The 111,917-nt window shown below is 63.7% G+C and carries 118 protein-coding genes, 4 tRNA genes, 3 pseudogenes and 1 riboswitch (2 of these 126 running past the window's edge); of the genes and pseudogenes, 89 read left to right on the top strand and 36 right to left on the bottom strand.

The features are described 5' to 3' along the window. The 5 genes in view from galK to HMPREF0291_RS01625 are tightly spaced (at most 15 nt apart) and all read right to left on the bottom strand, a layout consistent with a single transcriptional unit that may run on beyond the window. Positions 1-492, bottom strand: the 5' portion of a protein-coding gene (gene galK / locus HMPREF0291_RS01645; RefSeq protein WP_005286942.1) for a galactokinase. It extends 711 nt beyond the left edge of the window; 492 of the gene's 1,203 nt are visible here — the first part of the coding sequence; it begins with the start codon at positions 490-492; its stop codon lies off the left edge, out of view. Beyond that, on the bottom strand, positions 492-1,562 hold the full coding sequence (gene galT, locus HMPREF0291_RS01640) for a galactose-1-phosphate uridylyltransferase (RefSeq protein WP_040423951.1): 1,071 nt from the start codon (positions 1,560-1,562) through the stop codon (positions 492-494). Before galT ends, galK begins: the two co-directional genes overlap by 1 nt. Positions 1,563-1,572: 10 nt before the next feature. Next, a complete protein-coding gene (locus HMPREF0291_RS01635) occupies positions 1,573-1,854 on the bottom strand; it encodes a hypothetical protein (RefSeq protein WP_005286935.1) in 282 nt (93 codons plus the stop codon). Between the two features lie 8 nt (positions 1,855-1,862). Next, positions 1,863-3,506: a sodium:solute symporter family protein gene (locus tag HMPREF0291_RS01630; RefSeq protein WP_005286929.1), complete on the bottom strand. Its 1,644-nt coding sequence runs from the start codon at positions 3,504-3,506 to the stop codon at positions 1,863-1,865. Between the two features lie 15 nt (positions 3,507-3,521). Beyond that, positions 3,522-4,445 (bottom strand): aldose 1-epimerase family protein, encoded by a 924-nt coding sequence (locus HMPREF0291_RS01625; protein ID WP_005286926.1) that lies wholly within the window; start codon positions 4,443-4,445, stop codon positions 3,522-3,524. A 206-nt stretch (positions 4,446-4,651) separates the two neighbouring features. On the opposite strand from HMPREF0291_RS01625, the gene HMPREF0291_RS11170 reads away from it, so the two are divergent. Genes HMPREF0291_RS11170 through HMPREF0291_RS01585 form a run of 8 tightly spaced genes read left to right on the top strand, consistent with a single transcriptional unit; the run spans position 4,652 to position 12,108 of the window. After that, complete coding sequence (locus HMPREF0291_RS11170; protein WP_005286923.1) at positions 4,652-5,716, top strand: HNH endonuclease signature motif containing protein; 1,065 nt, start codon at positions 4,652-4,654, stop codon at positions 5,714-5,716. A gap of 29 nt (positions 5,717-5,745) precedes the next feature. Further along, a complete protein-coding gene (gene hemL, locus HMPREF0291_RS01615; RefSeq protein WP_005286920.1) occupies positions 5,746-7,071 on the top strand; it encodes a glutamate-1-semialdehyde 2,1-aminomutase in 1,326 nt (441 codons plus the stop codon). A 19-nt stretch (positions 7,072-7,090) separates the two neighbouring features. Further along, positions 7,091-7,708, top strand: a complete 618-nt coding sequence (locus HMPREF0291_RS01610) for a histidine phosphatase family protein (RefSeq protein ID WP_005286918.1) — start codon at positions 7,091-7,093, stop codon at positions 7,706-7,708. Further along, positions 7,709-8,284, top strand: coding sequence for a TlpA family protein disulfide reductase (locus HMPREF0291_RS01605; RefSeq protein WP_005286914.1), 576 nt, complete (start codon positions 7,709-7,711; stop codon positions 8,282-8,284). Next, complete coding sequence (locus HMPREF0291_RS01600) at positions 8,285-9,067, top strand: cytochrome c biogenesis CcdA family protein (protein WP_005286912.1); 783 nt, start codon at positions 8,285-8,287, stop codon at positions 9,065-9,067. Continuing rightward, a complete protein-coding gene (locus tag HMPREF0291_RS01595; RefSeq protein WP_005286909.1) occupies positions 9,064-10,713 on the top strand; it encodes a cytochrome c biogenesis protein ResB in 1,650 nt (549 codons plus the stop codon). Before HMPREF0291_RS01600 ends, HMPREF0291_RS01595 begins: the two co-directional genes overlap by 4 nt. A 50-nt stretch (positions 10,714-10,763) precedes the next feature. After that, positions 10,764-11,795, top strand: coding sequence for a c-type cytochrome biogenesis protein CcsB (gene ccsB, locus HMPREF0291_RS01590; protein ID WP_005286905.1), 1,032 nt, complete (start codon positions 10,764-10,766; stop codon positions 11,793-11,795). Positions 11,796-11,853: 58 nt separating this feature from the next. Further along, positions 11,854-12,108: a helix-turn-helix domain-containing protein gene (locus HMPREF0291_RS01585; protein WP_005286901.1), complete on the top strand. Its 255-nt coding sequence runs from the start codon at positions 11,854-11,856 to the stop codon at positions 12,106-12,108. Here HMPREF0291_RS01585 and HMPREF0291_RS01580 read toward each other — a convergent pair. Beyond that, entirely contained in the window at positions 12,101-12,382 is a 282-nt protein-coding gene (locus HMPREF0291_RS01580; RefSeq protein WP_005286898.1) for a hypothetical protein, read from the bottom strand. The two genes, HMPREF0291_RS01585 and HMPREF0291_RS01580, sit on opposite strands and share 8 nt — an antisense overlap. Positions 12,383-12,401: 19 nt before the next feature. Between HMPREF0291_RS01580 and HMPREF0291_RS01575 the strand changes: the two genes are divergently transcribed. Further along, positions 12,402-12,707: a DUF4229 domain-containing protein gene (locus HMPREF0291_RS01575; RefSeq protein ID WP_005286895.1), complete on the top strand. Its 306-nt coding sequence runs from the start codon at positions 12,402-12,404 to the stop codon at positions 12,705-12,707. Here the strand turns inward: HMPREF0291_RS01575 and HMPREF0291_RS01570 are convergent. Together HMPREF0291_RS01570 and HMPREF0291_RS01565 are read right to left on the bottom strand one after the other, a co-directional pair. Continuing rightward, on the bottom strand, positions 12,704-13,645 hold the full coding sequence (locus HMPREF0291_RS01570) for an AEC family transporter (RefSeq protein ID WP_005286892.1): 942 nt from the start codon (positions 13,643-13,645) through the stop codon (positions 12,704-12,706). The two genes, HMPREF0291_RS01575 and HMPREF0291_RS01570, sit on opposite strands and share 4 nt — an antisense overlap. Before the next feature lie 2 nt (positions 13,646-13,647). Beyond that, entirely contained in the window at positions 13,648-14,592 is a 945-nt protein-coding gene (locus tag HMPREF0291_RS01565; RefSeq protein WP_408639913.1) for a 1,4-dihydroxy-2-naphthoate polyprenyltransferase, read from the bottom strand. Between the two features lie 47 nt (positions 14,593-14,639). On the opposite strand from HMPREF0291_RS01565, the gene HMPREF0291_RS01560 reads away from it, so the two are divergent. Further along, positions 14,640-15,506 (top strand): hypothetical protein, encoded by an 867-nt coding sequence (locus HMPREF0291_RS01560; RefSeq protein ID WP_005286885.1) that lies wholly within the window; start codon positions 14,640-14,642, stop codon positions 15,504-15,506. A gap of 14 nt (positions 15,507-15,520) precedes the next feature. On the opposite strand, the gene menE is transcribed toward HMPREF0291_RS01560, so the two are convergent. Further along, positions 15,521-16,597: an o-succinylbenzoate--CoA ligase gene (gene menE / locus HMPREF0291_RS01555; RefSeq protein ID WP_050748848.1), complete on the bottom strand. Its 1,077-nt coding sequence runs from the start codon at positions 16,595-16,597 to the stop codon at positions 15,521-15,523. A gap of 131 nt (positions 16,598-16,728) precedes the next feature. On the opposite strand from menE, the gene HMPREF0291_RS01550 reads away from it, so the two are divergent. Genes HMPREF0291_RS01550 through HMPREF0291_RS01535 form a run of 4 tightly spaced genes read left to right on the top strand, consistent with a single transcriptional unit; the run spans position 16,729 to position 20,669 of the window. Further along, on the top strand, positions 16,729-17,844 hold the full coding sequence (locus tag HMPREF0291_RS01550; protein WP_005286877.1) for a sensor histidine kinase: 1,116 nt from the start codon (positions 16,729-16,731) through the stop codon (positions 17,842-17,844). Between the two features lies 1 nt (position 17,845). Then, a complete protein-coding gene (locus HMPREF0291_RS01545) occupies positions 17,846-18,514 on the top strand; it encodes a response regulator transcription factor (RefSeq protein ID WP_005286874.1) in 669 nt (222 codons plus the stop codon). A gap of 41 nt (positions 18,515-18,555) precedes the next feature. After that, entirely contained in the window at positions 18,556-19,251 is a 696-nt protein-coding gene (locus tag HMPREF0291_RS01540; protein ID WP_005286871.1) for an ATP-binding cassette domain-containing protein, read from the top strand. Continuing rightward, positions 19,248-20,669, top strand: coding sequence for an ABC-2 family transporter permease (locus tag HMPREF0291_RS01535; protein ID WP_005286869.1), 1,422 nt, complete (start codon positions 19,248-19,250; stop codon positions 20,667-20,669). Before HMPREF0291_RS01540 ends, HMPREF0291_RS01535 begins: the two co-directional genes overlap by 4 nt. Here the strand turns inward: HMPREF0291_RS01535 and HMPREF0291_RS01530 are convergent. Continuing rightward, entirely contained in the window at positions 20,666-21,586 is a 921-nt protein-coding gene (locus tag HMPREF0291_RS01530) for a 1,4-dihydroxy-2-naphthoyl-CoA synthase (RefSeq protein ID WP_005286867.1), read from the bottom strand. The genes HMPREF0291_RS01535 and HMPREF0291_RS01530 overlap by 4 nt on opposite strands. 36 nt (positions 21,587-21,622) lie before the next feature. Between HMPREF0291_RS01530 and HMPREF0291_RS01525 the strand changes: the two are divergent. From HMPREF0291_RS01525 to HMPREF0291_RS01485, 9 genes and pseudogenes are all read left to right on the top strand, one after another. Beyond that, positions 21,623-22,819, top strand: a pseudogene (locus tag HMPREF0291_RS01525) (nucleoside recognition domain-containing protein); the annotation flags it as partial. A 12-nt stretch (positions 22,820-22,831) separates the two neighbouring features. Next, a complete protein-coding gene (locus HMPREF0291_RS01520) occupies positions 22,832-23,194 on the top strand; it encodes a hypothetical protein (RefSeq protein WP_050748766.1) in 363 nt (120 codons plus the stop codon). 131 nt (positions 23,195-23,325) lie between these two features. Continuing rightward, entirely contained in the window at positions 23,326-24,360 is a 1,035-nt protein-coding gene (locus HMPREF0291_RS01515) for an o-succinylbenzoate synthase (protein ID WP_005286857.1), read from the top strand. 3 nt (positions 24,361-24,363) lie between these two features. Beyond that, on the top strand, positions 24,364-25,947 hold the full coding sequence (locus HMPREF0291_RS01510) for an SLC13 family permease (protein ID WP_005286854.1): 1,584 nt from the start codon (positions 24,364-24,366) through the stop codon (positions 25,945-25,947). Positions 25,948-26,001: 54 nt separating this feature from the next. Further along, entirely contained in the window at positions 26,002-26,673 is a 672-nt protein-coding gene (locus HMPREF0291_RS01505) for a hypothetical protein (RefSeq protein WP_040423427.1), read from the top strand. Further along, a complete protein-coding gene (gene menD, locus HMPREF0291_RS01500; RefSeq protein WP_005286848.1) occupies positions 26,673-28,325 on the top strand; it encodes a 2-succinyl-5-enolpyruvyl-6-hydroxy-3-cyclohexene-1-carboxylic-acid synthase in 1,653 nt (550 codons plus the stop codon). The genes HMPREF0291_RS01505 and menD overlap by 1 nt, the downstream gene beginning before the upstream one ends. Beyond that, positions 28,322-28,765, top strand: coding sequence for a DUF3592 domain-containing protein (locus HMPREF0291_RS01495; RefSeq protein WP_005286845.1), 444 nt, complete (start codon positions 28,322-28,324; stop codon positions 28,763-28,765). The genes menD and HMPREF0291_RS01495 overlap by 4 nt, the downstream gene beginning before the upstream one ends. A 23-nt stretch (positions 28,766-28,788) precedes the next feature. Further along, positions 28,789-29,946 (top strand): glycosyltransferase family 4 protein, encoded by a 1,158-nt coding sequence (locus HMPREF0291_RS01490; protein WP_005286842.1) that lies wholly within the window; start codon positions 28,789-28,791, stop codon positions 29,944-29,946. A gap of 11 nt (positions 29,947-29,957) precedes the next feature. Then, complete coding sequence (locus HMPREF0291_RS01485) at positions 29,958-30,644, top strand: demethylmenaquinone methyltransferase (protein WP_005286839.1); 687 nt, start codon at positions 29,958-29,960, stop codon at positions 30,642-30,644. Positions 30,645-30,660: 16 nt separating this feature from the next. Here the strand turns inward: HMPREF0291_RS01485 and HMPREF0291_RS01480 are convergent, their stop codons facing one another. Continuing rightward, entirely contained in the window at positions 30,661-31,944 is a 1,284-nt protein-coding gene (locus tag HMPREF0291_RS01480) for a geranylgeranyl reductase family protein (RefSeq protein ID WP_005286836.1), read from the bottom strand. Positions 31,945-32,029: 85 nt separating this feature from the next. On the opposite strand from HMPREF0291_RS01480, the gene HMPREF0291_RS01475 reads away from it, so the two are divergent. From HMPREF0291_RS01475 to HMPREF0291_RS01395, 17 genes are all read left to right on the top strand, one after another. Then, positions 32,030-33,025, top strand: a complete 996-nt coding sequence (locus HMPREF0291_RS01475; protein ID WP_040423425.1) for a polyprenyl synthetase family protein — start codon at positions 32,030-32,032, stop codon at positions 33,023-33,025. A 66-nt stretch (positions 33,026-33,091) separates the two neighbouring features. Next, positions 33,092-33,176: transfer RNA gene (locus tag HMPREF0291_RS01470), tRNA-Tyr, on the top strand. A 153-nt stretch (positions 33,177-33,329) separates the two neighbouring features. After that, positions 33,330-34,907, top strand: a complete 1,578-nt coding sequence (locus tag HMPREF0291_RS01465; protein ID WP_005286830.1) for a lamin tail domain-containing protein — start codon at positions 33,330-33,332, stop codon at positions 34,905-34,907. Positions 34,908-35,016: 109 nt separating this feature from the next. Further along, positions 35,017-35,089: transfer RNA gene (locus tag HMPREF0291_RS01460), tRNA-Thr, on the top strand. A 53-nt stretch (positions 35,090-35,142) separates the two neighbouring features. Continuing rightward, positions 35,143-35,214, top strand: a tRNA-Met gene (locus tag HMPREF0291_RS01455). A gap of 66 nt (positions 35,215-35,280) precedes the next feature. Continuing rightward, positions 35,281-35,356: transfer RNA gene (locus tag HMPREF0291_RS01450), tRNA-Trp, on the top strand. Between the two features lie 27 nt (positions 35,357-35,383). Then, the gene (secE, locus tag HMPREF0291_RS01445; protein ID WP_005286828.1) at positions 35,384-35,707 is read left to right on the top strand and encodes a preprotein translocase subunit SecE; all 324 of its coding nucleotides are present in this window, start codon (positions 35,384-35,386) and stop codon (positions 35,705-35,707) included. Between the two features lie 287 nt (positions 35,708-35,994). Then, positions 35,995-36,852, top strand: coding sequence for a transcription termination/antitermination protein NusG (gene nusG / locus HMPREF0291_RS01440; RefSeq protein ID WP_083770340.1), 858 nt, complete (start codon positions 35,995-35,997; stop codon positions 36,850-36,852). Between the two features lie 238 nt (positions 36,853-37,090). Continuing rightward, positions 37,091-37,519, top strand: a complete 429-nt coding sequence (gene rplK, locus HMPREF0291_RS01435; RefSeq protein ID WP_005286826.1) for a 50S ribosomal protein L11 — start codon at positions 37,091-37,093, stop codon at positions 37,517-37,519. 101 nt (positions 37,520-37,620) lie between these two features. Then, entirely contained in the window at positions 37,621-38,331 is a 711-nt protein-coding gene (gene rplA, locus HMPREF0291_RS01430) for a 50S ribosomal protein L1 (RefSeq protein ID WP_005286821.1), read from the top strand. Positions 38,332-38,552: 221 nt separating this feature from the next. Beyond that, positions 38,553-39,557: a choice-of-anchor M domain-containing protein gene (locus HMPREF0291_RS11165; RefSeq protein ID WP_005286819.1), complete on the top strand. Its 1,005-nt coding sequence runs from the start codon at positions 38,553-38,555 to the stop codon at positions 39,555-39,557. Between the two features lie 71 nt (positions 39,558-39,628). Continuing rightward, entirely contained in the window at positions 39,629-40,600 is a 972-nt protein-coding gene (locus tag HMPREF0291_RS01420) for a serine hydrolase domain-containing protein (protein WP_005286815.1), read from the top strand. A gap of 320 nt (positions 40,601-40,920) precedes the next feature. Further along, positions 40,921-41,445, top strand: a complete 525-nt coding sequence (gene rplJ, locus HMPREF0291_RS01415; RefSeq protein ID WP_005286808.1) for a 50S ribosomal protein L10 — start codon at positions 40,921-40,923, stop codon at positions 41,443-41,445. Positions 41,446-41,515: 70 nt separating this feature from the next. Continuing rightward, positions 41,516-41,908, top strand: a complete 393-nt coding sequence (gene rplL, locus HMPREF0291_RS01410) for a 50S ribosomal protein L7/L12 (RefSeq protein ID WP_005286806.1) — start codon at positions 41,516-41,518, stop codon at positions 41,906-41,908. Between the two features lie 122 nt (positions 41,909-42,030). Next, a complete protein-coding gene (locus HMPREF0291_RS01405; RefSeq protein ID WP_005286803.1) occupies positions 42,031-43,002 on the top strand; it encodes a PorA family protein in 972 nt (323 codons plus the stop codon). A 313-nt stretch (positions 43,003-43,315) separates the two neighbouring features. Continuing rightward, positions 43,316-46,813, top strand: coding sequence for a DNA-directed RNA polymerase subunit beta (gene rpoB, locus HMPREF0291_RS01400; RefSeq protein ID WP_005286800.1), 3,498 nt, complete (start codon positions 43,316-43,318; stop codon positions 46,811-46,813). A gap of 98 nt (positions 46,814-46,911) precedes the next feature. Then, positions 46,912-50,922 carry a DNA-directed RNA polymerase subunit beta' gene (locus tag HMPREF0291_RS01395; RefSeq protein ID WP_005286797.1) on the top strand — a complete coding sequence of 1,337 codons (4,011 nt, stop codon included), beginning with the start codon at positions 46,912-46,914 and terminating at the stop codon, positions 50,920-50,922. Positions 50,923-51,125: 203 nt separating this feature from the next. Here HMPREF0291_RS01395 and HMPREF0291_RS01390 read toward each other — a convergent pair whose 3' ends face one another. Next, on the bottom strand, positions 51,126-51,782 hold the full coding sequence (locus tag HMPREF0291_RS01390; protein WP_005286794.1) for a DUF1707 SHOCT-like domain-containing protein: 657 nt from the start codon (positions 51,780-51,782) through the stop codon (positions 51,126-51,128). Between the two features lie 284 nt (positions 51,783-52,066). Between HMPREF0291_RS01390 and rpsL the strand changes: the two genes are divergently transcribed. The 5 genes from rpsL (at position 52,067) to HMPREF0291_RS01365 (ending at position 57,465) form a co-directional block, all read left to right on the top strand. After that, positions 52,067-52,438 carry a 30S ribosomal protein S12 gene (gene rpsL, locus HMPREF0291_RS01385; RefSeq protein WP_005286791.1) on the top strand — a complete coding sequence of 124 codons (372 nt, stop codon included), beginning with the start codon at positions 52,067-52,069 and terminating at the stop codon, positions 52,436-52,438. A gap of 3 nt (positions 52,439-52,441) precedes the next feature. Next, a complete protein-coding gene (gene rpsG, locus HMPREF0291_RS01380; RefSeq protein ID WP_005286788.1) occupies positions 52,442-52,909 on the top strand; it encodes a 30S ribosomal protein S7 in 468 nt (155 codons plus the stop codon). A 165-nt stretch (positions 52,910-53,074) separates the two neighbouring features. Further along, positions 53,075-55,198, top strand: coding sequence for an elongation factor G (gene fusA / locus HMPREF0291_RS01375; RefSeq protein ID WP_005286785.1), 2,124 nt, complete (start codon positions 53,075-53,077; stop codon positions 55,196-55,198). A gap of 264 nt (positions 55,199-55,462) precedes the next feature. Further along, entirely contained in the window at positions 55,463-56,653 is a 1,191-nt protein-coding gene (gene tuf, locus HMPREF0291_RS01370) for an elongation factor Tu (RefSeq protein WP_005286783.1), read from the top strand. A 107-nt stretch (positions 56,654-56,760) separates the two neighbouring features. Continuing rightward, positions 56,761-57,465: a hypothetical protein gene (locus HMPREF0291_RS01365; protein WP_232210312.1), complete on the top strand. Its 705-nt coding sequence runs from the start codon at positions 56,761-56,763 to the stop codon at positions 57,463-57,465. Here the strand turns inward: HMPREF0291_RS01365 and HMPREF0291_RS01360 are convergent. The 6 genes from HMPREF0291_RS01360 to HMPREF0291_RS01335 are packed head-to-tail and all read right to left on the bottom strand — an operon-like array spanning position 57,462 to position 60,749. Further along, positions 57,462-58,025: a hypothetical protein gene (locus tag HMPREF0291_RS01360; RefSeq protein WP_005286778.1), complete on the bottom strand. Its 564-nt coding sequence runs from the start codon at positions 58,023-58,025 to the stop codon at positions 57,462-57,464. The two genes, HMPREF0291_RS01365 and HMPREF0291_RS01360, sit on opposite strands and share 4 nt — an antisense overlap. Then, positions 58,022-58,654 (bottom strand): DUF6286 domain-containing protein, encoded by a 633-nt coding sequence (locus tag HMPREF0291_RS01355; RefSeq protein WP_005286775.1) that lies wholly within the window; start codon positions 58,652-58,654, stop codon positions 58,022-58,024. The genes HMPREF0291_RS01360 and HMPREF0291_RS01355 overlap by 4 nt, the downstream gene beginning before the upstream one ends. After that, a complete protein-coding gene (locus HMPREF0291_RS01350) occupies positions 58,647-59,666 on the bottom strand; it encodes an Asp23/Gls24 family envelope stress response protein (protein WP_005286772.1) in 1,020 nt (339 codons plus the stop codon). The genes HMPREF0291_RS01355 and HMPREF0291_RS01350 overlap by 8 nt, the downstream gene beginning before the upstream one ends. After that, positions 59,666-59,866 (bottom strand): hypothetical protein, encoded by a 201-nt coding sequence (locus HMPREF0291_RS01345; RefSeq protein WP_005286768.1) that lies wholly within the window; start codon positions 59,864-59,866, stop codon positions 59,666-59,668. Before HMPREF0291_RS01345 ends, HMPREF0291_RS01350 begins: the two co-directional genes overlap by 1 nt. A gap of 17 nt (positions 59,867-59,883) precedes the next feature. After that, a complete protein-coding gene (locus HMPREF0291_RS01340; RefSeq protein WP_005286765.1) occupies positions 59,884-60,219 on the bottom strand; it encodes a hypothetical protein in 336 nt (111 codons plus the stop codon). After that, positions 60,219-60,749 carry an Asp23/Gls24 family envelope stress response protein gene (locus HMPREF0291_RS01335; protein ID WP_005286763.1) on the bottom strand — a complete coding sequence of 177 codons (531 nt, stop codon included), beginning with the start codon at positions 60,747-60,749 and terminating at the stop codon, positions 60,219-60,221. Before HMPREF0291_RS01335 ends, HMPREF0291_RS01340 begins: the two co-directional genes overlap by 1 nt. 637 nt (positions 60,750-61,386) lie before the next feature. Between HMPREF0291_RS01335 and rpsJ the strand changes: the two genes are divergently transcribed. Genes rpsJ through rpsQ form a run of 11 tightly spaced genes read left to right on the top strand, consistent with a single transcriptional unit; the run spans position 61,387 to position 66,584 of the window. Next, the gene (gene rpsJ, locus HMPREF0291_RS01330) at positions 61,387-61,692 is read left to right on the top strand and encodes a 30S ribosomal protein S10 (RefSeq protein ID WP_005286760.1); all 306 of its coding nucleotides are present in this window, start codon (positions 61,387-61,389) and stop codon (positions 61,690-61,692) included. Between the two features lie 13 nt (positions 61,693-61,705). Beyond that, positions 61,706-62,359, top strand: a complete 654-nt coding sequence (gene rplC / locus HMPREF0291_RS01325; RefSeq protein ID WP_005286757.1) for a 50S ribosomal protein L3 — start codon at positions 61,706-61,708, stop codon at positions 62,357-62,359. Next, entirely contained in the window at positions 62,356-63,018 is a 663-nt protein-coding gene (gene rplD, locus HMPREF0291_RS01320) for a 50S ribosomal protein L4 (RefSeq protein ID WP_005286755.1), read from the top strand. The genes rplC and rplD overlap by 4 nt, the downstream gene beginning before the upstream one ends. Beyond that, positions 63,018-63,323, top strand: coding sequence for a 50S ribosomal protein L23 (gene rplW, locus HMPREF0291_RS01315; RefSeq protein WP_005286752.1), 306 nt, complete (start codon positions 63,018-63,020; stop codon positions 63,321-63,323). The genes rplD and rplW overlap by 1 nt, the downstream gene beginning before the upstream one ends. Positions 63,324-63,369: 46 nt before the next feature. Continuing rightward, positions 63,370-64,206, top strand: a complete 837-nt coding sequence (gene rplB / locus HMPREF0291_RS01310; RefSeq protein ID WP_005286747.1) for a 50S ribosomal protein L2 — start codon at positions 63,370-63,372, stop codon at positions 64,204-64,206. 16 nt (positions 64,207-64,222) lie between these two features. Continuing rightward, on the top strand, positions 64,223-64,498 hold the full coding sequence (gene rpsS / locus HMPREF0291_RS01305) for a 30S ribosomal protein S19 (RefSeq protein ID WP_005286746.1): 276 nt from the start codon (positions 64,223-64,225) through the stop codon (positions 64,496-64,498). Between the two features lie 3 nt (positions 64,499-64,501). After that, entirely contained in the window at positions 64,502-64,858 is a 357-nt protein-coding gene (rplV, locus tag HMPREF0291_RS01300) for a 50S ribosomal protein L22 (RefSeq protein WP_005286744.1), read from the top strand. 6 nt (positions 64,859-64,864) lie between these two features. Beyond that, positions 64,865-65,614, top strand: a complete 750-nt coding sequence (gene rpsC, locus HMPREF0291_RS01295) for a 30S ribosomal protein S3 (RefSeq protein WP_005286742.1) — start codon at positions 64,865-64,867, stop codon at positions 65,612-65,614. 4 nt (positions 65,615-65,618) lie between these two features. Next, on the top strand, positions 65,619-66,035 hold the full coding sequence (rplP, locus tag HMPREF0291_RS01290) for a 50S ribosomal protein L16 (RefSeq protein WP_005286739.1): 417 nt from the start codon (positions 65,619-65,621) through the stop codon (positions 66,033-66,035). Continuing rightward, positions 66,035-66,265, top strand: a complete 231-nt coding sequence (gene rpmC / locus HMPREF0291_RS01285; RefSeq protein WP_005286736.1) for a 50S ribosomal protein L29 — start codon at positions 66,035-66,037, stop codon at positions 66,263-66,265. Before rplP ends, rpmC begins: the two co-directional genes overlap by 1 nt. 4 nt (positions 66,266-66,269) lie before the next feature. Beyond that, the gene (rpsQ, locus tag HMPREF0291_RS01280) at positions 66,270-66,584 is read left to right on the top strand and encodes a 30S ribosomal protein S17 (protein ID WP_005286733.1); all 315 of its coding nucleotides are present in this window, start codon (positions 66,270-66,272) and stop codon (positions 66,582-66,584) included. A 71-nt stretch (positions 66,585-66,655) separates the two neighbouring features. Here rpsQ and HMPREF0291_RS12155 read toward each other — a convergent pair whose 3' ends face one another. The 7 genes from HMPREF0291_RS12155 to HMPREF0291_RS01255 form a co-directional block, all read right to left on the bottom strand. Then, a complete protein-coding gene (locus tag HMPREF0291_RS12155) occupies positions 66,656-67,006 on the bottom strand; it encodes a PfkB family carbohydrate kinase (RefSeq protein ID WP_332247651.1) in 351 nt (116 codons plus the stop codon). Further along, positions 66,966-67,412 (bottom strand): carbohydrate kinase family protein, encoded by a 447-nt coding sequence (locus HMPREF0291_RS12150; RefSeq protein WP_332247650.1) that lies wholly within the window; start codon positions 67,410-67,412, stop codon positions 66,966-66,968. Before HMPREF0291_RS12150 ends, HMPREF0291_RS12155 begins: the two co-directional genes overlap by 41 nt. After that, positions 67,375-67,530 carry a hypothetical protein gene (locus HMPREF0291_RS12145; protein WP_332247649.1) on the bottom strand — a complete coding sequence of 52 codons (156 nt, stop codon included), beginning with the start codon at positions 67,528-67,530 and terminating at the stop codon, positions 67,375-67,377. The genes HMPREF0291_RS12150 and HMPREF0291_RS12145 overlap by 38 nt, the downstream gene beginning before the upstream one ends. After that, positions 67,527-69,086 carry a bifunctional hydroxymethylpyrimidine kinase/phosphomethylpyrimidine kinase gene (locus HMPREF0291_RS01270; protein WP_005286727.1) on the bottom strand — a complete coding sequence of 520 codons (1,560 nt, stop codon included), beginning with the start codon at positions 69,084-69,086 and terminating at the stop codon, positions 67,527-67,529. Before HMPREF0291_RS01270 ends, HMPREF0291_RS12145 begins: the two co-directional genes overlap by 4 nt. Continuing rightward, a riboswitch (TPP riboswitch) is annotated at positions 69,076-69,180 on the bottom strand. Its footprint overlaps the gene before it by 11 nt. Before the next feature lie 359 nt (positions 69,181-69,539). After that, the gene (locus HMPREF0291_RS01265) at positions 69,540-71,138 is read right to left on the bottom strand and encodes a GTPase (protein WP_005286726.1); all 1,599 of its coding nucleotides are present in this window, start codon (positions 71,136-71,138) and stop codon (positions 69,540-69,542) included. Further along, on the bottom strand, positions 71,138-73,006 hold the full coding sequence (locus HMPREF0291_RS01260) for a GTPase family protein (RefSeq protein WP_005286723.1): 1,869 nt from the start codon (positions 73,004-73,006) through the stop codon (positions 71,138-71,140). The genes HMPREF0291_RS01265 and HMPREF0291_RS01260 overlap by 1 nt, the downstream gene beginning before the upstream one ends. A gap of 20 nt (positions 73,007-73,026) precedes the next feature. Continuing rightward, on the bottom strand, positions 73,027-73,821 hold the full coding sequence (locus HMPREF0291_RS01255) for a formate/nitrite transporter family protein (protein WP_005286720.1): 795 nt from the start codon (positions 73,819-73,821) through the stop codon (positions 73,027-73,029). Positions 73,822-74,148: 327 nt separating this feature from the next. Here HMPREF0291_RS01255 and rplN point away from each other — a divergent pair, with 327 nt between their 5' ends. From rplN to rplE (HMPREF0291_RS01240), 3 genes are read left to right on the top strand one after another with little or no spacing between them, the layout of a single operon-like run. Then, a complete protein-coding gene (gene rplN / locus HMPREF0291_RS01250; RefSeq protein WP_040423424.1) occupies positions 74,149-74,517 on the top strand; it encodes a 50S ribosomal protein L14 in 369 nt (122 codons plus the stop codon). After that, on the top strand, positions 74,518-74,832 hold the full coding sequence (gene rplX / locus HMPREF0291_RS01245; protein ID WP_005286714.1) for a 50S ribosomal protein L24: 315 nt from the start codon (positions 74,518-74,520) through the stop codon (positions 74,830-74,832). Then, on the top strand, positions 74,832-75,416 hold the full coding sequence (gene rplE, locus HMPREF0291_RS01240) for a 50S ribosomal protein L5 (protein WP_005286712.1): 585 nt from the start codon (positions 74,832-74,834) through the stop codon (positions 75,414-75,416). The genes rplX and rplE (HMPREF0291_RS01240) overlap by 1 nt, the downstream gene beginning before the upstream one ends. Before the next feature lie 88 nt (positions 75,417-75,504). Here the strand turns inward: rplE (HMPREF0291_RS01240) and HMPREF0291_RS01235 are convergent, their stop codons facing one another. After that, complete coding sequence (locus HMPREF0291_RS01235; RefSeq protein WP_005286711.1) at positions 75,505-76,299, bottom strand: siderophore-interacting protein; 795 nt, start codon at positions 76,297-76,299, stop codon at positions 75,505-75,507. A gap of 130 nt (positions 76,300-76,429) precedes the next feature. On the opposite strand from HMPREF0291_RS01235, the gene HMPREF0291_RS01230 reads away from it, so the two are divergent. From HMPREF0291_RS01230 to HMPREF0291_RS01215, 4 genes are read left to right on the top strand one after another with little or no spacing between them, the layout of a single operon-like run. Continuing rightward, positions 76,430-77,371 (top strand): ABC transporter substrate-binding protein, encoded by a 942-nt coding sequence (locus HMPREF0291_RS01230; protein WP_005286709.1) that lies wholly within the window; start codon positions 76,430-76,432, stop codon positions 77,369-77,371. Between the two features lie 7 nt (positions 77,372-77,378). After that, on the top strand, positions 77,379-78,398 hold the full coding sequence (locus HMPREF0291_RS01225) for a FecCD family ABC transporter permease (RefSeq protein ID WP_005286706.1): 1,020 nt from the start codon (positions 77,379-77,381) through the stop codon (positions 78,396-78,398). After that, positions 78,399-79,427, top strand: coding sequence for a FecCD family ABC transporter permease (locus tag HMPREF0291_RS01220; protein WP_005286703.1), 1,029 nt, complete (start codon positions 78,399-78,401; stop codon positions 79,425-79,427). It abuts the gene before it with no gap. A 35-nt stretch (positions 79,428-79,462) separates the two neighbouring features. Further along, a complete protein-coding gene (locus tag HMPREF0291_RS01215) occupies positions 79,463-80,269 on the top strand; it encodes an ABC transporter ATP-binding protein (protein ID WP_050748765.1) in 807 nt (268 codons plus the stop codon). 35 nt (positions 80,270-80,304) lie between these two features. Here the strand turns inward: HMPREF0291_RS01215 and HMPREF0291_RS11450 are convergent. After that, positions 80,305-80,490 (bottom strand): annotated as a pseudogene (locus HMPREF0291_RS11450) (HAD hydrolase-like protein); the annotation flags it as partial. Here HMPREF0291_RS11450 and rplE (HMPREF0291_RS01210) point away from each other — a divergent pair. The 4 genes from rplE (HMPREF0291_RS01210) to HMPREF0291_RS01195 all read left to right on the top strand — a co-directional run bounded on the left by rplE (HMPREF0291_RS01210) (position 80,487) and on the right by HMPREF0291_RS01195 (position 84,823). Then, complete coding sequence (gene rplE / locus HMPREF0291_RS01210; protein ID WP_050748764.1) at positions 80,487-81,017, top strand: 50S ribosomal protein L5; 531 nt, start codon at positions 80,487-80,489, stop codon at positions 81,015-81,017. The pseudogene HMPREF0291_RS11450 and the gene rplE (HMPREF0291_RS01210) sit on opposite strands and share 4 nt — an antisense overlap. Positions 81,018-81,189: 172 nt before the next feature. Beyond that, complete coding sequence (locus HMPREF0291_RS01205; RefSeq protein WP_005286693.1) at positions 81,190-82,452, top strand: esterase-like activity of phytase family protein; 1,263 nt, start codon at positions 81,190-81,192, stop codon at positions 82,450-82,452. Between the two features lie 240 nt (positions 82,453-82,692). Then, on the top strand, positions 82,693-83,415 hold the full coding sequence (locus HMPREF0291_RS01200) for an ABC transporter ATP-binding protein (protein ID WP_005286689.1): 723 nt from the start codon (positions 82,693-82,695) through the stop codon (positions 83,413-83,415). A gap of 4 nt (positions 83,416-83,419) precedes the next feature. After that, complete coding sequence (locus HMPREF0291_RS01195) at positions 83,420-84,823, top strand: FtsX-like permease family protein (RefSeq protein ID WP_005286686.1); 1,404 nt, start codon at positions 83,420-83,422, stop codon at positions 84,821-84,823. An 84-nt stretch (positions 84,824-84,907) separates the two neighbouring features. Here the strand turns inward: HMPREF0291_RS01195 and HMPREF0291_RS01190 are convergent, their stop codons facing one another. Genes HMPREF0291_RS01190 through HMPREF0291_RS01175 form a run of 4 tightly spaced genes read right to left on the bottom strand, consistent with a single transcriptional unit; the run spans position 84,908 to position 87,630 of the window. Beyond that, positions 84,908-85,600 (bottom strand): hypothetical protein, encoded by a 693-nt coding sequence (locus tag HMPREF0291_RS01190; RefSeq protein ID WP_005286683.1) that lies wholly within the window; start codon positions 85,598-85,600, stop codon positions 84,908-84,910. Between the two features lie 33 nt (positions 85,601-85,633). Further along, a complete protein-coding gene (locus HMPREF0291_RS01185) occupies positions 85,634-86,113 on the bottom strand; it encodes a hypothetical protein (protein ID WP_005286680.1) in 480 nt (159 codons plus the stop codon). Positions 86,114-86,126: 13 nt separating this feature from the next. Then, the gene (locus HMPREF0291_RS01180; protein WP_005286677.1) at positions 86,127-87,125 is read right to left on the bottom strand and encodes an L-lactate dehydrogenase; all 999 of its coding nucleotides are present in this window, start codon (positions 87,123-87,125) and stop codon (positions 86,127-86,129) included. A 19-nt stretch (positions 87,126-87,144) separates the two neighbouring features. Continuing rightward, positions 87,145-87,630 (bottom strand): carboxymuconolactone decarboxylase family protein, encoded by a 486-nt coding sequence (locus HMPREF0291_RS01175; RefSeq protein WP_005286674.1) that lies wholly within the window; start codon positions 87,628-87,630, stop codon positions 87,145-87,147. 501 nt (positions 87,631-88,131) lie between these two features. On the opposite strand from HMPREF0291_RS01175, the gene rpsH reads away from it, so the two are divergent. The 20 genes and pseudogenes from rpsH (at position 88,132) to eccB (ending at position 103,989) form a co-directional block, all read left to right on the top strand. After that, positions 88,132-88,530 carry a 30S ribosomal protein S8 gene (gene rpsH, locus HMPREF0291_RS01170; RefSeq protein ID WP_005286671.1) on the top strand — a complete coding sequence of 133 codons (399 nt, stop codon included), beginning with the start codon at positions 88,132-88,134 and terminating at the stop codon, positions 88,528-88,530. Positions 88,531-88,547: 17 nt separating this feature from the next. Next, positions 88,548-89,084 (top strand): 50S ribosomal protein L6, encoded by a 537-nt coding sequence (gene rplF / locus HMPREF0291_RS01165; RefSeq protein ID WP_005286668.1) that lies wholly within the window; start codon positions 88,548-88,550, stop codon positions 89,082-89,084. A gap of 3 nt (positions 89,085-89,087) precedes the next feature. Further along, the gene (rplR, locus tag HMPREF0291_RS01160; protein WP_005286666.1) at positions 89,088-89,492 is read left to right on the top strand and encodes a 50S ribosomal protein L18; all 405 of its coding nucleotides are present in this window, start codon (positions 89,088-89,090) and stop codon (positions 89,490-89,492) included. A 46-nt stretch (positions 89,493-89,538) separates the two neighbouring features. After that, positions 89,539-90,261 carry a 30S ribosomal protein S5 gene (rpsE, locus tag HMPREF0291_RS01155; protein ID WP_005286663.1) on the top strand — a complete coding sequence of 241 codons (723 nt, stop codon included), beginning with the start codon at positions 89,539-89,541 and terminating at the stop codon, positions 90,259-90,261. Between the two features lie 6 nt (positions 90,262-90,267). Continuing rightward, entirely contained in the window at positions 90,268-90,453 is a 186-nt protein-coding gene (gene rpmD, locus HMPREF0291_RS01150; RefSeq protein ID WP_005286661.1) for a 50S ribosomal protein L30, read from the top strand. 2 nt (positions 90,454-90,455) lie between these two features. Further along, positions 90,456-90,899: pseudogene (rplO, locus tag HMPREF0291_RS01145) on the top strand (50S ribosomal protein L15); the annotation flags it as partial. A 447-nt stretch (positions 90,900-91,346) separates the two neighbouring features. Further along, positions 91,347-92,675 (top strand): preprotein translocase subunit SecY, encoded by a 1,329-nt coding sequence (gene secY / locus HMPREF0291_RS01140; RefSeq protein WP_005286656.1) that lies wholly within the window; start codon positions 91,347-91,349, stop codon positions 92,673-92,675. After that, positions 92,675-93,220, top strand: a complete 546-nt coding sequence (locus tag HMPREF0291_RS01135) for an adenylate kinase (RefSeq protein WP_005286653.1) — start codon at positions 92,675-92,677, stop codon at positions 93,218-93,220. Before secY ends, HMPREF0291_RS01135 begins: the two co-directional genes overlap by 1 nt. Beyond that, positions 93,221-94,018: a type I methionyl aminopeptidase gene (gene map / locus HMPREF0291_RS01130; RefSeq protein WP_005286650.1), complete on the top strand. Its 798-nt coding sequence runs from the start codon at positions 93,221-93,223 to the stop codon at positions 94,016-94,018. It abuts the gene before it with no gap. A gap of 79 nt (positions 94,019-94,097) precedes the next feature. Next, entirely contained in the window at positions 94,098-94,508 is a 411-nt protein-coding gene (locus HMPREF0291_RS01125) for a hypothetical protein (protein WP_005286648.1), read from the top strand. Positions 94,509-94,602: 94 nt separating this feature from the next. Further along, the gene (locus HMPREF0291_RS01120) at positions 94,603-95,364 is read left to right on the top strand and encodes a L,D-transpeptidase (protein ID WP_005286645.1); all 762 of its coding nucleotides are present in this window, start codon (positions 94,603-94,605) and stop codon (positions 95,362-95,364) included. A 179-nt stretch (positions 95,365-95,543) separates the two neighbouring features. Further along, complete coding sequence (gene infA, locus HMPREF0291_RS01115) at positions 95,544-95,762, top strand: translation initiation factor IF-1 (RefSeq protein ID WP_040423423.1); 219 nt, start codon at positions 95,544-95,546, stop codon at positions 95,760-95,762. A 180-nt stretch (positions 95,763-95,942) separates the two neighbouring features. After that, positions 95,943-96,311 carry a 30S ribosomal protein S13 gene (rpsM, locus tag HMPREF0291_RS01110; RefSeq protein WP_005286639.1) on the top strand — a complete coding sequence of 123 codons (369 nt, stop codon included), beginning with the start codon at positions 95,943-95,945 and terminating at the stop codon, positions 96,309-96,311. Positions 96,312-96,314: 3 nt separating this feature from the next. Beyond that, positions 96,315-96,719, top strand: coding sequence for a 30S ribosomal protein S11 (gene rpsK, locus HMPREF0291_RS01105; RefSeq protein ID WP_040423422.1), 405 nt, complete (start codon positions 96,315-96,317; stop codon positions 96,717-96,719). A gap of 29 nt (positions 96,720-96,748) precedes the next feature. Beyond that, positions 96,749-97,354, top strand: a complete 606-nt coding sequence (rpsD, locus tag HMPREF0291_RS01100; RefSeq protein ID WP_005286633.1) for a 30S ribosomal protein S4 — start codon at positions 96,749-96,751, stop codon at positions 97,352-97,354. Positions 97,355-97,399: 45 nt separating this feature from the next. Next, positions 97,400-98,413 carry a DNA-directed RNA polymerase subunit alpha gene (locus tag HMPREF0291_RS01095; RefSeq protein ID WP_005286632.1) on the top strand — a complete coding sequence of 338 codons (1,014 nt, stop codon included), beginning with the start codon at positions 97,400-97,402 and terminating at the stop codon, positions 98,411-98,413. Positions 98,414-98,465: 52 nt separating this feature from the next. After that, positions 98,466-99,110, top strand: coding sequence for a 50S ribosomal protein L17 (gene rplQ / locus HMPREF0291_RS01090; protein ID WP_005286628.1), 645 nt, complete (start codon positions 98,466-98,468; stop codon positions 99,108-99,110). A gap of 344 nt (positions 99,111-99,454) precedes the next feature. Continuing rightward, the gene (gene truA / locus HMPREF0291_RS01085; protein ID WP_005286626.1) at positions 99,455-100,366 is read left to right on the top strand and encodes a tRNA pseudouridine(38-40) synthase TruA; all 912 of its coding nucleotides are present in this window, start codon (positions 99,455-99,457) and stop codon (positions 100,364-100,366) included. A 36-nt stretch (positions 100,367-100,402) separates the two neighbouring features. Then, entirely contained in the window at positions 100,403-102,640 is a 2,238-nt protein-coding gene (locus HMPREF0291_RS01080) for a DUF6541 family protein (protein ID WP_005286624.1), read from the top strand. A gap of 41 nt (positions 102,641-102,681) precedes the next feature. Next, a complete protein-coding gene (eccB, locus tag HMPREF0291_RS01075) occupies positions 102,682-103,989 on the top strand; it encodes a type VII secretion protein EccB (protein ID WP_005286621.1) in 1,308 nt (435 codons plus the stop codon). A 6-nt stretch (positions 103,990-103,995) separates the two neighbouring features. On the opposite strand, the gene HMPREF0291_RS01070 is transcribed toward eccB, so the two are convergent. Next, on the bottom strand, positions 103,996-104,982 hold the full coding sequence (locus tag HMPREF0291_RS01070) for a hypothetical protein (protein WP_005286618.1): 987 nt from the start codon (positions 104,980-104,982) through the stop codon (positions 103,996-103,998). A gap of 76 nt (positions 104,983-105,058) precedes the next feature. Here HMPREF0291_RS01070 and HMPREF0291_RS01065 point away from each other — a divergent pair, with 76 nt between their 5' ends. Continuing rightward, positions 105,059-105,658, top strand: coding sequence for a TetR/AcrR family transcriptional regulator (locus HMPREF0291_RS01065; protein ID WP_005286616.1), 600 nt, complete (start codon positions 105,059-105,061; stop codon positions 105,656-105,658). On the opposite strand, the gene HMPREF0291_RS01060 is transcribed toward HMPREF0291_RS01065, so the two are convergent. The 4 genes from HMPREF0291_RS01060 to eccD form a co-directional block, all read right to left on the bottom strand. Further along, positions 105,655-105,879: a hypothetical protein gene (locus HMPREF0291_RS01060; protein WP_005286613.1), complete on the bottom strand. Its 225-nt coding sequence runs from the start codon at positions 105,877-105,879 to the stop codon at positions 105,655-105,657. The genes HMPREF0291_RS01065 and HMPREF0291_RS01060 overlap by 4 nt on opposite strands. Before the next feature lie 71 nt (positions 105,880-105,950). Continuing rightward, positions 105,951-106,460 carry a hypothetical protein gene (locus HMPREF0291_RS11160; RefSeq protein ID WP_005286611.1) on the bottom strand — a complete coding sequence of 170 codons (510 nt, stop codon included), beginning with the start codon at positions 106,458-106,460 and terminating at the stop codon, positions 105,951-105,953. 59 nt (positions 106,461-106,519) lie between these two features. After that, positions 106,520-107,689 carry a S8 family serine peptidase gene (locus HMPREF0291_RS01050; RefSeq protein WP_040423916.1) on the bottom strand — a complete coding sequence of 390 codons (1,170 nt, stop codon included), beginning with the start codon at positions 107,687-107,689 and terminating at the stop codon, positions 106,520-106,522. A 47-nt stretch (positions 107,690-107,736) separates the two neighbouring features. Next, positions 107,737-109,059, bottom strand: a complete 1,323-nt coding sequence (eccD, locus tag HMPREF0291_RS01045; protein ID WP_040423421.1) for a type VII secretion integral membrane protein EccD — start codon at positions 109,057-109,059, stop codon at positions 107,737-107,739. Positions 109,060-109,220: 161 nt separating this feature from the next. Between eccD and HMPREF0291_RS01040 the strand changes: the two genes are divergently transcribed. Continuing rightward, positions 109,221-111,917, top strand: partial view of a type VII secretion protein EccC gene (locus HMPREF0291_RS01040; RefSeq protein WP_005286603.1) — the 5' portion only. It continues 936 nt past the right edge of the window; only the first 2,697 of its 3,633 coding nucleotides appear in the window; its start codon is at positions 109,221-109,223; its stop codon lies off the right edge, out of view.

Genomic DNA, 111,917 nt, shown 5'->3' with positions numbered 1-111,917 from the left:
GTCGAGTCCGTGCAGGTCGCGGGCCGCCACAGCCACAGCGCACTCCAGTGCAGCTGAACTGGACAGCCCGGAGCCTAAAGGCACGTCGGACACAACGACGAGGTCGAGCCCGCCGGTCTGCGGGGCTCCGTGCACGCGCAGCGCGTCGACCGTGCCGGCGATGTACCCGCGCCAGTCGGGCAAGCAGCCGGGCGCCGAGTTCGCGGCGTCAAGGGCGTTGAGGTCGACGGAGGCATCGAGAATCTCGCCGGTGGGGGATTGGGAGACCATGTGCACGGTCGCGTCCTCACGCCGGCAGGCGGCGACGGCAGTGGCCATCGTCGTCGCGAACGGCAGGCACACACCATAGGCGTAGTCGACGTGGTCGCCGATGAGGTTCACGCGGCCAGGGGCGAGCCACACGCCGTCCGCTTCGCCGCCGAGGTGCGCGGCGAAGAACGCACGGGCGTCCCGATCGAGTTCCTCGGGCGTGCGGGTCGTGGGGACAATCATCAGTAGACCTCCCGCAGTGTCGCGGCAATGGTTTCAGGGGTGGTGTCGTTGATCCACACGCCCATGCCGGATTCGCTGCCGGCCAGGAACTTCATCCGGCCGGGCGAGCGCATCAGGGAGAACAGCTGCAGGTGCAGCCGGCCGTCCTCCGGCGTATCGACGGGTGCCTGGTTCCACGCCGCAATGTACGGCGTGCGATCAACGCCCGCAAAGAACTTATCGACGGCAGCGAACAACCGGTGCAACACCTCGGCGAGGTCATCGCGCTCGTCGTCGGTGAGCTCGACGAAGGACGGCACGTCGCGCCGGGGCATCACCATGGCCTCCATCGGCCACTTCGCGGCCATCGGGGTGAACACGACGAAGTGCTCGGTTTCGGCGATGATGCGTTCGCCGGCGTCCAGCTCAGCGGCCAGCACCTCGTCGAACAGGTTCCCACCTGCCTCGCGACGCTCGCGGGCAGAGCGAGCAATCGCCGCCATGCGCGGCGGCACGAACGGGTAGGAGTAAATCTGCCCGTGCGGATGGTGCAACGTGACGCCGATTTCCTCGCCGCGGTTCTCAAAGGGGAACACGGCCTTCACGGGTTCAAAAGCGGAGAGTTCTTCGGTGCGGTGGGCCCAGACGTCGATAAGCGTGCGCTTGCGCTCGAGCCGCAGATCTTTGAAGGAACCGTCGGCGTCGGGCGTGAAGCACACTACCTCACACCGGCCGACCGCGGGGTGACCGTCGCGGCCTTCCATGCCCATGCTTAATGACGGAAACCTGTTCTCAAACACCACCACCTCATAATCCGACTCCGGAATTTCACTGGGTTTCTGGCCAGGGCGGGTCGGCGCGAGCGGGTCTTCGTTCGCGGGCGGGAGGAACGTGCGGTTCTGGCGGTGGGCGGCGTAGAGGGCCCACTCGCCGGTCAAGGGGTCTTTCCGCATCCACGAGTCGGTGTGCACCTCCGGCAGGCCGCGCTCGTCTACAGCTGTTCTCGGCGGAACCTCGGCGGTTCCGCTGCCGGGGGAGTCGTAGTAGATGAGCTCGCGGCCGTCGGAAAGCGTCGTGCGTGTGATGCGGATGTCGCTCAATTTAGTCAGCTGCCTCTAGCGTGTCGGGGTCGAATTCGATCGGGTTCAGGCGCGCCCAGATGAAGAAGGCCGCAGCGGCCACGGTCAAGGCGATGCCTACCCACAGGTTATCGCTTGATTCCTTGGGCAGGCCGGTGTCGACGTTCATGCCCGGGTCGAGCGCGAAGGAGCAGATCACCAGGACGATCCCGTAGAAGCCGAGCAGCGCTCCGATGACGTTGCGGATGTCGAAGGTCGTGGCAGACGTTTTCTTAGGTGCAGTTTGAGGTGCTGTGGTGGACATTTTCCCTCCTACAGGAACAACAGGTTGAGGCCGATGACAAGGACAAGCGCGATCACGCCCAGCGGAACGGTGTGCTGGTACCAGGGGAGGGCGGCTTCGGAGGCGTCGACAAGCTGCTCCTTCGGCGTGACGGAGCGGACGAAGCCGACAAGCTCGTGATCCGGTTTCGGCGCGGTGAACAGCGAGACGATCACGCTGACCACGATGTCGACAGTGAACGCGAGTGCCGCGGCAACGAACGCGGTGCCCTGGCCGGGCAGCGAGACAACCGGGTCGCTACCGAGCGACAGCGCCCAGAAGCCGATGGCTGCGGCGGTACCGGCGACCAGGCCGGACCAGCCGGCGTGCGGGGTCATGCGCTTCCAGAACATACCCAGGATGAACGTGGCAAACAGCGGCGCGTTGAAGAAGCCGAACAGCGTCTGCAGGTAGTCCATGATGTTGCCGAAGTTCGCGGCCAGCAGCGCGGTGAACACGGCGATCACGGTCGCCCCGATGGTGGCCAGGCGGCCGACACGCAGGTAGTAGTCATCCTCGCGGTCCTTGATCAGGTACGTCTGCCACAGGTCGTAGGAGAACACCGTGTTGAACGAGGAAATGTTCGCGGCCATACCCGCCATGAACGCGGCGAGCAGACCCGCAATGCCCACGCCGAGCAAACCGTTCGGCAGCAAGTCGCGCATGAGGTAGAGCACCGCGTCGTTCGGGTTCGCCGCGCCCTCCATGATCGGGGAAACCAAGACGCTGGCGATCATGCCGGGCACGATCACGATGAACGGTACGAACATCTTCGGGAACGCGCCAATGATCGGCGTTTTCCGCGCGGACGCGAGGGAGTCTGACGCCATCGCGCGCTGCACCTCGACGAAGTTCGTGGTCCAGTAACCGAACGACAGCACGAAGCCCAGGCCGAACACGATGCCGATGACAGACCAGACCGGGTTGTCAAAGCCCGACAGGTCCTGGCCGGGCCATGCGGAGAAGTGGCTCGGGTCGCCGATTGCCTCTTTCAGGCCGCTCCAGCCGCCGACGTGGCGCAGGCCGATGATCGTCAGCGGCAGCAGCGCGGCGATGATGACGAAGAACTGCAGCACCTCGTTGTAGATCGCCGCCGATAGGCCGCCGAGCGTGATGTACGCCAGCACAATGAGCGCAGCGACGACAAGCGTCGCCCACAGTGGCCAGCCCAGCAGCGCCTCCACCACGGTGGCCAGCAGGAACAGGTTCACACCGGCGATGAGCAGCTGCGCCACCGCGAACGAGATCGCGTTGACCAGGTGCGCCGCCGGGCCGAAGCGCTTGAGCATGAACTCCGGCACGGAGCGCACTTTCGAGCCGTAGTAGAACGGCATCATCACGATGCCGAGGAAGATCATGGCGGGCACGGCGCCGATCCAGAAGTAGTGCATCGTTTGCACGCCGTATTCCACACCGTTGGCGGACATGCCGATGATCTCCACCGCACCGAGGTTCGCGGAGATGAACGCCAGACCGGTGATCCACGCGGGCAGGCCGCGCCCGGAGAGGAAGAAGTCGATTGACGACGACACACCGCGCTTCGCGGCCCACCCAATGCCCAGCACGAAGGCGAAGAACACCGCCACGAGCATGAAGTCGACCCAGGTGGCGTCGAGTCTGAGAGCTGTATCCATGAAGACGCTTTCTGTTTAGACGGCCCGAACCTTCCAGCGCACGCTGGTGCGGTCGCCGGGTTCGAGCACGATGAGGTCCTCGCCGGTCGCGAGGGCGTTTGGAGGTGCGGTCATCGGTTCAACCGCGAGGAATCGTTGCGGCGAGGTGAAAAGCTGGCACCATCGCATGCTTATCGACGCATCCAGCCCCACCCCCTTGCCAGCCCGATCCATCAGAACTGCCGTGTGGGTCCGGTACTCCGGGTCGAATCTGGGGTCGTCCAGCCACGCGCCAGCCATGTCGATCGGGTTGTCTGGCCACGGTTCACGCGGGCCGGCCGGGATGTTGCGCTCGTCGAGGGGCTGGCGCTGCGTCAGGCCGTGGTGCAGCGTGCACTCGTCGAGCGGTGCGCCCTGGGGGTCGAGGTAGGTGTGCACGCCGAGCGCGCACGGTGCCGCTTCTGCGCCGATGTTCTCGGCGGTCATTGTCGCCTCGATCCCAGCGCCCGCGCCGGCCGCCGCGTCTTGGCTGCCGACGAGCCGGTAACGCACAGTCAGCGCGATCTCCCACGGCCAACCCGGTTCGGGGCCGAGCACAGTGCGCAGCGTCGCTTCAGTGCGGTCAGTGCGGTCAGTGCGGTCCGCCCCGTCGTTAGTGTCGGCGTCGATGTCGAAGATCCGCCCCCACGTGAACCCGTGCAGGGCGTGGCCCAACTCTGGTTCGGTGATGTCGAGGCGGTGATCTTCTCCGTCGAAACGGAACGTCGCGTTGTTCACGCGGTTCGGCCATGGGGCCAGGACGATGTTCGCAGCCCCAGGGGGACGCTTGGCGGGTTCGAAGGAGCGCAGGAGTGGGCGGCCGTCGACACGCAGATCGCGTACGGCGGCACCTGACGCAGTGATGACTGCCCGCACGTTGCCCTGCTCGAGGACTATTTCTGGGATCGCGTCAGCATCCATAGTCCAATTATCGTTCTCCTGCCCTCGTACCGAAAAATGCCACACCCAATCATGGGTGACCGCCCAATAGTTATGTGCTCTCAGGGCGAATCGTTTCCTGGGAATTGTGGATAAATCAGCGCGGTTGGTGACGTGTCAACGCGGTTATCCACAGGGTTTTCGCCTTGCCCTTTACCGCGCGTGCATGCGGCCATACGGTTCAAGCCATGAACGCATTCGGGGAAGCAGTCGGCGCGATGTCGCAGGGAATCGACTTTTTGGCGGGGTTCGACCGCAATGTCGCCCTCGACGCTGGCTTCCCGCCGCACCAGGTGCGAACGTGGGCCAAGGCCCGCGAGGTGTATTTCGGCAAGACACGCTGGTCGAGGAAGCAGGCGGTGGCCGTCGATAAGGCGCGCGGGGTGCCTCTTGCCCAGCTCGTGCTCATCGAGGAACGCATTCGGCATATCGGCGACGAAGGCGAGCGTTGGCGTTTGCGCCACGAACTGCTCACCCTGCGGGGCAACTACGACGCGGTCAAGCGCAAGGCCGCCGCGATCGTGCCGCCGAAGGAGAAGAAGCCGCCGAAACCGGGGATCCGCTTCAGCGCCTCGGTCGATGGCGTCCGCTCGGTGAGCATCACAGGGCCCGAGCGAGAGCTTGCTGACCTGGAGAAGGCCGTCTCGGCCGGGCTTGACCCGGAGCGGCCGGAGTCGCCGCAGAAGCTGGAGAAGTTCTTGGACCTTTTGCGTGACGACGGCCCCCGCGTCCCCCGTTCCGTACCCCGCCCCATCGTCATGGTGCCCGTGGACGAAGCCGTTAAGATTCTCGGCGGCGAAGGCGATGACACTGTCCTCGGCCTGACCGACGGCACCACCATGACCGCTTCCGAGTTGGTGGCTGAGCACTTCGGCGACCAGCTGGAAGTCGCCGTTTTCCACCCGCAGGAGGGCGCGGTGAACCTGCTGCGCGGCCAGCGGTTCGCCAACGCGAAGCAGCGCACGCTGGTCAGCATGGTTCAGCCGATCTGCGCGGTCCCCGGTTGCCGCCACGCCGCCGACATGTGCGAGATGCACCACATCACTCCGTGGAAGCACGGCGGCCAGACCAACCTGGCCAACCTCGCGCCCCTGTGCCGCTACCACAACCGCACGAACGACGATGATGACCAGGCCCGCCGCGGCCGGATCGAGAACATCCGGGGTGCGCCGACGTGGGTGTCGCCGCGCGGCTACCCGATGCCGAACAACCGGCACCCGTACGGGGCGTTGAGGTTGCTCTTCGGAACCTAGCCAATGCAGCAGTCCCTAGACTGGGGGACATGACTGCATCAACCGATCATTCCGAATCCCGTTCCGCCGCGCTTTTCCAACGCGCGAAAGCTGTCACACCCGGCGGGGTGAACTCGCCCGTGCGCGCATTCGGGTCCGTGGGGGGTCAGCCGCGCTTCATCGAGCGCGCGAGCGGCTCGCAGCTTATCGACGCCGACGGAAACCCCTACACCGACCTCATCTGCTCCTGGGGTCCCATGATCCATGGGCACTCCCACCCGCAGATCGTCGAAGCGGTGGAGAAAGCCTTGAAGGACGGGCTGTCCTTCGGTGCGCCCACCGAGGCTGAGGTGCGCCTAGCGGAGCTGATCGTGAAGCGCACGAGCGTGGAGAAGGTCCGCATGGTCAACTCCGGCACGGAGGCGACAATGAGTGCGGTGCGTCTCGCGCGCGGGTTCACCGGCCGGTCGAAGATCCTCAAGTTCGAGGGCTGCTACCACGGCCACGTCGATGCGCTCTTGGCTGCGGCCGGATCCGGCGTGGCTACCTACGGTCTGCCCGACACCCCCGGCGTGACGGGCGCACAGGCCGGAGACACCATCGTCGTCCCGTACAACGACATCGAGGCTGTCCGCGAGGCGTTCGCCGCGCATCCCGGTGAGATCGCCGCGATCATTACCGAGGCCGCCGCGGGCAACATGGGCACCGTCGCCCCTGCGACGTCCTCCACTGGAGTCGGGTTCAACCAAGCACTCAAAGACATCGCGCATGCCGACGGGTCGCTGCTCATCATCGACGAGGTGATGACGGGCTTCCGCACCTCCTACGGCGGCTGGTACGGCGTCGACGGTGTGGCCGGCGATCTGACCACGTTCGGCAAGGTCGTCTCCGGCGGGTTGCCGGCGGCGGCGTTCGGCGGCCGTGCCGACATCATGGACTACCTCGCGCCGGGCGGGCCGGTGTACCAAGCGGGTACGTTGTCGGGGAATCCGGTGGCGATGGCGGCGGGGGAGGCGTCGTTAAGCATCGCGGAAGAGGCGATCTACCCGCAGCTGAACGCCAACGCCGACCGCCTGGCCGCGCTGCTTAGCGACGCCCTGGCCAGCGCAGGTGTCGCGCACCACATCCAGCGTGCCGAGTCGATGCTCTCCATCCGCTTCGCCGAGGGTGCAGGCCACAACTTCGCCGACATGAAGGCCGCCGACACCTTCCGCTACGCCCCGTTCTTCCACGCGCTTCTGGCCGCCGGCGTCTACGCCCCGCCCAGCGCCTTCGAAACCTGGTTTGTGTCGACCGCCCTGACCGATGCAGACTTTGAGAAGATCGAGACTGCATTGCCTGCCGCTGCCCGCGCGGCAGCAAGCGCGACTGAGTAGGACACAGTAGGAGGCAGCCATGGCAGGGTCCAACGAAACCGTCGTGCATCTCGTGCGCCACGGTGAGGTACACAACCCGAAAAAGCTCCTCTACGGCCGCCTGCCTGGTTTCCACTTGAGCTCGCGCGGGCAGTCGATGGCTGCGCGCACCGCCGTCAGCTTCAAAGGCCACGACGTCACGTACCTCGCCGCCTCGCCGCTCGAGCGGGCGCAGGAGACCGCCGCGCCAATCGCTGATGTCCTCGGCATGGGGATCCACACCGACGACGACCTCATCGAATCCGACAACGTCTTCGAGGGCTTGCGCACCAAAGGGCTGCGCTCCCAGCTGGTGCACCCTGTCCGCTGGCGCCACATGACCAACCCGTTTGAGCCGAGCTGGGGTGAGCCGTACGACGAGATTCTGCAGCGGATGGAACGGGCCGTCGATAAGGCGCGCCGGCATGCGCAGGGCCATGAGGCGGTGCTCGTGTCGCACCAGCTGCCGATCGTTATGATGCAACGCTCCATCCAGGGCAAACGCCTGCCGCACAACCCCACGAAGCGCCAGTGCGAGCTGGCCAGCGTGACATCACTCATGTTCGACGGCGACCGGCTTGTCTCCTGGTCCTACGACGAACCCGCGAGGGGGATCTAGGTGCGCCGTTTCACCGCAGTCGTCATCGCTGCCGCCGTCGCGCTCACCGCATGCGCAGACACGGGTTCCGGCGATACGTTCGCGTTCCACTCGCCAGGCGGCCAGGTCGAAATACTTTACGACGAAGCCGACCGCGCCCCCTTGCCCACCTTCTCCGGCGAATCCCTTATGGAGCCGGGCGAGCAGATCTCTCTGGACGACTTCAAAGGGCAGATCGTCGTGCTGAACGCCTGGGGCCAATGGTGCGCGCCGTGCCGCGCGGAAGTCGACGACCTACAGGAAGTCCAAGACGCCCTGACCGAATCTGGCCAGGGCACCGTCCTGGGCATCAACGTGCGCGACCACCAGCCGGAGATCGCCCGCGACTTCGTCACAGATAACGGCGTGACGTACCCGTCCATTTATGACCCGCCGTTCCGCACCGCCGCGGCGCTCGGCGGCATCCCGACGTCAGTGATCCCCACCACCGTGATCCTGGACAAGCAGCACCGCCCTGCCGCCGTGTTCCTCCGGGAGGTCACAGCTGCCGACATTCTGGAGGTCACCGACCGGCTCGCCACGGAAGGGGCCAGCTAGATGGGGGAGACCTTCGCGGATCTCGCTGCGTCCGGCCCGCTGCTGCTGGGTATGCTCGCGGCGGCGGTGGCTGGTCTGGTGTCGTTCGCGTCGCCGTGCGTGATCCCGCTGGTGCCGGGCTACATGTCGTACCTGACGGGCATCGTCGGCGGGGAACTGGACTTCCGCGACGGCGAAGTGGCGGTGGGCAAGCGCCGCAAGTGGGCGGTGGTCGTTGCGGCGGGGTTGTTCATCCTCGGTTTCACGGTCGTGTTCTTGCTGGCCACAGTGACTGTGTTCGGGGCGATCAGTCTCATTGCGCTTAACGCGGACACTCTCATGCGTGTCGGCGGTGTGGTCACGATCGTGATGGGCCTGGTCTTCATGGGCGCCGTCCCCGCGCTCCAGCGCGACACCCGCATGCAGCCGAAGAAATGGGCGACGTGGCTGGGTGCGCCGCTGCTTGGCGGGGTGTTCGCGCTCGGCTGGACGCCGTGCTTGGGGCCGACCCTCGGCGCCGTGGTCTCGGTGTCTGTCGGCACGGAGGGGTTCACGGCGGTGCGGGGCATTCTCCTCGTCGTCGCGTACTGCCTTGGTTTGGGCGTCCCGTTCTTGCTCGTGGCGCTCGGTTCCGCGCAGGCGGTGGAGGCGGTCGGTTTCTTGCGGCGCCACTCGCGTACCATCCAGATCATTGGCGGGGCCGCGATGGTGCTGGTGGGCATCCTGCTGCTCACCGGCGCGTGGAACGTTTTCATCAGCTGGACCCGCCAGTTCGTCGACGGCTTCGGCACCACTTTGCTATGACTTTTCTGAAACGTATTTGGCACTGGCTCACGAGTATGCGCACCGCGCTCGTGCTGCTGTTCCTGCTTGCGCTCGTCGCGGTGCCGGGCGCGCTTCTGCCGCAGCGCGAAGTCAGCCAGTCGCAGGTCGACGAGTACATTGCGGCTAACCCGACGATGGGTCGCATCTACGACCGCCTTTCGCTTTTCGACGTTTTCTCCTCCCCAATCTTCGCCGCCCTGTTGACCCTGCTGATCATTTCGTTGATCGGGTGCATCATTCCGCGGTCGGTTGATCATTACCGGGCGTACAAGGCGAAGCCGACGCGTGCGCCGAAGTTTCTGCACCGGATGCCGTTGCACCGCGAAGCGGATGTGGACGCGCCGCCCGAGGAGGTGGAGGCCCGTGCGCGTGAAGCGCTCGGCCGGTGGCGCGTGGCGGTGTATACGCCGGAGGAGGACCGCGCGGGGGCGCAGTCGTTGTCGGCGGAGCGGGGTTATGCCCGTGAGCTGGCGAACTTGATTTTCCACGTCGCCATCGTCGCTGTGATCGCGGTGTTCGCGTTGGGGCGCATGGTGTTTTATGAGGGCCAGGTCATTGTGGTGACCAATTCGGAGTCCGAGTTCGCGGTGCCAGTCAAGCAGTCGCGCGAGTTCTGCAATACTTCGCCTGCGAACTTTGATACTTTCCGCGCCGGCCCGCTTTTCGACGGCACCGGCCTCACCCCCTTCTGCTTCATCTCCCACAATTTCACCGCTGACTACTTGCCCAACGGTCAGGCGGAGTCGTTCGCGTCGGACGTCTCCTACGTGGAAGGCGAGGGAATCACAGCCGGCGGCGACGGTGATTGGGAGGACTACACCCTGCGTGTGAACCACCCGTTGCGCATCGGCGGCGACCGCGTCTACCTGCAGGGCCACGGTTTTGCCCCGCAGATCACGGTGACGTGGCCGAACGGGGAAACCCGCACCCAGATGATTCAGTACCGCCCGTCGGACTTGACGTTCTTCCTGTCCAACGGTGTGATGCGGTTCGACCCGCCCGCCGGGATGTACCCGGACCTTTCCGACCGCCGCGACAACCAGCTCGCCATCGAGGGCGTCTTCGCCCCGACTGCCGAGTGGTCGGGCCCGAACGGCGACATGCTCCAGTCCGCCTTCCCGGCGATGAATGGCCCGGCGGTCTCCCTCGACGTCTATGTCGGCGATGCCGGCCTGGACACTGGCCGGCCGCAGAACCTGTTCTCGCTCGACCAGGACCTCATCGCTAACGGTCAGTTGCAGCGCGTCGAGCGCATCCAGCTCGCCGCCGGCGAGGAGCAGAAGATCACGGCGAACGGCCAAGAGCTCACAGTGCGTTTCGACGGCGCCGCCGAGTACGCCAACTACCAAATCTCCCGCGACCCGACGCAGGTGTGGGCGCTGATCACTACGTCGTTGCTGCTGGCCAGCCTGATCGGTTCGTTGACCATCAAGCGCCGCCGCATCTGGGTGCGTCTCACTCCGAACGTGGACGGCACCACCCACGTTGACATGGCCGGCCTGGCGCGCACCGACCGCGCCGGCTGGGGTAATGAGTTCTATGACGTGGTGGATGAGGTGACGGCGCAAAGGGGCGCGGATAAGCAAGCGGACGACGCGCTCGACGACGGTGAAGAGTGGCACTGACCACCCCCGATGACCTTTGAGGAAAACCCCGTGTGGAGTAGGGTTGATCTATGCTGCCCGTCAACACCACACTCGCCGGTATTTCGGACTTGACCCTGCGCACCGCCTTTGCGGTGTACATCGTTTCCCTGGTTCTCGCGTGCATCCACTACATGCGTGCGCAGACCGTGATTGACATGCGCCGCGACAAACTCGCGCAGGCAGAGGCAACCGCGAACGAATTGGTCGCGGTCGGCGACGGCGGTTCCACCACGGTCACGCCGCGCTCCCCCGAGCTTGACGACGCCCCATTTGACCAGTCCGCCTTCGACACCGCCCGCGACCGTGCGCGTTCGATGGCGGGCATGGCGCAGTACCTGACGTGCGTCGGCATCATTTTCCACCTTGTGGCTGTGGTGACGCGTGGGCTCTCGGTGAGCCGTTTCCCGCTGGGCAACATGTATGAATACGTGCTCACTTTCACCGCGGTGTCCATGGTGGTCGCTGCCGTGATCATCCAGCGCAAGGGTTGGCACACGATGTGGCCGTGGGTGCTCACCCCGATCATCATCTTGCTGTTCCTCGACGCCACGGTGCTCTACGCTGAGGCTGCGCCGCTCGTTCCAGCCCTGCGCAGTTTCTGGTACCCGTTCCACGTTTCCGTGGTGTCCATCGGCGCGTCCATTGGCCTGATCTCCGGCATCTTCTCGATGCTCTACCTGCTGCGCATCCGCCACCCGCGCGGGGAGGAGAGCGGCTTTTTCGGCGCGATCGCGAAGCCGCTGCCGAGCGCGAAGAAGCTGGACTCCTACGCCTACCGCACGGCGATCATCACGCTGCCGGTCTTCGGCATCGGCATCATGCTCGGCGCGATCTGGGGTGAGGTCGCATGGGGCCGCTTCTGGGGTTGGGACCCGAAGGAAACCGTCGCATTGATCACCTGGATTCTCTACGCCGCGTACCTCCACGCCCGCGCAACCGCCGGCTGGAAGAGCGTCAAGGCCGCCTGGATCAATGTGGCCGCGTTCGCGACAAGTGTGTTCAACCTGTTCTTCATCAACATGGTGGTTTCGGGGCTCCACTCCTACGCCGGGTTGAACTAGGGTAGATTGTGTTAACAATTTTGTTAGCACTCTACTGACCCCGCGAAGGAGCCCCCCGGTGCCCGCACCCCGCAACAAGCAAGGCAAGCCTGCCAGCGACATTCCGGTCCTGCTCGAGTTAGGTGCGGCGTTGGCGCAGCGCCGTCGTGATGCAGGGCGTCTGCAGCAGGAGGTCGCTACGGCGGCGGGGGTGTCGCGGTCGACGCTGCACACCATTGAGCACGGCGGTGCGGGTGTGCGTTGGGAGAAGGTTGTTGCGGTGGCGCAGGCGTTGGGTCTGTCGCTTGATTGGACGGAGCAGGCGGCTACGTAGGGTCGCTGGGGTCGTCGTCACGCGTTTGGCGTTTTTTGCGGCGTTCCTCTTCTTCGCGGGCTTTGCGCTCCGCCTCCTCGCGTGCGCGCCGCTCTTTGAAGCGGTTCTTCTCGATGTTCCACAGGAACTCCTCGTCATCATCCGGCCCCTTGATCGCGGGCGGCTGCTGTTTTTGGCGCAGCGGGCCGTAGCGGTCATTGCTGCCGGGGCCGAACGCGCGCCACAGCAGCCACAGGGCCAGGATGACCAACACGATTAACAGGAGGCGTCCCATACCTCTAACATAGCTGGTTGTGACACAGCAGCCAGCTCTCGACCCCAACGCACGCAAGCGCGCAAACCGCGCCGCCCTGATCTACGGCGGGTTGCGGCTTGCGCTTTTCGTGGTTCTCACGGTGGTCATCCAGGCGCTGGCGTTGCTTATCGACGCCCCCGTCCCCCTCGTCATGTCCGCCCTCCTGGCGCTTATCGTCGCGTTCCCGTTGTCGATGCTGGTTTTCCCGCGCCAACGCGTCGAGGCCACAGAGGCGATGGCGGCCTGGAACGAGCAGCGTCGGGCCCGCAAGCAGTGGGTGAATGAGGAGCTCGCCGACCGCTAGGAAACGGCGCCGAAGATCAGAGCGATCACGGCCATGGCGGGCAGCGACGCGAAGGTCGTGATGAGCACCGTGTCGCGTGCCACTGTCTCCCCGGCACGGTAGTTGGCGGTGTAGTTGTAGACGTTCTGGGCTGTGGGGAGGGAAGACAGGATGATGGCGGCGTAGAGGGCGTCGCTGTGAAGCCCCATGAGTGCGCCGACACCCCACGCGATGGCCGGCATGACCGCCAGTTTGAGCGCGGATGCCGTGATGGTGGCCGGCTTGTCCGGGCCGGGCTCGAGGACGGAGCTGCCCTTCAGCGAGGCACCGAAACTCATCAGGATCATTGGGATGGATGCCCCGCCGAGGATCTCCAGCGGCGCCATCACCGGGTCGGGAACCGTCCAGCCGCTGGCAGACACGATCAGGCCGAGCAGCGGCGCGACCACCACCGGGGCCGTGATGCCGGCTGTGACGGCGCTACCGACGGCTCGTGCGCGGGAGCCCCCGGCAGTCGGGTCGGCGGCGAGGCCGGCGATGACGATGGGGGAGATGATCACCATCTGCATGAGCAGCACCGGCGGGACGTAGGCGGGGTCGCCAATGACGTAGATGGCGATCGGCAGGCCAATGTTGACCGAGTTGAAGTAGCTCGCGCTCGCCGCGCCGGACATGCGCGTGGCCACGTCCGCCCGGAAGAATGCTCGGGAGATGACCCAGAAGATCGCCATGGTGACCACCGTGGCGATGAACACGACCACCACGACAGTGGAGAGGAAGGTGGATGTGTCGGAGGTGGCAACCGTGGTGAACAGCAGCGACGGCGACGCCACCCAGTAGGCGACCCGGTTGAACATGAGCCGCTGGTCGCCGTCGCCGATGACGCCGCGTTGGGCCAGCACGTAGCCCGCCCCGATGACGACGAAGATGATGGCGAAGCCGGTGAGAACGTCGAGCACAACTACATCCCTGGCGCGGGCAGGTGGCGGCTGTAGCCGAAGTCGCCGTAGGGAATGGTCTCGCCCAGGTGCCACATCGGGGAGGCGGCGATGAGCGCGCCGGCGGTGATGAGCGCCCAGATGAGCATTGCGCGGCCGTTCGCGCCGAGCACGGGGATGAGCTCGGGGCCCTGCGCGCCACGCTTGACGACGAGCACCGCCCCGATCGCCCACGGCAACGCCGCCAACGCCAGCAGCGTCGGCGGCCAGGCCGCGCCGAGCAGCAGGGTGATGGCGAAGGGGGTGAGGGTGAGGATGGTGAAGAGGGTGCGGGCGCTGGCGTCGCCAAGCTTGACGGCGAGGGTGATCTTGCCGGCCTCCGTGTCGGAGGGGATGTCGCGGATGTTGTTGGCTAGGTTGATCGCCGCGGAGATGGCGCCGACGGCGACTGCGCAGCCGAGGCCGACCCAGGAGATGGAACCGATCTGGGTGTACTGGGTGCCCAGGACGGCGACGAGGCCGAAGAAGACGAAGACGGCGACCTCGCCAAGCCCGCGGTAGCCGTAGGGGTTTTCACCGCCGGTGTAGAACCACGCCGCGAGGATGCACAGCGCACCGACGAGGATTAGCCACGGCGCCGTCCACGCCGCCAGAATCAGCCCGGCGACACCGGCAACGCCGAAGGCGATGAACGCGGCGAGCTTCACCTGCTCCGTCCGTGCGCGGCCCGAGGCGGTCAGGCGGGTGGGGCCGGTGCGGTCGTCGTCAGTGCCGCGGATGCCGTCGGAGTAGTCGTTGGCGTAGTTGACCCCGACGATCAGCCCCATCGACACGATCAGGGCGAGCAGGGCGGCCGGCAGTGACGGGATGAATTCGTACGCCGCGGCGCCCGTTCCGACGACGACCGGAGCGACCGCGTTGAACCAGGTGTGCGGGCGCGCCGCGTCCCACCAATCCTTGAAGCTCATGAGCTTCATCATAGGTCGGTGGCGAAGCTCGGCTAAAGTATCGCTTCATGTGGATCGACTACGCCGTCCGCCAGGTGCTGCACACCGCGGGGACACTCGCCCGCCAGCCCGGCCTGCGCTTGGCCACGCATGCGGCGCACTTGTCGTTCCCGCAGGACGGCGACACTGTCATCTCGTTGACCACGTACGGCCGACGCTTATCGACGGCGGTGTACTGCATCTCCTCCCTCCTCACCGGCACCCACCGCCTGCCCGTGTACCTCTGGCTCGACAAGGAGGACTACTACCGCCCCTGGCCGAAGGCGCTGGCCCGGCTGAAGGAGCGTGGCCTGCAGGTGCGGTGTTCTGACGGCCATTACGGCCCGCACACGAAGTACTACGGCGCGTTCCAGGAGTTCCAGGGTACGGGCACGCGGGTGATCACGGTGGATGATGACATGATGTATCCGCGGTGGTTCGTCGATAAGCTGTTGAACTCGGCGGGTGCGAGCCCGGGCTGCATTGTGGCGTACCGCGCGCACACGATCGAGTTGAACGCGGACGGCATGGCCCCGTACAAGGAGTGGAGCGCGACGTACACGACGGAACCGTCCGCGCGGCACTTCGCCACGGGGGTCTCCGGCGTGCTGTATCCAGCGTCGATGGTGGACTATGTCGCTTCGCACGGCACGGAGTTCACGGGCAAGGCCCCGCTCGCCGACGATGTCTGGCTCAACAACCTGGCCCTTCGCTCCGGCCATCTCGTCCGGCAGGTCTACCCGCACCCGCGCGAGTTCTCCATGATCCCGTTCTCGCAGAAGGGCGCGCTGGTGCGCCGCAACCACTGGCGCGGCGGCAACGACGTGCAAATCGCCGACACTTATACCCGCGAAGACGTGGAGCAGCTGCTCGCCGCTGCGCCGGTCGAGTCCTAGCGCGGCGTTGACGGTTAGGCGAACAGTTCGCGCACGGCGGTGCGGTCCGGCTTGCCGGGGCCCGTTGTGGGCAGGGTGCGCACGTGGCGCACATCTTTGGGCACCTGCCAGCGGGGCAGGTCGTCGAAAGCCTCCATCAGGTCGGCGACCTCCGCTGAGCCGGCGTAGGCGGCGCAGACGCGGTTGCCCAAGCGCACGTCCGGCACCCCCACCACGCACGCAGCAGTCACGCCGTCGACGCCGAGCATGAACGACTCGACCACTTCGGGGTGCAGCTTCAACCCGCCCGTATCGATGATGGTGTCCAGACGCCCGGTGACGGTCAGGCGGCCGTCGATAAGCTCGCCGGCGTCGGAGGTGGCAAACCAGCCCGGCTCTGCGAACGCTGCATGATCGGGCACGTTGCGGTAGCCGTGGGCGATGGTGGGGCCGCCGAGGTGGATGCGGCCGTCGATAAGCGTGATCTGCGCGCCGGGGAGCGGGCGACCGTCGTAGACGCAGCCACCGGACGTCTCTGATGACCCGTACGTGGTGACCACGCGGATGCGCAACTTGCCCGCAGCCTCAAGAATTTTCGGGTGAATGGCGCCACCGCCGACGAGCACAGCGCTGTACAGGCGCAGCGCCTCGATGCCCGCGAGCGTGCTCATCGTCTTGTCCAGCTGCATCGGCGTCATCGCGGTGTACATGCGCTCGCCGGTGTCGGCGAGGTCGTGGGTGCGCGCGGCGAATTCGCTGATGTGGAAGCCGCTGGAGAGGTCGACGAACTCTGGCTCCACACCCGCGACCATGCTGCGGACCAGGACCTGCAGCCCCGCGATGTGGTGGGCCGGCATGGCCAGCAGCCACTGGCCGGGCCCGCCGAGCGCCTGGTGCGTCGCATCCGCGCTGGAGATGAGGTTCGCCGCCGTGAGCTGCGCGCCCTTTGGCACACCGGTCGAACCGGACGTGGCCACGACGACGGCGATCTCGTCTGCGATCGACTGGCCCGCGCGCATCGTCGTGCGCAGCTGGTCCGCTCGCCGCGGGTCGTCCTTGGGGACGGGCAGCACCGCGCACTGGCCGCTGATCGCGGCCTCCAGGTCAGGCATGATCGCCAGCGGGTCGGCGAGGTCGACGGGCAGCAGTTCGAGGATGTGGGGCACGCTGGCAAGCTTACGGGGGTCAGTCTCCTCCCACGGGAGGAGGTCGCAGCGTGGGCGGAGCGGATACGCTGAGCAGGATGCGTGTGAAAAACGGTGATCTCGTGGTGGCAGCGCTGGCGGCCGTGCTGGCGATCATGCACACGGGAGTGCTGTTCTCCGATTGGGCAGGCGCTGCCGATTGGGCGCAGGCAGTGTTGTCGTGGGGGTTCGTCGGCGCGCTCGCTGTGTGGCGTTCCCACCCGCGGTGGTCCGCTGGGCTCATGGTGGGGCTCAACGCCGCGTGGTCTGCGCTGTGGATCCTCGCACCGGTCAACATCGGCTACACGCTGTGGGTCGTGCTGGTCCCGCTGGGTGTGTTCACGGCGCGGCGGTGGTGTTCGACGCCGTTCAGCCGCGGGGTGTCGGCGGCCGCGTTGGTGTGGTCGTTCGCCTCGCCGTTCATGTGGACCTGGGGGGAGGATTTCATCCTGTATTACCGGACGCCGGTGGACGCGGTGATCTCGTTGGCGCTGCATTGGGCGGCAATAGCTGTGGCGTTCTTGTTCGCGAAGAACCTGGTGGCGGAGCAGGCGGCCAGGGCGAATGAGGCGCGGATGCGTGAGCAGCTACTTGTCACCGCCCGCGATGAGGAGCGGCGCGAGACCGCCCGCGAGATTCACGACGTGCTGGGCCACACCCTCACCCTCATCAAGGTGCAGGCGAACGCGGGGTTGGCCGGCGGACACGAGCGCGAGGCGCTGGAGACGATCCAGGCGGTGGCCGGCGACGCGCTGGCCGACATCCGTGGGCTCGTGCGGGATTTGCGAGAGGAGAACGCGGGGCTGCAGCCCGCGCCGGGGCTGCGCGATATCCCGGAGCTGGTCGAGCGCTTCCGCGACGCGGGGCTCAACGTGACGCTCGATCTCAGCGAGGTCTCGGTGCCGGCGGTGACGGGGTTGGCAGCGCACCGGATTGTTGCGGAGTCGGTCACCAACGCGGCGAAGCACCAGGTGGATCCTGTTGTTCACGTGACGGTGGAGCCGGCCGAGGGCGGTGTGGCGGTCGCGGTCGTCTCCACGGGCCGCCGCGCGCCGCAGCCGGGCGCGGGTGCCGGGATTGAGGGGATGCGTGAGCGTGCGCGCGCCACCGGCGGGACCCTCGACGTCACGTACGACGGGGACACGGTCACAGTCAACGCGCGGCTGGGGGTGTGACATGCGCCTGCTGCTTGCCGACGATCAACCCCTCCTCCTCTCCGCCCTCGCCACCATCCTGAATTCCCAGCCGGACATCGACGTGGTCTGCACTGCCACGAATGGGCAAGAAGCGGTGGACGCGGTGGACAGGGTGCAACAGGCTGGCGCGGGTGGGATCGATATCGCGGTGCTGGACATTCGCATGCCGGTCATGGACGGCATTACCGCGGCGAAGAAAATCATGCCGCTCGGACCGAAAGTGATCATGCTGACCACGTTCAACGACGACGAGCTCGTCCAAGCCGCCATCACCGCCGGCGTGCACGGCTTTCTGCTCAAGGATGCTGACCCGGACGTGCTTGCCGATGCCGTTCGCGCCGTCGACAGGGGTGAATCCGTGTTGGCGAGTGGGGTGACGGGGGCGGTGCTGGAGTGGGTGCGTGGGGGCGTCGATAAGCGGAATGCGTTGAGCGACTACGAGCGGCAGGCGCTGTCCATGCTCACCGCGCGCGAGGTGGAAGTGCTCGCCGAGATCGCCGCCGGGGCGACGAACGCGGAGATCTCGCAGCGGCTGTTCATCGCGCCGACGACCGTGAAAACGCACGTCAAAAACCTGCTGGTCAAGCTGGGTGCGCGGGACCGCGTCGCGCTCGTGCTGTTGGCGCACCGCGCCGGAATTTCCTCCTGAGGGAGGATCACACGCGCCGGGCCGCGCGCCACAATGACCGCATGACTCACCTCGGATGTAGCGATGTTTCCGTGTCGTTCGGCGCACAGCGCGTCCTGGACGGCGTGACCCTGACCACCCAGCCCGGGCGCGTGCACGCGCTGCTCGGACCCAACGGTGCCGGTAAATCCACCCTCATGTCCGTCATGCTCGGGCTGATCGAACCGGACGTTGGCGCCGTCACGCTCATGGGGCAGCCGTTCGACCGGACGCTGCTGCGCAACGTCGGCGCGTCGATCAATGACCCTGCCTTCTACGGTCACCTGAGCGCGCGCAATAACCTCCGCGTGCACACGACGCTGCTCGGTCTGCCAGACTCGGAAGCGGACCGGGTGCTCGAGCTTGTCGGTCTTGCGGGGGCGGGGAAGAAGCGTGCCTCGACGTTCTCCACCGGCATGAAAGGCCGCCTCGCGCTTGCCCAGGCACTGCTCGGCGAACCGCCGGTGCTCGTGCTTGACGAGCCGCAAAACGGCCTCGACCCCGAAGGCATCGCCCACCTACGCACCTACCTGCGCGACTACGCGCGTTCCGGGCGGACAGTGCTGGTCAGCTCCCACCAGCTCGGCGAAGTCCTCCACCTTGCCGACGACGCCACCGTCATCGCCGGAGGCACCGTTCGCTTCGCTGGCGAACTGCGCGAGCTGGGCCCGAACCTGGAGGAGTCCTTCTTCCACCTGACCCGCGGAGTCGCGCAATGACAACGGCGAGGTACTTTCGCGCCGAGGCGATCCGGTCGCGCGGGTCGGTCCTGTGGTGGCTCGCCCTGTCGGGCCTGCTGCTCGGGGGCGTGCTGACGCTGTTCGGGTTTGCCGGCGCTATTCAGGCCGCAACAGACCTGTTGAGCTGGCAGGCGTTATTGGTCACGGGGATGGCCGCACCGCTGGCCGCATTGTTTGCCGGCACAGCGGAGAACCGCGAGCGCGACGCTCGCAATGGCGGCACCGCGTGGCGGCCTGTCTCACCTCTGGCGACCCGCGCAGCGCGCCTGGCGTTCGTGTGGGCTGCCCTCGGCGTGTTCTTCCTGCTGGACTTCGGTGTCACGGCTGCGGTCGCTTCTCTGCTCGGTCTTGACCGGGCGGGCGTGGTGCTGCTCGTCGGGTTCTTCGTGTGGATCGGTGCGCTCGGCCCGGCGGGACTGGCAGCGGGGTTGACGCGGCGCGTCGGCCTGCTGCCCACGCTGGTGGTGTCGGTGGTGTGGCAGATCGGGCTCGGCTACTTCGTCGAGCGCGATTGGTGGTGGCTCAATCCGGGTGCGTGGCCGCTGCGCCTCGTCTTGCCGACGATGGGCCTGCAGTTCAACGCGCTTCCTCTCGAACCGGACTCGCCGATGCACGGCGAGGCACCGTGGGCGGCGCTCGCTCTGTGCCTGCTGCTCGCGGCGGTGGGGGCTGTGTGCGCAGTTCTCATTCCTGTCCGCCGCGCACGGCCCCGGAAGAAGACGGTGCACGCAGTCAGCACTCCGATCGAGGCTGCGGGACCTGCCGTCGCGCGCCCGGCGAAGCCCGGCTCGGCTCTCATCGGCGTTCACCGGGCGGCGGCGACGTCAGCCGTCTACGCATGCCTCGCGCTCACCGGGCTGGTGATGCTTGCCGCGGTGCGCTACTCCCCGGATGTCCGCCAGGGAGTGTTCACGTTCCTCATCCTCCCGGTCGGCACGGGCGTGCTGCCTGCGCTGGTCTGGCCGCGGCTGCACCCCGCGTGGGCGCTCATGCAGATCGAGCATCCGCGCGTGCGAAGCGCGCTGTGCACCTGGTGCGTGGCGGTCGTCGCGCTGGTGACGCTTCTTGCGGTGCTCACCGGCACGCCAGCTGCCGGCGGTGTGCTCGCGCTTCTCGTCGGCACGGCGATGGTGCTGTTCGCCCTTTTCGTCACGGCCCGGTTCGGGGTGGCGTGGACGCTCGCACTGACGATCGTGTGGACCATCTTCGGTGTCACCATCGGCGGGGACGTGCTTGCCGAGACGCCACTGTGGATCCTTGCCCCGCAGGCATGGCCGTACACCGCGACGACGCCGGTGCGGTATGCCGCCGCGGCGGTTCTCGGCGTAGCGCTCGCGGCGGGCAGCTGGGTCGCGGCCCGGTGGCAGCTCACCGGCAACCGCTCGGCGCGGCGCTAGTAGTAGAAGGGGAAGTCTTCCCAGTTCGGTGGGCGCTTTTGTAGGAAGGAGTCGCGGCCTTCCACGGCTTCGTCGGTCATGTAGGCCAGGCGGGTGGCTTCGCCGGCGAAGACCTGTTGGCCCATGAGGCCGTCGTCAAGCAAATTGAATGCGAATTTGAGCATCCGCTGTGCTTGGGGCGACTTGCCGTTGATTTCGCGGGCGACCTGGATGGCGTCGTCTTCGAGCGAACCGTGTGGCGACACGATGTTGACCGCGCCCATGCGGTGCATGTCCTCAGCGGAGTACTCCCTGCCGAGGAAGAAGATCTCGCGCGCGAACTTCTGGCCGACCTGTTTTGCCAGGTAGGCGGAACCGTAGCCGCCGTCGAAGGAGCCCACGTCGGCATCGGTCTGTTTGAAGCGGGCTTCCTCGCGCGAGGCGATGGTCATGTCGCACACAACGTGCAGCGAGTGCCCGCCGCCGGCTGCCCAGCCGCCCACCACCGCGATGACCACTTTCGGCATCGTGCGGATGAGGCGCTGGACCTCGAGAATGTGCAACCGCCCGCCCTCGGCCTTGACGCGCGCGGTGTCCACCTGGTTGTCGTCGTCGCCGTACTGGTAGCCGCTGCGGCCGCGGATGCGCTGGTCGCCGCCGGAGCAGAACGCCCAACCGCCGTCCTTCGGCGACGGCCCGTTACCGGTGAGCAACACCACTCCTACGGAAGGGTCGCGGCGCGCGTGGTCGAGTGCGCGGTACAGCTCGTCGACAGTGTGCGGACGGAACGCATTGCGTACCTCGGGGCGGTTGAACGCGATGCGGACGATGCCGTTTTCGCGGCCTTCGCCCACGTGGCGGTGGTAGGTGATGTCGGTGAACTCCCCGACGCTGCGCCACTGCGACGGGTCGAAGGGCTGTTCTGTGGTGTAGGTCATGGCGCCATCGTAGAGCTTGGAGTTAGTTTTAGGCGGTTCGCTGTCTTCCAAATCACCACGACGGTGGCGGCGCCGCTGCAAAGCCTGCTCGAGGACTTCGTGCTGGGCCCGTGTTCCGATTGGGCGCGCGCCGGGCTTGCTGCGGTCGGTCTCAATTACCCGTTCGTGGAGGGCTTGCTTGTCGACGGCATCATTAACGGCGTCGGCATGGTGCTCACCTTCGTGCCGTTGATGGCGTTGATGTTCCTTTGCTTGGCGGTGTTGGAGGACTCCGGCTACATGGCTCGGGCCGCGGTCGTCGCGGACCGACTCATGCGGGCGATCGGGTTGCCGGGCAAGGCGTTCATCCCGCTTATCGTGGGTTTTGGCTGCAACGTGCCGGCGATCTCGGCCACGCGCGTTTTGGCCACCCCGGAACAGCGCAGGTTGACCGCGCTACTGGTGCCGTTCACGTCCTGCTCTGCGCGCTCGACGGTGTACGTGATGCTGGCGCAGACGTTCTTCCCGGAGCATGCCGGATTGGTCGTCTTCGCCATGTACGTCATCTCGATCGCGCTGGTGGTGGCCTCCGGGCTGTTGTTGCGCACGACGTTGTGGCGCACGATGGGCTCCGACCCGCTGGTCATTGACCTGCCCGTCTACCAGTGTCCGACAGCGCGCTTGAGCTTCTCGGTGATGTGGAGCCGCCTGAAAGGCTTCCTGCAGACCGCGGGCGGGATCATCGTGGCCACGGTCGTGGTGATCTGGTTCCTCCTGTCTACCCCCGCTGCGCCGGGGCACAGCTGGGGTGATGAGGACTTGGCGCCCCAAGATTCCCTCTACGGCGTTGTCGCCGATTCCATGGCGCCGGTGTTCGAGCCCGCCGGTTTCGACTCGTGGTCGCTCACCGGCCCGCTGGTCACCGGCTTCCTGGCCAAAGAGGCTCTCATCGCCACGTGGGCCCAGACCTACGACCTCGAGGACGTTACCGACGCGGCCCCAGAGGAGCAGGGCGCATCCCCGCTCGCCCAGGCCGTGCGCGCGGACTTCGAAGAGACCTCCGGGGGCAACACCCTGGCCGCCGTGTGGGCCTACATGATCTTCCTGCTCGCCTACACCCCGTGCGTGGCCACGTTGGCCGCGCAACGTCGCGAGATCGGATGGAAGTGGACCGCGATCGGCCTCGTCGGCCAGTTAGCACTCGCCTGGCTGCTCGCCGTGGCCACCTTCCAGGGCCTGAGCTTGGTGCTCTAGAGAGGGACAACGATGGGATTCTTCACAAGAAACAACCGGCCGCAAGCAGCGCCTGCACCCGCAGCACCCGAGAGCGACCTGCGCCCGATGGAAGCAGTTGTCACTGCAATCCGCGGGGGAGCGCGGTCCCGCGCTGAGATCCGCACCATGACCGGCCTGAGCCCCAGCACTGTCGACGCAGTGGTGCACCACTTGCAACGCGTCGGCCGGCTCACGCTGGAGGAGATCGGGTCGTCGTGCGCGGGCGGCGCGTGCTCGTCCTGTGTGGCGGCGGCCCCGAACGGTGGTTGCGCATCGGCGAACCGCACTGACCGTCCGAGCGGACCCGTTGCGCTCGTGCTGACCAAACGGCCCGCGGATCCCGGGTACAGTTAGCCATGAATATGGGCCATAGCAGGAAGGTGCTGCCATGACTGAGAACGGTCAGGATGAGCGGTATCAGTTGGGGTTCGTTGACTACGAAGTCCCCGACAGTTTCTTCGAACCACTGCCGGAAGACGAAATCGGTGCTTGGGAATAGTTTTCTGCCGGATCCTGACGACATTCTCGACCGCGCCCACGTTGTCTCGCTGCCGATGGCGGTGCGGTTCCGCGGCATCACCACGCGCGAAGCCCTGCTTATCGACGGCCCCGCAGGCTGGGGCGAGTTCTCCCCCTTCCTCGAGTACAGCGACGAGGAAGCGGCGGCCTGGCTGCGCGCCGGGCTCGAAGCCGCCTACGAGGGATACCAGGGTTTGGGTGGCCCTAGCGAAGTGGAGGTCAACGGCACCATTCCCGCGGTGACACCCGACGAGGTGCCTGACGTCCTCGCCCGCTTCGAAGGCGTGCGCACGTTCAAAATCAAAGTCGCTGAGCCTGGGCAGGCGCTCGCGGACGATGTCGCGCGTCTTCGAGCCGTCCACGAGCTGCGCCCCGATGCCGTGCTGCGTGTCGACGCCAACGGCGCCTGGACCGTGCAGGAAGCGATCGCCGCCGCGCGGGCTTTCGAAGAGATCCTCCCGCCTGGGGAAGGCGCGTCGGATGGCTCGACCGGAACCGCGCGCGGCGGGTATTTGGAATACATCGAGCAGCCGTGCCGCACCGCGGAGGAGCTCGCAGAAGTCCGCCGCAAAGTGAGCACGCCGATTGCGGCGGATGAGTCGATTCGGAAGGTGGCGGACCCGTACCGCGTGGTCAAGCTGGCGGCAGCGGATACGGCGGTGTGCAAGGTCGCACCACTCGGCGGGGTGCGCAACCTCACGCGGATCGCCCGCGACCTAGACCTGCGGATCACGGTGGCCTCTGCCCTGGACACTGCGGTGGGGATTCACGCCGGGCTCGTTGCCGCGGCGGCGGTGGGCTCGCAGGCGGCGGGGCTGGCCACGCAACGGCTGTTCATTGAGGATGTCGCTGACCCATTCCCCATCGTGGAGGGGCGCATCAGTATCAATCCGACAGAGTTGTTCGCGCCGGATGCGGATAGGGTGGCGGGTTTGCGGGCGTCGTCGATAAGAAAAGACTGGTGGTTTTATCGTCTGAGGCGCTGTATGGCATATGTTTGATTCATGCCAGCAACAGCGATAACTCACGATTCCACTCAGTTCGCGGAAGGCGACATCGCCACCGCGCCGGAACGCAAGGACTGGCGCCGCCAGGTCATCGGCTTGTTTGTCGGGCTTGCGGCGGCAGTGGTCATCTACCTGTTGTTCCCGGACGGCGCCGCTGACACCGTAGCCCGGTCCGCCGGTGCTGACGCTGAGAAAGAGTACTCCGCGCAGGCAATGCGCATCGTGGCTGCAGTCGCGGTGTGGATGGCGGTGTGGTGGATGACGGAGGCGATCCCGCTCGCCGCCACTGCGCTGATTCCGTTGGCCATCTTCCCGATCATGGGCGTCGCCGAGTTCAAGGAAGTCAGCGCCCCGTACGCGTCCGACACGATCTTCCTGTTCATGGGCGGATTCATGATTGCGCTGGGTCTGCAACGGTGGAACTTGCACCGCCGGCTTGCGCTGTGGGTGGTCAAGCTCATCGGTACGTCCCCGAAGCGCATCATCCTGGGCTTCATGGTGGCCACCGGCTTCCTGTCGATGTGGGTGTCCAACACCGCCACGGCCGTGGTCATGCTGCCGATCGGTGTTTCCGTGCTCACTCTCACCGCGGAGCAGCTGGGCAGCATGGACAAGCAGAAGAACTTCGCCACGGCGCTGATGCTGGGCATTGCGTACTCGGCGTCGACAGGCTCGCTGGGCACGCTGATCGGTACGCCGCCGAACCTGCTGCTGGCCGGCTACATGAAGGAATCGCACGGTATCGAGATCGGTTTTGGCAAGTGGATGATGTTCGGTGTGCCCATTGCGGTGCTGTTCACGCTGCTTGCGTGGGTCATCCTGATCAATGTGTTCAAGCCCGAGATCGACGAGATCCCCGGGGGCAAAGAGCTTATCGACGACGAATTGAAGAAGATCGGCCGCTGGACCCCCGGCCAAATCCTCGCCGGTGTGATCTTCGTGTCTGCAGCGCTGGCCTGGGTGTTCATCCCGCTGGGGATGGAGACCTTCGGCTGGGACTTCCCCTACACCGATGCGAGCGTGGGCATGATCGCCGGGTTGTTGCTGTTCACCATCCCGGGCAAACTCAACGGCATCCGCCTGCTGGATTGGGAGACCGCCAAGGACATCCCCTGGGATGTGCTGCTGCTGTTCGGCGGCGGTCTGTCGCTGTCGGCGATGTTCACCAAGACGGGCCTGTCGTTGTGGGTCGGTGAAGTGGCGAAGATTCTTGCAGGTCTGCCGGTCATCCTGCTCATCGCCGCAGTGGCTGTGCTCATCCTGCTGCTGACGGAGCTGACCTCCAACACGGCGACGGCCGCGACGTTCTTGCCGATCATGGGCGGTGTCGCCACCGGCATCGGCCTGACATCGGGCGGGGACATGAACGTCATGCTGCTGACCATCCCGGTCGCCCTGTCCGCCACATGCGCGTTCATGCTTCCGGTGGCCACCCCGCCGAACGCGATTGCCTACAGTTCCGGCTACGTCACCATGGGGCAGATGATCAAGGGCGGTATCTGGCTCAACGTCATCGCCGTGGTGATCATCACCCTGGCTACCTACTTCCTGGCGGTGCCTGTCTTCGGCCTGGTGCTGTAGGCCGCCGCTTCACCGCGGTAGGTCTCAGATCGCCGGGGGACTACGATGTGGCCCATGGATGATCAGACCCGCCGCGACGGCTCGAATAATGAGACCGAGTTCCTCGGCGCCGACGACCGCACTGCACAGTTCCAGCCCCGCGAGAAGGGGCCACGGCAGTACATGCCGGATGAGACGACCTACCAGGCTGCGTACCCGGAGACGCAGTACGGCGGCCACACCCAGTACGGCGGGCAGGACAGCTACGACGGATACGGCGGCTATGAAGGTTACGAGGGCTACGGCGATCCCGAACCTTACGAGCAGCCGTACCGCCCGCCGCGCGACCGCCAGGCCTACAGCGATCCCGAGCCCTACGAGCAGCCGCAGCGCGGCGGCAGGGCCGGCGGCGTCGCCATGGGCATCACCGCGTTGCTGTTGGCCCTGGCAGCCCTTGTCTTGTTCTTCTTGTGGCGCGGGGCGGAGGGCCGTGCGAACCAGCCGCCGCCGGCACCGGTGACCCTCACGGAGACAGAGACAGTGACGACGACCCCGGAGGGTCTGCTCGACGGCCTGTTCGGCCGCAACTCCGACGGTGATCCCCAGGTGACCATCCCGTCTGACCTGCCGGATGACCTTCCCTCCGAGGTTCCGACTGAGATTCCGCCTGAGCTGCAAGACGAGGCGGAAGGCGTCGTTAGCGAGATCCAGGGCTTCCTCGACGATCTGTTTGGGTCGGGGCAGTAATGGCGGATTCTGCAGTAGAGGCAATCGCCGTCGCGAATTACGTCGCGGAAGAGGTCGCCGGGCATGTCACGGATGTCGTGTTGTGCCCGGGTTCGCGCAACTCGCCGTTGGCGTACGCGTTTCTGGCGCGCAGGGACGTCACTGTCCATTCGCGTATCGACGAACGCGCCGCCTCCTTCCTCGCCCTCGGCCTCGCGCGTGTGCAACGCAGGCCGGTGGCGGTGGTGATGACCTCGGGAACTGCGGTGGCGAACTGCTACCCGGCCGTCATCGAGGCGCACATGTCGCACACCCCGCTGCTCGTGGTCAGTGCGGACCGGCCGGAGCGGCTGGTGGGCACCGGCGCATCGCAGACGATCTGGCAGCAGGGCATCTTCGGCCGCTACGCCGCGACACAGCAGGTCGCCGCGGTGGGTGACCCGATCGAGCTAGACGCGGACGCGGGCGGCAGCAGCGCCGCGCATATCAATGTCGCGTTGGATACCCCGCTCGTGCCGGAGGCGCTGGCGGAACCGGTGGGGACGCCGCGCCGGGTTGTCGGCCCTGGGCGGCTGCAGGGCGGGGCAGGTTTTGTCGACCACGGCGCGGTCGATGTCGACCTGACTTTGAACACACTGGTCATTGCCGGTGACGAGGCCTGGGAGGTCCCCGGACTTGAGCACATACCCACGATTGCCGAACCGACCGCCCCGACCCCATTCCACCAGGTGCACCCCTTGGCGGCGCGGTTTTTCACTCAGGATGAGGTGGCGGTGAGCCACGACGGCGGGGACTTCGCCGCGTCGACAAAGCCGGACCAGGTCATTGTGGTCGGCCACCCAACGCTGCACCGCGATGTGCTGGCGCTCATGGCGGACAACACCATTGAGGTCATCGGGCTGTCGCGCACGGAGGCGTTCACGGGCAACCCTGCCCGCCGCGGCAGCAGAGTGAACGTCACCGGACAACCGACCGATCAGTGGCTCAAGATTTGCGAGGCTGCTGGCGACGTCGGCGCCCAGACAGTCCGCGACGCTCTCGAGGACAAGCAATACGGTTTCACCGGCCTGCATGCCGCCGCAGCGGTGGGCGACACGTTAGCGGTGGGGGACACGTTGGTGCTCGGGTCGTCGAACCCGGTGCGCGACGCCAGCTTGGTCGGCCTGCCTTTCGACGGCGTGTCCACCTACGCCGCCCGGGGTGCTGCCGGCATCGACGGCACAGTGTCCCAGGCAGTCGGCATTGCTCTGGCCACGCAGGCACTGCACCCGGATGAGCTGCGCGCCCCGCGCACGGTCGCACTCGTCGGCGACGTGACCTTCCTGCACGACATCGGCGGGTTGCTCATCGGCAGCCACGACCTGCCGCAGCCGCGTCCGAGCAACCTCACCATCGTTGTGGCCAACGACAACGGCGGCGGGATCTTCGAGGCTCTCGAACCCGGTGCTGAACCGTTGCGCGAGAACTTCGAGATGGCGTTCGGCACGCCTCACGACGTTGACATCGCCGCCCTCGCAGACGCATACGGTGTCGCGTACCGCCGGGCCGAGACGACGCAGGAATTGGTGGAGTGCCTGGTCGATGGCGTCGATAAGCACGAGCCCGTGACTGTGATTGAGGCCGTGACCACGCGCGCGACCAGGCGCGATTTGGCGGAGCAGCTGAAGAAGTGATTCAGCGCCGCCTGCACCAGCTGATCATCGCGCTATACCTGTGCGCGATGCTCGGCAGCGTGGCCATGGTCGCAGGGCCCGTGATGAACGATGCCACCATTTCCCGCGACCCCGGCCGCGGCATTGCCACCGTCACCAGCGTGACGTGGTTGCGCACCTCCGTCGAGTACCTGGACGAAACCGGGCGCGTGCACTTCCCGCCCCACGGTCTGCTCTACCCCTCGGGGCTGGGGGAGGGGCAGCAAGTGTGGGTGACGTACGCGAAGTCGGACCCGGACATTGTGAAGGTGGAAGGCCGCTCGTGGCCCCTTGCGATCATTCCGGCGCTATCGGTGGCGCTCATGTCCACGCTCATCGCGGCGGCGGGATGGCTGGCCGTGTCGCGGGCGGGACGGCGTGAAAATTCACCTGCCGTTACCGAGAAAGACGCGAACAGTTAGCAGGCCAAAGACATAATGGTGCAATGCGTGTCGCCATTGTTGCCGAAGCTTTCCTGCCCAACGTCAACGGAGTAACCAACTCCGTCCTGCGTGTGCTGGAGCATTTGGAGGCGAACGGCCACGAGGCGATTGTCATTGCTCCTGGTGCGCGGTCGAACCAGGAGGAGGTCCCGTCCTACGCCGGCTTCCCGGTCGTGCGTGTGCCCACGATCATGGTGCCGCTGGTTGATTCACTGCCGGTGGGCATTCCGAACACGACGCTGTGGAACACGCTGCGAGAGTTCCAGCCCGACGTGGTGCATCTGGCCAGCCCGTTCGTGCTTGGTGGTGTCGGAGCGATTGCTTGTCGACGTTTGAAGCTCCCCGCCGTCGCCCTCTTCCAAACCGATGTCGCGGGATTCAGCGCCCGGTACCACCTCGGCTTCCTGGAGAAGGCGGCGTGGCTGTGGACGCGCAGGCTGCACAACATGACCCAGATGACGCTCGCCCCGTCGTCAGTGACCATCGCGGAGCTTGAGAAGCACGGCATTGAAAACGTGCACAAGTGGGGGCGCGGGGTCGATTCGGAGCTGTTCCACCCGTCGAAACGCAGCGAGCAGCTGCGCGCGAAGTGGGACCCGACGGGAACGAAGAAATTCGTCGGCTTCGTGGGGCGCCTCGCGTCGGAGAAGGGCGTCGAGCGCCTTGCGGCCCTGCACGGGGATCCAGGCATTCAGCTGGTCATCGTGGGTGACGGGCCGGAGCGACGCGACTTGGGCAAGCTCATGCCGAATGCGATTTTCACCGGTGAGCTGCGCGGGGAGGCGCTCGCGGCGGCCTACGCGTCGTTGGATTTGTTCGTGCACACCGGCGAGTTTGAGACCTTCGGGCAAACGCTGCAGGAGGCGCAGGCTTCCGGCACGCCGACGATCGGGCCGCGCGCGGGCGGGCCCATCGACACGATCGTCGACGGCTACAACGGCCAGCTTCTCGACGTCCCCACCTTCGAACGCGACCTACCCGCCGCCGCTGCGACCATCCTCGCCGACGACAACCTGGAGCAGATGAGCGGCAACGCCCGCGAGTCGGTTGCGAACAAGACGTGGTCGGCGCTGTGCGACCAGCTCCTGGGCTACTACGAGCAAGCAATCGACGCCAGCCCGTACAAGGGGCGCAAAGGCCGGCGTAGTAAGGCGAAGTAGACTGTCTTCCTATGGCCAAGGCGAACCTGGAGAAGAACCCGCACGACGTGGCGGGGATGTTCGATGACGTCGGCAAGAACTACGACATCACCAACACCGTGATGACAGCTGGCCTGGACCGCCGCTGGCGCCGCCGCACCCGCGAACTGCTGGACCTGAAGCCCGGCGAGCGGGTGCTCGACTTGGCCGCCGGCACGGCAGTGTCCACCGAAGAGCTGGCGAAGTCCGGTGCGTGGTGCGTGGCCTGCGACTTCTCCCAGGGCATGCTCGCCGCCGGCGCGCACCGCAACGTGCCGAAGGTCGTTGGCGACGCCATGCACCTGCCGTTCGCCGATGAGACCTTCGACGCTGTGACCATCTCCTACGGTCTACGCAACGTGCACGATTTCGAAGCCGGGTTGCGCGAAATGGCGCGTGTGACCAAGCCGGGTGGCCGATTGGTGGTCAACGAGTTCTCTACCCCCGTCATCCCGGTGTTCTCCACCATTTACAGCACTGTCCTGCCGCGGATGATCCCGCTGCTGGGCAAGGTGTTCTCCTCCAACGCCCCCGCCTACGAGTACCTTGCAGAGTCCATCAAGGCATGGCCTGCCCAGGAGCAGCTGGCCAGCGCCATCAACGCTTCCGGCTGGGAGCGTGCCACCTGGAAGAACCTCGCCTTCGGCATCGTCGCGCTGCACCGCGCTGAGAAGCGCTGAGAAACGCTGAGAAAGCCTAGCGGGCATCCCACAGCGGCGCGCCGCGGCGGATCGCTGAAGCTGAAACGACGGACCCGGCCGCGCGCCACGCCCGCGCGACGAGGTCCTTGTCTTCTTCACTGATGAGGTTGCCCATCAGGCGGGCGGCGGCGGGCATGAGGTAGCGGCCGCCGAGGCCTCGCAACGCAATGGGCCCAGCCAGGGGCAGGAACTGCGGGTAGGTGAGCAGACGGGCAGCGGTGCGAGCAAGCACGAAGGCCTCGCCGTAGCGGCGGCGCAGTTCGTGCGGCCAGACCAATGTCAGGTCACGGTCGCGTGAGCCCGCGCTTGCTTCGGTGAGCAGGTCGACCGCCATGATGGCGGTCTCCAACCCGTAGTCGATTCCTTCACCGTTCAGGGGGTTGACGCAGGCTGCGGCGTCGCCGATGAGCATCCAGTTCGGCCCGGCGACGTTCGATACAGCCCCGCCCATGGGTAGGAGCGCCGAGGCGATGTCGCTTGGTTCACCCAGCTGCCACTCGTCGCGGACCTGGTCGGCGTATTCGACGAGCAGCTTTTTGGTGTTCACCTTGGCAGGCCGAGTGTCGGTGGACAGGGCCCCGCAGCCCAGGTTCACGGTTCCTCTCGCCTCTCCCTTTCCGCTTGGGGCGGAGCGTCCCAGTGGGAAGATCCAGCCGTAGCCGGGTTGAATCTCGCCGCTAGAGTCGCGGAGTTCGACGTGGGAATGCATCCACGGCTCGTCGGCAAACGGGGTGGTGCAGTAGGAGCGCGCGGCGATGCCGTACACCTCGCCGCGGTGCCACTGCCTGCCCAGCAGCTTTCCGACGGGCGAACGCACCCCATCTGCAACCACCACCCAGCGCGCACCGAACGTTCCCTTCGGGGTGACCACTGCCGTGATCTCGCCTTCCGCCCCGTGCTCGAGGGCGGTGACGGGGCAGTCGTAGAGGACGGTGGCGCCGGTGGTGGTGGCCAGGTCGGCCAAGGAAGCGTCGAAAAGCGTGCGGGGAGATGCCGACCCCTCGGTGCCGTAGGAGCCGTTGGGCCACGGTGCGGTGACGGAGCCGCCGAAACCGTGCAACTTCAGACCCTTGTTGCGGTAGGCAGGCAGTGCAGATTCGAGCCCCAGCGTGCGCAAGGAGTGGACTGCCCGTGGGGTGAGTCCGTCGCCGCAGGTTTTGTCGCGGCGGCGGGAAGAAGCGTCGATAAGCAACGTGCTCATGCCCGCGCGCACCGCGGCGATCGCTGCGGCGGAACCGGCGGGACCGGCCCCGACGACAACGCACTCGAAGGATTTCACCGCACTTATTGTGCCAGACTCACACACTGTCGACTACGGTAAAGGGGACCAACAAGCCCGCCCGCACGACCCGCAAGGACAATCAATGACCAACGGCACACCCCAGCTAGACCTCGGGGATCAGGAGCTGGCTGAGCGCGTTGCGGCAGGGTTGGACGGCGTGGAAAAGCTCATGTTTGAGCGTTTGTCCAGCGGGCACGACTTCCTCAACGAGAAAGTCACGCACCTGGCCAAGGCGGGAGGGAAGCGTTTCCGCCCGATGATGGCCATGCTCGCCAGTGAGTTCGGGGATCAGCCGCAGGCGGAGAACGTGGTCAAGGGTGCGACGATTGTTGAAATGGTGCACTTGGCCACGCTGTACCACGACGACGTGATGGACGAAGCCGCAAAGCGCCGCGGGGTCGATTCCGCCAACGCACGCTGGACGAACACCGTCGCGATTCTTTCCGGGGACTTCTTGCTGGCGGAGGCGTCACGCATCATGAGTGAAATTGACACCGCCACCGTCGCGCACTTCGCCGACACGTTCAGCGACCTAGTCACTGGCCAGATGCGCGAGACGGTGGGCCCCGGTGAAGGCGACCCGGTCGAGCACTACCTCAACGTCATCCGCGAAAAGACCGGCGTGCTCATCGCGTCCGCCGCGTTCCTCGGGGCGACGCACTCCGGCGCGAAAGATGAGGACGTGCGCACGCTCAAGGAGCTCGGCGAGGCAGTGGGCATGATCTTTCAGATCGTCGACGACGTCATTGACATTTTTTCCGACTCCACACAGTCCGGGAAGACCCCCGGCACCGACCTGCGCGAAGGCGTGTTCACGCTGCCTGTCCTGTACGCGATGCGCGATTCCAGCCCCGCAGGCGAGGAACTGCGTGCGATGCTCACCGGCCCGCTTATCGACGATGCCGACGTCGCCCGCGCCCTCGACCTCATCGCGCAAACGGACGGCCGTCAGCGGGCGCTTGACGACGTCCGGGGATACCTCGCCGACGTCGACAAGCATCTCGACGCGCTGCCCGACATCCCCGCGAACCGTGCAATCCGCCAGATCTCGCGGTACACCGTCGAACGCGTCGGGTAGCGTTTAGTGCTCCGAGCTGGTGATTTGCACTTTTTCGGGGCGCGTCCTGTAATGTAGTCCGAGCACGCCAGGTTGCCCGAGCGGCCAAAGGGAGCGGACTGTAAATCCGCCGGCATTGCCTTCAGAAGTTCGAATCTTCTACCTGGCACCAACAAACGCACCGAGGGATTCCCGCGGTGCGTTTTTCTTTCGACAAGGCGGAGTTCACGGGGCGGTCACGCGCGCTTTACTTAGAAATAGCTAAGCGTTCATCTCGTGCTTCTAAGTTCGGGAGCGTCCTGTTCTCTCTCCTGAAGGGTCCTTTATGTCTCGCTCCCGTTTCCGCAGCGCGGTTGCTGTTGCCGTCTCCGCTGCTCTTGGTTTCTCCGCGCTCGTCGCGCCGCACGCGTTTGCTCAGCCAGCTAACTCTCCCGTCGTCATCAACGAGGTCGAATCCAACGGCGACCCCGTCGCTGACTGGGTAGAGCTGGCTAACACCAACAATGATCAAGACATCGATATCTCCGGTTGGAAGATCCTCGATGACAACGACAAGCACGCTCCGATCGTCATCCCGGACGGCACAAAGATCGAGTCGGGCGGCTACTTCGCCCTCTACACCGAGAAGCAGACTCCGGACGGCTCCAAGGGCTACGGCCTGGGTGGGAACGACTCTGTTCGCGTGTACAACGCCGCGGGCGAGCTTGTCGCTGAGACCACCTGGAACGGCCACGCCGAGAACACCTGGGGCCGTATCCCGGACAAGACTGGGGAATTCACCGGGACTGGTGAGGCGACCCGTGGGTTGGCCAACAAGGCGGCAGGGGAGAAGCAGCCGGCCGCGGAGGAAGCCTGGCCGTTCGACCCGCAGGAGATTCAAAACATCGACTTGGGTGGCGCGTTCGCGGAAGAGGACATGTCCGGCATTGACTTCGACAACAACGGCCGCGCGTGGATTGTAAACAACGACAAGGGAACGCTTCTCGCTGTCGACTACGACGAGGCCACCAGGCAGTATTCCAATGCCGGTTCCTGGAAGCTGCGCTACAAGGACGGTTCCGGTGACCCGGATACCGAGGGCATTACCGTCGGCCCGGACGGCGCACTCTACGTGGCCACCGAGCGCGACAACACTCAGAAGGATGTTTCCCGCCCGTCCATCCTGCGCTACGAACTGCCCGGTGGCGACGAGAAAGAGCTGAAGGCCACCCACGAGTGGGATCTGAAGTCGCTCACGGGGGAGATCGGTGCGAACGCCGGGTGGGAGGCGATTTCCTACATCCCTAATCAGAGCGTGTACGCCGTTGGTTTGGAGGCTAACGGCAAGGTCTACTTCGTCGACCTCAAGGACGATGAAACCCACGAGCTGAAGCAGGAATACCAGTCTCCGTTCCAGGGGGCGATGGCGCTGGATTACAACTCCGTCGACAAGCAGCTGCGTGTGCTGTGCGACGAGGTCTGCGAGGGCGCATCCATCAACGTGGCTCACAACGGAACGGACTTCGCGCCGGTGTCCAAGGTTCAGGCGCGGCCAGAAAAGATGGAGAACTTCGCTAACGAGGGCTTCGCCACCTTCGTCTCCCGCAGCCAGTGCAAGAATGGGAAATCCACCGACACCACGCGCTTCCTCTGGGCTGACGACGGCGTGTCGGGCGGTATTTCCCTGCGCGGCGCGGTCTCCACGAAGGAGACGGAATGCGAGCCGACCACGGGTGGCGGATCAGGTGAAGGTTCGGCAGAGGGCTCGGCTGAGTCGTCGTCACGCGATGCGGACGGCAACCTGAACCCGGGCGCGAAAGCAGGAATTGCACTGGGCGTTCTCGCGGCGCTGGGCGCGATCTTCGCTGCTTTCAAAGACCAGATCAACGGTGTCCTGGGGCAGCTCTTCGGCATCCGTTTCTAGCGGTATAAACAGGCTGAAACAGAGATTGACCTGCTGATTTGTGAATGTGCGCAATGGCAGGTTAATCTTTCAAAGGCTTCAAACAAGCGGCTAACGCTTCAGAGGCTGCGCCCCCTTAGCTCAGTCGGCAGAGCGTCTCCATGGTAAGGAGAAGGTCAGCAGTTCGATTCTGCTAGGGGGCTCTGTTGTTTGCTGCCATCTGACCGGGAAACTGGGCAGAAGGAAGTAGGCACATGGCGGTGTAGCTCAGTGGTAGAGCAAGCGACTCATAATCGCTGTGTCGAGAGTTCAATTCTCTCCATCGCTACTCACCTTCTAGGGGCGGTTCTACGCTCGTGGTAGGGTTGGCGTACTGTTTTACGCAGTGCACCAAAGGGGCGTGGCGCAATTGGTAGCGCAACGGTCTCCAAAACCGTAGGTTGCAGGTTCGAGTCCTGTCGCCCCTGCCATAGACGACCAAAGCCTTGAGGAGAGCTGTGACTAACAACCAGCCAGGTAGAAGTACGGCGAAGCCCACCGGTAAACGCCAACTGAGCGGTTCCACCTCCGTCACCTCTGAGTCTTACGAGGCAAAGCGCACTCCCGCGACCACTGCCGATGACCAGGACAACACTGGTGACGGCCCACTCGCGTTCCCCGGTGAAGTTGTCGGCGAGATGCGCAAGGTGGTGTGGCCCACCGGCTCGCAGATGGTCAACTACACGCTCATCGTGTTCGGCTTCCTCATTGTTCTCACCGCCCTGGTGTGGGGCGTGGACCAGGGCGCAGCCTGGGTAGTTGAGCGAATCCTGGTGCCTTAGGTATAGTCTTTTCAGACCAACAAATATCCCGCCGCCCGTCAAGGGTAAGGCGGGATCAGTTTTTGGCCCAGCAGGTAGGCTGGGACGCACCACACACCCCGACGAAAGGAGCGGTCATGGCAGAAGACACCACCAACAACGAAGCCACCACTGAAGAGCGCAACGAAGAAGAAATGGTTGCCGAAGGCGGCGCGGTGCAGGAGTCCACGGACCCGGAAACCGGTGCAGACGACGCTGAGGCTGACAGTCAGGGCTCCGGCGCCACTACCGACCTCCAAGAAGACGAGATGATCGGTGAAGGCGGCGCTGTCGGCGACGGCAACGCTGACGCTGAGCCGGCGCTCGACGTGGAGCAGGACGAGGCGCCGGAGGTTGAAACCCAGCCCGTGCAAGAGGTCGACCTCGAATCGGCTGATGCCACGGAGGCTGACGCTGAGGCGCCGGTGTCCCCGGAGGCCGCTCTTGGCGCTGAGCCGGAGGAGGCTGCTGACGCGGATTACAAGCGCCGTCTGCGTGAGTACACCCGCGAGCTGAAGAAGCTTCCCGGTTCCTGGTACATCATCCAGTCCTACTCGGGCTACGAGAACAAGGTGAAGACCAACCTGGACATGCGTATCCAGACGCTCGAGGTGGAGGAATCCATCTACGACGTGGTCGTGCCCATCGAGCAGGTCTTTGAGAAGGACAAGAACGGCAAGAAGAAGATCGTCAAGCGCAAGCTTCTTCCCGGCTACGTCCTGGTGCGCATGGATCTCAATGACGCAGCATGGTCCGTGGTCCGCGAAACTCCGGGCGTGACCAGCTTCGTCGGCAACGAGGGCAACGCGACCCCGGTCAAGCACCGCGACGTGGCGAAGTTCCTCATGCCGAAGGCCGCGCCTGTGGACGGCGAGGCGACCGCTTCCGAGGCAAATACCGAGGGCGAGACCGTCATCGCGATGCCGGAGCAGGAAGAGAAGCCGAATGTCGCGCACGACTTCCAGGTCGGCGAGGCTGTCACCATTCTCTCCGGTGCGCTGGCGTCCGTCTCTGCGACCATCAACGAGATCGACCCGGAGACCGGAAAGATCCAAGCGCTCGTGTCCATCTTCGGCCGCGAGACCCCGGTGGAGCTCACTGCGGATCAGATCGAGCGCATCATGTAGCTCGAGCACTTTGCTTATCGACGAATCACCGGCTCCCAACCTAACGGGGCCGGTTTTCGTGATTTGGGCTGGTCGGGGTCTATCCCGTACACTGAGCGATCGTGCCTGCTTACGGGTGGGTGCGGTAATGAACGTCCCCGGTGGCTGCGTCGATAAGCAAACGGCGTTGGCGTGGCATCCGGAAGGCCGCCGTTAAACATCGTGGCGGGGGCCTGTACCAAGGAAATGAGGTAATTCGATGGCTAAGAAGAAGGTCACTGGCCTTATCAAACTGCAGATCGAGGCTGGTATGGCAAACCCGGCGCCGCCGGTCGGTCCGGCTCTTGGCGCGCACGGCGTGAACATCGTCGAGTTCACCAAGGCGTACAACGCTGCAACCGAGTCCATGCGCGGCAACATCATCCCGGTGGAGATCACGGTCTACGAAGACCGCTCCTTCGACTTCATCCTGAAGTCCCCGCCGGCTGCGAAGCTCCTGCTCAAGGCTGCTGGCTTGCAGAAAGGCTCCGGTGTCCCGCACACCGACAAGGTGGGCAAGGTCACCTGGGAGCAGTGCAAGGAAATCGCCGAGACCAAGAAGAACGACCTCAACGCCCGTGACATCGAGGCAGGTGCCGCCATCATCGCCGGTACCGCTCGCTCCATGGGCATCGACGTGGAGAAGTAGTCCGCGCGGACTCCTGCTCGTGGGAGGGTCTGGTCAGGCCCGCACCACACTTCCCGCCGCCTGATGTGGCGGCAGCAATCAATACTGCAAAGGAATTCAACATGGCCAAGAAGCACTCCAAGACGTACGCCGAGCAGCTGGCAAAGATCGACCGCGAGTCGGTCTACTCCCCGCTGCAGGCAGTCACCCTGGCAAAGGAGACTGCCTCCGATAAGTACGACGCAACCATCGACGTGGCAATGCGTCTCTCCGTCGACCCGCGCAAGGCTGACCAGCTCGTCCGCGGCACCGTCAACCTGCCCAACGGCACCGGTAAGACCGTCCGCGTCGCTGTTTTCGCTGAGGGCGAGAACGCAACCAAGGCTCAGGAAGCTGGCGCCGACATCGTCGGTTCCGACGAGCTGATCGAGCAGATCAACGCCGGCAACATCGACTTCGACGTTGCTATTGCGACCCCGGACCAGATGGCGAAGGTCGGCCGCGTTGCCCGCGTCCTCGGCCCGCGTGGTCTGATGCCGAACCCGAAGACCGGCACCGTCACGCCGGACGTGGCTAAGGCTGTCAGCGAGTCCAAGGGCGGCAAGATCGCCTTCCGCGTGGACAAGGCATCCAACCTGCACGCTCTGATCGGCAAGGCATCCTTCACCCCGGAGCAGCTCGCCGAGAACTACGGCGCACTCCTGGATGAGGTTCTGCGCCTCAAGCCGGCATCCGCCAAGGGCATCTACCTGAAGAAGGTCACGGTGTCTGCGACCCAGGGCCCAGGCGTTCCGGTTGACCCGTCCGTGCAGAAGAACTACACCGAGGCTTAAGCCCGCGTAGTTTCTACGCTCACGACCCCGGTTCTCGGCATTCACGCTGAGAACCGGGGTCTTTTGCTGTGGTGCCGTCGCGCTGGTTCTCGTGACCCCACGTGCGCGTTATCCTGTGAGAAGGGCGAGACCTTTATGAAGTTGTAATCATTATGTTATTCTTTTGGAGTCACCCGCATTCATGATTTAGCCGACCTTCAGACTTCCAGAAAGGCCTCCTCGTGTCTCTTCAGCCAGCCTCCGTCCGCCGCTCCGCTCTCGCCGTCGCCCTGACTGGATCCCTTGCAATCGCAGGTAGCCCTGTAGCGAACGCGCAGGATCTCGTTCTGGAAAGCGGCCACATGAATGTCTTCAATGTCACCGCGAAAGACGGCCAGCTCAAGCTCGACCTCAAAGAGGACATCACTGGCTCCAACGTGGAGCGCCCGGCAGAAGATGTCACCATGGTGGTGCACAAGGATGCGTTCACCGAGGACACGAAGAACCTTCCCCAGGTGGGCAAGCCCGGATATGTCCTGCCGCAGGGCTACCACCAGGGCATGCTGCGTCCTGGCTGGACTACGTTGATGGCGCGCTGGGATGGTTTCACGGACGTGAAGATCCGCATCGACGAGGTCTCCGGCCCGGGCGAAATCCACGCATTCAACACAGACGGCAAGGGTGGTTTCAAGGCTGCGGCTGACGACGGTGAGTTCCAGCTCACCCCGGGCAGCGCCATCCACCAGGACACCCCGGCGCACCTGCACACCCACTGGCTGTTCACTGAACCGGGCACCTACACCATGAAGGCAACCGCACTGAGCAACGGCAAGGAATCGAACCAGGCGACCTACACCTGGGAAGTGGGGCAGAAGGCCAACGAGCGCCCGATCATGGATGAGCCGCTCTCGCTCGACCGCTTGCAGGATTTGGCAAGCACGGCGCCCGCGCCGTCGCCGGTTGCGGTTGATCCGGTTGAGAAGGGGGCAGCTTTGCCGCCGTCGCCAGCTGGTGAGCAAAAGGCACCTGCCAAGAACGGCGTAGACGCTAAGGACAGCAAGGCCGACAACAACAAGCCGAAGGCTGATGAAAAGGGCAAGGCGGAGAAGGGCAGCCCCGCTGCGACTGCAAACGCGCAGGAGCAGCGCCCGCTGAATGGTATCGCCACGGTGCTGTCCCTCATCGGTGCAACGTTCAACTTCCTGCAGGACAACCTGCTGAAGTTGTTCTGGCCCTCGAAGAAGTAACTGATCCGTCGGCGCGGGGGCAAAAGGTCGCCAGCTTTACTAATCGCGCATCTGAGGTACGACTGGGTGTCATGCTGAAACGCGTTGCTCTCTCCCAGAACCAAACCGGCGATCAGCGTTTGGCGGGTTTGCTCACGGCCTCGGCCGCGAAAGCGGGGGAAGACGTCTACCCGCTGCGCAATATCGCGGCCTTCGTCCTCGAGGACGGGCAGACCCGCTTCGCCGGTCTCGGCGCGGACGAGCACACGGAGTTCGAGATCGCGTCGGTGACGAAGACGTTCACCGCTGATCTCTTGGAGCAGGCGATCGAGCTGGGTGAGGCCACGCCTGACACGACCGTGGAGGACGTGCTGGGGGAGCGGGTACGCGGCGCGGCAGTATCGACGGTGACGTTGGCGGAACTTGCCAACCACACTTCCGGTTTGCCGCGGATGGGCAAGCAGCGACTCAGTAGCAGAGTAAGAGCGGTGCTGGGCTTGAATCCTGACGTGGGCATCACAGTCGACGATGTTGTCGACCAAGCGTTAGCGGCGCGGTTGGAGGGCCGCGGCGCCGAGACGTACTCGAACCTCGCCCACGATCTCCTTGGTCTCCTGCTGGCCGAGGTTGCCGGGACCCGCTACCCCGAGCTGATCAAGCAGCGCGTGCTCGATCCGCTGGGCATGACGGAAACGTACGTGGCGCTGCCGGGAACAGTGGGGCCAGGCAAGCCGCGGGGAGTGTCCATGCTGGGCTGGCGCGTCCAGGCGTGGGAGATGGACGGCACGGCTCCTTCCGGTGGGTTACGGTCCACCACCTGCGATATGGCGAAATACGCCGCATATGTGCTCGAGCGCGACAAGTTCCGCTTCACCTGGCCGAATATCAAAGGCACTGAGCTGTACTGGCATAACGGCGGAACGTTCGGGTTCTCGTCCATGCTGCTGCTCGACACGGGTAAACAGCGTGCGTCTTTCGTGGCTGCCGATTCGTCCACGGAGATTGAACCGTTCGCGTTCGAACTTCTCGGGCTGGAAGACCCTGCCAAGAACAAGAAGCAGTGATTGCGCGATTTGGTTTCCCGCGCCACCCTGCACTAAGGTTCACCAACGAAGTTTGAACGGGAAGTCTTCCCGCGCTCAAGTTTCACCGAAGACCGTCGGTCATCCCGAAGGCGAAAGCCTAGAAGGATCGAAGACTCCACCCATGGAGTGACCCACGCAGGAGAAACGTGGCTTGTATAGCGCTTGAAAAGCGCATTGCCTCGTGCTTCTGCACGGGGCATTTTGTTTTGCGCCGGTCGCGTGGTGGCTGCCACGTGGCGTCGATAAGCGAAATGCTCCGGGCGGATACAACATGAAGTAATTGGAAGGAGGCGTGTGTCATGGCAAACCCGAAGAACACAGCTGAGCTGGCTGAACTGAAGGAGAAGTTCGAAGGCTCGTCCGCTGTTTTCCTCACCGAGTACCGCGGTCTGACCGTGAGCCAGCTGCAGCAGCTGCGCGGTGAGCTCGGATTTGATGTTGAACTGCACGTCGCCAAGAACACCCTCGTCAAGATCGCTGCTAATGAGCACGGTATTGAGGGTCTCGACGATTACCTGACCGGCCCCACCGCTGTCGCCTTCATCAAGGGTGACGCGACTGTGGATGCCGCGAAGACCATGAAGAAGTTCGCTAAGGACAATGACCTGTTCATTGTCAAGGGCGGCTACATGGACGGTAACGCTCTCGACGCATCCCAGGTGGCTGCTGTCGCAGAGATGGACAACCGCGAGACCACTCTGGCCAAGCTTGCTGGCGCCTTCCAGGGCTCTTTGGCGAAGGCTGCTGGCCTGTTCCAGGCTCCGGCCTCCAAGACGGCACGACTTGTTGCCGCACTGCAGGACAAGCAGGACGAAGCCGCTTAACAGCGGTGCGTCCCGAACCAAAACACACTCTTACGGCCTTGTGTAAGGCCACAACAGAAAGGAAGCCACAATGGCTAAGCTCACCAAGGACGAGCTCATCGAGCAGTTCAAGGAAATGACCCTTATCGAGCTCTCCGAGTTCCTGAAGGAATTCGAGGAGGTCTTCGACGTGACCGCTGCCGCTCCGGTTGCAGTTGCAGCAGCTGGCGCTCCGGGCGCTGCTGGCGACGCTCCGGCTGAGGAGGAGAAGGACGAGTTCGACGTCGTTCTCGAGGACGCTGGCGACAAGAAGATCGGCGTTATTAAGGCTGTCCGCGAGATCGTCTCCGGTCTGGGTCTGAAGGACGCCAAGGAGATGGTTGAGGGTGCTCCGAAGGCCATCCTCGAGGGCGCTAACAAGGATGACGCTGAGGCTGCTAAGGCTAAGCTGGAAGAGGCTGGCGCTAAGGTCTCCCTCAAGTAAGCGTTTCACGCATCTTGCCCCTGCCTGTGTGCAGGGGCTTTTTGCTTTTCGACGTTACCTGCCCCCGCGTCCTGCCGTGGCGGGGATAGGGGCTGGGGTGATGGGATTGTAAAGTGGCACGCATGCTTCCCAAGTCCCGCATTTTGTCCGCCCTCCTTGTCGGGGTAGGCATCGCGCTCATTGTCGCGGGACTGGTGGCTCCACGGTTTCTTCTGGGGGATGCCCGTTTCCCGCTGAACCTCGAGCACACCACCTGGGCAATGCACGACCCGCACGGCCGGGTTTTCGACCCTGATGCCGGTGAGGACGGTAAGGTCGTTGAGGTCCCCGTTACCCGCCAGCTGCACATGACCGTGCAGAACCCGGCGACAGAGGAGCGCACGGGGCTGCGGATCGGCGATTCTCTGCTGCGCGGTGACAAAGACTCGGACTTCGACAATCTAATCACTGCGTCGACGTGGTCGTACGAGATGGACCGCAAGTCTGGGGCGTTCGTGACCACGGCGAATCTGAGCACGGTGATGGCCATGCCGGACGCGGAGGTCCCCGTCGACGGCGTGTGGCTGAAGTTCCCCCTCGACGTCGAGCAAACGGATTATGCCGTCTTTGAGCCGTCGCTGCGCACGACAGTACCGGCCACATTCAAAGAGGAGCGTGAAGTCGCCGGCCGTTCTGTCTATGTGTTTGAGCAGCGGGTCGAGGCGGTCAACGTCGCAAAGCTGTATGCGGACGCGGCGAACACCAAGACGTTGCCAGCGCCCGACGGCGGGCAGCGCCAGGTGTTCCGCCACCACGATGCGACGCGTGAGTTCACTGTCGATCAGATCACCGGTGTTGTCGTGGGGATCAATGAGCGTGTGGACGACTACTATGCCGACCACGCCGGCCGCCGTGCCCAAGACATCGTCGCGTACGACGCCGTAATGGATCCGGCCGACGTGGAGCAGATGGCGGGCCAGCTGACCACCGTGACACAGTCTGTCTCTCGCTGGGTGACATGGGGCACGATCGGGCTGGGATCACTGCTAGCAATCGGCGGTTTGATTGGAGCGCTGCGCCCGGGCCGGGGAAGGTCTGCGCAGGTCACATCCTGACACGCGCCGAATCACCCCTCCAGGGTTGCGCTCCGCAAGCAGTGAGGTGGTAGAGTTCCACGACAAGCGATCGCGCTTCGACGGAGCATTATGCAAGACTGCTTTACAAACAGTCATCGGGGGTATAAGCTGTCTCCTTGCGCTGGAAGCCGTCGCCGGTGCGTGAATGAAACCTTGGATCCATGTTTTAGAAAAGTGGGTTTGACAAGGTGGCTTTGTGCATTTTAGGGGGACGGGGCTTCCACTAAATGAAACGCTATTTATCCAGCGGGTGTCCACGAGCATAAGCGCCGATGCACGTGCCCCGCGTGAGGTGCTGGAAGGACCCATCTTGGCAGTCTCGCCCCAGACCAAGTCAGTGGCCGCAATCCCCGGAGCCCCGGAGCGTTATTCCTTCGCGAAAATCGCGGAGCCAATCGCGCTGCCTGGTCTTCTTGACGTTCAATCGGAGTCTTTCGCCTGGCTCGTCGGCACGCCTGAGTGGCGTGAGCGCCAGGCGGAGGAGCGTGGCTCGGATGCCCGCATTACCTCCGGCCTCGAGGACATCCTCGAGGAAATTTCCCCGATTCAGGACTACTCGGGAAACATGAGCCTGTCTTTGTCCGATCCGTACTTTGAGGACATCAAGTACACGATCGACGAGTGCAAAGATAAGGACATCAACTACTCCGCACCCCTGTACGTGACGGCGGAGTTCATTAACAACGACACCCAGGAGATCAAGTCCCAGACCGTCTTCATCGGCGATTTCCCGCTGATGACAGACAAGGGCACGTTCATTGTCAACGGCACCGAGCGCGTCATTGTCTCGCAGCTGGTGCGTTCCCCGGGTGTGTACTTCGACGAGACAATCGACAAGTCCACCGAGCGTCCGCTGCACTCCGTGAAGGTCATTCCTTCCCGCGGCGCATGGCTGGAGTTCGACGTGGACAAGCGCGACACCGTCGGTGTGCGCATTGACCGCAAGCGTCGTCAGCCGGTGACTGTGCTGCTCAAGGCCCTGGGTTGGACCACGGAGCAGATCAAGGAGCGTTTCGGCTTTTCCGAGATCATGATGACCACGCTGGAGAACGACGGCGTGGCCAACACCGATGAGGCTCTGCTGGAGATTTACCGCAAGCAGCGCCCGGGTGAGCAGCCGACGCGCGATCTGGCGCAGTCCCTGCTGGAGAACGCGTTCTTCCGTGCGAAGCGCTACGACTTGGCTCGCGTCGGCCGCTACAAGGTCAACCGCAAGCTCGGTCTGGGCGGCGACCACGACGGTGAGATGACTCTGACTGAAGAGGACATTGCCACCACGCTCGAGTACTTGGTGCGCCTGCACGCCGGCGAGCGCGAGATGACCTCCCCGGAGGGCGTGGTCATCCCGATCAACACCGACGACATCGACCACTTCGGCAACCGCCGCCTGCGCACCGTGGGCGAGCTGGTGCAGAACCAGGTCCGTGTCGGCCTGTCCCGCATGGAGCGTGTGGTTCGTGAGCGCATGACCACCCAGGACGCGGAGTCCATCACTCCGACGTCCCTGATCAACGTGCGCCCGGTGTCCGCCGCGATCCGCGAGTTCTTCGGCACCTCCCAACTGTCGCAGTTCATGGACCAGAACAACTCGCTGTCCGGTCTGACCCACAAGCGTCGCCTGTCCGCGCTGGGCCCGGGCGGTCTGTCCCGTGAGCGCGCCGGCATTGAGGTCCGCGACGTGCACCCGTCGCACTACGGCCGCATGTGCCCGATCGAAACCCCGGAAGGTCCGAACATTGGTCTGATCGGTGCGCTGGCGTCCTACGCTCGCGTGAACCCGTTCGGCTTCATCGAGACGCCGTACCAGAAGGTCGTCGACGGTCAGATCACTGACGAGATCGACTACCTCACCGCCGATGAAGAGGATCGCTTCGCCATCGCTGAGGCCGCTACGGCCCACGACGCTGACCGCAACATCACCGCGGACCGTATTGAGGTGCGCCTCAAGGACGGCGATATCGGTGTCGTCGGTCCGAAAGACGTCGACTACGTGGACATCTCCCCGCGCCAGATGGTTTCAGTCGCGACGGCGATGATTCCGTTCCTGGAGCACGACGACGCGAACCGTGCGCTCATGGGTGCGAACATGCAGAAGCAGGCTGTGCCGCTGCTGCGCTCTGAGGCTGCATACGTGGCCACCGGTACGGAGATGCGCGCGGCGTATGACGCTGGCGACATCGTCATCGCGAACAACGCAGGTGTCGTTGAAGATGTGACCGGCGACGTGATCACCATCATGGACGACGAGGGTCAGCGCGAGTCCTACCTGCTGCGCACCTTTGAGCGCACGAACCAGGGCACGTGCTACAACCAGACCCCGATTGTGTCTGCAGGCGACCGCGTCGAGGCTGGCCAGGTCATCGCTGATGGCCCGGGCACCAAGGACGGCGAGATGGCACTGGGCACCAATCTGCTCGTCGCTTTCATGCCGTGGGAAGGCCACAACTACGAGGACGCGATCATCCTCAACCAGCGCGTGGTGGAGCAGGACGTGCTCACCTCCGTGCACATCGAGGAGCACGAGATCGATGCCCGCGACACCAAGCTGGGTGCGGAAGAGATCACCCGCGAGATCCCGAACGTCTCTGAGGACGTGCTCAAGGACCTCGACGAGCGCGGCATCATCCGCATCGGTGCGGACGTGCGCGACGGCGACATCCTGGTGGGTAAGGTCACCCCGAAGGGTGAAACCGAGCTGACTCCGGAGGAGCGCCTACTGCGCGCCATCTTCGGCGAAAAGGCCCGTGAGGTCCGCGACACCTCCCTGAAGGTGCCGCACGGTGAGACCGGCAAGGTCATCGCTGTCCGTCGCTTCTCCCGTGAGGACGACGACGATCTGTCGCCGGGTGTCAACGAGATGATCCGTGTCTACGTTGCTCAGAAACGCAAGATCCAGGACGGCGACAAGATGGCCGGCCGCCACGGCAACAAGGGTGTCGTGGGCAAGATCCTGCCTGAGGAGGACATGCCGTTCATGGCTGACGGCACCCCAGTGGACATCATCCTGAACACCCACGGTGTGCCGCGTCGTATGAACATCGGTCAGGTGCTCGAGGTTCACCTGGGCTGGCTGGCTCACGCTGGTTGGACCGTCAACCCGGATGACCCGGCGAACGCGAAGCTCCTGGAGACTCTGCCTGAGCAGCTTTACGACGTGCCTCCCGAGTCCCTGACCGCCACCCCGGTCTTCGACGGCGCGACGAACGACGAGATCGCAGGTCTTCTGGCCAACACCAAGCCGAACCGCGATGGCGACGTCATGGTCGATGGCGACGGCAAGACGGTGCTTTTCGACGGACGCTCCGGCGAACCGTTCAAGTACCCGATCTCCGTCGGCTACATGTACATGCTCAAGCTGCACCACCTGGTGGACGAGAAGATTCACGCCCGCTCCACCGGCCCGTACTCCATGATTACCCAGCAGCCGCTGGGTGGTAAGGCCCAGTTCGGTGGCCAGCGCTTCGGTGAGATGGAGGTGTGGGCGATGCAGGCATACGGCGCCGCCTACACCCTGCAGGAGCTGCTGACGATCAAGTCGGACGACGTGGTCGGACGTGTCAAGGTCTACGAAGCCATCGTCAAGGGCGACAACATCCCTGACCCGGGAATCCCGGAGTCGTTCAAGGTGTTGCTCAAGGAGCTGCAGTCGCTGTGCCTGAACGTGGAGGTCCTCTCCACCGACGGCACCCCGATGGAGCTGTCCGGCGATGATGACGAGTACGACCAGGCTGGATCCTCGTTGGGCATTAACTTGTCCCGTGACGAGGGTTCCGCGGCTGACACGGCATAAGTGCTAGGCGGGGGCGGGCGTCGATAAGCGAAAAGCGCCGCCCGCTCCCACAGATACGAACTTGAACTCATAAAACCTAGAAGAAAAGGAACATTTACGTGTTTGACGTAAACCTCTTCGACGAGCTCCGCATCGGCCTGGCCACCGCCGAAGACATCCGCCGTTGGTCCCACGGCGAAGTCAAGAAGCCGGAGACCATTAACTACCGCACCCTCAAGCCGGAGAAGGACGGTCTGTTCTGCGAGCGCATCTTCGGCCCGACCCGCGACTGGGAATGCTCTTGCGGTAAGTACAAGCGTGTCCGCTACAAGGGCATCATTTGTGAGCGCTGCGGTGTTGAGGTGACCAAGTCCAAGGTCCGCCGTGAGCGCATGGGCCACATTGAGCTGGCTGCTCCCGTCACCCACATCTGGTACTTCAAGGGTGTGCCGTCCCGCCTGGGTTACCTGCTGGACCTGGCGCCGAAGGACCTTGAGCGCATCATTTACTTCGCCGCCAACATCATCACGTCCGTTGACGAGGAGGCGCGTCACAACGACATGTCCACCCTCGAGGCGGAGATGATCCTGGAGAAGAAGGAAATCGAGCAGGACACCGAGGCTGAGATCGCCGACCGTGCCCAGAAGCTCGAGGAAGACCTCGCTGAGCTGGAAGCTTCCGGTGCTGCTGCGTCTGCCCGCAAGAAGGTGCAGAACGCCGCTGACAAGGAAATGCAGCACATGCGCGAGGCTGGCGAGCGCGAGATCGAGCACCTGGACGAGATCTGGAACACCTTCATCAAGCTCGCTCCGAAGCAGATGATCATCGACGAGAACCTCTACGAAGAGCTCGTCGACCGCTACGAGGACTACTTCACCGGCGGCATGGGCGCTGAGGCGATTCAGACCCTGATCCGCAACTTCGACCTGGACGCCGAGTCTGAGGAGCTGCGCCACATCATCGCCGAGGGCAAGGGCCAGAAGAAGGTCCGCGCTCTCAAGCGCCTGAAGGTTGTCGCCGCGTTCCAGCGCTCCGGCAACGACCCGGCCGGCATGATCCTCGACGCGATCCCGGTGATCCCGCCGGAGCTGCGCCCGATGGTTCAGCTTGACGGTGGCCGTTTTGCCACCTCCGACCTGAACGACCTGTACCGCCGCGTTATCAACCGCAACAACCGTCTCAAGCGCATGATTGACCTCGGTGCCCCCGAGATCATCGTGAACAACGAGAAGCGCATGCTGCAGGAGTCCGTCGACGCACTGTTCGACAACGGCCGCCGCGGCCGTCCGGTCACTGGCCCGGGCAACCGTCCGCTGAAGTCCCTGTCCGACCTGCTCAAGGGTAAGCAGGGCCGCTTCCGCCAGAACCTGCTGGGTAAGCGCGTGGACTACTCCGGTCGTTCCGTGATTATCGTGGGTCCGCAGCTGAAGATGCACGAGTGCGGTCTGCCGAAGCTGATGGCTCTCGAGCTGTTCAAGCCGTTCGTGATGAAGCGCCTGGTGGACAACGACTACGCGCAGAACATCAAGTCCGCGAAGCGCATGGTGGAGCGCCAGCGTCCTGAGGTGTGGGACGTTCTGGAAGAGGCTATTGCTGAGCACCCGGTGCTGCTCAACCGCGCACCGACGCTGCACCGCCTGGGTATTCAAGCCTTCGAGCCGGTCCTGGTGGAGGGCAAGGCTATCCAGCTGCACCCGCTGGCGTGTGAGGCCTTCAACGCCGACTTCGACGGCGACCAGATGGCTGTCCACCTTCCGCTGTCCGCGGAGGCACAGGCAGAGGCACGCGTCCTCATGCTGTCCTCCAACAACATCCTGTCTCCGGCATCCGGTAAGCCGCTGGCTATGCCGCGCCTGGATATGGTGACCGGCCTGTACTTCCTCACCATGGTCAAGGGCGAGGGTGAGATCGGTGGCGAGGGCGCGTACGCTCCGGCCGACGAGAACGGCCCGGCACGCGGTGTGTACTCCTCTCACCGTGAGGCCATCATGGCCTACGACCGCGGCGTTCTGGGCCTGCAGGCCCCGATCAAGGTCCGCATCGATCACCTGCGCCCGACCGCAGAGATTGAGGCGGAGCAGTTCCCCGACGGCTGGGAGAAGGGTCAGTCCTGGATGGCTGACACCACTTTGGGCCGCATCATGTTCAACGAGATGCTCCCCTTCAACTTCCCGTACCAGGAAGGCGCGATGGTGCGTAAGGGCGGCAAGGACAAGGTGCTGCTCGGTGACATCATCCAGGCGATGGTGGAGAAGTACCCGATGATCACCGTCGCGCAGACGATGGACAAGCTCAAGGACGCCGGTTTCTACTGGGCGACCCGCTCGGGCATCACCATCACTATGTCTGACGTTCTGGTTCTGCCGAACAAGACCGAGATCCTCGACGAGTACGAGCGTGAGGCGGAGGCCATTGAGCGCAAGTACTTCGAGAAGGGTGCGCTGACCGAGAAGGACCGCTACGACCGCCTGGTTGAGCTGTGGCAGGACGCCACCGACAAGGTCGGTAAGGCTGTCGAGGCTCTGTACCCGGACGACAACCCGATTCCGATGATCGTGAAGTCCGGTGCTGCCGGTAACATGCGCCAGATCTGGACGCTGGCCGGCATGAAGGGCATGGTCGTGAACTCCCGCGGTGAGTACATCACCCGTCCGATCAAGACCTCCTTCCGCGAGGGCTTGAGCGTGATGGAGTACTTCAACAACTCCCACGGTTCCCGTAAGGGCCTGGCTGATACCGCTCTGCGTACAGCTGACTCCGGTTACCTCACCCGTCGTCTTGTTGACGTCGCTCAGGACGTCATCGTCCGCGAAGAGGACTGTGGCACCCACCAGGGTGTCAAGGTGCCGGTCGCTGAGGCTGCAGGAACGGGCCGCTTCAACCGCCACGACCTGGTCGAGACCTCTGTCTCCGGCCGCGTGCTGGCGTCCGACGCGACCGACGCTGACGGCAACGTCCTTCTCGAGGCAGGCTCGGACCTGTCCGAGGAGCGTATCGACGCTCTCGTCGACGCCGGCATCGAGTCCGTCAAGGTCCGCTCCGTGCTGACCTGCCAGACCCCGACCGGTGTCTGCGCGAAGTGCTACGGCAAGTCCATGGCGACGGGCAAGCTCGTCGACATCGGCGAGGCCGTCGGCATCGTCGCCGCCCAGTCCATTGGTGAGCCGGGTACCCAGCTGACCATGCGTACCTTCCACCAGGGTGGTGTCGGTGGCGACATTACCGGTGGTCTGCCGCGTGTCCAGGAGCTGTTCGAGGCCCGCGTTCCGAAGAACCGCGCCCCGATCGCCTCTGTCGCCGGCGAGATCTCGCTGGAGGACGAGGGCAACTTCTGGACCCTGACCATCCACCCGGAGGACGGCTCCGACGACGTGGTCTACGAGAAGCTGTCCAAGCGCCAGGGCCTGGCCCAGGTGCGCCGCCCGATGGAGTCCAACCCGGAGGCCATGATCGAGCGTTCGCTTCGCGACGGCGACACGGTCAAGGTCGGCGACCGCCTCCTGCGCGGTGCCGCTGATCCGCACGACGTGCTTGAGGTGCTGGGACGCCGCGGCGTCGAAAAGCACCTCATCGACGAGGTGCAGGCTGTGTACCGCACACAGGGTGTGTCGATCCACGACAAGCACATCGAGATCATCATCCGCCAGATGCTGCGCCGCGGCACCGTCATCGACGCAGGCTCCACCGAGTTCCTCCCGGGCACCCTGGTGGACCTGTCCGAGGCACGCCAGATCAACGGTCAGGCTGTCGCCGAGGGTGGCGAGCCGGCAGAGCTGCGCAGCGAGATCATGGGTATCACCAAGGCCTCGCTGGCCACGGAGTCCTGGCTGTCCGCCGCCTCCTTCCAGGAGACGACGCGCGTGCTTACCGACGCCGCCATCAACAAGCGCTCCGATAAGCTCATCGGCCTCAAGGAGAACGTGATCATCGGTAAGCTGATCCCGGCCGGTACGGGTATTTCCCGCTACCGCAACATCTCCGTGAAGCCGACCGAGGCCGCGCGTTCCGCCGCCTACTCGATCCCGACCTTCGGCGATGCCATCTACGGCGACGAGGGTTACGGCGAGTTCACCGGCGCGTCCGTGCCGCTCGACGAGTACGGCATGGGCGGCTACGACAGCTACCAGTAGGTAGCCCGTCGCGCTTAAGCGTGAAGGCCCGGTCTCTCCGCGTGGGAGGCCGGGCCTTTCGCTGTGTTCAGGGCTCGTTGGGAGGGCGGTTGCGGAAAAGTTGACAAACCCGATGTCGATCTACCGGCCAAGAACGCTGTGACCAGCGTAGACGGTTCTAGGTGGGAATCCAGTTTGTCAACTTTTCCGCAGGGCTGTGAGCTCTACATCTTCGCGCTCCTTGCCGCCCGGATGATGTCCACGCCACCCATGAGGGCGATGCCGGCGATGGTGATGGTGGGGGCGTCGTCAGGCAGATCCCGCTGAGCGATAGTGACGCTGGGGTGGTCGGTAACCCCGAACCCGCCCATCAGGGCGAAACCTTCGGACTTCACCCGCACGTCTTCCGGGACGACGATGGTGATCCCGCCCATGATCGCATTGGCACTAATCCGAATGTGATCGGAGGCCAAGCGAGCTTGGAGCAGGTTTAGCTGGGTTTCACCCATGAGTCCGAGTGAGAAGTGGTTGCTGTTGATCAGCCAGTCTCCGGAGCGCTCCACGCCACCCATGACGGCAATGGAGCTGGACGTGCCGCCGGGCTCGCCAGTGACAAAGTCGAGAGCCTTGGATCGCGGCTGATGTGCGGCAGAGGACCAGCCTGCTGTGTCCGGGAGTTGCTGGACAGGGGAGAGGTCGACAGTGAGCTCGTCGAGCTGGTCGGCGTAGGTGGCGCGCCAGGCTACCGCCGTGCGCTCGTCGAACTCCGTGGTGTTCAGTTGGCCGTCGGCAAAGGCCGCGGCGAGGACATCGGCGATCTCTTGGCGGCGTGCGTGTGAAACGCGCTTACGGGGCACATTGTCTGCAGAATCGGTCGACATGCCCCCAAAGCTACTTAGTTCTAAGCGGCGAAGCGTGCCCGTCACCTTGAGAGCGGGGAAGCGATTTGCTTTCCGCCGCCCGTACCCTGTACTTTTGAACCCGATTCCGCCGCTGCGCGTTTATCGCGTCGCGGAAATGGAAAAGAACTCCCCGTTCTCCTCGGACGGCGCGATGTTCGCACACGCGGAAGGGCCCCGAAGAAGAGCCCCCATTTTTGCGTGTTCGGGCGCGATGCCGGACGGTGGAGACTTGAGACACCAGACGACGACAAGAAAGCGATGGTATGCCAACTATTCAGCAGCTGGTCCGCAAGGGCCGCCACGACAAGAAAGCCAAGGTCGCTACGGCTGCCCTGAAGGGTTCCCCGCAGCGCCGCGGTGTGTGCACCCGCGTGTACACCACCACTCCGAAGAAGCCGAACTCCGCTCTGCGTAAGGTCGCGCGTGTGCGCCTGACCTCCGGCATCGAGGTTTCCGCTTACATCCCGGGTGAGGGCCACAACCTGCAGGAGCACTCCATGGTGCTCGTGCGCGGTGGCCGTGTGAAGGACCTTCCGGGTGTCCGCTACAAGATCATCCGTGGTGCTCTGGATACCCAGGGTGTCAAGGACCGCAAGCAGGCTCGCTCCCGTTACGGCGCGAAGAAGGGACAGTAATCAATGCGTAAGCAGCAAGCACCGAAGCGTCCCGTAGTCAAGGACCCGGTTTACGATTCTGAGCTGGTCACCCAGCTGATCAACAAGATTCTCAAGGACGGTAAGAAGTCCACCGCGCAGCGCATTGTCTACGGCGCAATGGAGATGTGTCGCGAGAAGACCGGCACGGATCCGGTTGGCACCCTCGAAAAGGCTCTGGGCAACATCCGTCCGGATCTGGAGGTTCGCTCCCGCCGTGTTGGTGGCGCTACCTACCAGGTGCCGGTTGAGGTCCGTCCGGGCCGTTCCACCACTTTGGCTTTGCGCTGGATGGTCACCTTCACCCGGCAGCGCCGTGAGAACACCATGACCGAGCGTCTGGCTAACGAGATCCTGGATGCGTCCAACGGTCTTGGCGCATCCGTGAAGCGTCGCGAAGATACGCACAAGATGGCTGAGGCTAACCGCGCCTTTGCTCACTACCGCTGGTAATTGTCGCTACAGCTCCGGTTGCCAGGGGCGCATTTAGTGTCTCGGCCTGCCATAATCGCGATTTAGTGGCAGAATCGACAAAGGAAAACATTCAAATCGCTGTCGCATTTCCCGCAGGTGCGGGTGGAAGCGGCCGCAACAAGACGACAAGTTGGGGTATACAACGTGGCACAAGAAGTGCTTAAGGACCTAGCTAAGGTCCGCAACATCGGCATCATGGCCCACATCGATGCCGGTAAGACGACCACGACCGAGCGCATCCTGTTCTACACGGGTATTAACCGTCGCGTCGGCGAGACGCACGACGGTGGCGCGACCACGGACTGGATGGAGCAGGAGAAGGAGCGCGGTATCACCATTACCTCCGCTGCTGTTACCTGCTTCTGGAACAACAACCAGATCAACATCATCGACACCCCGGGCCACGTTGACTTCACCGTTGAGGTTGAGCGCTCCCTGCGTGTTCTCGACGGTGCTGTTGCAGTGTTCGACGGTAAAGAGGGTGTGGAACCGCAGTCCGAGCAGGTGTGGCGTCAGGCCGCTAAGTACGACGTGCCGCGTATCTGCTTTGTGAACAAGATGGACAAGCTCGGTGCGGACTTCTACCACACCGTCCAGACCATCATTGACCGCCTGGGCGCTAAGCCGTTGGTCATGCAGCTGCCGATCGGCGCTGAGGACGACTTCGATGGTGTCGTTGACCTCATCGACATGAAGGCCATCACCTGGCGCGGCAAGGTCGAGACCGGTGCGGAGCCGACCATCGAGGAGATCCCGGCTGACCTTCAGGACAAGGCTGAGGAGTACCGCGAGCAGCTGCTCGAGGCTGTCGCTGAGTCCGACGAGGAACTCATGGAGAAGTACTTCGGCGGCGAGGAGCTCACTGTTGAGGAGATCAAGGGCGCCATCCGCAAGATGACCGTCAACTCCGAGATTTACCCGGTTTTCTGCGGTACCGCGTACCGCAACAAGGGTGTGCAGCCGCTGCTCGATGCTATTGTTGACTACCTGCCGAACCCGCTGGACATTGGCGAGGTCCAGGGCACCTCTGTCGACGGTGAAGAGAAGATGACGCGTAAGCCGTCCGTCGAGGAACCGTTCTCCGCTCTGGCGTTCAAGATTGCCGTTCACCCGTTCTTCGGCAAGCTGACCTACGTGCGCGTTTACTCCGGCCAGGCCATCCCGGGCGAGCAGATGCTCAACTCCACGAAGTCCAAGAAGGAGCGCGTGGGCAAGCTCTTCCAGATGCACGCGAACAAGGAGAACCCGGTCGAGCACGCTGATGCCGGCAACATCTACGCGTTCATCGGTCTGAAGGAAACCACCACGGGTGACACCCTGTGCAACCCGGACCACCCGATCATCCTGGAGTCCATGGACTTCCCGGACCCGGTGATCCAGGTCGCTATTGAGCCGAAGACCAAGGCTGACCAGGAGAAGCTGGGTACCGCTATCCAGAAGCTCGCGGAGGAGGATCCGACCTTCACCGTGCAGCTCGACGAGGAGTCCGGCCAGACCGTCATCGGCGGCATGGGCGAGCTCCACCTCGACGTCCTGGTTGACCGTATGAAGCGCGAGTTCAAGGTCGAAGCGAACATCGGTTCCCCGCAGGTTGCGTACCGCGAGACCATCCGCAAGCCGGTTGAGCACCTCGACTACACGCACAAGAAGCAGACTGGTGGTTCCGGTCAGTTCGCGAAGGTCATCATCTCCATCGAGCCGTACGCTCCGGAGGCAGACGAGCTCGAAGAGGGCCAGTCCCCGACCTACACCTTCGAAAACGCCGTCACCGGTGGCCGGGTGCCGAAGGAGTACATCCCGTCGGTTGACGCTGGTATCCAGGATGCGATGCAGTACGGCTACCTTGCTGGCTACCCGCTGGTGAACATCAAGGCCACGCTCGAGGACGGCGCTTACCACGAGGTCGACTCCTCTGAGATGGCGTTCAAGCTCGCTGGTTCCCAGGCCCTGAAGGAAGCTGTCGCGAAGGCGAAGCCGGTGCTGCTCGAGCCGCTTATGGCTGTCGAGGTTGTCACCCCCGAGGAGTACATGGGTACCGTCAACGGCGACATCAGCTCCCGCCGCGGCCAGGTGTACGCCATGGAAGACCGTTCCGGCGCCAAGGTTGTCAAGGCGAAGGTGCCCCTGTCCGAAATGTTCGGTTACATCGGTGACCTCCGTTCCTCCACCGCTGGCCGTGCGAACTTCACCATGGTGTTCGACTCCTACGGTGAGGTTCCGTCCAACATCGCTCAGGACATCATCGACGAGCGCAACGGCCGGGCTTAAGCCCAGCTAACCCTCCCTTCTGTGCCAGGAGGGAGGGGCGGTAGCGGCCGAGCTGAGCGGAGCATCGCTTGACGACGTTTCACTGAGCCGGCCGTTACCACAGATCAACTGCCTACCGCAGTGGTTGGAGCCCTAGACAAGCCCCGGCCTGTGGTTTGAAAAACGGCATTAACAAATCTAGGATCATGTAACTGGCACATTTGCAAATGAACAACCACGTGATTGTGAGATTCACAATCACACGATCGTCCAGGAGGACAATCAGTGTCTAAGGCTAAGTTTGAGCGCAGCAAGCCGCACGTAAACATCGGCACCATCGGTCACGTCGACCACGGCAAGACCACCACCACTGCTGCTATCACCACGGTTCTGGCTAGCCAGTACCCGGAGGAGAACCAGGCATTCGACTACGCTGCCATCGATAAGGCTCCGGAGGAGCGCGAGCGTGGTATTACCATCAACATTTCCCACGTTGAGTACAACACCCCGAAGCGTCACTACGCACACGTTGACGCCCCGGGCCACGCCGACTACATCAAGAACATGATTACCGGTGCTGCTCAGATGGACGGCGCGATCCTCGTGGTTGCTGCTACCGACGGCCCGATGCCGCAGACCCGTGAGCACGTGCTGCTCGCCCGCCAGGTTGGCGTTCCGTACATCCTCGTTGCTCTGAACAAGTGCGACATGGTTGACGATGAGGAGATCATCGAGCTCGTCGAGATGGAGGTCCGCGAGCTGCTGGCTGAGCAGGAGTACGACGAAGAAGCTCCGATTGTCCAGATCTCCGCTCTGAAGGCTCTTGAAGGCGACGAGAAGTGGGTTCAGTCCATCGTCGACCTCATGCAGGCTTGCGATGACTCCATCCCGGACCCGGAGCGCGAGACCGACCGCCCGTTCCTGATGCCGGTCGAGGACATCTTCACCATTTCCGGCCGCGGTACCGTTGTTACCGGCCGTGTTGAGCGTGGTGTCCTGAACCTCAACGACGAGGTTGAGATCATCGGCATCCGTGAGAAGTCCCAGAAGACCACCGTTACCTCCATCGAGATGTTCAACAAGCTTCTCGACACCGCTGAGGCTGGCGACAACGCTGCTCTGCTGTTGCGTGGTCTCAAGCGTGAGGACGTTGAGCGTGGCCAGGTCGTCATCGCACCGGGCGCCTACACCCCGCACACCAAGTTCGAGGGTTCCGTCTACGTCCTGTCCAAGGACGAGGGCGGCCGCCACACCCCGTTCTTCGACAACTACCGTCCGCAGTTCTACTTCCGCACCACCGACGTGACCGGTGTTGTGAAGCTGCCGGAGGGCACCGAGATGGTCATGCCGGGCGACAACGTTGAGATGTCCGTCGAGCTGATCCAGCCGGTCGCTATGGACGAGGGACTGCGCTTCGCTATCCGCGAGGGCTCCCGCACCGTCGGCGCTGGCCGTGTCACCAAGATCGTCGAGTAGTCACTCGCGATCGAGCGCTAGCGCTCTGATCTAACCGCTGTTTCCGGGTTCATCCCGGGGCAGCGGTTTTTTCGTGCCTTCACCCGGGCGAGTGTAGATTCAGTTGCGTGAGCCCGTCCGACATGCCTGACCCGACCCGGATCCCCACTGTTTTGGATGAGCTGCGCCTGACGTGGGAGGGGCAGCCTGAGTTGTCGCTGGCCACGCTTCTCGGTGTGCTGTCTAACCGCGGGGTGGGGTGGGGCACCTCCGACGAGGAGTTGATTGAGGCTCTCCGTGCCGAGCGCGCCATTCATCCAGCAGACGTGCCCCGTGATGAGAACGGTCGCGCAGCGCATTCTTTCCTCGTTGAAACCGCATCGCCCGACCATAGCGTCACGCTCACCCGGTCCCATGTCGTCGTCAGGTCGGTACAGGACCGCGACCGGCAGCCGAGCATGTGGGCGTATGAATCTCTCCGGGCGACGGGTCCCGGCCGGTTGCTTGTGGTCAGGGATGGGGAGGGGGTTGAGCACCGCTTAGGCGTCGTCACGCGAATTGAAGCGCTGGGGGACGCGCCTGAGCTGGAGGGGCTCGAGCTCGCGGAAGTGGGCAACGCTGTGTGGCTTGTGCTTATCGACGGTGCCCGCGTACTGATCAGTCATCGCCTCCACACATGGCGCGTCGAGGGGCGGGCAGTTGAGAAAACTACGCTGGCGTGGGAGCGCGTTGTGCGGTGCGAGATAGGCGAAGACCTGGTCGTCTCCCCGGTAGGCGGGGGAGAGGACCAGGTCTTGGGCCGGGTGGAGCGGATCGTGCTCTTAGAGAGCTAGTTTGCCGCGACCTTGTCGAGGTGAAGCTTGAACACCGTGTCGATGTCCATGGTGTCCACAGCGTCCCGGAAGTCCTCGTCGAGCTGCTCGACGTGGGCGACGATCGTCTCGAAGTCGAACTCGGGGTTCGCTGTGATGGTGAACGTCGCGGTTGGGCGCTGTCCCACGTAGGACACGTTCTGGGTCGCCTTGGTGATCGGCTCAGTGGATTCGGCGTAGTTGCACGCAGCCTGAGCGAGGCGGGCGACATTGACGCGGGTCTCACCCAACGCCGGATTGGCGGGGGCGATGGCGCGGTTGTTGAACCCGCGGCTGCGAATGTTCGACAGGATCATCCACAGCCCCAGGATGATGGAGGCGACCATGACGGCGATGAGCGCGCCGGTGTACCAATTCATTCCTGGCACATCGGCAATCATGGAGCGGTTGATGTCGCGGACAAAGTCCGAAACGTACGGAATGTTCCAGTACAGCGCCGCGGGGATCAACCCGCCAAGGAGCAGAAGCAGCCCCAGCAGGAAGATGATCAGGCGGTCGAAGAACGCGAGTGTCCGTGTCATTGCAGCTCCCTCACCGGTTCGGGTTGGTGGATGTTGACCTTGACGTGCGGCGGCGGATTGAGCCTTTGGACCTGCTCGGTCAGGGTTGCTGCCAGACGCTGGTCGAGGTGACCGGAACCGTCATCCTCTACGTCCACGATGAGCTTCTTGCGGGTCGCCTTGGAGGAAATGCTCGAACGGCCGAGTTCGGACCGTGCAGATGCGGTCGCCTTGCGGGCCACGTCCACCGGGCGAACCCAGATGGAGGACGGTGAAGCGACCTGCACGTGCGTCCGTGGACGCGGCATCAGCGCAGTGATGAGCAGCCACAGGCCCACCAGCGCCACGATGATGCCGACGGTGATTCCCACCGGGTTCACCGCCGCGCCACCGAGCCACTCGAAGACCGGGCGGATCCACGAGTTCTGCGGGTCGTTCTCCTGGTAGCGGTACCACAGGTCGCGGCCGATCACGCCCGCTAAGCCGAGCAGGAGCAGGCCGAGCACGACGGTCAGCCAGCGCACAACCGGGTTGCCGCGCGGTTCACCGCCGGGTTGCGGGGCGACGTGATCGGGCCCCTGAGCTGGCGGCGCCTGAGGTTGGGGAATCTGCGGCTGCGCCAAATCAGTGATGTCGTGGATCTCAGCCATCGCTTTCCTCCTCGAGGTTGTCCGGGCTGACGGTGATCGGTGTCAACGCTTGCGGCTTAGGCGCCTGCGGCACGAGGATCTGCTTGGGATTGTCCACACCCACGCGTCGCAGCGGTTGCGGCTCCGGCCGGAGGACCTCAACGTGCTGGGGCTTCGGTGCATAGATCGGGTCGAGCGGTCGGCGTGCCGGCAGGGACACCGGTGCGATTCGCGCCGGAGCGGTAACGGTGATCTGGCGCAGCGGCTCCGTCGGCGGAATGATCACCGGCTTGCGCGGGAATGCGCGGGTAACCGTGATCGGCCGCTGGGGTGTGAACTGCGTGACGGTGATGCTGCGCAGCGGGGCCGGTGCCGGCGCAACGGGGGAGCGTGGCGCCGGCGGCTGCGGCAGCTGAATACCCGCCAACGGTAGCGGCGGGGGAGTGAGCACCGGATCGAGCGGGCGAATCGGCGGCTGTGGCACCCCGCGAACGCTTGGCGCTGGCGGGGCGGACACGTGCTGCACGGTCGGTGCCGGCGGCGTGCTCACGTGAGCGATCTGGTCGTACGTGGAGTCGTCCACAACGATTGGGGTCAGCTCGGCCTGCGGCTTGACCACGGGTGAGGTGACAGTCGATGGGGTGGTCTCCACCGGGGCCGGCACAATGCCGACGGGGTGGTGTGCCAAGTCGGTGCGCGTCACGCGCCGTTGGGAGGACACTTCCGCATCCGCCACGGCAATGTTGATGCGCGTGACCGTCAGACCGGTGAGCGTTTCCACATGGGTGCCCACCGTCTGCCGGACTTCGTCGGTAATCGCGCCGACCGGGGCGGGGTAGGTGGTCACCATCTCTACGTCGAGTGCGACAGCGCCGGAGGGACGGTCAATATGGGCATCCACGCGCGGAAAACTACGACCGGCAAGGCCGGCCAGTTTTGCGTCGATCGCGCAGGTGCCTGGAACCGTCAGCACAGCCGCTTCGGCGACGCGACCAACGGCCTTCTCGCTGATGCGGTAGGAATCTGGATCCATTAGCCGCGACCCCGGCCCGAGGTTGTGCTCACCAGCTCGGCGAGGTCAATGCGGCCTTCGAGCTGGGCGCCGACGACACCACCGATGGCGCCGAAGAGCGCGGTGAAGAAGAAGCCGAGCCACCCGCCCAAGATGAGCGCGAACGCCAGCACAACACCGATCAGTGCGCCTAGGACGGTCTTATTGGAGAAAATGTTCATTTCTGTGTCCCATACTCTTAGTTTTGCGTAGCCGTCTGGGGTCTGCGCACGGCGTCCGCCACGACGACATCAATACGCGGCGCGCCCATGCTCGCAATGGCGGGGGTCTGTGCGACGGCGCTCTGAATGTCGGCGACGATGTGCGGAATCTCGCGGCGGGAGGACAGGTCGTAGATGACGTGGATGGCAATGTGCGAGGGCCCGATCAGCTCGATGCCCTCAATCATTGCGCCCGGCACCCGCAGGAAAGCCCTGCCCATGCGGCCGCTGGTCAACCCCGCCACGCCTTTCACGGATGTCGCGGCACCGCAGATTTGCTCGGCGGTGTCGCGGGTGACGGAGAACGAAGCCATTACTGTTCCAGGACCTGACCGTTAGCCGGGTAGGTCGGCTCGTTGCGGACGGCCTCTTCCTCGGTGTTCTGCTCCGGCAGGTTGACATCGTGGACGGTGACGTCGACGCGGTCGACGATCAGGCCGGTCATGCGGGTCACGGCGATGGTGACGTTCTCGCGGATAGCGTTAGCCAGCTCGTGGATGGCAACTCCGTACTCGGCGATGATGGCAACGGCGACGTCAGCGTGGCCGTTCTCCACCACAACGTTCACGCCCTGCTGGACATTGGTGGAAGCGGTCAGGGACTCACGGACTGCGCCCCACATGCGGGCCGCGCCGCCGCCCAGGTTGTGCACACCGGAGACCTCGCGGGCAGCGATGCCGGCGATCTTGCCCACAACGTTGTCGTCGATGACGGTAGAACCGTGCTCGGTCTCGAGCGCCTCGTTGCGCGGTTGAGCTGCTGCTTCAGGAGTGGTGGAGCCGCCGGTCTCGGCGGTTGCGGGAACGTCAGCGGAGGTCGGGTTCTGGTTGTTGGTGTCCATCATGGTCCTTCCGGGAAAGTTGGGTTAGTTGCGCTTATGCGTCACTCGCCATACTAGGCTCGCCTGCGTACCTCGGCAATGCGAGAAGAAGATCGGTACCGTTTCGAGACCAAGTCCTCCTATTTGCTTTCGGTTTGAGCTGTGTGTTTAAATACTCGGGTTGCTTTAACACGGCGTCTTCAACACGGCGTCGCTGGTAAGGCGAACATGACACCTTTTGCACGGTAAGCCAGCATTGCTTATCGACGAAGGACCTGCGATCGAGCACAGGCCACCACGAGGCACTCTCGAGACCGGGGACCGGAGAAGGGGCATGGCAAATAAACAGCGGCAGTACACGAAGGCCACGGGGCGCTGATCGTCGATAAGCGATCTGCCCACCTCCTTCCAAGCCTGACACTGAGCTTTCTTGCTCAGCGGAAGCACTGACAAGCGCGTTGTTTTCACGCCATGCATCTTCCGCCGATTGTCATGGCAGTCAATTCGTTTGAAAGACACTGGCGTTGTCAGCCGGGCCCTGAACCGGACAACGTTATAGAGAAAAGAAGCAAGCTAGTCCTCACCTCTTCGCTCTCAATTCACTTTGTTCACATCGAGCGAAGCGAGAGAGTGAACGTGGGGAAGCGAGGAAGAGGTTTACGTGGCGGGACAGAAGATCCGCATCCGGCTCAAGGCCTACGACCACGAAGCGATTGACGCATCTGCGAAGAAGATCGTTGAGACGGTCACCCGCACGGGTGCCCGCGTCGTTGGACCGGTGCCGTTGCCTACCGAAAAGAACGTGTACGCCGTTATTCGTTCTCCCCACAAGGACAAGGACTCGCGCGAGCATTTTGAGATGCGCACTCACAAGCGCCTCATCGACATCCTCGACCCGACGCCGAAGACGGTGGATGCCCTCATGCGCATCGACCTTCCTGCCAGCGTCGACGTGAACATCCAGTAGGGAGAACTGACACATGACTAACGAGATCAAGGGCATTCTGGGCCGCAAGCTCGGTATGACCCAGATCTTCGACGAGGAGAACCGTGTTATCCCGGTGACCGTCGTCGAGGCTGGGCCGTGCGTTGTCACCCAGATCCGCACTGAAGAAACCGATGGCTACTCCGCCATCCAGATCGCTTACGGCGACATTGATCCCCGTAAGGCGAAGAAGCCGCAGGCAGGCCACTACCAGAAGGCCGGCCAGAACCCGCGCCGCCACGTGGCTGAGATCCGCATGGACGACACCTCTGCCTACGAACTTGGCCAGGAAGTGACCGTCAACATCTTCGACGGCGATACCTTCGTCGACGTTGCCGGCACCACCAAGGGCAAGGGCTACGCAGGTGCCATGAAGCGCCACGGCTTCGCAGGCCAGGGTGCCGCTCACGGTAACCAGGCTGCGCACCGCCGCGTCGGCTCCATCGGTGGCTGCGCCACCCCGGGCCGCGTGTTCAAGGGCAAGCGCATGGCTGGCCGCATGGGCAGCAACCGTGTGACTACCCAGAACCTGAAGATTCAACGCATCGACGGCGACTCCAACCTGCTGCTGATCAAGGGCGCCATTCCCGGCGCTAAGGGCAGCCTGGTCACCGTCAAGACCGCAGTGAAGGGCGGTGCTCACGCATGACGAACCTGACACTTGATGTCCACACCGCTGACGGAGCAACCAAGGGCACTGTCGAGCTCCCGGCCGAGCTGTTCGACCGTGAAGCTTCCGTGCCCCTGATGCACCAGGTGGTCAACGCGCAGCTCGCCGCTGCACGCCAGGGCACCCACAAGACCAAGACCCGCGGCGAGGTCCGCGGCGGTGGCCGCAAGCCGTTCCGCCAGAAGGGCACCGGCCGCGCACGCCAGGGCTCCATCCGCGCACCGCACTACACCGGCGGTGGCACGGTTCACGGCCCGGTGCCGCGTGACTACTCGCAGCGCACCCCGAAGAAGATGATCAAGGCAGCTCTTGCCGGCGCCCTGACCAACCGTGCTCAGAACGACCGCATTCACGTGGTCGAAGAGCTCGTTCCGGGTCAGACCCCGTCGACCAAGTCCGCCCGCGCCTTCGTCGAGCGCCTCACCGACCGCAAGTCGGTTCTGCTTGTCATCGGCCGTGAGGATGTCAACTCCCGTCTTTCCGCACGGAACCTGCCGGGCGTGACCATCCTTGAGCCGGGTCAGCTGAACACCTACGACGTGCTCAACGCAGACGACGTGGTCTTCTCCGTGGAAGCTCTCCACGACTTCGTGGGCCGCGCAAACGCTGTTGGTGCCGCAGAGGAGGCAAAGAACTAATGGCTAAGATCGCCAACCCGCGCGACATCATCATCGCCCCGGTCCTCTCCGAGAAGACCTACGGCCTGATGGAGCAGAACACCTACACGTTCTACGTCGCTCCGGAAGCCAACAAGACCCAGATCAAGATTGCCGTGGAGGAAATCTTCGGCGTGAAGGTCGATTCCGTGAACACCGTCAACCGCGAGGGCAAGCGCAAGCGTTCCCGCACCGGTTGGGGCAAGCGGAAGGACACCAAGCGCGCCTACGTCACCCTCCGCGAGGGCAGCGACTCCATCGACATTTTCGGAGGCGCGACTGCCTAGCGGCAGCCAGCGCTAACGAAAAGAGTTAGATCGAAAAGGAACTACTATGGCTATTCGTAAGTACAAGCCGACAACCCCGGGTCGCCGCAACAGCTCCGTTTCCGAGTTCGAGGACATCACTCGTTCCACCCCGGAGAAGTCCCTGCTGCGCCCGCTCCCGAAGAAGGGTGGCCGCAACACTCACGGCCACATCACTACCCGCCACCGTGGCGGCGGCCACAAGCGCCAGTACCGCGTTATTGACTTCCGCCGCTCCGACAAGGACGGCATCCCGGCAAAGGTCGCTCACATCGAGTACGACCCGAACCGCACCGCCAACATCGCTCTGTTGCACTACGCAGACGGCGAGAAGCGCTACATCATCGCACCGAAGGGCCTGACCCAGGGCACCACGGTAGAGGCTGGCGCCAACGCCGACATCAAGGTGGGCAACAACCTGCCGCTGCGCAACATCCCGACCGGTACGACCATCCACGCCGTGGAGCTCAAGCCGGGCGCCGGCGCCAAGCTGGCCCGTTCCGCAGGCACGTCCATCCAGCTGCTGGGTAAGGAAGGCACCTACGCCGTTTTGCGTATGCCGTCTTCCGAGATCCGCCGCGTGGACATCCGCTGCCGCGCGACCGTCGGCGAGGTTGGCAACGCTGACCAGATCAACATCCGCTGGGGTAAGGCCGGCCGTATGCGCTGGAAGGGCTGGAGGCCCACTGTCCGCGGTGTTGTCATGAACCCGGTCGACCACCCGCACGGTGGTGGTGAGGGTAAGACCTCCGGTGGCCGCCACCCGGTTTCCCCGTGGGGCCAGCAGGAAGGCCGTACCCGCAACCCGAACCGTTATTCCAACAACATGATCGTGCGCCGTCGTCGCCCGAACAAGAAGCGCTAAGAGGAGGTAACTTCACATGCCACGCAGCCTAAAGAAAGGCCCGTTCGTTGACGAGCACCTCCTCAACAAGGTGGATGCTCAGAACGAGGCCGGAACCAAGCAGGTCATCAAGACCTGGTCCCGCCGCTCGACCATTCTCCCCGACTTCATCGGGCACACCTTCGCCGTCCACGACGGCCGCAAGCACGTGCCGGTGTTCATCGACGAGTCCATGGTCGGCCACAAGCTCGGTGAATTCGCACCGACGAAGACCTTCAAGGGTCACGTCAAGGAAGAGAAGGGGCGTCGATAAGCAATGAGTGACACCATCACCTCCGCACGCGCTACCGCCAAGTACGTTCGCACTTCGCAGATGAAGGCGAACCGCGTCCTCGACCTCGTCCGCGGCAAGTCCGTGTCCGAGGCCCTGGCAATCCTGAAGTACGCGCCGCAGTCCGTGTCCACCCAGGTGGCCAAGGTCGTCGCGTCTGCAGCTGCCAACGCTGAGAACAACTTCGGTCTTGACCCGCGCACGCTGGTCATTTCCGAGGCATACGCCAACGAAGGCCCGACCATGCGCCGCTACCAGCCGCGCGCCCAGGGCCGCGCATTCCAGATCCGCAAGCGCACCTGCCACATCACCGTGGTAGTTGAGAGCCAGAAGGAGGCTTAAACTCACATGGGTCAGAAAATTCACCCGCACGGCCTCCGGCTGGGCATCACCGCTGACTGGAAGTCCCACTGGTACGCCGACAACAACTACGCAGACTATGTCGCTGAAGACATCAAGATCCGCGAGTTCCTGAACAAGAACCTGCAGCGCGCAGGCATCGCTGACATTGTCATCGAGCGCACCCGCGACCGCGTCCGTGTCGACATTCACACCGCCCGCCCGGGCATCGTGATCGGCCGCCGCGGTGCAGAGGCTGACCGCATCCGCCGCGAGCTGGAAAAGCTCACCGGCAAGATGGTCGCCCTGAACATCCTCGAGGTCAAGAACGTCGACGCCAACGCCGCTCTGGTCGCCCAGTCCGTGGCAGAGCAGCTGGTCAACCGTGTTGCATTCCGCCGCGCCATGCGTAAGGCCATCCAGTCCGCGATGCGCCAGCCGCAGGTCAAGGGCATCAAGATTCAGTGCTCCGGCCGTCTCGGCGGCGCTGAGATGTCCCGCGTCGAGCGCTACCACGAGGGCCGCGTCCCGCTGCACACCCTGCGCGCCGAGATCGACTACGGTCTCGCTGAGGCAGAGACCACCTTCGGCATCATCGGTGTCAAGGTTTGGATCTACAAGGGTGACGTCGTCGGCGGTGTCCGCGAGTCCGAACTCAACGCACCGAAGAACGAGCGCGGTGGCCGTGGCGACCGCGACCGTCGTCCGCGCCGTGGCGGCCAGCGCCGCCAGCGCGCTGAGCAGAAGAAGGAGGGTTAAGTTCATGCTTATCCCGAAGCGCGTCAAGTACCGTCGCCAGCACCGCCCGAACCGTTCGGGCGTGTCCAAGGGCGGCAACACCATCAACTTCGGCGACTACGGCCTGCAGGCTCTCGAGCCGGCGTACATCACCAACCGCCAGATCGAGTCCGCACGTATCGCCATCAACCGCCACGTCAAGCGCGGCGGTAAGGTTTGGATCAACATCTTCCCGGACCGCCCCCTGACCCAGAAGCCGCTCGGTGTGCGTATGGGTTCCGGTAAGGGCCCGGTGGAGAAGTGGGTGGCCAACGTCAAGCCTGGCCGCATCCTGTTCGAAATGTCTTACCCGAACGAGCAGGTCGCCCAGGAGGCTCTGCGCCGCGCCGGCGCGAAGCTGCCCTGCAAGACCCGCGTTATCTCGAAGGAGGACCTGTACTAATGGCTACTGGTACCCCCGCACACGAGTTCCGCGAGCTCACCGAGGCTGAGCTTAAGGACCGCCTGTCCGCTGCTAAGGAAGAGCTGTTCAACCTGCGCTTCCAGAACGCTACCGGTCAGCTGACCAACAACCGCCGGATCTCGACGGTCAAGCGCGACATCGCCCGCATCTACACGGTGCTGCGCGAGCGCGAGCTGGGCCTGTCCACTGTCCCTGGTGAAGGAGCGTAAGTAAATGACTGAAGCAACTGGAACCGCCACCGGCAAGGGTCCGAAGCACACTGAGGCCCAGCCGAAGGAGAAGGGGCTGCAGAAGCGCCGCCGTGGCTACGTCGTGTCCGACAAGATGGACAAGACCATCGTCGTCGAGGTCGAGGACCGTAAGTCCCACGCCCTGTACGGCAAGATTGTCCGTACTACCAAGCGCGTGAAGGCTCACGACGAGAACAACGAGGCTGGCGTGGGCGATCTCGTCCACATCATCGAGACCCGTCCGCTGTCCAAGGACAAGCACTTCCGCCTCCTGGACATTGTGGAGAAGGCTCGCTAGTCCTCTCTCTTCGCGAAGAAACCCGCCGATTTCAATCGGCGGGTTTCTTGCTGTTTAGTGCATCGGCTACATCATTGAATGAGGTGCTCGAGTTCGCGCGCGTAGGGTGTGTCTGCGCCTGCTCGGGACACCGTGATCGATGCGGCGAAAGCGGCGAAATTGAGGAATTCCCGCCACTCGCTGTCGTTCAAATTCAGCAGGTCGTCGCGGCCAAAGCCACGCCGGTCGAACTGGTGCACCAGCGCGGCCATCACGGTGTCACCGGCGCCAATGGTGTCTACAACGTGGACATCGTGCTGTGCGACGGAGCACTGGCCAAACGGAGCGCGCACGCGAATGCCGTTCGAGGACGTGGTCACCACGACGGGGACGTTGGATGTATCACCGAGGAATCCAACCTCGTCCTCGGACAGCTTCAGCACCGTGACACACTCCAGCATGCCCCGCAGGAACGCGCGGTGTTTTTTCTGTCGCAGTGGCAGGGCGGATATTCGGATCGAGGCAGACGACGGCACCGGCTTCTGCGCTCGAACGAGCGGCAGCCACGTAGCGCGACGCGGCCGGCTCAAGTGCCAGTGAAAGACTGCCGAACACCGCGAAGCCCTCTGACACAGGCACCGGTTCTGCCTGACGGTCGGCAGTGCCCTCGGTGTAGAACTGGTAGCTTGCCGATCCATCGTCCCCGATGGATGCCACCGCCAATGTGGTGGGCTCGGGCCCGGTGGGGCAGTGGGGGAGGGCGACGTGGGCGTCGACAAGCGAGGCGCGCAGCTCGCGGCCGAAACTATCGCTAGATAACCGCGATTGGAACGAGACGGTGGATCCCATGCGGCCGAGCGCGCGCGACATTGAACGGACCGCCGCCGAGCGCTGGCCGCAGAGGCGCGAGTGGAAGCGTGCCGGCGGGCACCAGGTCCACCAGTGCCTCGCCGTAGACCGTGATCATTGGGTGCGCGTTGCCTGGTCGAAGAACTCCCGCTCGTAATAGCAGGCGTACATGAAGGCTTCGGCAGCCTTCGCGCGCTGCTCCTCGGACGCGTTGGACAGAGCCTTCTCCACGCTCTGCAGTGCCATGCGCACACCGTCTACGAAGTCATCGCCGCCGTACATGGACAGCCATGCGTTGTAGGGGTGGGCATCGTGGTTGTTCTCTGCAAGGTGCATGCCCACTTCGGCGTAGAGCCAGAAGCACGGCAGCACCGCGGCGGCGCCGATGGCGTAGTCCGCCAGCGCCGCGGTAGACGTGAGCATGTTCACGTACCCCAGCGTCACCGGTGACGGGGGAGTGTCCGCTGCGACCTCGTGCGCGGAGATCCAGCTGCGGTGCAAATCGGATTCCGCCTCGATGGCGACAGTCGCGGACTGGGACCACCACACCTGGTCCTCGGCGTCGGGAGCTTTCACGCTTAACGACGCCAGCGCCCGCGAGTACTCCCGCAAGTAGTAGGCATCCTGAACCAAATAGAAGGAGAACTGCTCCCGCGGCAGCGTGCCGTCGCGCAGAGCGCGGATGAACGGAGAGTCCAGGGTTTCCGGCCACACCTTCGCTGCTGCTTTCTCCCAGAGGTCCCGGGTGAAGGGGCCGGCAGCCTCGATCTTGGGTTCGAGGATGGGGGAGGAGGTGGTGTTCGGGGCGGTCCAATCGTCGCTAAGCTTCCAGGGCTGCGTGGAGCCTGCCGCTGCGAGACGGCGCGCGCGATGGGAGTGGTCGATGGGGCCGTGGCCGGTGCCAACGTTGAGGTCGTCCGCGTGCGCGATCGCCTCATGCAGCCAGCTCGACGTCCACGCGAGTGCCGTGTCTGGGTCAATAGCCATGCGCGTGGCGAAGGCCGACGACAGGGAGCAGCCCGTGCCGTGCGTGTTCTTCGTGTCTACACGGGGGACTTCTGCGACCTCGGTGTCACCGCCGGGAGAAACCAGCGCGTTCGAGGCCATGCCTTCGCGCAGGTGGCCACCCTTGACCACCACTTTCACGCCGCTGGCGTCTGCGTAGGCGCGGCCCTGCTCCATGGCTTCCTCGAGCGTGTCCGCAGGCTGCGTGCCCGCCAGAACCGCCAGCTCCGGAATGTTGGGCGTGACCACGGTCGCGTGCTCCTTCACGAACTGCCGCAGCGCCTCCTCCGCATCCCCAGTCAGCAGGCGGTCACCGCTGGTGGCCACCATCACCGGGTCCACCACGACGATGGGCACCGGGTGCTCCGTGAGGTAGTCGGAGACCGTCTTCGTGGTCGTGGCGTCACCCAGCATGCCGATCTTCACCGCGTCGACCTGGACGTCGTCGAAGACCGCGTCGAGCTGTGCCTTGAGAAACTCCTGCGGCGGGGTGTGAATATCGCGCACACCGTGGGTGTTCTGCGCCACCAGCGAAGTGACCACGCACATGCCGTAGCCGCCCGCAGCGGCAATTGACTTCAGATCGGCCTGGATGCCCGCACCGCCCGTCGGGTCCGTTCCGGCAATGGACAGGATGTTAGGGATAGCGCTGGGCGTGCGTTCGGCCATCAGACAATTCCTCCGCGAATTCGAGTTCGATCAGGTTCAACGGGTGTAATCTCAGCCCGGCCTCATCGGGGGCTGGGCACCCCGTGTCTTATCCCTCGATCATACGTGAGGCTTGCGTCCGTCAGGGGGTCTTCAAACAATTGAAGGCCTGACTTCGACGTGTATCAAGGCCAGGTCTCGCGGCTGAAGAGCCGCGGCTTCGGACTGTTGCGGATTCCTGGGGGGGGCGGCTCGCCCCCTTTGGACGCTGGAATACTGCTCAGGCATATAAGCATTAACGAACGTTTTTGACCTGCGAGTTTAGATCAGCAGTATTCCGGAAAACCGCCAGTAGTATTCCGGGCTGGATGGTGCCCCCATTGGTACGGCTACCCTTCGCAACGGCCTCGGGGTCATTGCAGCACTCTGCTCTGCTCAAGGTTCTGCATCCGAGGCCAAGCGCGGCCGCCGCTTCTACCTCACAGCGCTCGTCACCGTACCGACGAAATTGTCGTAATCGGCGCGTATGCTCTCCAGTGGCTCCACCACGGCTGTTTGAGAGATCTCCGCTACCTCTCTGCGCACCGCGTTCCGGGTGCGACGCTTCACCCCGGAGCCGATCACCCCACCGAAGACGGTGGTGACTAGACCGATGATGAGTCCCGTCAGAAGCCCAGCCATGATGAGCAGCGTGGGCACTGGCCAGCCCTCGACGGTGGGCACGAGGTCGTCACCCAGCAGCGGCATCAGCGCGCCCGGCACGAATGCCACGAGCAGATACCAAACCACTCCAGCCAGCGCGGCGATGAGCGCCAGCCACTGAATCACCGTGAGCAGGAACCATCCGCGGGACGGTTCTGCGGGGAGGCGGGTGCGCGCCACGGCACGGTCCAGTTCACCCGGCAGAGACTGGGAAATCTCCTCGGTGCGGTCCGCCACCGCCGCTGACCACGCGTGGGGCAGGCCGGCAGCGGCGGCTGCGGAATAGTCACGCAGACCTTTGTTCGCCACTGCTTTGCCGGATGCATCCAGCTCCGGCATCGAGGTGCGGTGCACGCCGACGTCATCGGACTCCTCCCGCAGGCCGAGCCGGCGCAGAGGATCGGGGCGGAACCTGGTGATCCAGCTGGTCAACAACCACCCGGTGCGCTCATGCAGCCGCTTGCGGTAGGCGGCGGCAGTGGTCGAGGCGATGCGCTCCGCCCCGGCCGCTTGAGACAAGGTCGCATCAAGGGCACGCTTCGCGTGCTTTTCGACGCCACCCACCCCACTTGCCGGCGCATAGTCCTCCGTCACCGCCCGAATGTCAGCTTCGATGCGGGCGGCCTGAGCAGTGTGCGCGCGGGCAACCTTGGAAATGGAGCCCCGCAGCGCCTCAATGCCCTCACCGGTGCGGGTGGAGGTGGGGATGACGGAGATGCGGGAAAGGCCGTCGTCGAGAAGCAAATTCTCGAAGTTCCCGGCAACCGTGGGCACATCGTCCGCATGCAGCAGGTCAGCTTTGTTCAGTACGGCGAGGGTGACTTCGGCGTGGCCGGCGTGGGGGCGGATGAATTGGTCGTGGATCACGCTGTCGGCGTACTTCTCGGGGTCGGTGACCCAAACCAGCACGTCGACTTGGCCGGCAAGGCGTTCCGCGATCGCACGGTTGGAGGCTTCCACCGAGTCGAAGTCAGGCAGGTCCAACAAGATGAGTGGGCCGGCGCCGGGAGCGAACTCACCTTCGCGGCTCCGGCGGTCTTCCACCCCAAGCCAGTCCAGCAGCGCTTCGGACCCTTCCGGCTCCCAAATCGCCGCGAGAGGTGAGGATGTGGTCGGGCGGCGCGCAGCTGCCTCGCCTAAGTCCTCGCCTACGACCGCATTGAACAGAGACGTCTTGCCGGAGCCGGTCGCGCCAAAGAATCCTACGACGGTGTGGTCAGCAGACAGGGCGCGGCGTTCCGCTCCCGCGCGCGCGACCGCTTGGAAGCGCTGGACCTCGTCGGCAGGCAAGTAGGGCGCGCCGATGGAGGCAGCTTCCTCCAACGCGGCGAGCCGGTCGCCGAGCGGAGTTGTGCGTTTGAATAGCGCCACTATCCCTCGCCCTCCGTTCGGTGAGCTTCAGCGTCAGACGATTGCGTGCCAAACGAGCCGCGCAGTTGGTCGAATAAGCTGCGCAGGGTGCCGTGCTCGTAGCTTTCCCGCACATCCTCGGGGACATGGGCGGCGGGAACCTGCTCAGTGGGGGCCGGGGTGAGGATGCCGGGGAAACGCTCGTCGATCGACACACGCGCCTCAGCAGCGGCGGTACGGATGGATTCGGCAGAGGTTCCCTCGAGCAGCGGGTCAGTGATGGCGTAGTAGCGCTCGCGTTCGCCGCGCAGCAGCACATCGAGACGCTGGTTGAGGTCTTCGCGCGCGTCGGCAGCCATGCGGCGCACTGTGTCCTCGCCGAACACCGTCTCCAGCAACTTCTGGCCTAGCACTGCGGAACCTCCCGCGATGCCGATCTCAGCGCCGGTCAGTCCGGCCGTGGTGGAGAACACCACCAGCATGAGTGCGACGGTGAGCACGTTGAGCCCCAGCGACATTACGCGCGCACGCTGGCGTTTCTCGCCCGCGGTGTCCTGAATGCGCGTCAGCATCGCCCCCTGCCATTCGCGGATGAGCTGGGCGGCCTTGTCGTCGATGTCCTGGCTGGCGCGGGCCAAGGAGGGATCAGCTGCGTGACGACGCTCCGGTGCCACCGCCCCCACATGCGCCCACGCCCGAGACGCCGCCGAGTCCGCCGCATCCACGATCACGGCGTGCAAACCCGACTCCAGCTCCGTCTCCACTTCCCGCAGGGGAGCGGGCTCACCGCTGAAGAAGCTGCCCACCTTGTCCACCGCCTGGCTGAACCAGCGCTCCACACCGCGGAACACGTCCGAGGTGCCTACCACGTCCTGCCAGCGGTCCATGACCTCGGTGCGCAGCATCTTTCCGTCGGACGTGGCATCAATGATGTGGTGGTGCGCGGAGCGGTACAGCTCTAAGATCGACTCGTCGATGTGGTTCGCGAATTCTTCGCTGCGCTGGCGCGTAGCCACCAACTCATCCACGCGGGCAAGGGCGCCGTTGGCCGCACCTGCCACGGTCTTGCCGGCCACCTCGCGCCGGGCAGCCGAATCGTCCGCCAATGAGGTCAGGTAGTCCCGGAGCGGCGCCACCATCTCAGTCGGGAGGAACTCCTCCTGCAAGTCCTTCACGTACGGCACTTCGAAGACGGTGGCCCGCTCCAGGCCGGCCTCGTTCATCATGCGGCGCAGATCGGCTGGGACCGTGGCTGCGGCTGCCTCGTCGAGGCGGTTGAGCACGACCACGACTTCGATGCCGCGACCGGCGGCGTCATGCAGAAAGTTCCACACCAGCTGATCGGCGTAGCGCGCGGGGGTGGTGACGAAGATCCACAAGTCCGCTGCGGCGAGCAGTTGGCTGGCAAGGGCGCGGTTGCGGTCATCGATGGAGTCGAAATCCGGGGCGTCGAGAAGCGAAAGACCCTCAGGAATGCTGGGTGTTTCCACCACTCGCAGCGTCGTGGACTGCTCGTTGCCCGCGCCGTGGGAACGGGCAAGGCCGGGCAGGACCTGCGGCGAGTTGAACCAGTCCGCGTCGCCCGGATTAGCCACCAACACCGGCTGTCGGGTGGTGGGGCGGATGACCCCAGGGTTCGACACATGCTCCTGCAACACGGCGTTGACCAACGTGGACTTGCCGGATCCGGTGGACCCGCCGATCACGGCCAACAGCGGCGCGTCGAGGTTGGCCAGGCGGGGGAGGATGTAGTCGTCGAGCTGGTTGACCACCGCGCGGGCTTCATCGGCGGCGTCGGCGGGCAGCGTGGTCGCGGCCAGCGAGTCGCGCAGCTGCTTGACCGCGCTTAACGGGTCGCTCGGCGGGGTGGTGGTTTGGGGGCTAGTCACCAGCCCATTGTTGCAGAAAGTTAATCCTTGTACTCAGTCTTGGTCAGATTCAGCCAGCCGTATACGCCGCCCATAATCAGGCCGCCGCCCACCATGTTGCCCAGCCACACCACGGACCAGTTGCGCAGAATATTGGCAATGGTGAACCCGTCGATCGTCTCGGGCCCGTAAACGAAGCCGCCGAGTTGGACCATCACGAAGTTCGCGATCGAGTGCTCGTAGCTCATCGCGGCGAACGCCGGAATGACCACGATGATGCCGAGCAATTTGGCGGAGAAATCTTGGCCAGCCTGCGTGGACATCATGAACGCGATGTTGACCACCATGTTCGCCAGAATCGCCTCGACGAACAAACCCCCTGTGGGCTTCGCGAGTTTGTTTTCCAGCACGGTGTGCAGCAGGCGGGTTTCGGGGTCGATGTTGCCCATGAACACCGTATGGGAGATCAGCCAACACACCACCACGGCACCGACCAAGTTGAAGAGTGTGACGAACAGGATCAGCGCCAACCCGCGTAGGACGGACACGTGCTTGGTCACCGCCCCGTAGGTCATGAACATCATGTCGCCGGTGGCGAGCTCGCCTTGCAAGACGATGATGATGTACAGCGTCGTTGCGAAGATGGCCGCGAAGACATAGCCGCCCCAGCCCGGGGCGTAGCTTTCCATGATCGTTCCGGTCGCCGCGGCGAAGGACGTCATGATTCCGAGGTAGACGCCAGCCATGATCGCGCGTACTGCGAACCGGGACGGTTCAGTGGAGAACAGGTCCAGTTTTCTGCCGATGATGCCTGGTGCTGTTTTGTGGAAGTTCATGCCCTCAACATTAGCGGTATTTAATACGTTTGAGCTGCGGTTTGATCAACGTCTTAGTGTGATCTCGGCCCCCTTCTTGCGGGGCGTAGGCAGCGACAGCCTAACCATGCTGGGATGATTTGGTCCAACACCTGTTGACGTGCTTTAATACATCAGTTGCCTGGAGCTGGTCGGCCACGACGCGCGTTTCCGAGCGGAATGGCCGAGACCCTTCGGCCTCGTTGTAGTGCACGAGGTCCGTCGATAAGCGAAGGCGCAAAAAGCAATTGACCACGTGCGTTCAGGACGGAAATCTGGCGCACATTGATCCAGGTCAGGAGACCAAAAGTGATTCAGCAGGAATCGCGTCTGAAGGTCGCCGACAACACTGGTGCACGTGAGATTCTGTGCGTCCGTGTCCTCGGCGGTTCTGTTCGACGCTTCGCCGGTATCGGCGACACGATTGTCGCCACCGTGAAGGAAGCCGCCCCCGGCGGCAACGTGAAAGAGGGCGAGATTGTCCGCGCCGTCGTCGTGCGCGCCAAGAAGGAGACCCGTCGTCCGGACGGCTCCTACATCTCGTTCGACGAGAACGCAGCTGTTCTGATCAAGAACGACACTGAGCCGCGCGGTACCCGCATCTTCGGCCCGGTTGCTCGTGAGCTGCGCGACAAGAAGTTCATGAAGATCGTTTCTCTCGCACCGGAGGTGATCTAGTTGAAGATCAAGAAGGGCGATATGGTCCAGGTCATCGCCGGTAAGGACAAGGGCGCTCAGGGTCGCGTCATCGAGGCGTACCCGAAGCGTGAGCGTGTCCTGGTCGAGGGCGTGAACCGTGTGAAGAAGCACGTTGCTAACTCGTACAACGAGCGCGGCGCTGAGTCCGGCGGCATTGTCACCCAGGAGGCTCCGATCCACGTGTCCAACGTGATGATCCTTGACTCCGAGGGCACCCCGACCCGCGTTGGCTACCGCTTCGACGAGGACGGCAAGAAGGTCCGCGTGGCCAAGTCGAACGGGGAGGACATCTAATGACTGAGATTCAGAACTACACTCCGCGCCTGAAGACGCGTTACCAGGACGAGATCCGCGGCAAGCTCGCCGAGGAGTTCGGTTACGACAACGTCATGCAGATCCCGGGCATCACCAAGATCGTCGTGAACATGGGTGTGGGCGACGCTGCCCGCGACTCGAAGATGATCAACGGTGCGCTCGAGGATCTCACCGCGATCACCGGCCAGAAGCCGCAGTTGCGTCGCGCGAAGAAGTCCATCGCTAACTTCAAGCTGCGTGAAGGCATGCCGATCGGCGCGAAGGTCACCCTGCGCGGCGACCGCATGTGGGAGTTCCTCGACCGTCTGCTGACGGTTGCTCTTCCGCGTATTCGTGACTTCCGCGGCCTGTCGGACACCCAGTTCGACGGCAACGGCAACTACACCTTCGGCCTCGCCGAGCAGACCATGTTCTACGAGATCGACGTGGATAAGGTTGACCGTCCGCGCGGTATGGACATCACCGTGGTGACCTCCGCGGTCAACGACGAGGAAGGCCGTGCGCTGCTGCGCCACTTCGGCTTCCCGTTCAAGGACAAGGACGGCAAGATGCAGCGCCCGTAAGCGCATAACGCATTCGCTTGTCGACGTCTCACCCCCGCACCGCCCGCTCTCCGGGCTGTGACGGGGGTGTTTGTCGTTTATGGGGAAGTTATGGCCGGGCCTTGCCGTGGAACCAGAACGGGACCCAGACCACGTCGGACGGGGCAAGGCTCCAGTCCTTCACGGCGAGTGCGCGTACGGATTTGGTGAGGTTCCCTTCGCCGGAGACCCACACGGAGCGCGGCGGTTGCCCTGCGTCGAAGTGTTCGCGCAGGACGGCCAGAGTGGCTTCGGTCTCGGCGGTTTTCGGTGCTTCTATGACGGTGAGGGAGGCGAGCTTTTCGTGCCACTGCTCAGCCAGGCCGTCCTCGATTTCCTCTGGGGACGTGACGACGGCGACGGCGTGGGTCTGTGTGAGGGCCTGGGGTGCGTTGGCCTCCTGGTAGGCCAGGATATGGCGCAAGGCGGGCAGCGCTGAGGCATCGGCGACGAGTAGCTGCGAGGATGCCGGAGGCTTCCACAGGGCGGGGCACGTGAACATGCCGGCGGTGTCGCCTGGGCGTGCCTGGCGGATCCACCGGGAACCGGGGCCGGAATCGCCGTGGGTGACCACGTCGACGTCGATAAGCTTGCGTGCCCTGTCGAGGCTGCGAATGGTGTACCAGCGGAGGGCGGGGCGTGTCTCCTCGGGGATTGCTGCCACCGCCGCGCGGATGTTGACGCCGCTGAAGCTGAAGGGGCGGAAGGGGTGGCCCGGCTTCGGCATGACTAAGCCGAAATACTCGTCGGGGCCGCTCAAGGGGTAGTCCGCGAAAGCCTCCCCGGTGAAGGTGAGGCGGTGCAGACGTGGCTTGAGCTGCTCGTTGGCGACGAGGGTGACGGGGTGGAGGAGGTGTGTTGGCATGTGTCGTAGAGTTTTCTAAGTAAGGTGAGGCTTGCTTTATTCTGCCTGTGGGGTCTACGGTACGACAGTCGACACAATTTGAACACATTTTTGTGCCCTAAATGGGCCTAGATGCTCCAAGGACCCCACTATGAACTTTCTGAAAAAGCGTGCCGCCAGCACCGTCGCCCTCGTGGCAACCGCCGCCGTCGCACTGACGGGCTGCTCGCGTGGCGAGGGTGAGCCCGAGCCAGCGGCGAACTCCGCCGAGATGCGCGTGGCTAGCCTCGGCCTCGGCGACGCTGACACGCTGCTCGCCCTCGGCATCACTCCTGTCGCCGTTGCCCCGTGGGGAGCGGAGGGAGACATTGGCCCTTCCGGAGTCGGTCCGTGGTCTGAGCACTTGCTTGGCGATGCCGACCCCGTGGCCATCTATAACACCGCTAGTGGCTTTACCGCCGATATTCTCGAGCAGGTCTCTGCCGCGGACCCCACCCACATTGTCGCCGTGAACCAGGCGGTCGATGTCGAAGCCCAGGAATCACTGGAAAACATCGCGCCGACGACGCTTGCTCCTGAAGAGTTCGACGACTGGCAGGTCCCCTGGGAAGATCAGGTCACTGCGATTGCCGAAGGCGTCGGAAAGGAGTCTGAGGGCCAGGAGCTGATCAAGCAGACGCAGCAGGTCTTCGATGATTTCCGCCGGGACCACCCTGAGGTGCAGGGCTCGCGTGCCGCCATCGTCATGCCGTACGACGGCAAGATCGGCCTCTACACGGCCGAGGACGGGCGAGGGCAGTTCATCGAGGACTTAGGCTTTGATATCCCGGATGAGCTGCAGGGCGACGGCTCGACTTTCTTCGTCGATTATGCGCCGGAGAATTACACCGAGCTCAATAACGTGGACTACCTGTTTGTCCTCGACTACAACGGCCTGGTCGACCAGATCAAAGATGACCCGACGTTCAAGAATCTCGATGTGGTGCGCGATGGGCGCGTGCACTACCTCGACACCGATACCGGCAGCGCTATGAGCATGCCCAACCCGGTGACCATCCCTTGGGTCGCGGAGAGGTTCGAGGAACAGCTCTGAGAGCCCGATGAGCACAGCTAATATCCTGGTCCGCACCGCGGCAACGCGACGAGCGCTCATCACACTTGTTGCCGTTTCTGCCATGGCGGTGGTGGCCTCACTCGCTCTTGGATCACGCGCGATCCCGCTTGGTGAGCTCGCCGGCGCGGCAGCAGGGCAAGGCAGCATCGACGTGCGCACCATCTTCTGGCAGCTACGCGTTCCGCGCACCCTGCTCGCCTATGCCGTCGGGGCGTGCTTGGCCGTTGCCGGCGTTTTGGCTCAGGCGTGGACACGCAATCCGCTAGCGGACCCCGGGTTCATCGGAGTCACCGCGGGCGCAGCGTTCGCGGTGGCCCTCGGTAGCGCCATGGGCACGGTGGCGGGCCTTGCCGGAGCCACCGTGCACGCTTTCGTTGGTGCGGCTGCCGCTTCTGCTCTGGTGCTCGTCGTGTCACGCCGCTCTGCCAGCCCGCTCACTCTGATTTTGGTGGGTATGGGAGTCGGCGCCTCCTTGAGCGCGGGTTCAGTCCTCATCGGACTGTTCGACACTGAGGTGCTCGACAGCATGCGGCACTGGGTGGTCGGCTCGACCATCGGCCGCGGCTATGCCGACGCTGCTGTTGCGTGGACCGGGCTCGCTGTCGGGATGCTGGTCGCTGTGTTAGCCGCACGTCCCCTGGACCTTTTGGCCATGGGGGAGGAGACATCCCTCGCGCTGGGCGGCTCGCCCCGGCTGGCGCGGGTTTTCGCGGCACTCGGCGTGGTGATTCTCGCCGGTTGCGCCACCGCGACCGCCGGACCCGTCGCCTTCGTCGGCTTTGCGGCGCCGCACATCATGCGTCGCGTCGTCGGTCCTCAGGTTAGCCGTCTCCTGCTGTCATCGGCCCTGTTCGGCGGAGCGTTGGTGCTGCTCGCAGATGTCGTTGGGCGACTCATCATGCGTCCCGGCGAAGTCGAGATGTCGATTGTCATGGCCGTGATTGGCGGGCCTGTGCTCATCGCGGCGGTGCGCCAGGGCTCGACGATGCAGAAGGCGGTGGCGTAGATGGACCGGATCGTAGAGATCCTGGGTGCGCAGCGGCGGGAGCGCAGGAGAAGGACGGCCGTCGCCGGAGCTATGTTCGCCACCGTGGCTGGAGCCGCCTACCTGGTCCTTCTCGGGCAGGGGGCGTTGGAGCTGAGCCCAGCGCGTGTGGTGGACGTGCTTACCGGAGGTGGCACCAACCGCGAGATCATGGCGGTGTGGGACCTGCGGATGCCCGTCGCCCTGGCGACACTCATCGTCGGGGCAGCGCTCGGAATGGCGGGGGCGTGGACGCAGTCGATGTCACGCAACATGCTGGCCTCCCCGGATATTTTGGGGGTGACCTCCGGTGCGGCGGCTTTCGTGGTGCTGGGTAGCATCACCTACCGCCCCTCCTTTGCGGACGAGATCCCCGTCTTCTGGTGGCGTGCGCTGCTCGCACTGGTGGGCGCGGCTGCCGTCGTCGCGGTGCTGGCGCTGATCGGGGGAATTGGCACAAGTGACAGGATCGTCATCGTTGGTGTCGCGCTGTCTCTCATGCTGCATGCGGCGGTGAGCTACCTGCTGCTTCGCGCCGAGATCCTGCGCGCCGCCGAGGCACAGACCTGGCTGGCTGGGTCCACTGAGTTTGTCCGCATGGATGCCATCCTCCCGCTGCTGCTGGGACTTGCGCCCTTCGTCGCGCTCGGGGTGTGGTGCGGACGCGACCTGCCGGTTTTAGCGCATGACGACGACTCGGCCGCGATGCTCGGAGTGAGCATTACTGAGCAGCGCCGGGCGTTGCTCATCGCGGCCACGGGTGTATCGGCGGTGGTGGTCGCAGCTGCCGGGCCGATCGGCTTCGTCGCGCTTATCGCTCCGCACTTCGGTCGGCTCGTCGCCGGCACCCCGACCCCCTCGCCGGTGGTGGCGGGGGCTGCGGGGGCGGCGATCTTGGGGGTGTGCTCTGTGATCGGTGGTTTCATCCCGTCGACCGCGCCGGTGGGAGCTGTTTCCGCCGCTCTCGGAGGGGTCGTTCTGGTGGTGCTGGTGTGGAGCCGAGACCGCTAGCGCGAGACGCAACAATCCAGAAGGAAAGCAAGGAAATGAACAGCAAGACACGGACCGCGGACGCACTTGTGGCTCAGGGCATCAGGGTGGGTTACGGGGACGGAGCGGAGGTGCTCCACGGCATCGACTTAACGGCGCGCGCAGGGGAGGTGACCACGCTCATTGGGCCGAATGGCTGCGGCAAGTCCACATTGCTCAAGGCGATGTCCAAACTCCTTGTGCCCAGTGCGGGAATGGTGCACGTCGACGGTGTCGATATCCACTCCCTGTCGGCGCGCGAGGCCGCTCGCCGAGTGGCTCTCCTGCCGCAGCACCCGAGCGCGCCGGGCGGGTTGTATGTCGGGGAGCTCGTCGCCCGCGGGCGACATCCGCACCAAGCTCGCATGGCTGGTCCGTCCGCCGCTGACCATGAGGCTATCGCCCGCGCCTGCGAGGCCACGGGGATCAGCGACCTCCTTGAACGCGATATCGACGCTTTGAGCGGCGGACAGCGTCAGCGAGTGTGGCTGGCCATGACCTTGGCGCAGGACACATCCGTGCTGCTGCTCGACGAGCCAACTACCTTCCTCGATCCCGCCCACGCCATTGACATGCTCTCCCTCGCACGGGAGCAGGCGCGCGGTGGCAAGGCCGTGGTAATGGTCCTGCACGACCTCATGCTGGCCGGCATGTTTTCCGACAGGATGATGGTCATGCGCGACGGCGCCATCGTGGCGCATGGCACGCCGGAGCAGGCTTTGACAGCGGAAGTTCTGGCACAGGCTTACGGGCTTCGGGCCGAGGTGTGGGACGACCCAGCCGGTGTTGCCCCCGTCATCGTCCCGCGCGGGACCGTGCGTTAGGTGCTTCCCATACCGGCGAGTGTGGAGGAGAACCCCTAGACCTCGTTGTCGTTGAACGGGTCGTGGACGCGACCTGCCAGCTCGGCTACGGAGTCGAGGATCGTGGTGGGGCGGTAGAGAAAGCGGGTAATTTCGGTGTCGTCGGAAATGCCGGTGCGCACGAGGATGGTGCGCATGCCGGCTTCGAGGCCGGCTTTGACATCGGTACAAAGACGACATCCGCGGCAAGCTCGCTGACGAGTTCGGTTACGACAACGTCATGCAGATCCCGGGCATCACCAAGATCGTCGTGAACATGGGTGTGGGCGACGCTGCCCGCGACTCGAAGATGATCAACGGTGCGCTCGAGGATCTCACCGCGATCACCGGCCAGAAGCCGCAGTTGCGTCGCGCGAAGAAGTCCATCGCTAACTTCAAGCTGCGTGAAGGCATGCCGATCGGCGCGAAGGTCACCCTGCGCGGCGACCGCATGTGGGAGTTCCTCGACCGTCTGCTGACGGTTGCTCTTCCGCGTATTCGTGACTTCCGCGGCCTGTCGGACACCCAGTTCGACGGCAACGGCAACTACACCTTCGGCCTCGCCGAGCAGACCATGTTCTACGAGATCGACGTGGACAAGGTTGACCGTCCGCGCGGTATGGACATCACCGTGGTGACCTCCGCGGTCAACGACGAGGAAGGCCGTGCGCTGCTGCGCCACTTCGGCTTCCCGTTCAAGGACAAGGACGGCAAGATGCAGCGCCCGTAAACTGCTTATCGACGCCCCCCGCTACCCGGTTTCACACCGTGGTCGCGGGGGGCGTTTTGCGTTCGGGCAGTTGCTCCCCGTGCTGCGGCAGGCATCTCGAATTAGGGTGGGGGCTGGTTCTGCCAGTTCTGCCAGTTCTGCCAACTCTGCCGTCTGCCCGAGGAGCGCTCGCATGTCCCGTCGTCCAGCCCGTGCGGTTATCGCAGCCGCCACCGCCCTGTCTTTAACTACCGCAACTGTCCAGCCCGCTGAAGCGGCACCCGCACCGCTGGAGATCGGCGCCCTGCCACAGCAGGACGTCGTGATCAACGGTGTGAAAGTACCCATACCGGCAGCGCTGCTCGCTGTCGCCGGAATCGCTGCGGCCCTCGGTGGGCTGAGTGCGTTCATCGTGCAGGCAATCATCAATGCGGCAGCGGGGCAGAAGGGCGGGTCTGCACCCGGTGGTTCTTCCCGCAAACCGGGGGATGAGAAGCCTCACGCTGAGTACCTGAATCGCTTCGACTTCAGCGAAGGGAACAATGAGAAGGCAATCGGCGGGCTCAGCGGCATCGAGCTCGTCGACCAGGACCGCTACATTGCTATCTCGGACGACAAGAAGGAGCACGGTCCGATTCGCGCGTACTACTTCAAGACGACTGATGGTGGAAAGACCTTCACGCAAGACGGAGAGGTCAGGTTCACGCAGGCGGACGGGAGCGAGTATTCCGATTACCTCGACCCCGAGGAAATCCGCTTGCTGCCGAACGGAAACTACCTGTGGACCACCGAAGGCTCAGCCGACAAGGGCACGTTCATCGCCCCACAGATCATTGAGTCCACGCCGGATGGGAAGGAAGTCCGGCGCATCGACGCTCCAGCGCACCACGCTCCCGATGAAAAGGGAACAAAGGGTGTGCACAACAACAAGGGTCCAGAGGCGATGGCGGTTCTCGCTGATGGGAAGACGATGATCACCATTAACGAGGATGCTCTCGCTCAAGATGGACCGGAGAACTCTGAGACCCACAGCTCCCTTGCCCGCATCACGGTGTACGATCTGAACTCCGGTAAAGCCGTCAAAGAGCACGCAGTTCGTGTGAGCCCGGGCCGCGGGGTGACGTCTTTGCTTGCCGACGACAACGGCAACCTGCTCATGCTCGAGCGCGGATTCAACGAAGCCACCAAGACGAACATGGCGCAGATCTACACGCTGGACCTTGAGGGCGCGGATGATGTGCTGGGCACCGAAGCACTCACCGGCTTGGAGAAGACCGCGTCCAAGACCCTCGTTTTCGACTTTGACAAGCAAAAGCCCCACCCCGACAACGTCGAGGGCCTCGCCTGGGGGCCGAAGAACGCGGCTGCGAACGGTGGCCGCTCGATGGTGGTCGTCACTGACGACAACTTCAACGATTCCCAGTCGACGCTGATGCACCTGCTTGCCGTGCGCTAACACGTGCTTCCACGGTGCCTGTGCGAGCAAAGTGGGGCAAGCTGTGCTCTCCCGCGTCATGCCCGGCGTGCACGGAACTCACATCGAATGTGGAGAAAGATCTCAACCCGATCACTACCGGGCAGGGCACGTTTGAGTAAGAATGGCTGAGTCTGTATGCCGGTTCGATGAGAACACCGGTGGACTCTTGATAGGGGATGTGCCCCGCACGACAGATGTGTACTTGCCAGGGAGACTTTGATGACCGCGACACTCACCGCCAGCGACGTTCGACGAGATGTTCAATCGGGGCCGACAACTACTGAAATACTGCGCGGATGCAATCTTGAACTGCACGGTGGCGGCCTCACCGCGATAGTTGGGCACTCTGGATCCGGAAAATCGTCGTTGCTCATGTGTTTGAGTGGTCTCGACGAACCATCGTCAGGCTTTGTCAGTATTAACGGGCAGGACATTTACCGCCAGTCCGCGAGCGACCGGGCCCGGATGCTGCGTACGAGCATCGGGTTCGTCTTCCAGCAGTACAATCTCGTTCCCTTTCTCTCCGTTGAAGAGAACATCACGCTTCCTTTTCGCCTGAACCGGGAGAACGTTCCCCGCCGCGTAGTCAACGGCTTGATAGAGGCATTCCATCTAGGCGCGCGGCGCGACGCGCCGGCCCGGACATTGTCCGGCGGCGAGCAACAAAGGACCGCGCTGTGCCGGGCGCTAGCGCGACGGCCAGACATCGTCTTCGCTGACGAGCCGACAGGCGCGTTGGATTCGCAGAGCACTGGAATCGTGCTGAACACCCTCCGACGCATGGCGGACGAGGGGCAGATGATCGTCATGGTCACCCACGATCTGGAGGCTGCGGCAATGGCAGACAACGTCATTGTCATGCACGACGGTCAGGTGGCTGGCGCAGTTGGGAGGACGACCAGCCAGGAGCTACTGGCTATCATCTCGAGCCTCGGGGAGTAACCAGATGCAGCGCTATGTTCTGAAGATGTTCGCCGACGGATGGCGTGAATGGACGCCAGCCATGGCCGTGGTCGGCGTGATCTCCACGATGATTGGGCTGTGCGTGCACCAGTACGCCTGGACCATGACTCCGCAGTTCCGTGACGCGGTGGCTGCCGCAGGCGCCCCACTAGCCGAGTATCAAATCCTTTCCATCACCATTTACGTCGTGATCGCGTTGGTGTCGTGGGTGGCTCTGACAGTTGTGGGGAAAGCAAGCGTTCACGCTTCCCGGCATACCCACGCGCTGTGGCTTTTGCTTGGGGCATCACCGCGCGCAGTGTTTCTGTCCACGCTGTACATTTTGCTGATCGTGAGTTTCTGCGGAGCCATGATGGGGGCGATCGCCTCGACTCTTCTAAGTTTCTGGGCACTCCCTGCATTCGATGGCGCGGTGTCCCCAGCCGTAGACATGCCGCGGTTCACTGTCGCGCTGTGGGCTCCGCTCGTGGTCGTCATCATCAGTGTCGCTACGGCCATCGTGGGTGGTGTGGTGCCTGCGTACCGGGCATCCCGCATCCAACCCGGTGTCGCTTTGCGTACGGTTCAGCAACCGGACCACAAATCCACATCGTCGGTGCTGCGGATCGTCAGCGGTTCTTTCTTTCTCCTGATTGCTGTGGCGCTCGTCGCGGCCTCGAAACTGGACCAGCAGCTCGCTTCTGCGGGGCTAGCCCCAATCATCAACCTCGCCTTCAACGCAGGTGCCAGCGCCTTGATCGGCGTTTACCTGATGTGCCCAGAGATAGTGGGATTCCTCTTTCGAGTTCTGCACAAAGTTTTTGATGTTACTGACCTGGTCGTTTCGGCACTGGGTACCCGTGCAGCAGCAGCACGGTCGCGCATGAACGTGACCACAATCGCGCCGTTGGCTGCAGGTCTTGGCGGCGTCGGGCTGCTGTTGTGCGCATTGGGTTCGGTTGGAGCAGTCGTCCAGATTCTCGAACCGGGGGCGGAAACCAACATGACCGATACTTGGATCATTATCGCCGTTGTGATTGTGTCGATGTTCGCTACCAGCGCCGCCGTTGTCGCACTGTCCGCGCGCGGACGCGGGCATGAAGTTGCTCTCCTACAATCTGCCGGAATGTCTCCGCGGCAGGTGATCGCGCTGATCGGGGCGGAGAGTTTCGCAATGTCGCTTGCAGCGACATTGGTCGCAGCCGTCCCAGTGGTTGTGGGTGGCGTGGTCTGTGCCTTCGCAACCGCGACTGCTCTCAATGGACCACCGGTTGTCGAGTGGCCGTTTAAGATGATGTCGCTTGGCATGCTCGGGGCGTGGTTATTGCTGTTCCTCATCTTGGCCATCCCCACGATCGGACCGCTCCGCAACGGGCCGAGCGCGCAACTCCGGGGCGGGGGAGTCTGACCTCAGCGAGGGATCAGCAGGTCACCGACCCCGCCCGACGGCAAGGAAGTTCGCCACACAGACGCGTGAGCACGATGCTTCCGGCTACATGTCGATAAGTGTCCAGTCAACCTGCGGTAGGCGTTCGCGCGTGGCCATCCACGTCTCGAAGGCTGCAAGGGTCTCGTCGTAGCTGACGATCATTGCCCGGTAGTGGGCGTCGGGGCCACCGTCGCGGACTTCCACTAGGTACGCCCCCTCGGCGGGCTGGTACATGGTCTGGATGTACCGATCCCCGTCATGCGTTTCTCCGACGATGAGGAAGTCCACGTCCTCGCGCCCATGGTCGTGGAAGTAGATCATTTCATTGGTCACGCTGGTCAACCACTGAGACAATGCACGAGGAGAAGCCCAGGCAATGTCCCAGTTGTATGTGCGGATGAACATGTCTGGAGTGTCGTCGCCGTAGGCCAACACAAGGTCGCCTAATTCGAAGACGACGACCAACCCCATGTCCGCGGCGATCTGCGACAGGCGGTGGGCCACCAAGCTGACCACCACGTCGTGGACGTCCACAACAAGGCAGCGGTCGCCTCGAAGTTCGGTGCCATCTGGGTAGAGGCGTCCGTGGTCAATCAGGTCACGGTTCTGCTCCAGGACTTGATCGCGCAGCTGTTCCAATTGTTTGTCTGCGACAAGTGGCCCGTCGGACGCGGCCGCAACAGCCTCGATCATCTCTTGGTTAGGCATGGCCAGGGGCGCGTTGGGCTTGTGGATGATCAGGTCGGTGTTTCCCATGTCTCGTCTCGTTTCGGTTTGGCTGTCGCCCGCTTATAGCTTCACGACGGAAGGCTTGTGGTCCGGCGCAGGAGTGACGAGGACCTCAGGTGAACGCGGTGTTTTAAGGTTCTCTTCGTAGGTGTAGAACCCGTCCGGGGCGCGAAACTGCAGCGTTGTCCAGCCTGTCCAGGGCAGACGGTAGCTGTAATCCACGTGGTCTTGGGGCCCATCGATGGACGTTTCCACCGCATCGACAATCGTGATGCCCTCTTCGTCGACGTGGATGGTGTGAGTGACAAAAGCATCATCCCATTCGCTATAGCTGTCAGCGATGGTGAAGGTGGCTTTGATCGTCTCACTGTCTTCGGGGGACGGCCCACCAATGCAGATTGATCCGGGGCAGAATCCCACCGTTGGATAGCGGGAAAAATCCAGCTCCGCGTCCTCTTCGATGTGGAGGTTGCCGATCACCATGAAAACATAGCTGAACAGCTCAACGACCACATCGAAGGTGCGTGCGGGTTCGCTCATGCGGGGAAAACGCTTACGAGGTCAGCCCGGAGCTGTTCATGACGTCGCGCAGAGTGTTAGCGGAGTGCTGGAACTGCTGCGTTTCGGTCTCGTCGAGATGCAGTTCGACAACATCGCGGATGCCGGTGCGGTTGATCACGGCGGGGGTGCCAATGTAGATGTCGTTCTCACCGTACTCACCTTCGAGCAGGGCGCTGACCGGCAGAACTACGTCCTCGTTGTGGAAGACCGCCTTGGTGATGCGGGCGAGGCCGCCACCGATACCGAAGCTGGTGGAACCCTTGGCGCGGATGATGTTGTAGGCGGCGTCGCGAGTCTCCTCGAAGATGGTGTCCATCTCGTTGGAGGCGTTGTCGTCTTCCTCAGCCAGGCGGCGCAGGCGCTCGCGCAGGGAGACACCTGCCGCGGAGCCAGCGGAGATGACGGGCAGTTCGGTGTCGCCGTGCTCGCCGATGACGTAGGCGTGGACGGAGTTGGAGGAAATCCCGAAGTACTCGCCGAGAGAGTGACGGTAACGGGCGGTGTCCAGGATGGTGCCGGAGCCGATCACCTGGCGCGACGGCAGGCCGGAGAACTTCCAGGTGGCGTAGGCCAGAACATCGACAGGGTTGGTAGCCACGAGGAAGATGCCGTTGAAGCCATGCTTCATGACCTCGCCGACGATGGATTCGAAAATCTTCAGGTTGCGTGCCACAAGGTCGAGGCGGGTTTCACCGTCGCGCTGAGCGACACCGGCGCAGTTGACCACGAGCGCAGCGTCGCGGCAGTCCTCGTAGGTGCCCACGGTCACGCGGGTGTTGTGTCCGGACCACGGAACGGCGTGGTTGAGGTCCTGGACGTGGCCCCACGTCTTTTCCTCGTTGAGGTCGATAATGGCCAGGTGGTCGCACAGGCCCTGGTTGACCAGCGCGTATGCGTAGGCGATGCCGACGTCACCGGCGCCGATGAGGACGACTTTGTTTCCGGCAGTCGGGCTGTTGGTGATCTCGCGGTTTTCGTGCGGGTGGGTCATGGGTGCTCCTTCGGGGTGGTTAGTCACGGGACAGGTCAAACTCAGTGGTTCCTTCGATCCGTTTCGGATCTGTGCGGGTAGCGATGCTGACTCGGTTGAAAGAGTTGATGGCCACAATGCTGACCAGCAGGTTTAGTGTCTCTTCTTCGCCGAGCTTTTCGACGGCAGCATCCCACAGGTCATCCGGAACCGATTCGTCGCCGTCGATGTGGGTTATCGCGTCGGTAAGCGAAAGGACCAGTTGCTCGTCCTCACTGAACGCATCGCTGTTGTTGGTCCACCGCTCTGCTTTGAGGATGCCCTCCTCGGACCAGCCGTCTTTGCGTGCGTCGCGGCGGTGGGTGGCGATGCACGCGCGGCAATCATTCAAGACCGAGGCACGCAATGAGACGAGGTGGCGGTAGTCTTCCGGCACATTTTGCGAGGTGTATTTCACCATGGGCAGCAGCGAGCGCATCGCGTCGCCCCTGAGTTGCTTCCTAGGTGTCTCGGATGGCTCGGTCATATTTCCGAGCCTAGTCTTCCCAGCTCCGGCGTGCTGTGTGGGAAAGCTAACTCATCACGGCCGCGGCCGGTTAGCGGGAGGAGCGAATGGTGAGCGCCAGGACTGCTCCGATAATGCAGGCCACAGTGGCTGGCCGAAGTGGTGGAGAGTGACCAACGGCTTGATGCCCCGAGAAAGAAGGCCGCGGTACTCCTCGGCGTAGCGCGCCAGCCCATCCTCATCGAATAAGCGATTTGTGCTTTTCAGGCGCTGACCTGTATGGTTGACCGACGGACCTGAGCGCGAAGCACGAATGCGCCTCAGAGCCGTTTTTGAACGTGACAATCCGACATTGTTGCAGGCCCCCCGCCATAATGCGGACCGTATGAAGGGTGGCGGCGAGCACCTTCCGTTACTAAGCGGCAAGGAGCGCCCCCAAGTAGCTGTAGTAGCCCCCGACAAAACACGCGGATAACGCAGGTGGGTCACGGGAACCGCAACGAGAAAGGTAAACGGTCAACTATGACCATGACAGATCCTATTGCGGACATGCTGTCTCGCGTGCGCAACGCTAACAACGCGCACCACGAGACCGTGTCCATGCCCTCCTCGAAGTTGAAGGTCAACATCGCGGAGATCCTCAAGCAGGAGGGCTACATCGCTGACTACACGGTTGAGGAAGAAAAGGTCGGCAAGACCCTGTCCCTCGACCTGAAGTACGGCCCGTCCCGCGAGTCTTCCATCGCTGGCCTGCGCCGTGTGTCCAAGCCTGGTCTGCGCGTCTACGCGAAGTCCGGCGACCTGCCGCAGGTTCTCGGCGGCCTGGGCGTGGCCATCATCTCCACGTCCCAGGGTCTGCTGACGGACCGCCAGGCCCAGGAGAAGGGTGTAGGTGGGGAAGTCCTCGCCTACGTCTGGTAAGGGAGGTTTGTTAAAACATGTCTCGTGTAGGTAACGCACCCATCGCTATTCCCGGCGGCGTCGAAACCAAGATCGACGGCCAGCACGTCGAGGTCAAGGGCCCGAAGGGCACCCTGTCCGTGGACGTTCCGGAGCCGATCACCGCTGCTGTTGAAGACAACCAGATCGTGGTCTCCCGTCCGGACGACCACCGCACCAACCGCTCCCTCCACGGTCTGTCCCGCTCGCTGATCAACAACTGCGTTGTCGGCGTGACCGAGGGTTACAAGATCAACATGGAGATCTTCGGCGTCGGTTACCGCGTGCAGCAGAAGGGCAAGGACCTTGAGTTCTCCCTCGGCTACTCGCACCCGATTCTGATTCAGGCGCCGGAAGGCGTCACCTTCGCTGTCGACGGCAACACCAAGTTCTCTATCGAAGGCATCAACAAGCAGCAGGTTGGCCAGATTGCCGCGAACATCCGCCGCCTCCGTAAGGATGACCCGTACAAGGGTAAGGGCATCCGCTACGAGGGTGAGCAGATTCGCCGCAAGGTCGGAAAGACGGGTAAGTAAACAATGAGCACTGAAGCAAACACTCAGAAGCGCACCCCGGTCGGCCGGGACATTGCTACCCGCCGCCGCGAAGCACGCGTCCGCCGCCACAACCGCATCCGCAAGACCCTGCGTGGCACCCCGGAGACCCCGCGTCTCGTCGTGCACCGCAGCTCCCGCCACATGCACGTCCAGGTCATCGACGACCTGGCAGGCCACACCCTGGTCTCCGCTTCCTCCATGGAAGAGGACGTGCGCGGCGTTGAGGGCGACAAGAAGGCCAAGGCAGCGAAGGTCGGCGAGCTGATCGCCGAGCGTGCCAAGGCAGCTGGCATCGACGAGGTCGTTTTCGACCGCGCCGGTTACAAGTACCACGGCCGCGTCGCAGCGCTTGCAGACGCAGCCCGCGAAGGTGGTTTGAAGTTCTAATGATCACCGCAGCAAAGTTCGCAAACATCAACGGAAGGATCGCGTAATGGCCGAGCGTGAACAGCGTGAAGGCGGAGCATCCGCCGAGGACCAGAACCAGAACGCTGCAGCAGACAACGCTGCAACGGACAACAACGACAACCGCGGTCGCGGCGACCGTAACGGCCGCGGTGACCGTAATGACCGAGGCGACCGCGGTGGCCGCGGCCGCCGTGACGACCGCCGCAACGATCGCGGTGGCCGCGACGACGAGCGCGACAAGTACATCGAGCGCGTCGTGACCATCAACCGTGTGGCCAAGACCGTTAAGGGTGGCCGCAACATGTCCTTCACCGCACTCGTGGTCGTCGGCGACGGCCAGGGCATGGTCGGTGTCGGCTACGGCAAGGCCAAGGAAGTTCCGGCCGCAATTCAGAAGGGTGCTGAAGAGGCTCGCAAGAACTTCTTCCGCGTCCCGATGATCGGCGGCACCATCCCTCACCCGGTCCAGGGCGAGGCCGCAGCGGGCATCGTGATGCTCCGCCCGGCAGCTCCCGGTACCGGTGTCATCGCCGGCGGCGCTGCCCGCCCGGTGCTCGAGTGCGCTGGTGTCCAGGACATCCTGGCCAAGTCCCTCGGTTCCGACAACGCCCTCAACGTGGTTCAGGCCACCGTTGCCGGCCTGAAGGAACTCGTCCGCCCCGAGGAAGTTGCTGCACGCCGCGGCAAGTCCATCGAGGAGGTCGCTCCGGCCCGTATGCTGCGTGCACGCGCAGGACAGGAGGCGTAACCCACCATGGCACTGAAGATCACTTTGAACCACGGTCTCGTCGGTGAGAAGCCGACGACCCGCAAGAACATTGAGGCTCTGGGTCTGCGCAAGATTGGCCACTCCGTGGTCAAGAAGGACAATGACGCTACTCGCGGCATGATCCTCAAGGTGCGCCACCTGGTCACCGTCGAAGAAGTAGCAGGGGAGTAAACATGGCTGAAGTAATCAAGCTCCATGATCTGCGCCCGGCTGAGGGTGCAAACAAGGCGAAGACCCGTGTCGGCCGCGGTGAGGCGTCCAAGGGCAAGACCGCTGGCCGCGGTACCAAGGGCACCAAGGCCCGCAAGCAGGTGTCGGCAGCATTCGAAGGTGGCCAGATGCCGCTTCACATGCGCCTGCCGAAGCTGAAGGGCTTCAAGAACCCGAACAAGGTCATCTACCAGGTTGTCAACGTTTCCGACCTGGCAAAGGCCTTCCCGGAGGGCGGCACCATCACCACCGCTGACATTGCTGACGCTGGCCTGGTTCGCAAGAACCAGCCGGTGAAGGTGCTCGGTGACGGTGAGATCAGCGTCAAGCTGAACATCACCGCCGAGAAGTTCTCCAAGTCCGCGTCGGAGAAGATCACTGCCGCTGGTGGCACCACCACCGAGGCAGTGTCCCGCGCCACGGCTGTCCAGACCGACGCCGCGGCTGATGCCGCTGACGCTCAGGGCGTCAAGGAGTCTGACCCGTTGACGGGCACGGCCTCCATGACAAGGCCGGCAGCAGACGAGGCTGACGAGGAGAACTAACCCCTCGAAAGCTCCACGTCCATCCCCGCGATGACGGATTCATTTCCGCCGTCGTGGGGATTTTTCACGCCGCGGGATCATTGTGGCGCCGAGGTTTTATCGCTCGGTTCGCAGGCAGGGGTGTGCCACGGGCGCGGTGAGAAGCCCACGGAAAAGGCCTTGTACTAGTTGCCGTTTCATGGTTTGTCCGGTGCACCTGCTAGGGTGAACAAGTCAAATATGCCCCGGTGTGTGTGCCGGGTGCGAACCGTACATAACTGTCCGCAATCTTCTCTGGTGCTGCCACGGCCAGAGGAGCCAGGAGGCCACGTGTCAGCCATTGTTCAAGCGTTCAAGGACGCCGATCTACGCAAGAAGATCCTGATCACCATTGCGCTGATTGTTCTGTACCGCATCGGTGCGCAGATCCCCACCCCGGGAGTCGACTACGCGATCATCGCGGAGCGTCTCTCCGCTCTGACGGAGAGCGGAGAGTCGAACATCTTCTCCGTGATCAGCTTGTTCTCGGGGGGCGCGCTGCTGCAGCTATCCATCTTCGCCATCGGCATTATGCCGTACATTACGGCGTCGATCATCACCCAGCTGCTGACAGTGGTCATTCCGCGCTTCGAGGAGCTGAAGAAGGAAGGCCAGGCCGGCCAGACCAAGATGACGCAGTACACGCGTTACCTCACGGTGGCGCTCGCACTGTTGCAGTCTGCCGGCATCGTGGCACTCGCGGACCGTGAGCAGCTCTTGGGTAGCGGCGTTCCGGTGCTGGTGGAGGATCGCACCATTTGGACACTGATCATGATGGTCATTGTGATGACCTCCGGTGCGATCCTGATCATGTGGCTCGGCGAGATCATCACTGAAAAGGGTGTGGGCAACGGTATGTCCCTGCTTATCTTCGCCGGTATCGCCACCCGCCTTCCCACGGACGGTGCGTCCATCTACAGCCAGTCCGGACCGGTCGTGTTCGCAGTGGTCGTCGCGGCTGTGATTCTTCTCGTGGTCGGCATCGTGTTCATCGAGCAGGGCCAGCGCCGCATTCCGGTGCAGTACGCGAAGCGCATGGTGGGCCGCCGCCAGTACGGTGGTACCTCCACTTACCTGCCGCTGAAGGTCAACCAGGCCGGTGTGATCCCGGTGATCTTCGCCTCCTCGCTGATGTATGTCCCGGTTTTGATCACCCAGATTGTCAACTCCGACAAGCCGGTTCCGCCAGACAACTGGTGGATGTCCAACGTTATGGCGTGGTTGCAGAACCCGGGATCCTGGCAGTACATCCTGATCTACTTCACCCTGATCATTTTCTTCGCCTACTTCTACGTGTCTATCCAGTACGACCCGAACGAGCAGGCCGACAACATGAAGAAGTACGGCGGCTTCATCCCGGGCATTCGTCCGGGCCGCCCGACTGCGGAGTACCTGGCATTTGTGATGAATCGTCTGCTCTTCGTTGGCGCCATCTACCTCGGCCTGATCGCCATTCTTCCGAACATCGCTTTGGATCTGGGTGTCGGCGGTAGTGGCAACATGGGCATGTCCGCGTTCGGTGGTACGGCTATCCTGATTATGGTGTCCGTGGCACTGACCACGGTGAAGCAAATTGAATCCCAGCTACTGCAATCCAACTACGAAGGACTGTTGAAATAATGCGTCTCGTTCTCCTTGGCCCTCCCGGTGCCGGCAAAGGTACCCAAGCAGCAATTCTCTCCGAGAAGCTGAACATCCCCCACATCTCCACGGGCGATCTGTTCCGCGCGAACATCGGCGAAGGCACTCCGCTTGGCGTGGAGGCGAAGGAGTACATCGACGCGGGCAAGCTGGTGCCCACTGAGGTCACCGCGCGCATGGTCGAAGAACGTTTGGCCGAGCAGGACGCGGAAAACGGATGGCTTCTCGACGGCTTCCCGCGCACCGTCGAGCAAGCCGAGATCCTCGCGGAGCTACTTGACCGTCAGGGCCAAAAGCTCGACGGTGTGATCAATTACCAGGTGGACGAGGATGTTGTCGTTGAGCGCATGCTCGCCCGCGGGCGCGCCGATGACAACGAGGAGACCATCCGCACCCGTCTGCAGGTCTACCGCGATGAGACCTCTCCGCTGATCGATCACTACGGTGACGCCTTGATCAACATTGATGCGGACGGTGAGGTTGAAGAGGTCAACGCCCGCACTATGGAGCGTCTGGGCCAGTAAATGCTGTTCGGCCGGAAGCGGGCGATCCCGGCGAAAACGCCGGGTGAGCTCGATGCGATGGAGGAGGCCGGCAAGATCGTCGGCATCGCGCTGCAAGAAGTGCGCAAGGCGGCAGTCGCAGGCTCTACCACGCTGGATCTAGACACTGTGGCGGAGCAGGTCATCCGCGACCACGGTGCCATTCCGACGTTCAAGGGATACAACGGTTTTCCTGGATCGATCTGCGCGTCCGTGAACGATGTCGTCGTCCACGGCATCCCGGGGAAGAACATCGTTCTGGCTGACGGCGATCTAGTATCCATTGACTGCGGCGCGACATTCGACGGCTGGGTCGGTGACTCGGCGTGGAGCTTCGGGGTGGGGGAGCTGTCTGCGGACGTCGATAAGCTCAATCGCGCAACCGAGCAGGTACTTGAAGAAGGCCTGCAGGCGATGGTGCCGGGTAACAGGCTTACCGACGTCTCCCACGCGCTCGAGCAAGCCACCCGTCGCGCTGAACAGGCATTCGGTGTTGAATTGGGAATTCTCGCCGGTTACGGCGGCCACGGTATTGGCCGCGCGATGCACGAAGACCCGTACCTGGAGAATGAAGGCCGGCCTGGCCGTGGCCCGCTGATTCAGGCAGGGTCGGTGCTGGCGATTGAACCGATGCTCATTCTGGGGGGTGAGACCGATTCGGTCGTCCTGGAGGATGACTGGACGGTCGTTACCGCTGATGGCTCACCGGCTGCTCACTGGGAGCACACTGTCGCTGCGACTGAAAACGGACCGCGAATTTTGACGCCGCGGACAGGGTAGAACCAGCAAAGTTATTCAACGTGAATACAATTTCGCGTTTATGTATGCGTTTAGTATGTCTAGGCGTTAAGCTTTTAGCATGTTCACTTCTTCCCGTAAACATCGCACTTTCGTCATTGCTGTCAGTACTGCCGTAGCCGTGTCTGCGGCACCCGCCGTTGCCGAGGCGGATGCCGCGTCAGCTCAGAGCTCTGGGGCCCAGATAAGCGCATCGATCGGCCGCGAAGGTTCTTCCAGCAACCTCGATGCCGTTGAAATCTTGGGGGCTGCTCGAGAGTTTGCGCGTGATCAGGCTTCCGCCATTGCCTCCGGCAACCCTGCGGTAGAGGGGCTGCTGCACGGGGCGATCGACAACATTGTTGAATTCATCCACCCGGGCTTGATCGGGGAGCCGGCCGAGGAGAACCCCACGCCAGTTCCACCCGAGCCGGAACGCCCGCTCACGCCTGAAGAGCGTGGTGGCAAGCCGATCTTCCAGATTTCGTGGTAGGCGACAAGCTTAATCACAGCCTTTCTGCGGCTCGCGGACAAGTATCTCTCCGTTGCACTTCACGTAACTAATAGTTTCGGGTTATACTTTCCGCATGCAGAAACCATCCTTCCGTTCCGTGCGGGCCCTTGTGGCCGGTGTAGGTGTAACGGCTGCTCTAGTCGCGGCTCCCGTTCCGGCGCAGGCTCAGCCCGCCCTCCCGCAGGTCAACGTGTCCAGCTCTCCGTTCCTGCAGAATGCGGAAACGGCTCTCCAGGCAGCAGCCATGCAGATCAACCGTGATGCCCGCAACGCGGTGTGGGACACTCGCAATGCGTTGCGTAGCGCGGCCACCACAGTCTCCGGTGGCAACAGGGCACAGGAAAAGAAGCTTCACGACGGCATTGACCGCCTCGTCGATGCCATCGCCCCGGGGCTGATCGCCGAGAAGACCCCGAAGCCAAAACCTGCCCCGGCTCCCGCACCGAAGCCGGCTCCGGCGCCGCGCCCGGCCCCGGCTCCGCAGCCGGGTGGGTGTGCGCCGTCGGCACGCGCGTGCGTTGACCTGAAGAACCAGCGCACGTGGCTGCAGCGCGGCGGTAAGGTCAGCTACGGTCCGGTCCGCATGGGCTCCGGCAAGCCGGGCCATGAGACTCCGAAGGGATTCTTCTACGTCAACCGCAAGGTCAAGGACGAAATCTCTTGGGAGTTCAACAACGCCCCGATGCCGTTTGCTACCTACTTCACTTTCAACGGCATCGCGTTCCACCAGGGCGACCCGTCCATCAAGTCCCATGGTTGTGTCCGAATGCACCGCCAGGACGCGGAGCAATACTTCAACTCCCTGCAGATCGGTGACCAGGTCCACGTTTTCTAAACGCGTACCCGCACCCACGAGCTTGCTCCCCAACCATACGGTTGGGGATTTTGCTTTTATGCAGGTAGAAGGCTAAAGTTGTGCGATGGTGTGGGGCATGATTGCCACCGCACTATGTAGTAATGGTCGAAACGTCAGGTGACCAGCATATTTTCACTGTCACCAGGAAAGCGGAGTGTATGGCTAAAGAAGGCGCAATCGAGGTCGAGGGCCGCATTATCGAGCCCTTGAAGAACGCAATGTTCCGTGTCGAACTGGACAACGGGCACGAAGTTCTCGCCCACATCAGCGGCAAGATGCGCCAGCACTACATCCGCATCCTCCCCGAGGACCGTGTCGTTGTGGAGCTGTCTCCCTACGACCTGGAACGCGGGCGCATCACCTACCGCTACAAGTAAAACGAGAAGCCTCCTTATTCACGGCATGCCCCAAGGTGGGCATGTTTTCTCACCTCCGGCTGCGGTGGCTGGAGCCGCGTGAACCACGACCCAAGTGTCCGGCCGGACCGGACCCAAGCGTCGACTGACGTGGACGAATAGGGAGAAAACCACCGAAACAACCTGAAAGGCACGTCCAACATGGCACGTCTCGCTGGTGTGGACCTTCCGCGCAACAAGCGCATGGAGGTCGCACTGACCTACATTTACGGAATCGGGCCTGCCCGTTCCAAGGAACTGCTCGAAAAGACCGGCATTTCTCCCGACCTGCGCACCGACAACCTGACCGACGATCAGGTCGCAGCTCTTCGTGATGTCATTGAGAACTCGTGGAAGGTTGAGGGTGACCTCCGCCGCGAAGTTCAGGCTGACATCCGCCGCAAGATTGAGATTGGCTCCTACCAGGGCCTGCGCCACCGCCGTGGACTTCCCGTCCGTGGCCAGCGCACCAAGACCAACGCGCGTACCCGCAAGGGACCGAAGAAGACCATCGCAGGAAAGAAGAAGTAATACATGCCTCCGAAGACTCGTTCCACTACGCGTCGCTCTGGTCGCCGCGTAGCCAAGAAGAATGTGGCCGCAGGCCACGCGTACATCAAGTCCACCTTCAACAACACCATCGTGTCCATCACGGACCCGAACGGTGCTGTCATCTCCTGGGCCTCCTCCGGCCACGTCGGTTTCAAGGGCTCCCGTAAGTCCACGCCGTTCGCCGCACAGATGGCCGCAGAGTCCGCGGCCCGCAAGGCAATGGACCACGGCATGAAGAAGGTCGACGTTTTCGTCAAGGGCCCGGGCTCCGGCCGCGAGACCGCAATCCGTTCCATCCAGGCCGCCGGCCTGGAGGTGTCCTCGATCTCCGACGTGACGCCGCAGCCGTTCAACGGCTGCCGTCCGCCGAAGCGTCGTCGCGTTTAACAGGCTGAAAGGAAAAGAGGTAACTACACATGGCTCGTTACACCGGCCCTGCTACCCGTAAGTCCCGTCGCCTCCGCGTCGACCTCGTCGGCGGCGACATGTCCTTCGAGCGTCGCCCCTACCCTCCGGGGCAGGCTGGCCGCGCCCGCATCAAGGAGTCCGAGTACCTGCTCCAGCTGCAGGAGAAGCAGAAGGCACGCTTCACCTACGGTGTCATGGAGAAGCAATTCCGCCGCTACTACGAGGAGGCTAACCGCCTCCCGGGCAAGACCGGCGACAACCTGCTGGTGCTCCTGGAATCCCGTCTGGACAACGTTGTGTACCGTGCTGGTCTGGCGCGCACCCGCCGCCAGGCACGTCAGCTGGTTTCCCACGGCCACTTCACCGTCAACGGTGTGAAGACCAATGTGCCGTCCTACCAGGTGACCCAGTACGACATCATCGACGTCCGCGAAAAGTCCCGTAACATGCTCTGGTTCGAAGACGCCCAGGACAACCTGGTCGACTCCGTTGTCCCGGCCTGGCTGCAGGTCGTTCCGGAGACCCTGCGCATCCTCGTGCACCAGCTGCCCGAGCGCGCTCAGATTGACGTTCCGCTGCAAGAGCAGCTCATCGTCGAGCTTTACTCGAAGTAACCCCCTACCGGCGTCATATAGCGGTCGCCGAAAAAGGAGAAGTTCATGCTCATCTCACAGCGTCCTCAACTCACCGAGGAATACATCGACACCAACCGTTCGAAGTTCGTCATCGAACCGCTCGAGCCCGGTTTCGGCTACACCCTCGGTAACTCTCTGCGCCGTACGCTGCTGTCGTCCATCCCGGGCGCTGCAGTGACGTCCATCAAGATCGAGGGTGTGCTCCACGAGTTCACCACGATCAACGGCGTCAAAGAGAACGTCTCTGAGATCATCCTCAACATCAAGAACCTGGTGCTGTCCTCCGATTCCGATGAACCGGTGGTCATGTACCTGTCCGCACAGGGCCCGACCGACGTCACTGCCGCAGATATTGATCTGCCTGCCGACGTCACCGTGCACAACCCGGACCTGCACATCGCTTCTCTGAACGAGAGCGCACGCCTGGACATGGAGCTCGTTGTCGAGCGTGGCCGCGGTTACGTCCCGGCGATGACCAACTCCGGCGGCGAGATCGGCCGTATCCCGGTCGACCAGATCTACTCGCCTGTGCTGAAGGTGTCCTACAAGGTTGAGGCAACCCGTGTTGAGCAGCGCACTGACTTTGACAAGCTGATCATCGACGTGGAGACCAAGAACTCCATGAGCGCCCGCGACGCCCTGGCGTCCGCTGGCTCCACCTTGGTCGAGCTGTTCGGTCTCGCACGCGAGCTGAACACTGCCGCCGAGGGCATCGAGATCGGCCCGTCTCCGCAGGAGACCGAGTACATCGCTGCATACAACATGCCGATCGAAGACCTGAACTTCTCTGTCCGCTCCTACAACTGCCTGAAGCGCCAGGAGATCCACACTGTCGGTGAGCTTGCTGAATGCACCGAGTCCGACCTGCTGGATATCCGTAACTTCGGCCAGAAGTCCATCAACGAGGTCAAGATCAAGCTGGCTTCCCTGGGCCTGACGCTCAAGGATGCTCCGGAAGACTTCGATCCGACCCAGATTGAGGGCTACGACGCGGAAACCGGCGATTACGTTGACGGCGGCTTGGACGACGCTGAGTAAAGAACTGAGCGCCGCACGCGCACACACTTTTTAATCCACGAGGAGTACAACAATGCCTACCCCGAAGAAGGGCCCGCGTCTCGGCGGCTCGGCTGGGCACCAGAAGCACATTCTGGCCAACCTGGCTAGCCAGCTGTTCGAGCACGGCGCCATCACCACCACCGACGCTAAGGCGAAGGTTCTGCGCCCGTACGCGGAGAAGCTGATCACCAAGGCAAAGTCCGGCACGGTCAACGACCGTCGCGCCGTGGCTGCCGAGATCCCGAACAAGGACGTCGTTACGTACCTGTTCAACGAGCTTGCTCCGAGGTTCGAGAACCGCCCCGGTGGTTACACTCGCACCATCAAGCTGGAGAACCGCAAGGGCGACAACGCCCCAATGTCCCAGATCTCCCTCGTTCTCGAGGAGACTGTCTCTGCTGAGGCGACCCGCGCTACCCGCGCAGCAGCGTCCCGCGAGAAGGCTGCCCAGGAAGCAGCCGCTGGCCAGGATGCAGCCGCACCGGCTGAGGCTGAGGTGACCGAGGTCAACGAGGCTACCGAGGCTGCCGCTACCGCCGCAGCTGAGTCTGAGAACACGACCACTGTCGTCGCTCCGGAGAGCGAAGAGACTGTTGTGAACATTAACGAGGTTGAGACTCAGGCTGACGTGACCGAGGTCGTCGAGGAAGAAGCTGAGGCTGAGGGCGACAAGTAAGCCCGTCATGTAGGGCTATAGGCCCGTTCGTGAAAACCGCCTGTTGAGGAGACGCCTTCTCGACGGGCGGTTTTCTTTTTTAAGGTTTATTTGAGTAGCGCTCTTCTAGTCCCAAGCCGTAGTTCTGGAACCCCCGCGCCCCCCAACCGCTGCGCCGCATTGAGGTAAGTTCGAAATCGCCGTTCCAGAAGAGCTTCTAGCAGATAGATTGCATCCCCCAAGATGTAGTATGAAACCCGAGCGCAGGACGAGCTCCTCGCATATACATCGCACCGCCCGAAGGTTCGCTTTCGGGCGGTGTTGTCATATCGGGGTTAGGCCGCTGATTGGTACGGTAAGCCCCGATGAAACATCAAGCATCCAACCCTGGTTTAGATGAAGAGCAAGCGGGCATTGTCCGCCTCCGCCTCGACATCGCGTATGACGGCACTCGGTTCCACGGCTGGGCCCGCCAGGCGGCTGCCCCGGGGGAGGAGACCCCAGTACGGACGGTGCAGGGGGAACTGGAAGATGCGCTCAGCCTCATCTTGCGTCATCCCGTGGAGCTCACCGTTGCGGGGCGCACGGATGCCGGGGTGCATGCTACAGGCCAGGTCGCGCACGCGGATGTGCCCAAACACGCGCTCGACCAGCGGTCGATCGTCGGGGAGCCGGAGAAGCTCACCCGCCGCCTCGCTCGGCTGCTGGAACCGGACCTCCGGGTCACCGCTGTCACCGAGGCACCACGAGATTTCGATGCCCGTTTCTCTGCGCTGACGCGCACCTACCGCTACCGGGTGACCACCAATACTGCTGGTCCGAACCCGCTCAGGCGCACGGACACCGCGGCGTGGACCAAGAAGATTGACCTTCACGCCGTGCAGGAGACGGCAACGGCCTTGGTCGGGCTGAATGACTACGCGGCGTTCTGCAAGCCCCGGCCTCACGCCACCACGATCCGCGACATTCACTCTTTCACGTGGGCGGATGTCTCCACGCCGGAGGAACCGGAGCTCTACGAAGCCACGATCACGGCTGATGCGTTTTGCTGGCACATGGTTCGGGCCCTCGTCGCTACGTGTTTGGACGTCGGCTCAGGTGCTCGTGATGTCTCATGGGCAAAGACGTTGCTCGCCGCTCACGAGAGGGATCCATTGGTCAAACTAGCGCCGGCAAACGGGCTTACCCTCATTCGCGTGGACTACCCAGAGGCCGCTCAGCTGGGGGAGAGGGTGTTGGTGACCAGGGATCGTCGTAAAGCGAAGGATGTGGAATAGACTGCTCTGATGGAACAGGGAAGAAAGTAGGGCCGCATGGATGTAGTCGGAGCTGTTTGGCTCGCCATTGCGGTGTTCACCCTGCCTGGACTCATCGTGTCCTGGGTTGCGGGAGCGAAGCTGCCAGCGGCGGCTGCGGCGAGTTTGCCGGCAACCTTCGGGCTGATCGGGTTCGGTAGCTGGCTGCTGGGCGCGCTGGGGATCCGTTTCGGGTGGCCGTCGTTCATCTTCTTCCTTGTGCTCGTGCTTGCGCTGGCTGGCGTGTGGCGTTTCATGTTCGCACGGAAAGCCAAGCGTGACGGCGCCGAAACGTGGGTGCGCGCGCTATGGCCCGGAGATTGGCGGCGGAGAAGCATCCTGGATCCGTTGTGGGTGCTGCCAGGTGCCGGTGTGACGGCGGGCGCGTGGATGCTCATCGCGAAGATGCTGGAGCTGCAGGACAACGTTCCGCACAAGATGGAAAACATCGTGCAGGGCTGGGACACGCAGTGGCACGCCAATGCGGTGCGCTTCATCATGGAGGAGGGCGTTGCCTCGCCCACGCGCATGGGTGAGCTGCAAAGCCCGGAGACGCACGTGGACTTGTTCTACCCGTCAGGCTTCCACGCAGCGACGGCACTGTTCGCCCATGCTGGCGGGTGGGAGCCAGTGCCGGCGATGAATCTCGCTTCCATTGTCGCGACGAGTCTCGCGGTCGCCGGCGGTGCGGCGGGTCTGGCGTGGGCGATCGCTCGCGGTCAAGGCATGGTCGCGCAAATCGCCGCTGGGCTGGCTCCAATCGCCATTTACGCGTCGCCGTCTGTGGTGTGGATCAGCGATTACGTGGGCATGCGCCCCTACATCGTGTCCATCGGCTTGTCCGGGATTGTGGTCGCGCTGTTCATGCAGGTTCCGCGCTACAGGGCCCTGAGCTTTGCGACGCTTTTTGCCTTCCTCGGCGTCCTCCAAGTCCATCCCGCTGCCGTGACCGTCGTGGTCCTCGCAGTTCTCCTGTACTGGGCGACGTACCTGGTGTGGCGCCCCGACCGCTCTCGTGTCAGCGACGTGCTGTGGCTGGCCATTCCTGCGCTGGGTGGCACGCTGTCGTTCCTGCCGCAGTTGCTCGCCGGCCGGACTCAGGCGGAGGAGGTTCAAGCCTGGGACAACCGGGAGGCCGTGACCTCCACAGAGGCATGGCACAGGGCGTTTTACATGCAGGCCCGCCACACCGAGGAGTTCTTCCCCACATTTGACCCGACGATGCTGTTCTGGCTCGCTGGCTTCGGTGCCATTGCCATGCTGCTGTGGCGCGGGCAGGTATGGGCGCCGATCTTCTACGGGCTCATGGTGTCCACGACAGCCAACGCGATGCGACCGGTGGACAATCTTTTCGAGCCATTGCTGGCGTTCCTCGGCTCGGCCCACTACAACTCGGCCCACCGCGTCGCCACAATCGTCGCCCTGACACTCTTTGCTGGGGCTGCCGTGGGAGCGGCTGTGATCATCCGGGTGCTGTGCTTGGCGCCGGTCGCGGTGCGTAGGCCGAAGCGCCCGTGGCAGTGGGGGACCGCTATTGCTTCGGCTGTCCTTGCCGGCTTCACCGGTTGGGGCACGGGAGTGTGGGCTGCCACAGCCGCCGCTGAGGGTGCCAAGGAATCCTACGAGGCCTCCCGTGTGGATGACCGGATGATCGATGAAGACCAGTTGGAAGCATTCGAATGGCTCGCATCCCGCCCGGAGGCGCAAGAGGGCTTGGTCATGGGTGAATCCACGGAAGGGTACTCCTGGATCTACTCCATCGAGGGCGTGCCCACCGTGAGCCGCCACTACCTGTGGCCCTCGGGTGGTTTGGGCACCAACTCGAGCATCCTGAGTGACCATGCCGCCCTGCTCGGCGCGGGTCAGCGCGGCAAGCCGGATGAGGGCAATGTTGTCGATGCGGCCGCCGCCCACCTAGACGTGCGGTTCATCATCTCCACCGGAAACACCTTCTGGGGCGAACCGAGTAACTGGCAGGTGGACACTGCCCTGTGGACCTCACCGGGTGTCACGCCCGTCTACCAGCTCAACCATGTGACCATCTTCGCTGTGAACGAGAAGTTCAGCGCCGAAGAGCTGCGCGAGCTCCAACAAGACGCGGTGGACAACGGCGGATCCACGGAGCTTCCATCCCTCCAGCCTGTCGCCCCAGGGGCCGATACGTCAGAGTCCGGCTCTGCAGAATCCGGCACCCCGGGCCCCGAGGGGCGCGGTCCTGCCGCCCGTATGCTTGAAGCCCCGGGGTGGGCGCTCTAAACTCCGAGGGAGTATTTGGGGGGAATTGATCGGGGGGTCACGTGTCCCGCACGCACGACGAGAAAACGAACACAGCGCAGCGGCTGCTGCCAACAACGCGCTCACAGGTCTCGGGGCACCGCTTCATGCGCCGACGGGTGGAGCACGGGCTCATCTACGGTGACATCCGGATGATCCACGATCCACTGGCGTCGCGCCGACGTTCCGCAATCTTCGGCCTCATTGCGGTCGTGCTCATCGCCGGCGGATGCGGGCTGTTCGCCTGGCTCAAACCGAATCCTGATCCGGGGGCGGCGGCGATCATGCGCGCGGCCGACGGCTCGCTCTACGTCCGGGTCGGCGAGGTGGTGCATCCGGTGACGAACTTGACGTCGGCACGCTTGATCGCGGGTAGCCCGGACGAGCCGCAGCGTGTCGGGGACGAACGTTTAACGGATTATCCTCGCGGGGTGCCGCTGGGCCTGACCACCGCGCCCGCGATGTTCGCGCCCGAGGGGAGCAACGACATCGCGTGGAGCGCATGTTCGCTTATCGACGCCTCCCACACCCCCACCCTCACCGTCCATGCCGGCCCCGCTCCTGAATTGCTTGAACCGCGTGAGGCGATTCTTGTCGCCCACGACGGCGACGACTGGCTGGTGACGCAGGCTGGCCGCGCGAAACTCCCGCCTGCCACAGACCCGGCGGGACGGCTGATCCGGCGCGAGCTCGGCATCGATGCGGCCACGCCGCGCCGGGAAATGCACAGCGGTGTTCTCGGCGCATTGCGTGAATTGCCGCCGATCGGCTTGCCACACCCGTTGCCGCGCGTGCTGGAAACGGGTGCGGAGGCGTGGATACTCACCGGCCACGGCGGCGTGCAACAGATCACCCCGCTGCAACGGGATGTGCTCGTGGCGGCAGGCGCGCACACCGAACGAACTGATACGGCTGCGATCGCGGCCTATCCCGACGCCGATCCACCGCTGACGTTGTCGATCCCGGACGAGAAACCGGAATGGGGTGACCCAGCTGCCACCTCCGGTGCTGTAGAGACCGCCGTCTGCGTGGCAGAGAACGGTCAAGCCGGTCGGCGCCCAGCCGATGCACTCACAAGGGGAGCGGTCGAACTGTCAGGGGCAGGCCCGGCTACCCACTTCATCGGGTTGTCGGACGGGGCTGTCGGGGTCGATACCGGATTTGGTTACCACGTTGTGTCGGGTGCAGGGCAGCGTCACGGTGTTGACCAGCAGGCAGTTCTGGAGATGATCGGGGTGGCGCATATGGAAAAGGCCCCGTGGGCAATCATTGGTCTGTTGCCCGCGGGGCCTGATCTCACTCGGGAGGGCGCGTTGACTGCGACCTACTAGCTGGACTTAGGCGGTTGCGCTCGCGGGTTTGGTCGAGCGGTCAAAAAGCAGCAGCAGGAATCCTGTGGCGATCCATGCCGCGAGGACCCACCACGCCGCACCGGCGCCGCTGCCGTCGAAGAAGGACAGGGACCGAACGAGGTGGCCGGTAGCGCCGATGGGCATCCATTGGCCGAGGGTCGACCAGCCGGCCGGGAGGAGCCAAGGGCCGGTGGATAGCCCGGAGAGCGGGTTGGCGAGGAAGATGGTCAGAACCGCACCGATTCCCATACCGGCGGTTCCGATCACGGCCGCGAGGCCAGCGGTGAGCATAGACGTGGCCAGGATGCCCAGGGAAATGGCCAGCCATTCCATGCCGAAGCTGCCCGACAACGTGCCGTAGACCGAGTGCAGCATCCACGTAGCTACGAGCGCGCCCAGAGCTGCGATACCGACGAGGACTCCGAGTTTGACCCACTTATTGCCGCGGAACAGGAACGTCGCGACGACTGCGGAGATGATGCCGCCGAAAGCTAGCGGGAGGCCGAGCAGCGCAATGCCTGCTGCCTGCGGATCGTCCTCGGTTGTGGGGGCGAGATCTTCGCGCTCGACGGGCATGTTCTGAGCTTCGAGGGAGGAGGCGATGCCGTCGATAAGCTGCACGTATGGCGCACCGTTTCCGGAGGCAGTGTAGGCAGTGGCTCCGTCGGGCGTGATGGCGATGCCGCCGACGGTTTCCCGGTTCAGGATCGACTCGCGCACCTCTTCTGGGCTGTTCATGACGCGGATATCGGGGGCATCGTCACCGGCTTTCTCTTTCACGCCTTGGGTGATCTGTTCGATGACGGGCTCGGGGGCGGACAGTGCGACCGGAACGTCTTGAGGGCCGGAGGAGAAATTCGGGGCGAGGAACGCAAAGAGCATGAGCCCGATGATCACCGGGATGCCGAGGATGACGCCGAGGGCTTTTGCTGTTGTCGACGCACTTCGCGTTTCGGTTGTGGCTGTGGACATGGACAAACTCCTTATCTGGAACAGACTGTTTCACTTACAAAGTGGAGCATACTGTTCCATTTGTTAGGATGCAAGCGTGAGACAAGATGCAGTAGAAAACAGAGACGTCATTGTCGACGCAGCCCGGAAGCTGTTTGTGGAGCAAGGGCCTGGCGTGTCCATGAGGGCGATCGCCAAGGAAGCCGGTGTCGGTGAAGCGACGGCAAGTAGGCATTTCCCCGGGCGAGTTGAGCTGATCGACGCAATCAGTGCCCGCGCATTGGCCGACATCGAGACAGTGATCGATGAGGCTTTGACGAGTTTCGATGAGAGTCCGCGGGATGCCTGGCGGGGCGCGGCGCACGCCATTGGTGAAATGAAGCTTGCGGTGCTCGCGCAGGCGCTGTTCGGAGCCCTCAGTGCCAGCGTTGAGGGTGGGACACACGAAGTCAGCGAGATCATTGGTAACCGCGCAGCTGGCCTGCGTCGGGTCTACGAACCGCTAGTGGACAAAGCGAAAGCGGCCAGGCTGTGCCCGGCCGACGCCACCCCGCTTGACATCCACCTTGGCCTAGGGGTGATTACGCGTCCTCCTCCGGTGACTGCCGTGAGCGAGAGGTACTTCGGTGGGATTCAGCAAGAACTCTTAGATGTGATGCTTGAAGGCTTGGAAGCTCGGGCGCGGCGGGAACCCTAAGCCCGCGGCGGAGTGTCTTGGTTCTTGCGGATTCCGCGCACAACCAAAACAATGCCCGCGATCCAGCTGGCCAGTGCTGTCATGTAGGAGATCGTGCCCCACGCCGTGGCAACGGCGAGGAACCCAAGCAGAAAGACAATCACTCCGATCATGATGTCCTGCTGCCCGGTGGTGCCGGAAGAACGCGGGTTGCCCGGGTCGTGGGGCATCTGGGAAGTCATGACTGCCAGTGTGCCAGGAAAGCGAACGGCCCTGCCAGGGCAGGGCCTTAAAGGGTGGGGCAAGGTGAGTATTAGAAACCGGCCTCGAGGTGCAGGGTCGGGCCATCGGAGTCACCCATGTCATCGGCGAAGGTGTCCTCGTTCATGGTGTCCTCGGTCGGCGATGTGTCGTAAGTCTCCTCGTCCGTCCCGATCTCCGTGGTGGTGCCCTGGAAATCGAAGGGGTCCTCAGACTCCTCGTCTGCCCCCTCCGCCTTTTCGGTATAGTCCTCGACGTTGCCCAAGCCCTCGACGTAGTCATCGTCGGCGCTGATCTTCGTTTCCAGAACGCCGTCGGTGTTGTCGGAGTCGATGAACATCTCGTCGAATTCGCCGTCACCGTCAACGTCGACAAGCACGGTGTTAGCGTAGCCGTCGCCGTCCGAGTCGAGCACGACGGTGTCGATGGTGCCGTCGCCGTCCAGATCCACCAGTGCGGTGTCGATGGTGCCGTCGTTGTCGGTGTCCCGAACGGCAGCGTCAAAAGTCTCTACGTTCTCGTCGATGGTGTTCGGGTCCTGCGGGTTGTTGGGGTTGGTCATGATTGCGTCCTTACTGGTGTGGTGAGTGGTGTTTTCATGCGTTTAATGTGCACAGTACGTCAAATGTTCCTGCGCGAGACCAACAAAGAACCTACAGCGGTGCTGAGCAGCGCAAACAAGCCAAGAATTGTGAGTACAACACCGGTCTTGCGGGGTGCTGTGGCCACGGTTTTCTCTACGGGAGTAACTGTCACTGGGTCCGTATCGTCATCGCGACCAGAGCGGTGAGATTCGGGCGGGAGATGCGTTAGCGTAGTGAGCGTATCGACGGCCCCGCCGCTCGGCTCCGCGGCCCCATCCACCATCGCGCGAATCTGCGCCGGGCTGGCATCGGGGTAACGCTGCCGCAGCAACGCCACTGTTGCACTGACCACCGGAGCAGCAAAACTGGTGCCCTCGTATGGTTGAGCGTCCCCGCGATCGCCCGCAACTCCACCGGTGAAACCGTTTCCGTCGGACGACAAAGCAGCCTGTGGGCGGCCCGGTGCGGAAACAGCTATGTGCTCGTCGGGTACCGGCAGGGAGTACTCGGCCATGGTGTGGCTGTCCGCTCTCGACCCGACAGTGATCACGGTGGGGAAGTGCGCCGGGTACACCGTGGAGCCCGGCGGGCACTCGTGGTTCGCATTGCCCGCGGCGGCGACAACGGCAACACCGTCCAACTCGGCGCGCCCGAGTGCAAGACGCAGGTCCTGGGTGTCCACCCGTGCGGCGAGCTGCGGTTCCACGCAAGAGACGACCGACATATTGATCACGTCGGCGCCCAAGTCGATCGCGTTGTGGATGGCGCGCGCAAGGGTGTCCAAATTCCCCGCACCGGGGATGTCCTCTGCTTCCGGCGAGCCATCCGGTACTGGGGCCGTAGTTGTGCGGAAGTGCGCGGAGGATTGGCGGATCGCGATGATCTCCGCATCAGGGGCGATGCCCGTTGTCGTGCCCGCGATGATGCCGGCGACGACGGTGCCGTGCGCGTCGCAGTCCTGGAACGGGCGCGGCTCATCGGGAGTGACGTAGTCGTTGCCGGGGATGAGCTGGTTGAGCTCGGGGTGCTGGGCAACCCCGGTGTCGATGACAGCCACTTTCACTCCCGCGCCGGTGGCGATAGTACGCACCTGGTCGAGATCGGCCGCAGCGGCGGGTGGGTCCGCGGGAACCGGGACTGCGCAGGCGACATCTTGGGCGTGGGCAGGTGGGGTGGCAACAAGAACGGGCTGGGTTGAGAAAAGCATGAGGGTTAGGGCCGGGATGCACGTGGACGTCGATAAGCGAAAGCGCACTACAGGCCCCTGATCAGCGTGAAGAAACCGGTGAGGTAGACAGCCAGCGGCAACACGGCAATGATCGCGGCAGCCTCGGCGCGCTCGAGCCACACGAGTGTGGTGGGTTCCAGATCGGGGACGAAACGGGCCCAGATCGTCGCGCTTGCCGCAGCCACCGCGAGGACTCCGGCGAGCACGAGTAGCGCTGGATGCGGGCTATCCATCTGTGCGACGGCGATAACAGCACAGGTAACGGCCGTCATGGCAGAAAGTGCGAGGCTCAACCTCGGCGCGGTGGAGTGGTGGCGTGACGCGTGCACGATGAGCGCTCCAGCGACACAGAGACAGAACGCAAAGATCCAGGCTCCGCCCGCGATAGCGATGGTGATCAGCGCCGGGATCATGCACACGGCGGTGCCGATGCCCAGACCGTCTGTAATACCGCGGGCTTTGTGCGTGCGCAGGTCAACGTCATCCTGGTAGTCGTCCGCGATGGAGAACTCCTGCCCAGCAGTGGGCACGCGGGGAATGCGTAGACCGGCGCCGCGGGTCGCCACAGCAGGTGTGAGCATGACGGCGGTCAACCCCAGCAGCACGACCGTCGCTGCGGGAGCGTGCGGGGACGGTAACCACGATCCTAATGCGCCACCTGCGCTAAGTGCACTCACCGTGAGTACCGCAGTACCGCATCGCGTGCCGGCGAAGCCCAGCACCGCCCCACCGCCGACCAGGACTGCCACCGTCGCCGATGCAGCGACCACACCAAGTGCTGCGCTGCTGTTGAGCGGCCACGCAATCGCTTCCTCGCCCCCGGCCCAGGTGCCGCATGCGATACCCGCAAGCACAGCGCCGGCGGGGAACACCGCGCGGGAACGGGAGATGACACCGATCGCGAGCGCGACGACGGCTGCTGCCCCGACACCGATAACCGGGTTGGTCAGGGCAGCAACAAGAAAACCGACGGCAACGATACCCGCGAGCGATGACGCCGTATCGATCCCGGCGCGCGGGCCCCCGTCAGCCGACACCGCCGCGAGCGATTCCGCAGCGTCGCGCACGACCGGGGGATCGACCTCCTCCTCCGGGCGCAGTGCAAGCACCTGACCGTCCCGCACGCGCATGTGGTGCAGGGGAGTGTGCGGATCCAGGGGAGCACCTCCGGCAGTGGTGAACTCCCACGGTCGTCCGATTTCCGGAAGCTCGACGAGCCGGGCAAGCTCCGGCAGGACCTCAGCGAACGTCGACGCGGTTGGCAATGTCACGTCAATGGAGCGGTGGTACGTCACGGCACTGACACGCACGGTGACGCGGACGACATGGTGAGTCGATGCGGCGACCACAGTTTTCTTCCCCCCGGGTTGCACAGTGCAGGCCCCCGCCTGCACACGTGATGAGCTGTGCTGGCGTTCACGCTACACGTAATCGGTAACGGCGCGCTACACTAACGCTCAACACCTGCGGTTGGGGGAACCAGCAGGGATGGTTCGAGGGGGGGACATTCATGCTCGGATTGGACAACAATCCTGTCCAAACACCGGTCAATGCTGGCCACAGCGCTGACGATGCACCGCCGCTGCCTGGTGGGAACCTCGTCGCGGAGCCCGTCCCGCAGGCGGTGCGGCGTCCGCCGGAACCAATGATGAAAATCATCATGCCGGTGGTCATGGTCGCAGCCATCGGAGCAATGGTGGCGATCATGGCCTTGTCAGGCCGGGGTGTTAGCCCCATGATGATGGTCTTTCCGCTCATGATGGTCATGGGCATGCTCACAATGCTCAACCCTCCGGAGCGGGCCGGGGATATTGACGAATCCCGCCGTGTGTACTTGCGCCACCTTGACGCGCTGGCGGAGCACGCCCGCGGAAATGGCGACAAGCAGCGTGCCCATGTTGAGTTCTTCCACCCGCATCCGCAGGCATTGGTCAGCGCGGTGCCCACAGAGCGGGTCTGGGAGAGAGTGGACGACGATTCTCGTGCGCTGGAAGTGCGTGTGGGAACAGGAATGTCCGCTTTGTGCACGCCTATCGACGTGCCTGACCCCGGTTCACCTGAAGATCTCGACCCTGTTTGCGCTGTGAGTCTGCGCCGCACTGTGGCTGCCGTGAGCGCGGTGCCGCGGGTTCCGATCATCATCCAGTTGGAAGCGTTTCCGCTCATCACACTTGCAGGGCCGAAAGCGCGCACAGTGGCGCGGTCCATGTTGGCGCAGGTGGTGTTCTTCCACGGCCCGGAGCTGCTCGGTATTGAGGTCGCTGCAGAGGGGCTCGAGTTCTCCAAGTGGTTGCCGCACACCCGCGATCCTGAGTCCGCGGCGTTCTCGATCGCGTTCGTGGATGCTGGCTCCCCGGACGCACTAGTGCGCACCGAGCACGACTGCGTTGTCGTGGTCACGGAGGATGAGGATGCCTTCGTTCACGAGGATGCGCTGCACTTGGTGTGCGGGGAACGCATTAGTGCGGTCACAGCAGCTGGCACGGAGCCGCTTGGGGAGCCTGACGAGTTCAGTGACGGTGCCGCAGAATACATCTGCCGGAATCTCGCCTTCTACCGCCGTCCTGAGGGCCAAACAGGTACTGCCAATAGCGGGGACCTGTTAGAGCTGTTGGGGTTCGAAGACGTAGACCAGCTGTCTGGGCCGGCGATGTGGCCTGGGCGGGAGGGGACCCGGCAACGGTTGACGGTACCGATCGGTACGGAAGGTCCGGGATCGGGCGGAGCGCCCGTCTATCTAGACCTGAAGGAGTCAGCGCACGGCGGAATGGGCCCGCATGGATTGTGCATTGGCGCGACAGGAAGCGGTAAGTCTGAACTACTCAGAACACTCGTTGCAGCGCTGGCAGCGACACATTCGCCCGAGGAGCTCAACTTTGTCCTCGTTGATTTCAAAGGCGGCGCCACGTTCCTCGGATGTGAAGGGTTACCCCACACATCCGCGGTGATCACCAACCTGGAAGACGAGGCGGTCCTGGTGGAGCGCATGTTCGATGCGATCTCCGGCGAGCTCAACCGCCGCCAAGAACTGCTGCGCGCATCGGGTAATTTCGCCAACGTCACCGACTACACCGCGGCACGCATGAGCACGCGTCCAGACATGGATCCGCTGCCGGCACTGCTCATCGTGGTCGACGAGTTCTCCGAGCTCCTCGGCCAACACCCGGACTTCGCGGATCTCTTCGTCGCTGTCGGACGGTTAGGGCGCTCGTTGGGTGTGCATTTGCTGTTAGCCTCACAACGGCTTGAGGAGGGCAAACTGCGCGGCCTGGATTCGCACCTGTCCTACCGCATCGGTCTGCGCACGTTCTCAGCCACCGAGTCGCGCCAGGTACTGGGCATCCCCGATGCTTACGAGTTGCCGGCTGACCCTGGCTCGGGCTACCTCAAGGCCGCATCCAGTGAGGTCACGCGTTTCAAAGCGGCGTATGTCTCCGGTCCACTCATGCGAAAAGACGTTGCGGCGCACGGTTCCCATACCGCAGCGAGCATCCCGGCAGTACGCATTTTCGACGGCTGGGATCCGCCCGAGGTGACCCCGGTCGTCGCAGGTACGCCGGACACGTCGACAACCGTGCTGGCGGCTGTTGTTGAGGCCGCCGGCGAGACTGCTCAGTTGCGCGGGCACAGCGCTCACCGCGTGTGGCTGCCACCACTGCCGCGCCGGGTAGGGATCCCTGCCGTCGTCACGCGAGCGGGAATGCTCACCGCGGGCATTGGGCTTATCGACGACCCCTACCACCAGCGCCAAGATCCCCTCATCCTCGACTTGAACGTCTCCGGCGGCCATGTGGCGATCGCCGGTGGGCCGCAAACGGGCAAGTCGATGGCCGTGCGCACGCTGATCACCTCTTTGGCTGCCACCCACTCGACTGAGCAGATCGGCTTCTACATCGTCGATGCCGGTAGCGGCGACTTCGCGGACCTTGAAAGTCTGCCCCACGTTGCCGGCGTGGCAGAACGCAGCGACGAGGAGCGGGTCCGCCGCGTCGTCGATGAAGTCTTGGGCATCATTGAAAACCCGCGTGGCGCACCGCGACCGCAGCACACGGTGTTGGCGGTCGATGGGTGGCATTCATTGTTGGCGACCGATTCGAAACTGGAGGATCTGCGGGAACCGCTGGCGACCATTGCGGCTGAGGGGCCGGCGGCTGGGGTGCACCTGGTGGCCACCACCCAGCGCTGGGGCGCGATCCGTCCCAACGTG

The organism is Corynebacterium genitalium ATCC 33030, from assembly GCF_000143825.1.
GTDB classification, from domain to species: domain Bacteria; phylum Actinomycetota; class Actinomycetes; order Mycobacteriales; family Mycobacteriaceae; genus Corynebacterium; species Corynebacterium genitalium.
Note: the sequence above shows the minus strand (reverse complement) of the source record. Positions and strands in the feature narration are given on the sequence as shown.

Coding starts and splice junctions, on each gene's coding strand:
- HMPREF0291_RS01270 (WP_005286727.1), bottom strand. CDS start 69,086: ATGGCCGAACGCACGCCCAGCGCTATCCCTAACATCCTGTCCATTGCC.
- HMPREF0291_RS01120 (WP_005286645.1), top strand. CDS start 94,603: ATGCAGAAACCATCCTTCCGTTCCGTGCGGGCCCTTGTGGCCGGTGTA.
- HMPREF0291_RS01220 (WP_005286703.1), top strand. CDS start 78,399: ATGGACCGGATCGTAGAGATCCTGGGTGCGCAGCGGCGGGAGCGCAGG.
- menD (WP_005286848.1), top strand. CDS start 26,673: ATGGCGGATTCTGCAGTAGAGGCAATCGCCGTCGCGAATTACGTCGCG.
- HMPREF0291_RS01235 (WP_005286711.1), bottom strand. CDS start 76,299: ATGCCAACACACCTCCTCCACCCCGTCACCCTCGTCGCCAACGAGCAG.
- HMPREF0291_RS01200 (WP_005286689.1), top strand. CDS start 82,693: ATGACCGCGACACTCACCGCCAGCGACGTTCGACGAGATGTTCAATCG.
- HMPREF0291_RS01630 (WP_005286929.1), bottom strand. CDS start 3,506: ATGGATACAGCTCTCAGACTCGACGCCACCTGGGTCGACTTCATGCTC.
- rpsD (WP_005286633.1), top strand. CDS start 96,749: ATGGCTCGTTACACCGGCCCTGCTACCCGTAAGTCCCGTCGCCTCCGC.
- rpsE (WP_005286663.1), top strand. CDS start 89,539: ATGGCCGAGCGTGAACAGCGTGAAGGCGGAGCATCCGCCGAGGACCAG.
- rplW (WP_005286752.1), top strand. CDS start 63,018: ATGGCTAAGATCGCCAACCCGCGCGACATCATCATCGCCCCGGTCCTC.
- HMPREF0291_RS01190 (WP_005286683.1), bottom strand. CDS start 85,600: ATGGGAAACACCGACCTGATCATCCACAAGCCCAACGCGCCCCTGGCC.
- HMPREF0291_RS01355 (WP_005286775.1), bottom strand. CDS start 58,654: ATGGCTGAGATCCACGACATCACTGATTTGGCGCAGCCGCAGATTCCC.
- HMPREF0291_RS01340 (WP_005286765.1), bottom strand. CDS start 60,219: ATGGCTTCGTTCTCCGTCACCCGCGACACCGCCGAGCAAATCTGCGGT.
- HMPREF0291_RS01185 (WP_005286680.1), bottom strand. CDS start 86,113: ATGAGCGAACCCGCACGCACCTTCGATGTGGTCGTTGAGCTGTTCAGC.
- rplV (WP_005286744.1), top strand. CDS start 64,502: ATGAGTGACACCATCACCTCCGCACGCGCTACCGCCAAGTACGTTCGC.
- HMPREF0291_RS01335 (WP_005286763.1), bottom strand. CDS start 60,749: ATGATGGACACCAACAACCAGAACCCGACCTCCGCTGACGTTCCCGCA.
- rpsC (WP_005286742.1), top strand. CDS start 64,865: ATGGGTCAGAAAATTCACCCGCACGGCCTCCGGCTGGGCATCACCGCT.
- rpsG (WP_005286788.1), top strand. CDS start 52,442: ATGCGTAAGCAGCAAGCACCGAAGCGTCCCGTAGTCAAGGACCCGGTT.
- truA (WP_005286626.1), top strand. CDS start 99,455: ATGAAACATCAAGCATCCAACCCTGGTTTAGATGAAGAGCAAGCGGGC.
- rplE (WP_005286712.1), top strand. CDS start 74,832: ATGACTGAGATTCAGAACTACACTCCGCGCCTGAAGACGCGTTACCAG.
- HMPREF0291_RS01635 (WP_005286935.1), bottom strand. CDS start 1,854: ATGTCCACCACAGCACCTCAAACTGCACCTAAGAAAACGTCTGCCACG.
- rplK (WP_005286826.1), top strand. CDS start 37,091: ATGGCTAAGAAGAAGGTCACTGGCCTTATCAAACTGCAGATCGAGGCT.
- rpsQ (WP_005286733.1), top strand. CDS start 66,270: ATGACTGAAGCAACTGGAACCGCCACCGGCAAGGGTCCGAAGCACACT.
- HMPREF0291_RS01420 (WP_005286815.1), top strand. CDS start 39,629: ATGCTGAAACGCGTTGCTCTCTCCCAGAACCAAACCGGCGATCAGCGT.
- HMPREF0291_RS01405 (WP_005286803.1), top strand. CDS start 42,031: ATGCTTCCCAAGTCCCGCATTTTGTCCGCCCTCCTTGTCGGGGTAGGC.
- rplQ (WP_005286628.1), top strand. CDS start 98,466: ATGCCTACCCCGAAGAAGGGCCCGCGTCTCGGCGGCTCGGCTGGGCAC.
- HMPREF0291_RS01255 (WP_005286720.1), bottom strand. CDS start 73,821: ATGAACTTCCACAAAACAGCACCAGGCATCATCGGCAGAAAACTGGAC.
- infA (WP_040423423.1), top strand. CDS start 95,544: ATGGCTAAAGAAGGCGCAATCGAGGTCGAGGGCCGCATTATCGAGCCC.
- HMPREF0291_RS01490 (WP_005286842.1), top strand. CDS start 28,789: ATGCGTGTCGCCATTGTTGCCGAAGCTTTCCTGCCCAACGTCAACGGA.
- HMPREF0291_RS01485 (WP_005286839.1), top strand. CDS start 29,958: ATGGCCAAGGCGAACCTGGAGAAGAACCCGCACGACGTGGCGGGGATG.
- HMPREF0291_RS01580 (WP_005286898.1), bottom strand. CDS start 12,382: ATGGGACGCCTCCTGTTAATCGTGTTGGTCATCCTGGCCCTGTGGCTG.
- HMPREF0291_RS01540 (WP_005286871.1), top strand. CDS start 18,556: ATGACTCACCTCGGATGTAGCGATGTTTCCGTGTCGTTCGGCGCACAG.
- rpsH (WP_005286671.1), top strand. CDS start 88,132: ATGACCATGACAGATCCTATTGCGGACATGCTGTCTCGCGTGCGCAAC.
- HMPREF0291_RS01050 (WP_040423916.1), bottom strand. CDS start 107,689: ATGCTTTTCTCAACCCAGCCCGTTCTTGTTGCCACCCCACCTGCCCAC.
- nusG (WP_083770340.1), top strand. CDS start 35,995: ATGATCGGTGAAGGCGGCGCTGTCGGCGACGGCAACGCTGACGCTGAG.
- HMPREF0291_RS01535 (WP_005286869.1), top strand. CDS start 19,248: ATGACAACGGCGAGGTACTTTCGCGCCGAGGCGATCCGGTCGCGCGGG.
- HMPREF0291_RS01225 (WP_005286706.1), top strand. CDS start 77,379: ATGAGCACAGCTAATATCCTGGTCCGCACCGCGGCAACGCGACGAGCG.
- rplC (WP_005286757.1), top strand. CDS start 61,706: ATGACTAACGAGATCAAGGGCATTCTGGGCCGCAAGCTCGGTATGACC.
- rplD (WP_005286755.1), top strand. CDS start 62,356: ATGACGAACCTGACACTTGATGTCCACACCGCTGACGGAGCAACCAAG.
- HMPREF0291_RS01390 (WP_005286794.1), bottom strand. CDS start 51,782: ATGTCGACCGATTCTGCAGACAATGTGCCCCGTAAGCGCGTTTCACAC.
- map (WP_005286650.1), top strand. CDS start 93,221: ATGCTGTTCGGCCGGAAGCGGGCGATCCCGGCGAAAACGCCGGGTGAG.
- HMPREF0291_RS01350 (WP_005286772.1), bottom strand. CDS start 59,666: ATGGATCCAGATTCCTACCGCATCAGCGAGAAGGCCGTTGGTCGCGTC.
- rpsK (WP_040423422.1), top strand. CDS start 96,315: ATGCCTCCGAAGACTCGTTCCACTACGCGTCGCTCTGGTCGCCGCGTA.
- rpsL (WP_005286791.1), top strand. CDS start 52,067: ATGCCAACTATTCAGCAGCTGGTCCGCAAGGGCCGCCACGACAAGAAA.
- HMPREF0291_RS01125 (WP_005286648.1), top strand. CDS start 94,098: ATGTTCACTTCTTCCCGTAAACATCGCACTTTCGTCATTGCTGTCAGT.
- rplA (WP_005286821.1), top strand. CDS start 37,621: ATGGCCAAGAAGCACTCCAAGACGTACGCCGAGCAGCTGGCAAAGATC.
- HMPREF0291_RS01180 (WP_005286677.1), bottom strand. CDS start 87,125: ATGACCCACCCGCACGAAAACCGCGAGATCACCAACAGCCCGACTGCC.
- HMPREF0291_RS01135 (WP_005286653.1), top strand. CDS start 92,675: ATGCGTCTCGTTCTCCTTGGCCCTCCCGGTGCCGGCAAAGGTACCCAA.
- HMPREF0291_RS01520 (WP_050748766.1), top strand. CDS start 22,832: ATGGGATTCTTCACAAGAAACAACCGGCCGCAAGCAGCGCCTGCACCC.
- HMPREF0291_RS01600 (WP_005286912.1), top strand. CDS start 8,285: ATGGGGGAGACCTTCGCGGATCTCGCTGCGTCCGGCCCGCTGCTGCTG.
- HMPREF0291_RS01550 (WP_005286877.1), top strand. CDS start 16,729: ATGCGTGTGAAAAACGGTGATCTCGTGGTGGCAGCGCTGGCGGCCGTG.
- HMPREF0291_RS01345 (WP_005286768.1), bottom strand. CDS start 59,866: ATGAACATTTTCTCCAATAAGACCGTCCTAGGCGCACTGATCGGTGTT.
- rplB (WP_005286747.1), top strand. CDS start 63,370: ATGGCTATTCGTAAGTACAAGCCGACAACCCCGGGTCGCCGCAACAGC.
- HMPREF0291_RS12145 (WP_332247649.1), bottom strand. CDS start 67,530: ATGATCACGGTCTACGGCGAGGCACTGGTGGACCTGGTGCCCGCCGGC.
- HMPREF0291_RS11170 (WP_005286923.1), top strand. CDS start 4,652: ATGAACGCATTCGGGGAAGCAGTCGGCGCGATGTCGCAGGGAATCGAC.
- rplJ (WP_005286808.1), top strand. CDS start 40,921: ATGGCAAACCCGAAGAACACAGCTGAGCTGGCTGAACTGAAGGAGAAG.
- HMPREF0291_RS01545 (WP_005286874.1), top strand. CDS start 17,846: ATGCGCCTGCTGCTTGCCGACGATCAACCCCTCCTCCTCTCCGCCCTC.
- HMPREF0291_RS01610 (WP_005286918.1), top strand. CDS start 7,091: ATGGCAGGGTCCAACGAAACCGTCGTGCATCTCGTGCGCCACGGTGAG.
- HMPREF0291_RS01230 (WP_005286709.1), top strand. CDS start 76,430: ATGAACTTTCTGAAAAAGCGTGCCGCCAGCACCGTCGCCCTCGTGGCA.
- HMPREF0291_RS01080 (WP_005286624.1), top strand. CDS start 100,403: ATGGATGTAGTCGGAGCTGTTTGGCTCGCCATTGCGGTGTTCACCCTG.
- HMPREF0291_RS01510 (WP_005286854.1), top strand. CDS start 24,364: ATGCCAGCAACAGCGATAACTCACGATTCCACTCAGTTCGCGGAAGGC.
- HMPREF0291_RS01360 (WP_005286778.1), bottom strand. CDS start 58,025: ATGACACGGACACTCGCGTTCTTCGACCGCCTGATCATCTTCCTGCTG.
- rplR (WP_005286666.1), top strand. CDS start 89,088: ATGAGCACTGAAGCAAACACTCAGAAGCGCACCCCGGTCGGCCGGGAC.
- HMPREF0291_RS12150 (WP_332247650.1), bottom strand. CDS start 67,412: ATGGGATCCACCGTCTCGTTCCAATCGCGGTTATCTAGCGATAGTTTC.
- HMPREF0291_RS01175 (WP_005286674.1), bottom strand. CDS start 87,630: ATGACCGAGCCATCCGAGACACCTAGGAAGCAACTCAGGGGCGACGCG.
- rplP (WP_005286739.1), top strand. CDS start 65,619: ATGCTTATCCCGAAGCGCGTCAAGTACCGTCGCCAGCACCGCCCGAAC.
- HMPREF0291_RS01060 (WP_005286613.1), bottom strand. CDS start 105,879: ATGACTTCCCAGATGCCCCACGACCCGGGCAACCCGCGTTCTTCCGGC.
- HMPREF0291_RS01565 (WP_408639913.1), bottom strand. CDS start 14,592: ATGAGCTTCAAGGATTGGTGGGACGCGGCGCGCCCGCACACCTGGTTC.
- HMPREF0291_RS01625 (WP_005286926.1), bottom strand. CDS start 4,445: ATGGATGCTGACGCGATCCCAGAAATAGTCCTCGAGCAGGGCAACGTG.
- HMPREF0291_RS01465 (WP_005286830.1), top strand. CDS start 33,330: ATGTCTCGCTCCCGTTTCCGCAGCGCGGTTGCTGTTGCCGTCTCCGCT.
- rplF (WP_005286668.1), top strand. CDS start 88,548: ATGTCTCGTGTAGGTAACGCACCCATCGCTATTCCCGGCGGCGTCGAA.
- rpmD (WP_005286661.1), top strand. CDS start 90,268: ATGGCACTGAAGATCACTTTGAACCACGGTCTCGTCGGTGAGAAGCCG.
- HMPREF0291_RS01205 (WP_005286693.1), top strand. CDS start 81,190: ATGTCCCGTCGTCCAGCCCGTGCGGTTATCGCAGCCGCCACCGCCCTG.
- hemL (WP_005286920.1), top strand. CDS start 5,746: ATGACTGCATCAACCGATCATTCCGAATCCCGTTCCGCCGCGCTTTTC.
- HMPREF0291_RS01475 (WP_040423425.1), top strand. CDS start 32,030: ATGACCAACGGCACACCCCAGCTAGACCTCGGGGATCAGGAGCTGGCT.
- ccsB (WP_005286905.1), top strand. CDS start 10,764: ATGCTGCCCGTCAACACCACACTCGCCGGTATTTCGGACTTGACCCTG.
- HMPREF0291_RS01530 (WP_005286867.1), bottom strand. CDS start 21,586: ATGACCTACACCACAGAACAGCCCTTCGACCCGTCGCAGTGGCGCAGC.
- rpmC (WP_005286736.1), top strand. CDS start 66,035: ATGGCTACTGGTACCCCCGCACACGAGTTCCGCGAGCTCACCGAGGCT.
- HMPREF0291_RS11160 (WP_005286611.1), bottom strand. CDS start 106,460: ATGACCAACCCCAACAACCCGCAGGACCCGAACACCATCGACGAGAAC.
- menE (WP_050748848.1), bottom strand. CDS start 16,597: ATGCCTGACCTGGAGGCCGCGATCAGCGGCCAGTGCGCGGTGCTGCCC.
- HMPREF0291_RS01095 (WP_005286632.1), top strand. CDS start 97,400: ATGCTCATCTCACAGCGTCCTCAACTCACCGAGGAATACATCGACACC.
- rpsM (WP_005286639.1), top strand. CDS start 95,943: ATGGCACGTCTCGCTGGTGTGGACCTTCCGCGCAACAAGCGCATGGAG.
- HMPREF0291_RS01505 (WP_040423427.1), top strand. CDS start 26,002: ATGGATGATCAGACCCGCCGCGACGGCTCGAATAATGAGACCGAGTTC.
- HMPREF0291_RS01215 (WP_050748765.1), top strand. CDS start 79,463: ATGAACAGCAAGACACGGACCGCGGACGCACTTGTGGCTCAGGGCATC.
- HMPREF0291_RS01595 (WP_005286909.1), top strand. CDS start 9,064: ATGACTTTTCTGAAACGTATTTGGCACTGGCTCACGAGTATGCGCACC.
- rpsS (WP_005286746.1), top strand. CDS start 64,223: ATGCCACGCAGCCTAAAGAAAGGCCCGTTCGTTGACGAGCACCTCCTC.
- HMPREF0291_RS01070 (WP_005286618.1), bottom strand. CDS start 104,982: ATGTCCACAGCCACAACCGAAACGCGAAGTGCGTCGACAACAGCAAAA.
- HMPREF0291_RS01195 (WP_005286686.1), top strand. CDS start 83,420: ATGCAGCGCTATGTTCTGAAGATGTTCGCCGACGGATGGCGTGAATGG.
- HMPREF0291_RS01560 (WP_005286885.1), top strand. CDS start 14,640: ATGTGGATCGACTACGCCGTCCGCCAGGTGCTGCACACCGCGGGGACA.
- rplL (WP_005286806.1), top strand. CDS start 41,516: ATGGCTAAGCTCACCAAGGACGAGCTCATCGAGCAGTTCAAGGAAATG.